We start from the raw sequence: 113523 nt of genomic DNA on the forward strand, positions 1-113523 counted from the left end.
CCACGGCGCACCGGCTCGCGCTCTTCGCGTTCTGCTTCGTGATCGCCTGGCTCACCAAGCGCTTCATCGAGGATCCGACGAGGCAGTGGCGCTTCTTCACCACGAGGCGACCGCGCGCGACCCTGCTCGGCGTGGTGGCCGCGATGGCCGTCTCGAGCCTCGTCGTGGGCGGCGCGTGGGCCGTGCAGCAGCCCAAGTACGACGCCGAGGCGAGCCAGCTCGCCGAGACCCTCGAGAATCCGCCTGAGTGCTTCGGTGCGGCGAGCGGACCGACGGATGGGCTGGCCCCCATCGATCCGGTCTGCGTCAACCCCGCCCTCGACGACTCCATCATCCCGAGCCCCGGCTTCGGCAACGCCGACCGGCCGAAGCACCCCGAGTGCCTCAGCACCCTCAACGACGCGAGCGTGCGCGACTGCCAGTTCGGCAGCGACGAGGCGGATGCGCCCCAAATCGCGCTCATCGGCGACAGTCACGCGTACGCGCTCATGGATCCGTTCATCGAGATGGCCGAGCGGAACGGCTGGCACCTCACGACCTACCTCAAGGGCGGCTGCCCTTGGTCCACCACGCCGCTCGCCGGCCGTGACGCCTTCGCCCTCTCGTGCGACGACTGGCGGGCGGAGCTCACCGCTCAGCTCGACGCGCACGAGCCCTTCGACGCCGTGTTCACCGCCGCCCTCACCGATCGCGACGTGCCAGGCACCTCCGACGACGAGCAGCTGTCGACGCTCGGCTACTCGGAGGCGTGGACTCAAGTGCTCGACCAGGGCACCCCTCTTGTGACCGTGGTGGACAACCCGGCCTGGGAGGACGACCCCAACAAGTGCCTGCGCACCGACGACGCCGCGGACTGCACCATGCCGCGCGAGGAGGGGCTCGCCGAGTTCGATCCGATCGCCGCGGCCGCCGAGGGCGCTGTTGCCGAGGGGCGCGACGTGACGCTGCTCGACTTCAGCGACACCTACTGCACGGCCGAGGAGTGCCAGGCGGTCGTGGGCGGCGCCAACGTCTATCGCGACGTCGACCACCTCACCCGCACGTTCGCGTTCACCCTCGGGCCGTTCCTGGAGCGCGCGATGAGCGACGCGATCGCCCGATGAGCGCCCGCGCACCGGGCCCGAGGGGCCGTCAGCGCGCCGTGAGCGCCAGGTGAGCGTGCTCGGGGTGCTGACCGGGTTCGGCATCATCGGGTTCGTCATCCTCGTGGGCTACGTCGTGCAGCGCATCGGGATCCTGCCTCAGGATGCGCGCCTGGTGCTCAACCGGGTGGCGTTCTTCGTGGCGACGCCCGCGCTGCTGTTCACGGTGCTCGCGCGGTCGCATCCGTCCGAGGTGTTCTCGGGGCCCATCCTCGTGACGCTCATCTCGGTGGTGGTCAGCGCGGGGCTCTACCTCACCGCCTCGCGCCTGTGGTTCCGGCGCCCGGTGGCCGAGACGACCGTGGGCACCGCGGCCTCGGCCTACGTCAACGCCAACAACATCGGTCTGCCCGTGGCCACCTACGTGCTCGGCAACCCCGGTCTCGTGGCGCCCGTGCTGCTGCTGCAGCTCATCGTGCTCGCGCCGATCACGCTCACGGTGCTCGACATCGCGACCCGCGGATCGGCCTCCGCCCGCTCGATCCTCACCCAGCCGCTCCGCAATCCGATGATCATCGCCTCGCTCGCCGGCCTCGTCTGCGCCCTGGTCGGGTTCCTGCCGCCCGAGCCCGTGCTCGCGCCCCTCGAGCTCATCGGGGGCGCCGCGATCCCGCTCGTGCTGCTCGCGTTCGGCATGTCGCTCGTGGGGCAGAAGCCGCTGCAGGCCGGGCAGGGGCGGGTGGAGATCGTGGTGTCGTCGTCGATCAAGCTCGTGGTGATGCCGGTCGTGGCGTACCTGGTGGGGCGGTTCGTGGTGCACCTCGAGTCGGAGCAGCTGTTCGGGGTGGTCGCGCTCGCCGCGCTGCCCACGGCGCAGAACATCTACAACTTCGCGGCGCGCTACCAGCGCGGGGTCATCCTCGCGCGCGACACCGTGCTCGTGACGACGATCGGATCGGTGCCCGTGCTGGTGCTCGTGGCGGCGCTGCTGGCCTAGGGGCCGCGGCGGGGCTCAGCTGAGCTTCTGCAGGGCGGCTGCGGCGCGGGCTGCGGCTCGGGCGGTGGAGTCGGCTGTCCGCTGGAGGGCCTGGCGCTGCTTGCGTGCGGTTGCGGCCTCGGAGGCGGCCTCGTCGAGCTCCTCCTGCAGCTGCTCGATGCGGGCCTTGAGCTCGCGCTGCTCGAACGCGAGGCGGTCGCGCCGCTCCCGCAGCTCCTGGGTGCGCAGGTCGAGCGTGGCGAGCTCGGCGGCAGCATCCTCGGCATCCTGCCTGGCCTCCTCGGCCTCCTTCTTGGCCGCGGCGCGCTTCTCGGCGCGGAGCGTCGCTCGCGAGGGCTGGACGGTCTCGAGGATCGTGGGTGCGGAGTGGGAGCGCCCGGGCGAGGGCGAGGGTGAGGACGAGGTCGAGGACGACGGCGACGAGGGCTGGTGTGCGGGCTTGGGTGCCGGTGCCGCCGTCTCGAGGCCCACCGGCAGCGCGCCCGCCAGATCCACCGCGTCAAACCCGGCCGTGGCGAGGGTGCGCACGAGCAGTCCCGTGCGCAGGGCGGCCTCGGCCCCGGCATCCGTGAGCGCGGCCTGCAGGGTGGACTGCACCTCCACGGCCGCCGACTCCGACACGGGGTTGCCGAGCTCGTCGCCGAGCTCGCGGGCCGAGCGGGCGGCGGCCGCGAGCAGGCGCTGCCTCTCCTTGCCGAGGTCGCGCACCGCCACGCGGTCGAGCGATCCCGACTCCCGGAGGCGAGCACCGAGCGCGAGCAGCTCGTCGACGTCGTCGGCGCGGTGGCGCACGAGCTGGTTCACGGCCCAGGCGGCGACCGAGGGCTTCGTGAGCTTGCGTATGCTCGCGGCGAGATCCCGATCGCCCTCGTCGGAGGCGTCGGTGGCGTGCCGCGTGCGCTCGGCCACGAAGTCGGCGGGCCGGGCGGCGTAGAGCTCGAGGGCGATGCGCCCGAGGTTCTCGGCGGCGTCGCGCAGCTGAGCGGAATCGGGCTGCCTCGCCATCCGTCACCCGCCTCTCGTCCACGCTGCACCCACCGGCCAGGTGCACTCCGATCCTGCACCCACCGGCCCCGCACCTGCCACCGGCGAGCCTAGGCCGACCACGCCGTGGCACGATGGTGGCCATGCCGACGCGACTCCTGCTGCTCGCCGACACCCACCTGCCCAAGCGCGCCAAGCGGCTGCCGGATGCGGTGTGGCGCGCGGTCGACGAGGCCGATGTGGTGTTCCATGCCGGCGACTGGGTCGACCTCGCCACACTCGAGGCCCTCGAGGGCCGGGCCCGACGGCTCGTGGGCGTGCACGGCAACAACGACGGCCCCGAGCTGCGTGAACGACTGCCCGAGATCGCGCGGATGGAGCTCGAGGGTCTCCGGTTCGCGATGATCCACGAGACGGGCGCCGCCACGGGCCGGGCGGCGAGGATGGATGCCGCCTTCCCGCGCGCCACGACCGATGTGCTTGTGTTCGGCCACAGCCACATCCCCTGGGACACCGTGACCCCGGCCGGCCTCAGACTGCTGAACCCCGGCTCGCCCACCGACCGCCGCCGCCAGCCCGTGTGCACGTTCCTCACCGCGGTCGCCGACGACGGCGCGCTGCGCGACGTGCACCTGGAGCCCGTGCACCGCGACCTCGAGTAGCCCCTGCATCGCTACCGCGGGCACGGCAGCCCCGTGCACCGCGACTCGTAGCAGGTTCATCGGATCTTCACACGCGCTCCACCCCGCTTCCGCGCGTTGCCCACGGAACGCCGCGAGGGTGGAGCCGCGCGACCGCGCTCACCACTCCGTCCACCACGAAAGTCAGCGATGCCTCGACACACTGCTTCCGCACGACGCCCTCTCTCCCCCACCTCGGCCTCGGGGGAGGCCGAACCCACCGGTCCCACTGGCCCCACGGCTCCCTCTGATTCCTCCGGGCCCGCTGTGCGCCCCTCCCGCCGGGCCGCCCTCGTGACCTCCACCCTCACCGCCGGCGCGCTCCTGCTCGCCGTCGCGGTCGTCGACCCGCAGCAGGCACTGGCCGCCGGCGAGCCGGGCACCGCAGCGAGCACCGATCCGGTCGGCGCGCTCGAGCTTCTGAGCGATCCCTTCCTCCAGGCGCCGGGGGAGTCGAGCGTGAACGTGGTCTGGACCACGGAGTTCGCAGGCTCCGAGAGCGTGGTGCTCGTCGGCGACACCGTGGGTGCCCTCACCGAGGACCAGCTCGACGAAGCCGCCGCAGGCGCGCTCGCCGGCATCGCGGTGTACGACGCCGACAGCGCACGCTTCTCACGCCTCGTCGAAGACGCGGGTTCGTACATCCCCGCCGAGGAGAAGCCGGCCGCCGGAGTGGCCGAGCGCGAGGTGTGGCGGCACGAAGCCGTCGTGACCGGGCTCGAGCACGGCGAGCGGGTGCCCTACCGGGTCGTGTCGTTCGGCGACGCGGCGACCGAGCTGGCCGCATCCGGCGCCTTCTCGCTCACCCCGGCTCCCCAGGCCGGAGACGACCAGCGCATCCTCATCACGAGCGACCACCAGGCCATGAGCAACACGGCCGCCAACCTCGAGAAGGCCGCAGAGACCTTCGGCGACATCGACGCCGTGTTCCTCGCCGGCGACCTCGTGAACCAGCCCGACCGCGCGTCGGAGTGGTTCGACGACACAAGGGGCGGCGCATTCTTCCCCGTGCTGCAGGGCAACGCCGCACGGGCCTCGACCAACGGCGATGTCTACCGTGGGGCCGAGATCCTGCAGAACGCACCGATCTACCCCGCGATCGGCAACCACGAGGTGCAGGGCAGGGTCGACGGTGCCACGAGCATCTCGGGATCGTTCAACGCCCCCGTTCCGCGCGACGTCGCCCTCGCCGAGTACGAGAAGGTGGCCGCCACCGTCAACCCCACGGGCGACGCCGCGGTGAAGGAGGCCTGGCTCGAGGACAACTCGTTCAGCTCCACCACCTACGAGGAGATGTTCACGTTGCCGGAGTCGGCCTCGGGCGGCGAGCGCTACTACGCCGTGACGGTCGGCGACGTGCGCCTCATCTCGCTCTACTCCACGCGCATCTGGCGCGGCGAGTCCGCTCAGGCCGACCCCGCCGCCCGCACGGGCAACTCCCGCTACCAGGAGCTGCCGAGCGTGCTCGACACCCCGCTCTCGCAGGGTCACGGCGAGTTCATCTTCGAGCCGATCGACGACGGCAGCGCCCAGCTCGAATGGCTCGCGGGCGAGCTCGAGAGCGAGGAGTTCAAGGATGCGCGCTTCCGTGTGGTCATGATGCACGAGGGCGCGCAGACGATGGGCGGCAACGTGATGCCGCACTTCACCGACCCCGTGCGCATCGAGGAGACCAACGCCGAGGGTGAGCTCGTGGGCATCCGCTACGACTACCCGGCATCCGAGAACCACCTGCTCAACGACCTCGAGCCCATGCTCGAGGAGGCGGGGGTCGACCTCGTGCAGCAGGCGCACAACCACATCTGGAACCGCTTCAAGTCGGAGAACGGCGTCAACTACCTCGAGACGTCGAACACGGGCAACACCTACCGGGTGTTCCACGAGCTGAGCGGCAACTCGCGCGGGGTGCCGCCGCTGCCGTGGGATGCCTCGAACTACCTGCCGCAGGGCAACCCGGGTGGGCTCGAGCCCATCATGCCCACGGGGCAGGCGCCGGTGAACGCCGCCGGCGTGAAGACGCCGTTCGTGCAGAGCAACGACCACGCGGTGTTCACGCTGCTCGACACCGGATCGAACGAGGTCATCAGCTACATCTACGACGTGCGCACGCCCGAGGTGGCTCCGGTGGAGCTCGACCGGTTCTCGCTGGGGCGCGAGGCCGTGGAGCCGACGCCCGAGCCGACGCCGACGCCCGAGCCGACGCCGACCGCGACGCCCACGCCCACTGCGACGCCTACGCCGACGCCCGTGCCCACCGGCACCCCGACCCCGACCCCGGTGCCCTCGCCCACGTCGATCCCACCGCCCGCGCCGACGACCCCGGGTGCGAACCCGACCGTCACCCTCTCGGCCTCCTCGGTGGTGGCCGGCGGCAGCGTCTCGGTCACGGGAACGGGCTTCGGCTCGAGCGAGGAGGTGGCGGCGACCCTGTTCAGCACGCCCCACCACCTCGGCACCAAGACGGCCATCAACGGCACGGTGCGCATGACGGTCGCCATCCCGGCCGACACCCCGGTGGGAACGCACCGCATCGAGCTGCGGGGCGCCACGACCGGCCTCTCGGCGTTGGCGGAGATCACCGTCACCAAGGCCGCCGTGGCGGGAGCACCCGGTGACGGGTCGCTCGCCAGCACGGGAGTCGACGCGACCCTCGCGCCGACCCTCGCGGGTGTGCTCGGAGCGCTTCTCCTCGGCGCCGGCGCACTGCTCTGGCGCACGGGACGCCGCGCGCGAGCCTGACCCGCCCACACGGGCAGTCGCGCGCCTGACCGCACGCACGAACGAGGGGCCGGGAGTCGCATCCCGGCCCCTCGTCTCAGTGGCGTTTCTCCTCGTGTCAGCGGGTGATGGCGCGCACGAGGTGCTCCCAGCCATCGGCGAGGCGCGCGATCGGCGGCTTGCTGCCCGGCGGCACCGTGAGGATGGCCTCGAGCACGGCGTGCAGTTCGAATACGAGCACCGGGATGTCGCCCTGCACCCCCGCCTGCCTGAGCAGCGTGGCGATGTGCAGCTCCACCACGCGGCGGGCCGGCACGGCGTAGTGGTCGTGGGTGGGTGCCGACGCCGCGCGCAGCAGATCGCCCTGGGTCGAGAGGATCGCGATGCGCTCCCGGCCGAACGCCACGAGGCGCTCCACCGGTGGCGCTCCCGGACCGAGCGGCGGCGGCCCGCCGAGGAAGCGGCTCTGGAAGTCGCGCTCCACGTCGTCGAGCAGCGCCACGAGGAGCCCCGACCGTGAGCCGAAGCGCCGGTAGACGGTGCCCTTGCCCAGTCCGCACTCCGCGGCGAGCCGATCCATGGTGATCCCGGCGACCCCTTCGACGGTCACGATGCGCCGGGCGATCTCGAGCAGCCGGGCGCGATTGCGCGCCGCATCCGATCGCACGGGGGCCGGAGGGCCGACCTGCGGCACGAGCGGGCCCGCTGTCTCACCCACCCCGGTCATGCGTGAAATGTAGCACGCACGGAATAAACGGACCGTAGTCCGGTTATAGTCGGACGACCGCTGTGCCGTTCCATCCGGGCGGCCCGACCTCCAGGAGAACAATGACCGACAAGAACGTGCTCGTGCTCGTGGGCAGCCTCCGTACCGCCTCCACCAACCGTCAGCTCGCCGAGACGGCCGTCTCGCACGCTCCGGATGGCCTCTCGCTCTCGCTCTACGAGGGCCACGGGGAGCTCCCGCTCTACAACGAGGACCGCGACATCGAAGGCGCCCTCCCCGCCGAGGTCGTCGACCTCCGGGCCGCGATCGCCGCGTCCGACGCGGTGCTCGTCGTCACTCCCGAGCACAACGGCACCCTGCCGGCCAACCTCAAGAACGCGATCGACTGGGCGTCGCGCCCCTATGGCGTGGCGGCGATCGTGGCGAAGCCCGTCGCCGTCATCGGCACCGCGTTCGGCCAGTTCGGCGGCGTGTGGGCCCAGGACGAGGCTCGTAAGTCGTTCGGCATCGCGGGCGCGAACGTACTGGGCGAGCACACGCTCTCCATCCCGAACTCGGTCGTGCGCTTCGCCGAGACGCACCCGAGCGACGACTCCGAGATCGTGGAGCAGCTCCAGGCGTTCCTCGCCGGGTTCGCCACCGCGCTCGACGGGATCGAGGCGGCGGCGGCGGAGGAGGCGGCGGGCTCGCAGCGCGACGCCGACGCGGCCTAGCGAGAGCTAGATCGCATCCGGAGACGGGGTGGTGGCCTGCTGCTGCTGAGCGGCCACCGCCTCGGCGTACTCCTTCTTGACGGTCTCCATGTCGAGGCCGCGCACCTGCTTGATGACGTCTTCGAGCACGGTGCCGGGGAGCGCTCCGGGCTGGGCGAAGATCGGGATGCCGTCGCGGTAGCCGACGAGCGTGGGGATCGAGGTGATCCCGTAGGAGGCGGCGAGCTGCTGCTGGTCCTCGGTGTCGACCTTGGCGAACACGATGTCGCTGTGCTCGGCGGAGGCCTTCTCGAACACGGGGGCGAACTGCTTGCACGGGCCGCACCAGTCGGCCCAGAAGTCGATCAGGACGATGCCGTCTGCGACGGTCTCGTCGTGGTTGTCGATGGTCAGAGTCTTCGTGGACATGCATCCATTAACGGCACAGCGGCTCGGGAATTCCCAGCCGTCGTCGCGCGCTCTCAGCTCACGTGCACCTCGGGGCGGTGGGTGCGATCCCGCTCCGCCCTGCGCAGCACCTCGCGGGTGACGGGGGCCACCTCGCCCGCTCCCGTGATGAGGTAGCGGAACATGTTCGAGATGGGGCTGCCCTCCGTCCACTCGAAGTAGACATCCGGAACCACACCCGTGAGGTCGCGGATCTCGAGCAGCACCGTGGCGATCGTGTTGGGCACGTTGGCGCTCGTGACCTTGAGCACACGGAAGCCGTCGGCCACCTCGCCCGTGACATGGAGGTCCTCCTCGAAGTTCGACGAGTCCTGCAGGTGCACCTCGAGGAAGATCACGGGCGAGCGCTGCGGGATGCCGCTGTCGCGGCGCTCCTCCTTGATCTTCTGCCGGTACTCGTCGGGAGAGTCGGACACGTCGGGCTCGTGCGCGATGATGCGGATCGAGTCGTACTCGTCGGCATCCGTCAGCACGTAGTCGAGCGCGGCGGCGTCGAGGGTGATGGAGGTCGCGCGCAGCTGGAACGACCGCTGCACCCGCGAGATGATCGAGACCGCGATGATGCCCACGATGAAGAGCGCGGCGATGCGCACGCCGTCCGGCCGCTCGATGATGTTCGCCACGGTCGTGTAGACGAAGACCAGCGTGACCACGGCGAAGCCGATCATCGCCGCCTTCTGCTTCTTGCGCCTGGCCGAGAGGGTCACGGCCACCGAGGCGGAGGTGATGAGCACGAGCACGCCCGTGGCGTAGGCGCCTGCCTGCGCGTCGACGTTGGCGTCGAAGACGAGGGTGATGATGACGGCGATCACGAGGAACACGATCACGAGCGGCCGCACGAGACCGGCCCAGTGCGGTGCCATGCCGTAGCGCGGCAGGTAGCGGGGCACGAGGTTGAGCAGGCCTGCGAGGGCGCTCGCGCCGGCGAACCAGAGGATGGCGATGGTGGAGATGTCGTAGACCGTGCCGAAGCCCTCGCCGAGGTACTCGTGGGCGAGGTAGGCGAGTGCGCGGCCGTTGGCGGGGCCGCCCGCCTGGAAGGCCTCCTGCGGGATGAGGAGGGTCGTGGCGAGGCTCGACGTGATGAGGAAGGTCGACATGATCACGGCGGCCGTGGTGAGCAGGCGCTGGGCGCCCCGGATGCGCGCCACCGGGTTGGCGGGGGTGTCGCCCGGTGCGCCCTTGATCTGGGGCATGACGGCCACACCCGTCTCGAAGCCGGAGAGCCCGAGGGCCAGCTTGGGGAAGGCGATCAGCGCGATCGCGATCATGACGAGCGGATCGCCGTGCTGGGTCGTGAGCGCACCCCACCAGTCGTCGATGACCTGCGGGTTCTCGAACACGTGCGTGAACGCCACCACCACGACGACCGCGTTGAGCACGAGGAAGAGGGCGACGACCACGACCGCGATGCCGATGGCCTCCTTGAACCCGCGCAGGAAGACGACGGCGAGCAGGGCGATGAGCAGGAGCGTGATGGGCACCTGCTGGCCCTCGAACCAGCTCGGGGCGAAGGGGTTCTCGATGGCGTGCGCACTCGCATCCGCTGCGCTGAGCGTGATGGTGATCATGAAGTCGGTGGCCGCGAAGCCCAGCAGCACGAGCACCACGAGCTTGCCGCCCCACCAGGGCAGGAGCTTCTCGAGCATGGCGATGGAGCCCTCGCCGCGGTGGCTCTCGCGGGCCACACGGCGGTAGACGGGGAGGGCGCCGAAGAGTGTGACGAGCACGAGGACGATGGTGGCGATGGGGCTCAGCAGGCCCGCGGCGAGGGCCGCGATGGCGGGCTGGTAGCCGAGGGTCGAGAAGTAGTCGACACCCGTGAGGCACATGACGCGCCACCAGGAGTGGGTCTTCTCGGGCTTGGCGGCGCCGGGGCCAGGGTGCTTGCCGGCCTGATCGGTGCCGTCGGCGAGCCAGCGGGCGAGGCGGCTCTGCGCCTTGCCTGCGGGCCGCGGATCACCCGGTGTGAGGCTCTCGGCGGCGCCGGGGTTCGAGGTCATGGCTCCATCTATACACGCATCCCCCGACGCGCCGGTGCCGACTTCTGCGCGACTTCTGCCCCGCCCTTGACATGCGCCCGCCGATCGCCTTGACTGAGGCATCCTCATGATGAGGAATCTTTGACAATCGGGGATGCGATGACAATTCGATGGCAGTGGGCAGGCCCGCGACGGGGACGCTTCGTGATCGTGGTGGCGGCTGCGATCGGTCTGGTGATCGGTTCGGCGGGGATCTCGGCGAGCTACGCCGACGCGCCGGGAGTCGCCCCTGGTGCGGGCCAGACCGTTCTGGTGAGCACGGACAGCGCCGGCACCCGCTTCGACGCCGCGGCGATACAGGCATCCGTCTCGGCCGATGGGCGATTCGTCGTGTTCGCATCGGAGGGATTGCGTACGGACCCGATGTCGGGCGGCTTCCAGGTGTATCGCAAAGAGGTCGCCACCGGAGTGACGCGTCTTGTCAGTGCGACGGGAGATGGTGGGCCACCCGCCAACTCGCACTCCACGCAACCGTCCATCTCGGCGGACGGGCGCTACGTCGCCTTCCTGTCGGAGTCCACCAATCTCGATCCTCACGCCGCCGGCGCGGGTCTCCAGGTCTTCGTGCGCGACATGGCACCCGGCGGCGGCACCCGCCTGGTCACTGTCGACAGTGCGGGAATCCAAGGGAGCAACGGTCAGGCCAATGCGCCGAGCATCGCCGGCGACGGCATGTCGGTGGTGTACGAATCGCTCGCGACCGACCTGGTCGCCGGTGCGGCGCCGAGCGGGGTGCAGATCTACCAGACCAGGCTCGACAACCCGTCAGGGGTGACGACCGCGTTCATCAGCCTGCAGGACTCGCGGCGGTATCCGATGCCGGACGTCGCGGGGTCGGATGCTCTGGAACCATCGAGCTCGTTCGACGGTTCCGTGGTGGCCTTCTCGTCCAGGGCCACGAACCTCACCGCAGACTCCGCCGGCGGCCGCAGCCAGGTCTTCGCGCACACCGTGCTCACCGGGACGACGCAGCTCGTGAGCGCGGGCGTTGCAGAACTGGCGGCGGGGGATCGTGATTCGGGCGAACCGTCGATCACGGCCGACGGCACCGTGGTGGTGTACTCCTCGAAGGCATCCAACCTCACCGGAGGCGCGGCAGGGACGTCGGATGTGATGCAGCAGATCTTCCGGCGAGTGCTCGCGGGGCCGCGGGCCTCCACGCTCGTCAGCCTCTCGATCGATGGCACTGCTGCCGGCAATGGGATCTCGACCACTCCGGCAGTGTCACCCGATGGGGGTCACGTCGCCTTCATCTCCGCGGCCGGTGATCTGCTCGCAGCCGACTTCCGCGCTCAGTCGCAGGTCGTTCTCCGATCGCTGAGCGCCGAAACCACAACCCTCGTCAGCGCTGTGCGCACCGATCCGCTCCGTGGCGGGAACAACAGTTCGCGGGAACCATCGGTGTCGACGGGCGGGCGGTTCGTCTCCTTCGTGTCCGCCGCCTCCGAGCTCACCGACGTGGCTCCCGCTTTTCTGCAGGTCTTCCTCCGGGGGACTGCCTCGGCCGTCACGACCACGCCCACGCCGACTCCGTCGGGGCCGCCCGTGTCGAACTCGGTGATCGAGCGGATCGGGGGTGCGGATCGGTTCGCGGTGTCGGCCGGGATCTCGGCGAAGAAGTTCAGCCCGGGGGTGCCGGTCGCGTACGTGGCGTCGGGGGCAGTGTTCCCTGACGCGCTGTCGGGTTCGGCGGCTGCGGGGGTCGGGAGCGGGCCGGTGCTGCTGGTGCAGAAGGATGACGTGCCCGCGGTCATCGGCCAGGAGCTCGGGAGGTTGAAGCCTCAGAGGATCGTGGTGCTCGGCGGCACGGCAACCGTGTCGGCCTCGGTGCAGACCGCCCTGGCGGCGTACGTCTCCGGGCCGTCGAAGGTCACCCGGGTGGACGGGGCCGACCGGTACGCCGTGTCGGCTGCCGTGTCGTCGTCGTTCCCGGCCGGGGCGCCGGTGGCGTACGTGGCGTCAGGGGCGGTGTTCCCAGATGCATTGTCCGGGTCGGCTGCCGCCGGTCTCGCGGCCGGGCCCGTGCTGCTCACCACGAAGGACAGTGTGCCGGCGGTCGTGATGGCCGAGTTGTCGCGGTTGGGGCCCAAGTCGATCGTGGTGCTCGGCGGCACGAACACGGTGGCGGAGTCAGTGGTGGGTGAGCTGAAGCGGCTGCAGCCGGCCACAACTCGCGTTGCGGGTGCCGATCGGTTCGTCGTATCGGCTGAGGTGGCGGAAGTCTCGTTCACGGCTTCAGGAGGCACGGTCTATGTGGCATCCGGACAGGTGTTCCCCGATGCGCTGTCGGGGTCAGCTGCCGCGATCGGTGCTGCGGCGCCCGTGCTGCTGGTCACGGCGGACACGGTGCCGCCCAGTGTTGCCGCGCAGCTGACCCGACTGAAGCCCACCCGCATCGTGGTGCTCGGGGGTGCCTCCACCATCTCCGAGGTGGTCTACGAGAAGCTGCGCACGTACCTGGCCAGCTAGTCGGTGGGATGCGGCCTGCGGGGGTCAGCCGAAGATCATGGGGCGGTCGTCGTCGTCCTCGTCGGGGGTGATGTCGAGGTCGACGACGACGGGGACGTGGTCGGAGGGGGCGTCGCCCTTGCGCTCCTCGCGGTCGATGCTGGCCGCTGTGACGAGGGACTGGAAGGCCGGCGATCCCATGATGAAGTCGATCCGCATGCCCTCGTTGCGCGGGAAGCGGAGCTGCTTGTAGTCCCAGTAGGTGTAGCCGGTGGGCACGAGGGGGCGCACGACATCTGCGAGCCCGAGGTCTTCGAAGGCGCGGAAGGCCGCTCGCTCGGGCTCGGAGACGTGGGTGGAGCCCTCGAAGAGCTCGCGGTCCCAGACGTCGGAGTCGAAGGGGGCGATGTTCCAGTCGCCCATGAGCGCGAGCGGCTGGTCGGGGTGCTCCGCCATCCAGCCGCGCGTCTGCTCCGCGAGCTCGTGCAGCCAGGCGAGCTTGTAGGTGTAGTGCGGGTTGTCGAGGTCGCGGCCGTTGGGCACGTAGAGGCTCCACAGCCGCACGTCGTCGACGGTCACGCCGAGGGCGCGGGCCTCGAGGGGCAGCGTTCCGTCGTCGAGCGCCTTGCCGAAGCCGGGCATGCCCGTGAACGTGCTCTCGACGTCGTGCATCGGGAGGCGGCTCGCGAACGCGACTCCGTTCCACTGGTTGAGGCCGTGCAGCACGACCTCGTAGCCGGCCTCCTGGAAGGCCTCGAACGGGAACTGCGACTCCTTGCACTTGATCTCCTGCATGGCGAGGACGTCGACGTCCTGCCGCACGAGCCAGTCGACCACCCGGCCGACTCGGGCGCGGATGGAGTTCACGTTCCAGGTGGCAACACGCATCCCCCCACGCTACCTGGCTGGATCGCTGGCCTTCGCCTGCCGAAATGAGTTAGTGTCATGAAATGAGGAAAAGTCTGTTTCGGGGTGCTGGGGTTGCCGGGCTTGGCGGGGTTGTCGGCGTGGTCGGTGCGCTGGTGGCGGCGTCTGTCGTCGTTCCGTCGTCTGCGGTGGTGGCGCTGCCTGCCGGTGGGGCGGTCGCGACGGTGGTGAGCTCCTCGCCCACCGGGGTGCCGGGCAACGGAGAATCCTCGGAGCTGTCGATGTCGCACGACGGGCGGTACGTCGCCTTCGTGTCGAAAGCCACAAACCTCACCTCCACGTCCGGTTCCGCCGCGCAGGTCTATCGCAAGGACCTCGAGACGGGCGAGGTCGTGCTGGTGAGTGCTGATGCGGCCGGGCAACCCGGCGACGATGGGTCGAGTCAGCCGACCATCTCCGGCGATGGCTCGAAAGTGGCCTTCGTGTCGAGGTCAACGAATTTCGACGGCGGCAGCAGTGGTTTCACGCAGATCTACGTCCGAGATCTGACAGCACCGGGAGGTGTTGTGCTTCTCACGCGGACTCCCACCAATTGGCCAGGCAACGGATTCTCGTACGACCCCGCGATCTCCGCCAACGGGAACATCGTTGCGTTCACCTCCGCGGCGACCGACCTGGTCGAGGGAGCGACCTCACGCGGAACCCAAGTGTTCGCGGCATCTCTGGGGGTGCCCAAGACGATCAGCTTCGTCAGCCTGCAGAATCTGAGGTTGGATCCCGACCTGGCCAATGAGACCGCGAGCCACCCCTCGATCTCCGCCGACGGGTCGATTGTCACGTTCACCTCGGCGGCCTCCAACTTCGCGGCTGACACTCCGAAGTTCAGGACGCAGATCTGGATGCGGAACCTCGCAGCGGGTAGCACCGCGCTCGTTAGCCGGGGGCCGACGGGCAATGGGACCACTGTGGACAGTGCTGGATCGGTCGTCTTGGCCGACGGATCCAAAGTGGTCTACAGCGAAGGAGGACAAATCACACTCAGCGACCTGGTCAGCGACAGCAACACTCTCATCAGCGCAGACCGCACCGGCCTTGGGAAAGCGGACGGAACCTCTTACGCACCCGCCATGTCGGCCGACGGCAGCGCTGTCGCGTTCGTGTCGCAAGCGCGTAACCTCACGACCTCGTGGACCTTCACCTCGCAGGTCTACCGGCGCGACCTCCGTTCGGGAGTGACGACGATGATGAGCACGGCCGCACTCGACCCCACCCGGGGGTCGAGCCAAGGAGCGGAGGACTTCGCGATGTCGGGGGACGGCAGCACGGTGGGCTTCAGCACGTGGGACCGGACGATCACGGATCCGCCAGCGACCGGCAAGCAGATCTACGCCCGGGAGATCGCTGCCCCCAGTGTCGACCGCATCGGCGGGGCGGATCGGTACGGCGTGGCGGCCGGAGTAGGGGCCGACACCTTCGGTTCGGACCGCGACGTCGTCTATGTGGCTACCGGCGCCGGGTTCGCGGATGCGCTGTCGGCTTCGGCCGCGGCCGGGGCGGGAGGTGGCCCCGTGCTGTTGGTGACGGCGGACGCGATCCCCACCGATACCGGTGCCGAGCTGGCGCGTCTCAGGCCGCGCAAGATCGTGGTGGCTGGCGGGGTCAATACGATCTCACCCGCGGTGGAAGCCGCCCTCAAGAAGTACAGCGCCACGGTGGAGCGCATCGGGGGAGTGGATCGTTACGCGGTGTCTGCCGCCATGGCGGCCGCGGCGTTCCCCACGGGCCCTCTGCAGAAGGTGTACCTGGCATCGGGGCAGGTGTTCCCCGATGCGCTCGCCGGGGCCGCGGCCACCGCCGGCAGGGGGCCCGTTCTCCTCGTTACGAAAGACGGGGTACCCGATCCGGTGAAGGCTCAGCTGGCCAGGCTGGCGCCGTCGGAGATCGTGGTGCTCGGCGGTCCGAACACCATTTCGGAGGCGGTGCTCGCAACGCTGCCTAGGTCGGCGACGGTGACGCGGGTGGGCGGTGCAGACCGGTTCGCCGTGTCGGCGAACGTGTCTGCTGCCAATTTCGATCCTCATGTCGGCACGGCCTATGTGGCCTCCGGTGCGGTCTTCCCGGATGCGCTCTCCGGGTCGGCGGCCGCCATCGCCAACCATGCGCCGGTGCTGCTCGTGACTAGGGACGGCATCCCCGAGGCCGTGGCCGCAGAACTCGAACGGTTGAAGCCGCGGCGCATCGTGGTGCTCGGCGGTTCGGCCACCGTCTCGGATGCGGTGCAGAGCGACCTCGGGAGGTTCCTCGTGCCCTAGGGATCGCCCGAGTCCCCGCCGCTCACCGAGACGGGTGCCAGCCCTAGGCTTTTCATATGGGGAGACCTGCCAGGCGCGACGCCGCCGAGAAGCGCGGTGAGGGGCGCGTCGTCGAGACGAACGCCGCCGCTGAGAGCAGCGCCGGCGCGGAGGCGAGGTTGCGGCGGAGGGTCGAGCTGCGGATCGGGGAGCGGATGGAGCGCTTCGAGGTGCCGATGGCTCGGGTGACCACGGTCACCCACAAGACCCTCGCCCTCTTCCCCGCACGGGTATGGCGGCGGTTCCTCGCCGGCAACGGGTTCCTGCTCTCGTCCGGCATGAGCTACCAGGCCCTGTTCGCCGTCTTCGCGGCCGTCTACATCACCTTCGCGGTCGCCGGCATCTGGCTCATCGGGTCGCCCGAGACGCTCGACGCCCTCATCCTGCTCATCAACACCTACGTGCCGGGACTCATCGGCGACGACGCGATCATCCGCGCCGCCGACCTGCAGCAGATCGCGCAGTCGAGCGCCTCGGTGCTCACCATCACGGGTGTGGCCGCGCTCGCCGTGCTGGTGTGGACGGCGATCGGCTGGATCACCTACTCCCGCATCGCCGTGCGCGCCATCTTCGGCATGCCGCGCGACCGCCGCTCGTACCTCTTGCTCAAGGCCCGCGACCTCCTGGTGTCGCTGACCCTAGGCATCACGCTCTTCGTGGCGGCCGTGCTGAGCGTGGCGAGCACGGCCGCCCTCGACTGGATCTTCTCGCTCTTCCCCGACGCGTTCGTCGACTTCTCCACCACCCTCGTGCGCGTGATCGGCCTCGCCGTGGTCTACGCGATCGACACGGCGGCGCTGCTCGTGCTGTTCCGCTTCGTGGCGGGCGCCAGGCTCACCCTCAAGCGCATGGGGCTCGGCGCGCTGCTCGGCGCCGCGGCCCTCCTGCTGCTGCAGGTGCTCGGCTCGCAGCTGCTCGGCGGCGCCACGAGCAACCCGCTGCTCTCGACGTTCGTGGTGTTCATCGCGCTGCTGCTGTGGTTCCGGCTGACGAGCGTGGTGACGCTCGTGGCGGCATCCTGGATCGCCGTCTCGGCCGAGGACAAGGGCGAGGCGCTCTACGAACCCACCGCCGAGGAGCGCGCCGCCCTCGAGTACGACGCGATGCTGCTCGCCGCCGAGGTGCGTGTGCGCGAGGCGCGGGCCGAGCTCGAGGCGGCCACCTGGTGGCGGCGGCCCGGCGCGCGCTGGCGCACCGATGCGGCCGAGGAGGAGCTGCAGTCGCTGCTCGACCGCGGTGTCGCAGAGGCCCCGGCTAAACTGCTTCCGTGACCGACGCGCGCAGCCAACTCATCGAGTACATCTCGTCCGACGCCGTGTTCCACGGCGACTTCACGCTCACGAGCGGCAAGAAGGCGAGCTACTACGTCGACCTGCGCAAGGTCTCGCTCGACCACCGGGTCGCCCCGCTCATCGGGCAGGTCATGCTCGACCTGATCGCCGGCATCAAGGATGTCGACGCCGTGGGCGGGCTCACCATGGGTGCCGACCCCATCGCCTCGGCCGTGCTGCACCAGGGCGCCGCCCGTGGCCTCTCCTACGACGCCTTCGTGGTGCGCAAGGAGCCCAAGGACCACGGTCGCGGCCGCCAGGTCGAGGGCCCGGATGTGGCCGGCAAGCGCGTGATCGTGCTCGAGGACACCTCCACGACCGGCGGATCGCCGCTCGCCGCCATCGCCGCGCTCGAGAAGGCGGGGGCGATCGTGGTGGGGGTGGCCGTCGTGGTCGACCGTGGCACCGGGGCCGGCGAGCGCATCGAGGAGGCCGGATACCCGTACCACTACGCGATCGGACTGGCGGACCTGGGCCTGGAGTAGCCATGACCGACGAGGGTGCGTCGACCGGGGTGCGTGAGTCTGACACTGCTGTGGACCATGAGGGCGGATCGAGCGGCGGTGGTGGGGCTCGCGACGCGCGGTTCGTGTGGGTCGTGCTCGTGGTGGGTGTCGTCGTGGCTGTTGGGGTCGCGGTGGCGTTGTTCTTCGCGGGGATGGCGGCTGGTGGATCGGCGGCGGGGGCGGGCGCCGGTGGATCAGGCCAGTCGGACCAGGTGGACGAGTCCGTGTCCGGCGCATCCGGATCGGCGACGGCCGCTCCGTCGGAGGCTGCGGCCATGACGGCTCCTCCCACGAGCGACCCCGCTCCCGAGGCTGCGGCGGCCGCGCCGACCGGACCGGTCGGGCCCGGTGTGCACGACTGGAACGAACTGAGCGGCGGCGAGTGCCTCGGCGGCTTCACGTCGCCCTGGAGCGAGCAGTTCACCGTGGTCGACTGCGCGGGCGAGCACAACGCCCAGCTGGTGACCCGCGGATCGTTCACCGACCCCGCCGATCCCGCCAGCGCTGCGGTGCCGTTCCCCGGTGAGGCCGAGCTCGCCGGGCGGCTCAACCTGCTCTGCACGGCGCCCGCGGTGCTCGACTACGCGGCGGCGGGCGCGCTCCCGGATGCGCAATGGCAGGCGGCGTATCCGGTGACCGAGGCGGAGTGGGTGGCGGGAGAGCGCAGCTACTACTGCTTCTTCAGCCGCACCTCGGGCGAGCCGCTCGGCGCCTCGCTGGTGGCACCCGCCGGCTGACGGGCTGAGCGCTGACCGCAGACGGGCCGATGACGTCGCTTGCTGAGTGAAGCTCAGCAATGTCGGCGGCGCGGGCTAGAGTGAAACGACCATGAACGCACTCGCTCATCGCCGCAGGTTCTCCGCCGCCGCAGCCGCCGGGGCGGTCTTCGCCGTGCTGCTGCTCGCCCTCGTGCTGCTCGCCGGGGCACCGGCGGCGCGGGCGGATGTCGACGACTTCGAGTTCGCCTCGTTCGACGGCCGGTACGAGCTCGGCATCGACGCCGAGGGGCACTCGACCCTCACCACGGTGGAGGAGTACGTGGCGGTCTTCCCTGAGATCGACCAGAACCGGGGCATCCGCAGGGCGCTGCCCCTCACCTACCAGGGGCACCCCACCGACCTCGAGCTCGTGAGCGTGACGGACGAGACCGGCACGCCCCGACCATTTGAGACCGAGACCGACGACGAGAACCTCATCGTCACGATCGCCGCCGACGACTACGTGCACGGCGAGCAGAGCTACGTGCTCACCTACACGCAGCGCGACGTCACCGGATCCTTCGAGAACACCGACGACGACGAGTTCTACCGCGACACCAACGGCACGATCTCGGCGCAGCCGATCGCCGTGCACACCACCACCACGGTCGTGGCGCCGGAGCTGGTGAGTGCGCTCACGGGCGAGACCGGGTGCTTTGTGGGCCCGGAGGGATCGACCGACACGTGCACCATCACGCGCGCCGGGGTGGGCACGAGCGACGACGCGGAACCCGACACCACGAGCACGGGTGCCGAGACCGCGCCGGCCGAGGCGGCGGTGTTCACCACGCTCAACGAGAACCTCGCGCCTGGCGACAACGTGACCGTCGGCATCGCGTTCGAAGCAGGCACCTTCACCGAGCGCGACACCGCGTACTTCTCGGCGGCCTCCGGCTGGGTGCAGGCGATCGCCACGCTGCTCGCTGTGTTGGTGGGGGTGCTCGCAGTCGTCTACAGGCTCACGGCGTTGCGCGATGCACCGGGCAGGCCCGTGATCGTGCCCGAGTTCACCGTCCCGCCCGGCGCCGACCTCCTCATCGCGTCGGCCGTCATGAAGCGCACCACGAGGTCGTCGGCGGCGTCGTTCGTCGACTTCGCCGTGCGGCACAACATCCAGATCGTGGAGCGGGTCGACGAGGGGGTGCTGTCGTCGAAGCCGGTCTACTGGCTGCAGCTGCTCACGGCGGAGGGTCTCAACCCGCACGAGCTCGCTCTGGCGCGGGCGCTGTTCGGGCCCGAGCTGAAGCCGGGGGCGTGGCGCGAGCTCAAGAAGAAGGATGCGGGTCTGGCGAAGGAGATCCAGTCGCTCCGCACGGCGACACGCAAGCGGTCGCTCGCGGAGGGGTACTTCAAGTCGGGTCTCGGATGGCCGGGGTCGCTGCTGCTCATCGGGTCCATCGTGCTGACCGTCGTGAGCTTCGTGACGGGGGTGATGTCCTCGGACGCCGGGCTCGGCGGGCCGTGGCCGGTGCTGCTCATGTTCGTGTCGATCGGCGTGGTGGTGCTGGTGCTGCTGACCGCGTTCCGCTCGCCGTTGACCGCGAAGGGTGCGGAGCTGCGGGACTACATCGAGGGCATCAAGATGTACATCGAGTGGGCAGAGGAGGAGCGCTTCCGGTTGCTGCAGAGCCCCGAGGGGGCGCTGCGCTCGGGGGTCTCGGCGCCTGACTGGGGGCAGGTGGTGAAGCTCTACGAGAAGCTGCTGCCCTACGCCGTGCTGCTCGGTCTCGAGACGGAGTGGGCGAAGGTGCTCGGCACCTACTACGAGAGCCTCGACACGCAGCCCGACTGGTACGGCGGCAGCACGGGCTTCAACGCCTACGTCTTCGCCTCGAGCATCGGCACCCTCAGCACGAGCACCGGTTCGGCGTTCACCGGCACCTCGAGCTCCAGCTCGAGCGGCTTCTCGGGCGGCGGAGGCTTCTCGGGCGGCGGAGGCGGCGGCGGAGGAGTAGGCGGCGTCTGACGCCGGCCCACTGCACCCGAGGCGGGGCGGCTCGTGGTCCAGGCGGGTGGGATCGGCGCGGGTGGGGGGTGGGAAACCGGCGGACCCGCGAAGATGGCGTGCGGTCGAGGCGGGCGAACCGCGCTAGCCGGGCGGAGCCGACGGGTGCGAACGGTGCTAGCCGGACGAGGGCGGATGGTGGTCCAGGCGGCGGGGCGCTGGACGGACGGGGCCGCTGGACGGACGGGGCCGCTCGGGCGGCACCCGGCCGTCGGGTGGGGCGATCGGGGTGCCGATCAAGCGGCTGCGAGGGCGCCGATGATGGCGACTCCCACGGCGCTGAGCCAGAACAGGGCGATGAGCACCCACACGGCGAGCGTGATGTAGCCGAGGATGAGGCCGGCGACGGTGATGCCGTAACCATCCTCGCCGTTGCGCTTGATCTGGCCGAGGGCGATGTGTCCGGTGATCACGGGCACGAGGCCGAATCCGAGGATGCCGAACACGAGCGTCAGGATGCCGAGCGTGTTCGTGCGCGGCTGAGGCGCGTAGTTCGCGGCGGCCGGGGCGGGAACCGCGGGGGTCGACTGCCCTCCGCCGATGCCGCCCGAGGCGGAAACGTAGCCGCCCTGCTCGTACCGCCCGGAGGAGTAGCCACCCACCGGAGCGGGTGCCGAGGCCATGCCCGCGTCTCCCGGCGCCGCAGAGCCGAGCGGCGTGACGGCGCCGAAGGGGACGGTGCTGCCAAGTGGGACGGTGCTGCCGAGTGGAACAGTGTTGCCGAGCGGGACGTTGCCTTCGAGTGGGACGGTGCTGCCGAGTGGAACAGTGTTGCCGAGCGGGACGTTGCCTTCGAGTGGGACGGTGCTGCCGAGCGGGACGGTGGGGTGCTCGGACGCCTCCTTGCCGAGAGGGAGCGTCGGGTGCGTGCCGGTGGCGGCGGCCGAGTGGGGCTCCGCGAGGGCGGTGGCGGCCGAGTGGGTCTCCGCGAGCACGGTGGCGGCGGGACGGGGGGAGTCGGGGGTGAGGGTGTCGTTCGTCATGCTTCAACGCTAGGGAGCGCCGCCATCCGCGCCATCGGACCGGCGGAGGATGCGCGTGGTACCCAGGGATGATCGTGCGGGGACGGGCGCCGGCCGCCCGTGAGACCGGGGTCTCAGGAGCGGCCGTCGGGCTTTCGGGTCAGGCGATCGGCGGGTCAGCCGACCAGCGGGTCAGCCGACCAGCGGGTCAGCCGGAGAAGGCGTTGGCGCAGGTCTGCTGGTCGGCGGTCTGGCCCTTGACGCCCTCGATGACCTCGGGGGTCGTAGGGGTCTCCGTGGTGGGCGCCTCGGTCGACGGGTCGACGGGCGCCTCGGCACCGGGATCGACGGGCGCCTCCTCGGCAGGTGCCTCTTCGGCCGGAGCCTCCTCCGCGGGTGCCTCGGCGGTGGGGTTCGCCGGATCCTCCACGACCGTGGAGCCCGGGCCAGTGGCATCGGCACCGAGCGTGAACGGCTCGTCGTTGAGCACCTTCGCGAAGAGCTCATCCGCCGTCTCCTGCACCGGCACGACCTTGCCGGGGTAGTCCGACGACGATCCCACCGGGTACTGCGCGAACACGATCTTGCTCAGATCGACGTCTTTCAGCGTGAGCGCGAGCGACACCATGGCGTCGACGCTCGCGAGCGACTGCGAGGGCAGGATGTTCTGCGACGCCGCCTGCGCGAGACCGTAGAGCTTGGTGACATCGGTGAGTGTGTTCGAGCTCTTCATGGTGCGGATGAGCGACGCGAGGTACTGCTGCTGCGAGGCGATGCGCGCCAGGTCGCTGCCATCGCCCACACCGTGCCGGTTGCGCAGGAACGAGAGCGCCATCTGGCCCTCGATGGTCGTGGTGCCGGCCGGCAGGTCGAGCCCGGAGTCCGAGTCGACGATCGGCTCGACGAGGCACACGGGCACACCACCGACGGCGTTCGTCATCTCGATGACACCGTTGAACGAGGTGGCCGCCGCGTACTGGATGGGCACCCCGGTGAGATCCGTGATGGTGTTGGCGACGCAGGCGAGCCCGCCGCGGGCGAACGCGTCGTTGAGCGGCTGAGCGCTCATGGCGTCGAAGACCTCACCCGTGGAGGGGTCGGTGCACTCGGGGTGCGAGATCACGAGGTCGCGGGGAAAGCTCACGACGACCACGTTCGAGTGGTCGGCTGAGACGTGCAGCAGGATGTTGACGTCGTTGAGCGTCGCATCGCGCTCGCCGAAGGTCTCGCCCTGGTTGGGATCGTTGTCGGTGCCCACCACGAGCATGTTGAAGCCGCCCTCGAAGGCTCCGAGCAGCGGCGGAGCGGGCGGCGCATCCTCCCCATTGGAGATGTCGACCGCGTTGGCGCTGAACTGCTGGGCCACACTCGTGACGGCGTAGGCCGTGACGGCGCCCACACTCACGAGGGCGATAGCCGCCACCACGGCGAGCGACTTGAAGATCGCGGCCGCCGGCGACGAGGTGTGCTGCCGACCGTGCCTCACGGGGCCGGACGGTCGCGGGCGGGAACGGCGATCGGTGTCGGTCAAGTCGTTTCCTTCGGGGCTTCGGGGCATCTGTCGGGGCGTCGAGGTCGGGCGGGGGTGGCCCGGTGGTTCGGGCCGGAGTACCCAGGCCGCTACGGGGGTCGATACTAGCCGACGCATCCTCGGGAATCACAGGAGAGGAGGGCCGATCACCGGCGGATTCCAAGCAAGCGGATGCCCCTTCGATCCGGTCCACCACCCCGGCATGGCAGGAATTCACGCAACTACGGCACTCCTGCCACTCGCGGCTGAATAGCGCCATGCGTAGCGTTACTGCCATGACAATCGCACTCGTGATCCTCGCTCTTCTCGCCGTCGCGGCCGTGGTCGCGACCATCGTGCAGGTGGCCCGCGACGGCTACCGCCGAGTGCCCACCCGCCGGTGAGACGCCTGCCAAGGGGGCGCGGGGCGGGGCCGGTCGGCGTACGGTGACGAGCGCATCGACTCCGGTGCGCAGATTGAGGAGTCACAGCATGAGCCGAGGCGTAGCAGTGGTCACGGGCGGTACCGCAGGGCTCGGACGGGCGACCGTGCGCGCCCTGGCCGGCAGAGGCTGGGACGTGGCCGTGCTGGCCCGTGGCGAAGACGGTCTCGACGCCGCCGTGGAGGAGGTCGAGGCCTACCGGCAGCGCGGCCTCGCCGTGTCGGTCGACGTCTCCGACCGCGAGGCCGTGGAGCGTGCCGCCGACCGCATCGAGGCCGAGCTCGGCCCGATCGACCTCTGGGTCAACGACGCCATGGTGGGATCGTTCGCCGAGTTCCTCGACACCGACCCCGACGACTTCGAGCGCGCCACCGCCGTGGACTACTTCGGCTTCGTCAACGGCACCCGCGCGGCCCTCTCGCGCATGGTGCCGCGCGGCCGCGGCCACGTCATCCAGGTCGGATCCGCTCTCGCCCACCGCGGCATCCCGCTGCAGGCGGCCTACTGCGGCTCGAAGCACGCCGTGCAGGGCTTCACCGAGTCGGTGACCACCGAGCTCATCCACAACAAGAGCCCCGTGCGCATCTCGACGGTCGACATGCCCGCCATGAACACGGTGCAGTTCAACTGGGTGAAGTCGGCGATGCCACTGCACCCCCGCCCCATGTCCACCATCTACGAGCCCGAGGTGGCCGCGAGGGTGCTCGCCCACGTGGCCGAGCATCCGCGCCGCCGCACCTGGGTGGGCTTCCCCACCGCGCAGACGGTGCTCGGCAACCGCTTCGTGGCCGGCTTCCTCGACTGGTACCTCGCCCGCACCGGCTACGACGGCCAGCAGGCCGCCGACAAGCAGGAGCCCATGCTGCCCACCAACCTCTACGAGCCCGTGCCGGGCGACCAGGGCGCGCGCGGCATCTTCAGCGACCAGTCGAAGAGCCACTCGATCGCGGTCTGGTACATCCTCAACCGCCCCGCGGCCCTCGCGCTCGCCGCCGCCGCGGCCGCCGCAGGGGCCGCCGGTGTGGTCGCGGGCGTCTCGGCCGGCGCGCGCCGCCGCACCCCCGCGAACCGCCTGCTCCGGGTGGCCGGTGCGGTCGGCGCCGTGCACGCGCTCCGCCGCCGGAAGGCCTGATCGTGGAGCGCCCCGACGTCAACGTGGTCGGATCCGGCCCCAACGGGCTCGCCGCCGCCGTCACGATGGCGCGCGCCGGCCTCGCCGTGCGCGTCTACGAACGCAACTCCACGATCGGCGGCGGTGCCCGCACGGCCGAGCTGACCCTGCCGGGCTACCTGCACGACGTCTGCTCGGCGGTGCACCCGATGGCACTCGCCTCCGGGTTCTTCCGCAGGTTCGGGCTCGACCAGCGGATCGAGCTGGTGAGGCCCGAGATCTCGTACGCGCATCCGCTCGACGGCGGGCGGGCCGGCATCGCCTACCGCGACCTCGCTCGCACGGCCGCCGGTCTCGGCGCGGACGGCCCCGCGTGGAACCGTCTCATGCGACCTCTCGTCGAGCACGCCGACGAGGTGGCGCAGTTCGCCGGCTCCTCGCTGCTGCGGGTGCCCGCGCACCCCGTGACCACCGTGCGCTTCGGCCTGCGCAGCCTCGAGCAGGGCTCGCCCCTCTGGAACGCGCGCTTTCGCGGCGACGTGGCCCCCGCCATGATCACGGGCCTGGCGGCGCACTCGATCCGCCGCATGCCGAGCCCCTCCACCGCCGGCGCCGCCCTCTCGCTGGGCTCCTACGCGCACGGCCGCGGCTGGCCCGTGCCGATCGGCGGCAGCCAGGCCATCATCGACGCGCTCGCGGACGACCTGCGCGCGCACGGCGGCGAGATCGTGACGGATGCGCCTGTCAAGCACCTCGACGACCTGCCACCCGCGCGCTCCACCCTGCTCGACACGAGCCCGGCGGCCCTCCTCGAGCTGGCGGGCGACCGGCTGCCCGCGCGCTACGTGGCGGCGCTCCGCCGCTTCCGGTACGGAAACGCGGTGGCCAAGGTCGACTTCGCGCTCAGCGGGCCCGTGCCGTGGACGAATCCGGAGCTCGCGGGCGCCGGCACCCTGCATGTGGGCGGCACCCGCGCGGCCATCGCGGCAGCGGAGGCGGATGTGGCGGCGGGCAAGCACTCCGACGACCCGTACGTGCTCATCGCGCAGCCCTCGGTCTTCGATCCGGGCCGCGCACCCGAAGGCCACCACGTGCTCTGGGCCTACACGCACGTGCCCCACGATTCGACCCTCGACCAGACCGAGGCGATCACGCGGCAGATCGAGCGCTTCGCCCCCGGCTTCCGCGACCTCGTGCTCGCGAGCGCCAGCAGCACAGCCGCGGATCTCGAGAACTACAACCCCAACTACGTGGGCGGCGACATCGCCTCCGGAGCGGCCAGCCTCTGGCAGCTGGCGAAGAGGCCCACCCTCTCGCTCAACCCGTGGACCACCCCCGCCCGCGGCGTCTACCTGTGCTCCTCGGCCACACCTCCCGGCCCCGGAGTGCACGGGCTCGCCGGCTGGTACGCGGCGAGGAGGGCGCTCGCGAACGACTTCGGGCTGACGCCCCCGTCCCTCACCCCCTGAGCGCGGCTTCCACGCATTCGCCGACCCGCCGACCCTTCGATCCGACAGGAGCTCCCATGTCCACCAACGTCCGCCGCATGGACTGCTCCCCCGAGCAGGTCTTCGAGGTCCTCGCCGACGGCTGGCTGTTCCCCGTCTGGGTGGTCGGCGCCTCGCGTATGCGCAGCGTCGACGAGCGCTGGCCGCAGGTGGGCAGCCACCTGCACCACTCGTTCGGCGTCTGGCCCGTGCTCATCGACGACAAGACGACCGTGCTCGAGTGGGATCCGCCCCGCCGCATGGTGATCAAGCCCTCCGGCTGGCCGCTCGGCGAGGCGAAGGTGACCGTGGAGGCGAAGGCCGTGGCGGGCGGCTGCCTCGTGCGCATCCTCGAGGAGGCCATCAAGGGTCCGGGAGCGCTCATCCCCGACGCACTGCTCGACGTGCCGCTGCACATCCGCAACGTCGAGACCCTGCGCCGCCTCGCCTTCGTGGCCGAGGGCCGCGGCACCTCCGCGGCCGCCCGCGTACGGTGGCAGCATGAGCACCCCTGAGACCGCGACGCGCAGGACGAACGACGGAGCGCCCGCGCAGGGCGGTACGGCCCTCGCCACCACGGCCCTCATCCTGGGCATCGTCACCATGGTGCTGGCCTTCGTGCCGATCCTCAACCTGTTCGCGGTGCTGCTCGGCATCGTGGCCCTCGTGATCGGCCTGATCGCGATCAACCGGGCGCGCTCCCGCGGCAAGGGCAAGGCGCTCACCGGTGCCATCCTCGGCGGGCTCGGCACCCTGCTCTCGATCGTGCTCGCCGTGGTCTACACGGTGCTCGGGGTCTCGGCCCTCGTCACGGCCGTGGAGCAGGACGACGTGACGGCCGTGGCCCCCGCCTCGCCGGCTCCCCCTGAGAGTTCCGCTCCCACCTCCTCGCCCTCGACCTCGCCCTCGGGCACGCTCGAGCGGGTGGTCTGGTCCTCCAGCGGCGCCGACTCCGCGGCCATCGATCTGCGCGGTGGCGCGGGCCTCATCACCTTCGACTGCGAGGAGTGCACCGGGCCGGTGACCCTCACGACAGACGGCGCGCTCGAGACCCTGGTCGACGGCGAGGGCCCCTGGTACGGCCGCTACCTGCTCGACGCGGAGGGCGCCTCCCCGACCACGGAGCTCTCCGTCACCGCCACGGGCGACTGGAGAGTGATCATCGCCGACCCGAGGACGGCGACCACGACCACTCCTGACGTGGCGTCAGGTGAGGGTGACGACGTGGTGTTCCTCTCGGCGGAGTTCGACTCCGCCGACATCTCGCACGACGGCGCCGGTGTGTTCCAGGTCATCTCCTACGGCACCGGATCGCCCGGCTCGGCCGCGGCGCCCGCCACCCCCGGCTCGGCGCCCACCACCCTCGTCGACACCACGGGCACCTTCTACGACACCGTGCCCCTCACCGGCCCCGCCTTCCTCCAGATCCACGCCGACGGCCCCTGGGCCATCGTCGCCGAGTAGTCGACTCCACTATCGAATACAGCACTGCTCATGAGAGAATGGCGCAGATTCGTCATCTACTGACCTGAATTTCAACGAAATGAGTTGTCGTGCACGAACTGAAGCGAGACGTCGTCATCATCGGAGCAGGGGCCACCGGCCTCACCGCCGCCACCCGGTTGAAGGCCGCCGGCCTCTCGGTGGTCGTGCTCGAGGCCCGTGACCGCATCGGCGGCCGCCTCTTGACCGACCACATCGAGGGTCAGCTGTTCGAGGTCGGCGGCCAGTGGGTCTCGCCCGACCAGACGGCGCTCATCGAGACCCTCGAGGAGCTCGGGCTCGAGACCTACTCCCGCTACCGCGAGGGCGAGAGCGTGTATGTCGGCCCCGACGGCCAGGCCAAGCGCTTCACGGGCGACATCTTCCCCGCCTCGCCGCACACCGAGGCCGAGATCGAGCGCCTCATCGCGGTGCTCGACGAGCTCGTGGCTCAGACCGACCCCGCGGCGCCGTGGGAGCATCCGAAGGCCGCCGAGTTCGACCGGGTGTCGTTCCGGGCCTGGCTCGAGGAGCAGAGCGACGACGTCGAGGCGATCGACAACATCGCCCTCTTCATCGCCGACGCCATGCTCACGAAGCCCGCCCACTCCTTCTCACTGCTGCAGGCGCTCCTCATGGCCGCGAGTGCGGGCAGCTTCAGCAACCTCGTGGATGCCGACTTCATCCTCGACAAGCGCGTGGTGGGCGGGCTGCAGCAGGTGCCGCTGCGCCTGGCCGCCGCTCTCGGCGACGACGTCATCCTGAACCAGCCGGTCACCACGCTCGAGTGGAGCGACTCCGGCGTGCGCGCGCTCACGGCCGACCACTCCGTGTCGGCCCGCTTCGCGATCGTGGCCGTGCCGCCGAACCTCTACAACCGCATCGACTACGTGCCCGCCCTGCCTCGGCTCCGCCAGCAGATGGCGCAGCACCAGTCGCTCGGGCTCGTCATCAAGGTGCACGCCACCTACGAGACGCCGTTCTGGCGCGCCGCCGGGCTCTCCGGCACGGCCTTCAGCCCGTACCAGATCGTGCACGAGGCGTACGACAACTCGAACCACGGTGAGACCCGCGGCACACTCGTGGGCTTCGTGTCGGATGAGAAGGCCGACGCGCTGTTCCGGCTGTCGGCCGACGAGCGCAAGCAGCGCATCCTCTCGTCGCTCGCCGCGTACTACGGCCCCGAGGCCATGAACCCCTCGGTGTACTACGAGAGCGACTGGGCCGCCGAGGAGTGGACCCAGGGTGCCTACGCCGCGAGCTTCGACCTCGGCGGACTCACCCGCTACGGCGCGCTGCAGCTCGAGCCCGTGGGTGCCGTGCGCTTCGGCACGAGCGACCTCGCCGCCGAGGGCTACCAGCACGTCGACGGCGCCATCCGCGTGGGAAAGCGGCTCGCGGATGAGATCCTGGGTGCACGCCCCACCGCCGGTGCCGCAGGCACCACCGCCAACGCCGCCAACGAAGGAGTCACAGCATGAGCCAGTACGCCGTCGTCAATCCCGCCACCGGTGAGACGGTGCGGGAGTACCCGACCATCTCCGACGAAGGGGTGCAGCAGGCACTCGCCGCCGCCTCCGCGGCGCACGAGGAGTGGTCGCGCAGCGCGGGTGCTGCCACGCGGGCCGCGCTCATCGCCAAGGTCGCCGAGCTGCACACCGAGCGGCGCGAGGAGCTCGCCGAGATCATCGTGCGCGAGATGGGCAAGCCGCTCGACCAGGCTCAGGGCGAGGTCGACTTCGCCGCCGCCATCTACGAGTACTACGCCACGAACGGCGAGAAGTTCCTCGCCGACGAGCCCATCGAGCTCTCCGAGGGCACCGGATCGGCGTTCATCCGCCGCGCCTCCATCGGGGTGCTGCTCGGCATCATGCCGTGGAACTTCCCCTACTACCAGGTGGCGCGCTTCGCGGGGCCGAACATCGTGGTGGGCAACACGATCATCCTCAAGCACGCGCCGCAGTGCCCCGAGTCGGCCGCCGCCATCGAGGCGATCTTCGCCGAGGCCGCCGCCTCTGTGGGAGCCCCCGCCGGTGTCTACGTCAACGTGTACGCCACCAACGAGCAGTCGGCCGACATTATCGCCGACCCGCGTGTGCAGGGTGTCTCGGTCACCGGATCCGAGCGCGCGGGCGCCGCGGTCGCCGAGCTGGCCGGCAAGCACCTCAAGAAGGTCGTTCTCGAGCTCGGCGGATCGGATCCCTTCATCCTCCTGTCGAGCGACGACCTCGACAAGGCGGTGCAGGATGCGGTCAACGCGCGTCTCGACAACAACGGGCAGTCCTGCAACGCCGCCAAGCGGTTCATCGTGATCGACGGGCTCTACGAGGAGTTCGCGGCCAAGTTCACGGAGGCGTTCACCGCCGCTCAGCCGGCCGATCCGCTGGCCGAGGGCACGCTGCTCGGGCCGCTCTCGTCGGAGGCCGCCGCGTCGCGCCTCGGCGAGCAGGTGGATCGCGCTGCCGCTCAGGGGGCCACGGTGCTGGCCGCCGGATCGCGGTCGGGCAACTTCTTCGGGCCCACGGTGCTCACCGACGTCACGCCCGAGATGGATGCGTTCCACGAGGAGTTCTTCGGCCCCGTCGCCGCCATCTACCGCGTCTCCTCCGAGGAGGAGGCCGTGCGCCTCGCCAACGACACGCCCTACGGCCTCGGGTCGTACGTCTACACGACCGACCAGGAGCAGGCGCTCCGGGTGGCGGATGCGATCGACGCCGGCATGGTGTGGATCAACCTCGTGCTCGGCGACGCCGCCGAGCTGCCCTTCGGCGGCGTGAAGCGCTCCGGCACGGGCCGCGAGATGGGGCGCCCCGCCATGGAGGAGTTCGTCAACAAGAAGCTCGTCCGCATCGCCTGACCCGTCACAGTCACCCTCACCGCCGGCGTCAGCTGAAGGCGCCGGTGGTGAGGAGGTAGACGAGCAGGAGGATCACGGCGTTGAGGGCTGCGCCGAGGATCGCGACGACCGGGCGGGAGCGGCGGCCCGTGATGATGCCGATGACCGAGATGATGAGGCCGATCACCGCGAGCGCCAGCGTGACCGGCAGCGTGACGATGATCATCCAGCCGAAGGCCTCCTGGCCGGGGAGCGACGCGATCAGCAGCACGAGGAGGGGCAGGATCACGGCGACGGCCCCGAACACGAGACCGACGATCCCCACCCGGGTGCTGCCTGAGAGCTTCTCTGCCATGAGCCGACCCTAGCGGGCCGGGCTCGGCTGCGTCAGAGCTCCGACTCGACCGGCGTGGTGGAGAGCAGGTCGGCGACCGAGTTCAGGATCTCGTCGGGCCGGAAAGGGTACTTCGAGATCTCGGCCTCATCGCTGATGCCCGTCATGACGAGGATGGTGTGGAGGCCCGCCTCGATGCCCGCGACCACGTCGGTGTCCATGCGGTCGCCGATCATGCCGGTGTTCTCGGAGTGCGCGCCGATCCGGTTCATGGCCGAGCGGAACATCATGGGGTTCGGCTTGCCCACCACATAGGGCTCCTTGCCGGTGGCCTTCGTGATCATGGCGGCGATCGCGCCCGTTGCCGGGAGGGGACCCTCGGCGCTCGGGCCCGTGGCATCCGGATTCGTGACGATGAAGCGGGAGCCTGCGCCGATGAGCCGCACCGCCTTCGTGATGGCCTCGAAGGAGTAGTTGCGGGTCTCGCCGATGACCACGTAGTCGGGCGCGGTCTCGGTCATGATGAAGCCGGCCTCGTGCAGGGCGGTCGTGATGCCGGCCTCGCCGATGACGAAGGCGCTGCCGCCGGGCATCTGGTCCTTGAGGAACGCGGCCGTGGCGAGCGCACTCGTCCAGATGTACTCCTCGGGCACCTCGAGGCCGCTCGCGCGGAGGCGGGCGCTCAGGTCGCGGGGCGTGAAGATGGAGTTGTTGGTGAGCACGAGGTAGGGCTTGCCCTCGTCGCGCCACTGCTGCAGCAGCTCGGCTGCGCCCTTGATGGGGTGGTTCTCGTGCACCAGCACGCCATCCATGTCGGTCAGCCAGCATTCGATCTCGTCGCGGCGGTTCATCTCGGGCTCCTTCCCCTGCTGCCCACAGCGTACAGCCGCGCCCTGAACGGCTTGCCGCGTCTCTTCGGCGGCCGACGGGGCGGGTCTAGCGGGGTCGGTTCGGCGGGCGGCTGTCGAGCGGACGGTCGTCGAGCACGAGCGCGGAGAGCTTGACGAGGGCCTCGGACCGGGTGCTCGCGCCGAGCTTGCGGTAGAGGCTCTTCAGCTGCGTCTTCACCGTGTTGGGCGAGACCGAGAGGGCTGCGGCGAGGCCGGCGGTGGTCTCGGAGTCGGAGAGCACCCTCGCGAGGGCGAGCTCTCGGGGGGTCAGGGTGGGCACGGGATGCGCCGACGTCACGATGGCGTGCCGCCTGGCCTCGCGGAGCAGTGGGCTGAGTGAGGTGATGTCGGCGGAGTCGGCCGCCGAGGCGTCGGGATGAGGGGATGCCGCCGTGGCGAGGAGGGCGTCGAGCGCGGCCGTGGGCACGAGCGCGAGCGCGAGCCCCTGCTGCCGGTCGGCGACGAAGCGCAGCGCGTGGGCGAGCGCGGTGGTGGCGCTCGCGGAGTCGCCCGTGAGCGAGATCGCACCCGCACGGAGGGCGAGCGCCTCGGCACGCGAACGGGACGAGGGCGGATCGCCTGTCGTGGCCACCGTGGCCTCCGTGGTGCCGATGAGGTGGCGGAGCGCTTGCTCGGGGCGGTCGCGGGCGAGGTCGATCCTCGCCGAGGCGATGCCCCTCCGCGCGGACGGCGTCTTGCCGAGAGCCGACTCGGCGGTGTCGAAGCGGCCGGCGGCCAGCTCGATCAGGGAGCGGGTGTGGGCGAGCCGGGCCGTGGCGGTGGCGGAGAGCGCGTGGCGACGGCGCTGCGTGACCATCTCGGCCTGCAGCGCCAGGCGGGCGCGCTCGGGGTGCCCGCGCAGCAGTTCGATGAGCGTGTCGAGGTGCGCGAGGAGGGGCCAGTGCTCGATGGTCTCGCGATGCGGATCGAGGCTGCGGACGGCGCTCTCCGCTCCATCCGCGTCGAAGGATTCGAGCGCGGAGAACGCCGCCGCCACCTGGTGGAAGCTGCCCATGTACCCGGTGAGCCAGCCGTCGGGCCAGTCGGCCTCGACCACGAGCGCCATCACGGCCCTCGCCTCGCCCACGTCGCCGCCCGTCGCGAGGGCGCCGGCGGTGAGCGCCATGCCGTGCAGGCCGCCCTTGAGACCCTTGGCCGCGCCGACGGCCGTGGAGCGGGCGAAGCTGTCGAGGGCCTCCTCGGTGCGGCCCGCGTAGAAGAGCGTCGTGCCGAACTGGTTGTGCAGGGTCGGCTCGGTGCGGCCGAGGTCGTCGCGATCCTCCGGGCCCATCTCGAGCAGGATGCTGCGGCCGTCGAGCGCCGCCGTGGTGGCGCCGTCCATGCGCCCGCTCACACGGAGCGAGGCCGACTCGATCGCCCGCAGCACCGCGCGATCCGCTGTGCTCGCCGAGCTGCGCTGGGTTCTGGCGGCGTGCCCGGCGAGGGCGAAGTACTCCAGCGCCCTCAACCGGTGGTGGCCGATGCGGTTGTAGTGCAGGGCGAGCAGGGTCGTGACGAGCGGCTGCCGACGCAGCACGCCGAGCGGGGTGCCCTGGAAGAGCGGGCCGAGCTGGGCGCTGTGGTTGCGCAGCAGCTCGTTCCAGTAGAGGCGGATGACCCGCGACGCCAGGCCCCAGGCGCGCTGCTGCACGGCTCGTTCGAGCGCGGCGTACGGGTGGCCGTGCGCGAGTTCGCGGCGGGCGACGGCGAGCACGAGGTCGGGCACGATGCCGGGGCGCTCCGCCCGCAGCCGGCGTTCGAAGCTCTCGCGCACGAGCGGGGTGAAGGTGAAGGCGGCGGCGCCGCCGTGCCGCGAGGGGCCGGCGCGGAGGCCGAGGCCGTCTGCCTCGGCGCGGTCGAGGAGCGCGGATGCCGAGGGGGTGGCCGTGGGCTGCGGCGGGTGTGAGGGGGCGGTGCTGTCGGCGATGATGTCCGGGATGCCGGCGATGGCGGCGAGCTCGGAGGCGAGGGCCGGGTCGAGGGAGTCGGCGACGGAGATGGCCTGGAGGAAGCGCACGAAGCGGTCGTCCCAGGCGCTCGTGCGCAGTTCGGAGTCGACGAGCGAGTCGATGAGGTCGGCGGTGGTCACCGAGCGACCCTCCGCGGAGGGAGCTCCTGTGGCGCCCAGCACCCTCATCTCGAGCGGCAGGCCGCCGTGGGCCAGCACCCGTCTGACGATCGGGGAGGACGGCTCGGCGGCCAGCCCCGCCGCCGCCTCCTCGGCGGTGAGCGCCATCTCGGTGGCGCCGATGAGGCGCACGTCGACCCGCAGGGCGAGCGCCGGCGCATCCAGCACCCCGCCGCGCCGGGCGGTGCCCCGGATGTCGACCTCGGGCAGATCGGCCACCAGGTCGGCGAGGCCCTCGAGGCCGGCTCTGCCCAGGAGGTCGTAGCCGTCGATAGCCAGCGTGAGCGGTGTCGGCAGACTGCGCAGGCCCCTCCGCAGCAGATCCCAGGCGTCGATGCCGCCCGCGAGTGTCTCGGCGGCGAGCTGCAGGGGGTTCGCGGCGTCGAGGAGTCCGTTCGATCGCAGCTCGGCCGCGAGGTGCTGCACGAGGGCCTCGGACGCGAGGTTCTCGCGCCGCATCCGCAGCCACACGCCGTCGCGGGCGGTGGTGGTGGCCCAGTGCGCGAGGGCGACGGTCTTGCCGTAGCCGGCAGGTGCCTGGGCGATCACGATCGCCTCGGGGCCGTCGAAGAGGTCGGTCAATCGCTGCCGGGTGAGCGTGCCAGGGGGCACGCGGGGCACCCCGCGGATGCTCACGCGTCGCCCGCCGTGCGGCCGCGGGTGCCGACCGGGTGTCGGCGGAGGCCTGCGCGGGTGAGTGCGCGCTCCACTGCGGTGGCGAACCAGGCGAGAACGGTCAGGGAGGTCAGGCGGCCCACCAGTGTGAGGGCCACCAGCCAGGGCGAGATGAGCGACGGATCGATGACCACGAGCGAGATCGCGAAGAGCGTGACCGCCAGGCACAGGGCCGCCGCGTACCAGACGGCGCGACGACCGCCGTCGTAGAAGCGGCCCGCCACTAGAACGAGCTCGCCCACGAGGGCGGGCAGGCCGAGTGCGAAGAGCACGAGGAACCCGAGCGGCGTGAACGGAATGGCGAGCACCCCGGCGATGACCGCCGTGAGGAGCAGCGCCCCCGGCTCGCGCACCCAGCGCGCGGCGACGAGCGGCCCCAGGAAGTTCACCGACGCGAGGAACGCGTAGACGACCGGCGAGATGAGCGCGAGCGAGGAGGTGATGGGGCTGAGAGCGGCGATCACCACGGCGGTGAGCGCCCCGATCGCGGCGCACTGAAGCAGTGCCGCCGTGCGCCACCCCGCGAACGATCGGCTTGTTGCTCCCTGCATCCGGCCATTCTGCCGTATGCCCCCACGACGGGGGCGGCGCATCCGGAGACCTGTGGAGAAGTCGCGGATTTCACAGACAGGTTTGGGTGTTCGTGACTTTAAGGGTTATAGTCGGGTTCACCTTTAGGGGGTGGATGCGATGACTCCGGATGTGCGAGCCGATGGTGGTGCGGTGGCGGGTGCTCTGGCGCTCGCCGTGTCGACGGTGATCTTCGCGCTGCGGCCTCGGGGCGCGGCGGGCGCGGTGGATCCGCAGGGGGTCGAGCCGGGGGAGAGCGGCGCGCCGCTGCCTGCGCTGTGGCTGCCGCTGGTGCGGCGCATCCGGCCTCCGTACGAGGGGCAGTGGGCGCTGCCCGGCGGTCCGCTCGGGCTCGACGAGGATCTGGAGGCCGCGGCCGCCCGCACGCTCGGCGCCACCACCGCCCTCGCCCCCAACTACCTCGAGCAGCTCTACGCGTTCGGCACGCTCGACCGGTCGCCGGAGGGGGCGAAGGATCGTGTGGTGTCGATCGTGTACTGGGCGCTCGTGAACTCCGACGAGGTCATCCAGTCGGATCGTGCCGCCGAGAACGTGCGCTGGTTCTCCGTGGACGACCTGCCGGATCTGGCCTTCGACCACGACGTCATCATCGAGTACGCCCTGTGGCGGCTGCGCAACAAGGTGGAGTACAGCCGCATCGCGCACGCCTTCCTCGGCGACACGTTCACGCTCGCCGAGCTGCGGGAGGTGCACGAGTCGGTGCTGGGACGCACGCTCGATCCGGCGAACTTCCGGCGGCAGATCGAGTCGTCGAACGCCATCGTGCCCACCGGCAAGCGCGTGACGGGCACGAGCTACCGGCCGCCCAAGCTCTACCGCTACAACAACGCCGTCGAGGCGGCGGATCGCGGGCCGCTCTCGCGCGTCGGTACGCCGGCCTCGCCGCCCGTGACGCCCGCAGGTGGTGCGGGTGCCGGATCCGCTCCTTCCACCAGCCCCGACCCCATCCCCAGCAGAAAGCCGCAGCCATGACCTCGACAGCACTCTCGGTCGACGACGCGATCCAGCTCCTCGCCGCCGGCATCCCGGCAGCGCCCGGCACCACGGGCGAGACCTGTGCTCCCGAGCTCGCCGACGGGCCCTGGACCTTCGACCTGCGCCCGCCCACCTACGGCCCCGGCGCTTCGCAGGCCGATCCGATCCCCGCCGACACGCCCAGGCAGGGCGACCTGCCGGAGGAGTACAAGACGGCGTCGAAGAGCGAGCTCGACACGCGCATCCGTGCCGCCAAGGCCACGCTCGGCGACCGCGTGGTGGTGCTCGGTCACTTCTACCAGCGCGACGAGGTGGTGCAGTACGCCGACTTCGTGGGCGACTCGTTCCAGCTCGCGAACGCGGCGCTCACCGTGCCGCAGGCGGAGGCGATCGTGTTCTGCGGGGTGCACTTCATGGCCGAGACGGCCGACATCCTGGCCCAGCCGCACCAGTCGGTGATCCTGCCGAACCTGGCCGCCGGATGCTCGATGGCCGACATGGCCGACATCGACTCGGTGGAGGAGGCGTGGGCCGAGCTGGCCGAGCTGTACGGGACCTCGCCCGACGCATCCGGGCGCGTGCCGGTCATCCCCGTGACGTACATGAACTCGTCGGCGGCGCTCAAGGGGTTCTGCGGGCGCAACGGCGGCATCGTGTGCACGTCGTCGAACGCTTCGACCGTGCTGGAGTGGGCGTTCGAGCGGGGACAGCGGGTGCTGTTCTTCCCCGACCAGCACCTCGGGCGCAACACCGCGAAGGCCATGGGGGTGCCGCTCGAGCGCATGCCGATGTGGAACCCGCGCAAGGCGCTCGGGGGGTCGACCGAGGCGGAGCTCCTCTCGGCGCAGGTCATCCTGTGGCACGGGTTCTGCTCGGTGCACAAGCGGTTCACGGTGGCGCAGATCGAGCGGGCGCGGGAGGCGCACCCCTCGGTGCAGGTGATCGTGCACCCCGAGTGCCCCATGGCGGTCGTGGATGCGGCCGACGCCGCGGGCTCGACCGACTTCATCGTGAAGGCGATCGCTGCGGCGCCCGCCGGGTCGACCTTCGCCATCGGCACCGAGATCAACCTCGTGCAGCGGCTCGCGAACGAGTACCCGCAGCACACGATCTTCTGCCTCGACGACGTGATCTGCCCGTGCTCGACGATGTACCGCATCCACCCGGGGTATCTGGCGTGGGTGCTGGAGTCGCTCGTGGGGGTCGACGGCGGGCCTGGAGTGGTGCTCAACCGGATCGCGGTCGACTCCGAGGTGGCGGTCCCGGCGCGCGTCGCCCTCGACCGCATGCTCGCGGCCCGCCCATGACACCCCCGGAGTCCGGTGCGCCCGGCCCAGAGTCGCCCAGCGCGGTGGCGGCGGCGTCGGGTGTGCCCGGCGCGGATGAGCGCGGCGCGGGTGCGGGCGGCGCAGGTGCGGGCGGCGCGGCGGCGCGTGGTGTGGTGGTGGATGAGCGCGGCGCGGACGCGGAAGGTGCGCCGGTCGCGGCTGCGGATGCACGTGGTGCGGCTGCGGGTGATGCGCGGGTTGCGGCGGTTCGTGGTGCGGTGGCGCCTGCGGGTGGCGCGGAAGTGGGTGCGTCGGCGGGCGGGGCTCGGGTGGTCGTGGTGGGGAGCGGGGTCGCGGGGATCGTGGCGGCGCTGACGCTGCGGGGGCTGCGGGCGGATGCCGAGATCACCGTGGTGACCAAGGCCGCGATCGACGACGGATGCACGCGGTGGGCGCAGGGTGGCATCGCGAGTGCGGTGCTGCCCGGCGACAGCGTGGAGTCGCACATCGCCGACACCCTCGTGGCGGGGGCGGGCCTCTGCGATCCGGAGGCCGTGCGCGTGCTCTGCACTGAGGGGCCCGATCGCCTGCGCGACCTCATGGCGTGGGGCGTGCAGTTCGACCGCCACGACCACACCGCCGCGGCAGCCACGAGCGGTGGCAGTGGCGGTGGCGAAGCGCGCAGCGGTGGCGCAACGGCCGGGGTCTGGGCCGGTGGATTCGATCATGCCGAGGGTGCTGCCGCGGGTGCTGCTGCTGGGGATGCGGGCAGCGCGGATCTGGCGGGGCTGGATGCGGGGATGGAGGGGGCGCACTCGTTCCACCGGATCGTGCATGCGGGGGGCGACGCGACCGGGCTCAGCGTGCAGACGGCGCTCGTGCGTGCGGCTCGCGCGGCGCGCATCACCGTGCTCGAACACGCCTTCCTCGTCGACCTCGTGCTCGCAGGTGGCCCGCCCGCCACCGACCCCACCCCCATTTCCACCGACCCCACCCCCATTCGGTCGACCCCAGCCACCTCCATCCCGTCCGCTCCCATCCCCTCCGCCACCGCGGGCGAGGGTGAGTCGCGGCTAAGTGTCGATAAAGCGGCGGATTCGGGGGTTTTGGCAGCAGATAGGCGCGACTCAGGGGGCGCGGGGCTTGAGGGCGCGGGGCGGGTGTGCGGGGTGGAGGTGCTTCGGGGCGGGGTTGTGGAGGTGCTTCCGGCTGATGCCGTGGTGCTTGCCAGTGGGGGTGCGGGGCAGTTGTACCCGTTCACCACCAACCCTGCGGTCGCCACCGGGGACGGGATCGCCGCTGCGTTGCGGGCGGGTGCCGAGGTGGCCGACCTGGAGTTCGTGCAGTTCCACCCGACGGCGCTCGCCGTGCCCGGGAGCTTCCTCGTGTCGGAGGCGGTGCGCGGCGATGGAGCCGTGCTGCTGAACGCGGCGGGGGAGCGGTTCATGCTGGGCGTGCATCCGCTGGCCGAGCTCGCGCCGCGCGACGTGGTGGCGCGGGCGATCGCCCTCGAGATGGAGCGCACCGGCGCACCCGTGGTGCTCGATGCACGCGGCATCGGCGCCGACGAGCTCGAGCGCCGCTTCCCCACCATCTCGGCCGCCTGTCGGGCAGCGGGGTTCGACTGGGCGCGCGATCCGGTGCCCGTGGCGCCCGCCGCCCACTACAGCATGGGCGGCGTGGTGACCGATCTCGATGGGCGCACGAGCCTGCCCGGGTTGTGGGCGGTGGGCGAGGTCGCGCAGACCGGGGTGCACGGCGCCAACCGGCTGGCCTCGAACTCGCTGCTCGAGGGCCTCGTCTTCGGCCACCGAGCGGGCCGAGCGCTCGCCGCGACCCTGCCCACCCCGCCTGCCACCGCCACCCCGCCTGCCACCGCCACCCCGCCTGCCACCGCCACCCTGTCTGGCACCGCCACCCTGTCTGCCACCCCCACCCTGTGGGCTACCCCCGGCCCGTCGTTTCCACCGGCCGAGGTGGCATCGGTGGGGACGGATCATGGACGCGTCGCGTCGGTGGGGACGGAGCGCGGGGATGCGGCGCCGGTGCGGGATGCGGGATCGCGGATGCCCGATCGGGCGGCGATCCAGGCCGTGATGTGGCGGCACGTGGGGGTGCACCGCGATGCGGAGGGCCTGCGGCTGGCGGCCGAGGCGCTCGCCGCGTGGGATGGGCCGGATCCGAAGTGGGATGGGCGGGATCCGAGGTGGGATGGGCCGGTCGATCCGGCGCACGCCACCGTCGAGGAGCTCGAGACCGCGAACCTGCTGCTGCTGGCGCGCGCCACTGCGGCCGCGGCGCTGGCCAGGCGGGAGTCCTGCGGCGCTCACTTCCGCGCCGATTCCGTGGCGGCACCTCCCGCGCACCGACCCGCCGCCGATAACGAGCCGGCGCCCCAAACCGCCACCGTCAACGAAGTCGCGCCCCGATCCGCCACCGTCAACGAGATCGCGCCCCGATCCGCCACCGATGAGGTCGCATGCCGGGCCGCCGGCGAGGGACACTCGGCTCGGCCGGCCAACGGCGAGGGGGGCTCGGTTCGGCCCACCACCGGCGACGGGCCGGGATCGCCATCCACCACCGCGAAGACGAAGGAGCAGGTGCTCGCGTGATGCTCACCACCCAGATGATCGACGACGTCGTGGCCCGCGCCCTCGCCGAGGATGCGCCGTGGGGCGACATCACCTCCGAGCTCCTCATTCCCGAGGAGGCGCAGGTGACCGCGCAGGTCGTGGCGCGCGAAGCGGGTGTGCTGAGCGGCGGTGAGGTGTTCGCGGCGGCGATGCGGCTCGTCGATCCGCGCATCCGCACCACTCTGCAGCGAGCGGAGGGCGCGCGCTTCGACGCGGGCACCGTGCTCGCGACCGTCGAGGGCCCGGCGCGCGGCGTGCTGCGGGCCGAGCGGGTGGGCCTCAACCTGATGCAGCGCCTGAGCGGCATCGCCACCCTCACCGCCCGCTACGTCGAGGCCGTGGCGGGCACCGGCGCGCGCATCGTCGACACCCGCAAGACCACCCCAGGCCTGCGCGCCCTCGAACGCGCGGCCGTGCGGGCGGGCGGCGGCCACAACCACCGCTTCTCGCTCTCGGATGCCGTGCTCGCCAAGGACAACCACCTCGCCGTGCTCGCCGCCCAGCACGACGGCGACGTCACGGCGGCCCTGCGATCGGTGCGCGAGCGCCTCTCGCACACGACGCACCTCGAGGTGGAGGTCGACCGCCTCGACCAGATCGAGCCCGTGCTCGCGGCCGGCGTCGACACGATCATGCTCGACAACTTCTCGCTCGACGACCTGCGGGCCGGCATCGCACTCGTCGCCGGGCGGGCGCTCGTGGAGGCGAGCGGCGGCGTCGACCTCGGCACGGTCGCGGCCATCGCGGCCACCGGCGTCGACATCATCTCGGTGGGCGCCCTCACCCACAGCGTGCGCTCGCTCGACCTCGGCCTCGACGTGACCTTCGCGGGCCACGACCGCCCGTGATCTACCTCGACGCCGCCGCCACCTCGCCCGTGCGCCGCGAGGTGCTCGAGGCGATGTGGCCGTACCTCACGGGCGAGTTCGGCAACCCGTCGAGCCAGCACGGGCCCGGCCGCTCGGCCGCCCGCGCGCTCGACGAGGCGCGACGCACGGTGGCCGCGTGGCTGGGCTGCAAGCCGAGCGAGGTGGTGTTCACGTCGGGCGGCACGGAGGCCGACAACCTCGCGATCAAGGGCATCGCCTTGGCGGCGCCGCGCGGGCGGCACCTCGTGCGGAGTGCGATCGAGCACCCGGCTGTGGTGGAGTCGGTGGAGTTCCTGGAGCGGGTGCACGGGTTCGAGGTGACGGTCGTGGGGGTGGATGCCGAGGGGCTCGTCGACCCCGACGCTTTCGAGGCGGCGCTGCGGCCGGAGACGACGCTCGCCACGGTGATGCACGCGAACAACGAGGTGGGCATGGTGCAGCCTCTCGCCTCGCTGGCCGCGCGGGCGGCCGCCCTCGGGGTGCCCTTCCACACGGATGCGGTGCAGTCGGCGGGGTGGCTCGACATCCGGCTCGACGGGCCCGGCATGGCGGGGGTGACGGCGTTGAGCCTCTCGGGGCACAAGCTCGGGGCGCCCAAGGGGATCGGGGTGCTCGCGCTGCGGCGGGGGCTGCGGATCGAGCCGCTCGTGCACGGCGGCGGCCAGGAGCGGGGACTGCGCTCGGGCACCGAGAACGTGGCGTTCGCGGTGGGCTTGGCGGAGGCGCTGCGGCACCTCCAGCCGCCCATCACCACCCTCACCTCCGCCTCGACCTCGACCCCGACCTCCACCCCCACCTCCGCCTCGAACTCCACCGCGGCCCCGACCGCGGCCCCGGTGTCGGCGGGCACGGCGGCTCTGCGCGACGAGTTCATCCGCGAGGTACTCGAGCGGGTGCCTGGCGCGATCCTCACAGGGCCCGCGCTCGGTCGGCGGCTCGGCGCGGCGCCCGGCGCATCCGCTGCATCCGATGCCTCCGGTGCCTCCGGTGCGTCCGCGGCCATGCTCGCAGGTGACGCGAGGGGTGGGGCGGATGCGCGGCTGCCGTCGGTGGCGTCGTTCTGCTTTCCGGGGATGAGTGGGGAGAGCATCCTGCTGCAGCTCGAGGAGCGTGGGGTCGTCGTGTCGAGCGGATCGGCGTGCGCCGCGGGCAGCGACGACCCCTCGCCGGTGCTGCTGGCGCTCGGGATCGCTCCCGACGTGGCTCAGACGGCGGTGCGCTTCACGTTGACCCCCGCCACGACCGCCGCCGACCTGCACGCCGCGGCCACCGCCCTCGAGGCGGCACTCGCCGACATCCGCGCCCTCGCACCCTGACCCGACCCGCGCCCACCCTCACCAGGTAGCGCCAACCGCTTGAAACCGGCCGCGGAGCATCCGTTGGCGCTACCGCGCAGGGGGTGGGGTAAGGGTAGTGGTGGGGCGGGTGCCGGGGTCAGGCGGTGAGCCAGAGAGCGTCGGGGGCGTGCACCTCCACGGGCGGGGCTCCCGCGACCTCGGTGAGCATGAGCACGACGGGCACGGGCGCGCCCGGGTCGGTGATGGACGGGTCGGGGTAGCCGGCCTCGGCGAACGTGACCACGCGCACGGCCGTGCCCGGTCCGATGCCCTGCTCGGCGAGGGCCTGCAGCAGCGAGGGGTCGCGGTCGCTGATGCGCACCACGCGACCCTCGTGCCCCGCACGCGCCTCGGCGAGGAGCACCGCGTCGAACGACGGCACGCGCCCGGAGGCGGAGGGGATGGGATCGCCGTGCGGATCCTGCGCGGGGTGGCCGAGCCGCTCGTCGATGGAGTCGAGCAGGCGGTCGCTCACGGCGTGCTCGAGCACCTCGGCCTCGTCGTGCACCTCGTGCCACGCGTAGCCCATCTCCTGCACGAGCCAGGTCTCGATGAGGCGGTGGCGGCGCAGCACCCCGGCGGCGCGCAGCCGCCCGGCCGGGGTGAGGCTGAGCGGTCCGTAGGGCACGTGGGTGAGCAGGCCGGCGGCGGCGAGCTTCTTGACCATCTCGGTCACGGAGGAGGGGGCGATCCCGAGCCGGGCCGCGAGCACCGACGGAGTGATGGGGGCGGGCTGCCACTCGGTGTGGGCGTAGATGGTCTTGAGGTAGTTCTCCGCCGCAGTGTCCTGGCCGTGTGTCATCGACATGATGCCTTCAGCCTAGGCCGCGCGCCGATAGGGTGCAGAGGTGGCCGACGACACCGAGAACGAGGCGCGGAACCCGTGGAGCCTGCCCGCGCAGTGGCTCCGCGAGGAGAAGTTCTGGCGCGACATCGGCACGCGTGTGCTGGCCGGTGTCATCACGGCCGCGATCGTGTATCTCGGGGCGCTCGTGCTCGGGTACCTGCACACGCCTGAGATCGGGGTGGGCGTCACGATCGTGCTGACCGCGGCGGTGGTGGCGCTGCTGCTCGCGGGGGCCGGTGCCTTGTTCGCGGGGCTGCGCGTGCGTTCGCGGGAGGGTCGTCCGCTCGCGGGGCGCGTGGCCGGGGCGGTGCTGCTCGTGGTGCTCGCGGTGGCGCTGGTGGCGGCCGTGGCGACCGACCTGCTGACCCCCGCCGCCTGAGCGACGCGGGTCAGGTGCCGAGGTAGCGGCCCGGGCGGTGGTTGAGGGCGATCACGAGGTTGAGGAGCACCGCTCCCGCGGCGGAGAGCAGCACGGTGGGCACGGGGGCGACCGCGAAGGCGCAGGCCACGATGACCACGTCGATCCCCATCTGCACGTAGCCCGCCCGCCAGCCGAGGCGCTCCTGCAGGATGAGCGCGAGGATGTTGACCCCGCCGAGGCTCGAGCGGTGCCGGAAGAGGATGAGCAGCGCCGTGCCCGCCAGCAGGTTGCCGGCCACCACCGCGAACACCGGATCGATGCGCTCGAGGTCGATCGTGAGCGGCACGAGCAGCGAGAAGCCCGAGACGAGGGCCACGCTCACGGCGGTGCGGAGGGTGAAGCTCCACCCCTTCTTCCACACCGCGAGGGCGAAGAAAGGCAGATTCACCACGAGGAAGAGCACCCCGAACGGGATCGGCAGCACATAGCTCAGCAGCAGCGAGAGCCCCGCGGTGCCGCCCGTCACGGCGCCCGTCGACTTGAGCAGGAACAGTCCGATCGACGCCACGAAGGTGCCGATGAGCACACCGAGCAGATCCTCGACGGCCGAGTGGGCGAGCGGATCGCGCGTGCCCGCCGAGCTGCGGCCCCCCTGGCGGCCCCGAGCGCGGTCCCGAGCCCGCTCGACCACGCTCACGCGCGCACCCCCGCCGCGGTGGCGGAAGTGAGGGTGGCGACGCGGGGCACGACCGCTGCCGATGCCTCGGTGGTGGCGAGCGATGGCGCGAGGGTGGCTGGCGGTGGGGTGGAGGGCGGTGGTGCGAGGGCGGGCGCGAGGGTGGCGAGGGCTGTGAGGACGCGGTCGTTGGTGGCGGGGTCGGCGAGGGAGATGCGCACGCCGGCGTCGGCGTAGCCGCGGGCGAGGATGTCGTGCTCGGCGAGGCGGGCGAGGGTGCGCTCGCGGGTGTCGTCGTCGAGGCGTAGCCAGATGAAGTTGGCCTGGCCGGCGGGGGTCGTGTAGCCGAGCTCGCGCACGGCGGCGATCACCCTGGCGCGCTCGCGGCGCACGAGGCCAACGCGCTCGTGCATCTCCTCGTGGGCGTCGAGCGACGCGATCGCGGCGCGCTGGGCGAGGGTGCTCACCGCGAACGGCATGCCCGTGCGACGCAGCCCGTCGGCCATCGGCGCCGCGGCCACCGCGTAGCCCACCCGCAGCGAGGCGAGCCCGTGCGCCTTCGAGAACGTGCGCAGAAGGCACACGTTCGGATGCGCCCGGAACAGCGCCAGCGCATCGAGCACGTCCTGCCCGCCACCGGTGGCGGAGCCAGCGGATGCGCCGGGGTCGCCGGGCCGGGCGGGCCCGACGGCGATGGACGCCTTGGAGCCCGCGGCGGTGGGCCAGGTGGGGATGGTGGGTGCGGCGGGGCCGCCGGGTCGGGTGGGCCCCATGGCGGTGGGGTCGGTGGGCGCGGCGGGGTCGGCGTACTCGAGGTAGGCCTCGTCGATGACCACGAGCACGTGGGCGGGCACCCGGTCGAGGAAGGCGGCGAGCTCGGTGTGGCCGAGCGCCACGCCCGTGGGGTTGTTGGGGGTGCAGACGAGCACGAGGCGGGTGCGCGGCGTGATGGCGGCGGCCATGGCGGAGAGGTCGTGGCCCTCGTGCGCATCGAGGGGCACGAGCACGGGCACGGCGCCGGCCAGCCGCACGAGGATCGGGTAGGCCTCGAACGAGCGCCACGCCATCACCACCTCGTCTCCCGGATCGCACACCGCCGAGACGATCTGCTGCAGCACGCCGGTGCTGCCGGCCCCCACCACGACCTGGTCGGCCGAGATGTGGCCACTCGCGCCACCCGCGCCGAGCGCCCGGCCACCGAACGCTGGCCCGGTGGAACCGGTGCCGATGAGCGACGCGGCGATCCGCTCGCGCAGCTCGATGGCTCCGTTGTCCGGGTAGCGGTTGAGGGTGGCTGCCGATCGCAGGACCTCCTCGAGCACGGAAGGCAGCGGCGGGTAGTGGCTCTCGTTCGACGACAGCGCCGCCGTGAGCTCCGACGAAGCCCGCAGGCCCGCCACGTAGGCCGGCAGGTCGAGCACGGCGGCCCGGGGGCGGGGAGCGGCAGGGGCGAGGTTCATGGGTTCAGTCTGCGAAGCGCGGGACAGACGCGCAATTCGAGGAGTCAAAAGTGGGCATCCAGACATGAAGGACGCACAGGAACTGACAGAATGACCAGCGTGACCGACCTCGACCGCCTCGACACCCGCATCCTGCTCGCCCTCGACGACGACCCCGAGGCCACGGTGCTCGCCATCGCATCCCGCCTCGGCGTGGCCCGCAACACCGTGCACGCCCGCCTCAAGCGGATGACCGCGAGCGGTGCGCTCGGCGCCTTCTCGAGGCGCGTCGACCCGGCGGCGCTCGGCTATCCGCTCGTCGCCTTCGTCTGGATCGCGATCAGCCAGGACGCCACCGACGAGGCCACCGCGAGCCTCGCCGAGATCGCCGAGATCGTGGAGATGCACGCCACCACGGGCGACGCCGACCTGCTCGCCAAGGTGGTGGCGCGCGATCCGCAGCACCTGCACCGGCTCACCTCGCGCATGCTCCGCATCGAGGGGGTGCAGCGCACGAGCACGGCGCTCTCGCTCGTGGAGGCGATGCCGCACCGCGTGCGCGGCCTGCTCGAGGAGGCCGTTGCGGCGCCTGCGTAGCGCCGGGAGGATGAGGGCATGCGCATCGACCTCACGGGCAGGACCGCCCTCGTCACCGGATCCACCTCGGGCATCGGCTTCGCCATCGCCGCCGGCCTCGCGAGTGCAGGGGCCGAGGTGGTGGTCAACGGGCGCTCGACCGGCACGGTGACGGATGCAGTGGGCCGCTTGCGCGACGAGCTCCCCGATGCCGGGATCCGCGGCATCGCCGCCGACGTCACCACCGAGGAGGGAGTGGCCCGTCTGCTCGACGAGCTGCCCGCGGTCGACGTGCTCGTCAACAACCTCGGCATCTTCGGCGCCGTCGAGCCGCTCGAGATCTCCGACGACGAGTGGCGCCGCTACTTCGACACCAACGTGCTGAGCGCCGTGCGCCTCATCCGCCGCTACCTGCCGGGCATGATCGAGGCCGGCTGGGGTCGCGTGATCGACATCGCGAGCGACTCGGCGGTCGTCATCCCGGCCGAGATGATCCACTACGGCGTCTCGAAGACGGCCCTGCTCGCCGCCTCGCGCGGCTTCGCGAAGGCCGCTGCCGGCACGGGAGTCACGGTCAACGCGGTGATCGCCGGCCCCACGCACACCGGCGGCGTCGAGGACTTCGTCTACGAACTCGTCTCGCGCGACCTGCCGTGGGAGGAGGCGCAGCGCGAGTTCATGCGCCTGCACCGCCCGCAGTCGCTGCTGCAGCGGCTCATCGAGCCCGAGGAGATCGCGAACATGGTGACGTACCTCGCGTCGCCGCTCGCCTCGGCCACCACGGGTGGGGCGCTGCGGGTCGACGGCGGGTACGTCGACTCGATCCTGCCCTGAGGGCGGGGCGCCCCGTCAGAGCGGCCACCCGGTGTACGCCTCGGCGAGGTAGGTGCGCCCCGCCTCCGACTCCACCACGCTGCGCAGCTCGCCGAGCTGGCGTCGGCGGTCGAAGTCGGTCGCCTCGGGCGTGACATGCAGCATGCTCGTCATCCACCACGAGAAGTGCTGCGCCTTCCAGATGCGGGCCAGCGCCCGCTCGGCGTAGCCGTCGATGAGACGCTCGTCGCCCTCAGCCAGAAGAGCGCGGAGGGCAGAGGCGAGCAGCACCACATCGGCGATCGCGAGGTTCATGCCCTTCGCCCCGGTGGGCGGAACGGTGTGGGCGGCGTCACCCACGAGGGCCACCCGGCCCGCACGCAGCTCGTGGGCCACGAAGCTGCGGAACCGCAGCACGTCGCGCTGGATGACGGGGCCCTCGTGCAGTCGCGTGCCCGGCACCCTGTCCTGCAGCGTCTCCCAGATCTCGGCATCGCTCGGGGCCGAGGCATCGGCGGTGGGGTCGCACTGGAAGTACATCCGCTGCACCGTGGGGCTGCGCTGGCTGATGAGCGCGAAGCCCTGCTCGGAGTTGCTGTAGATGAGCTCTTCCGAGCTCGGCGGCGCCTCGCACAGGATGCCGAACCAGGCGAAGGGGTACTCGCGGTAGTAGCCGCCCGTGCTCGATCCCGTCACGGCCGCGCGCACGACGCTCCGCGATCCGTCGGCCCCCACCACGAAGTCGGCCTCGATGCGGAGCGGCGCCCCCTCGGCGTCCATCGCCACGACCGCGGGGTGCGCGGGGTCGCCATCGTCGACGTGCTCCACGGTCACACCGAACCGCAGATCCTGGCCGGCACCGATCCGCAGAGCCAGCAGATCCTTGAGCACCTCGTGCTGGGGGTAGAGCCACACACTCCGGCCCACGAGGGAGGGGAGGTCGATGCGGTGCCCCTCGTCGCCGAACCGCAGTTCGATGCCGTCGTGCCGGTGGCCCACCGTGTCGACCCTCGTGCCGGGATCGATCGCGTGCAGCAGATCGACCGTGCCCTGCTCGAGGATGCCGGCCCTGATCGTCGACTCGATCTCGCTGCGCGAGCGGCTGTCGACCACCACGGAGTCGATGCCGGCGTCGGCCAGGAGCTGCGACAGGATGAGCCCGGCGGGGCCGGCCCCCACGATGGCGACTCGGGTGCGGACGGTGGTGGTCATGGCGTCTCCTTCGACGGGGTCGACGCCAGTGTGCGAGCTGCGGCACGAGAGCGGGCGCCGCTTTCCCGATGATCGGGAATCCGCGTCAGGATCGATAGCCGAGCGAGCGCGCGATGTCGTGGGCGGCGCGGTGCAGCTCGACCACTGCGAAATCCGCCTCGGAATCGCGGGGCAGCACCACCGAGAGCGCTGCGATGACGCGCCCGGTCTCATCCCGCACGGGCACCGCGATGCCGGTCGAGACCTCCTCGATGTAGCCGGGGGCGATCGCGTGGCCGAGGCCGCGCACCTCGGCGAGCTTGCGCCGCACGGCCTCCGGATCCGAGAGCGTGGCCCGGGTGAGCGGTGCGAGCGGCGCGGAGAGCACCCGCTCCTGCAGGTCGGGCGCCCCGAAGGCGAGCAGCACGAGCCCCGAGCTCGACGCGTGCAGCGGCAGCCGGCCCGCCACCCTCGTGACGTTCGATCCGGATCGCGGGCTGCTGAGGCGCTCGAGGAAGAGCGCCTCGTCCTGCTCCAGGATGGCGAGCTGGGTGTGCTCCCGCACCCTCGACTGCACCCGCTCCATGAACGGCATCGCGGCCTGCCGCAGCCGGAGCGCGTGCGAGGAGCGGGTGGAGAGCTCCCACAGCCGCATGCCGATGCGCACCCGACGGTCCTCGTCGCGCTCGAGCAGCCCGCCGGCGACGAGTTCGTTCACGATGCGGTGCGCGGTGGAGCTCGGCAGGCCGGAGCGGCGGCCGATCTCGGAGGCCGATTGCACGGTGCGGGTGGGCGTGAAGGTGTCGAGGATGCGCACGAGACGATCCGTGGCCGAGTCGCCGCTGGGGGAGTTCGCCATGCCCCATCGTCGCATGCGCGAGGCTGCGTTCCCATTCATCGGGAGTGGCGACCAGCGGGCGTGCCGGATGGCGGAGCATGGAGTCACGCGATCCGTCGAAGGAGACACCGTGAGGGAGACACCGTGACAGCACCAGCCGCCCGAGCGCCCGAGAGCCTCCTGGCCGCACCCGATCAGGCGACGCAGCGCGAGATCACGGCCGAGATCCGCGAGCGTCACGCCGAGCTGGCCCTGCTCGAGCAGCGGGGCGAGCGCTTGCCCTCCACCGTGCACGACTTCCCGGCCTACCGATCCAGCATCCTGCGCCACCCCACGAAGAGCCCCACGCTCGTCGACCCCGAGACCATCGAGCTGCTCTCGCCGGCGTTCGGGCAGCGCGACGTGGCGGCCATCGAGAGCGACCTCACCCTGCAGCACGCCGGCGAACCGCTCGGTGAGCGGATGACGGTGCAGGGGCGGCTCATCGACTCCTGGGGGCGGCCCGTGGCCGAGCAGCTCATCGAGATCTGGCAGGCCAATTCGGCCGGCCGCTACATCCATCAGCGGGATCAGCACCCCGCGCCGCTCGATCCCAACTTCACGGGGGCGGGGCGGGCCATCACGGATGCCGACGGGCACTACGCGTTCACCACCATCAAGCCGGGGCCGTATCCGTGGAAGAACCACGCGAACGCCTGGCGGCCGGCGCACATCCACTTCTCGGTGTTCGGCAGCTCGTTCACGCAGCGGCTCGTGACGCAGATGTACTTCCCCGGCGATCCGCTGTTCGCGCTCGACCCGATCTTCAACACCATCTGGCGGCAGAAGGATCGTGAGAGCCTGATCGGTGTGTACGACCACGACCTCACCTCGCCCGAGTGGGCTACCGGCTACCGCTTCGACATCGTGGTCGACGGCCCCGACGCCACCTGGTTCGAGAACGACACCGAGAGCGAGCCGTCATGACCGTGCCACCGCGCACCCTCCGAGCCACGCCGGGCCAGACGGTCGGCCCCTTCTTCGCCTACGGCGTGGGGTACGAGCGGATGCACCAGGTCGTCTCCCCCTACGCACCCGGTGCTGTGCTGCTCGGTGGCACCATCCGCGACGGTCTGGGGGCGCCCGTGCCCGATGCCTTCGTGGAGATCTTCGGCGCCGACGAGAACGGGCACGTGCCCAGGGAGCGGGGGGCCTTCCGTCGCGACGACCACACGTTCACAGGCTTCGGCCGGGCGTTCACGAACGACGAGGGGCACTACGAGTTCTTCACCAGGGCGCCGGGTGCCACGACTCGCGGGCGCGCGCCGTTCTGGGCGGCGATCGTCTACGCCCGTGGCCTGCCCGACAAGCTGCACACACGCATCTACCTGCCGGACGACCAGAGCGCCCTCGACGCCGACCCGCTGCTGGCGTCGCTCGAGCCACACGAGCGCTCGACCCTCATCGCGTCGCGCGAAGCCGCCGACCGCCTGCGCCACGACCTCCGTCTGCAGGGCGAGGAAGAGACGGTGTTCCTTGCCTTCTGACACCCCCGCCACCCCTGCCCCCGACGGCCGGCCCTCGAGCGGCCGGCCATCCGTGAGCTCGCGTGCGGACAGCCCTGTCGGCACTTCGGTGTCGGGCGCCGTCGATCGCGGTCTGCTGTCGCCGCTGACGGTCGGGCACGATGGGCTCGTCTCCGACGACGCCGTGGTCGACGCGCTCGTGACCGCCGAGCTCGCGCTCGTGCGCGCGTGGGCTGCGGTCGGCGCGTTGCCCTCGGTCGAAGCCGAGGCCATCGCCGAGGCGTGGGGATGGGATGCCGAGCTCCGCCGCGCCCGTCCGCACGGCATCGACGCGGGCGACCTCGCCGCGGCCGGAGTGGCCGGCGGCAATCCGGTCATCCCGTTGGTGAGCTCCCTGAAGCAAAGGGTCGATGCCGAGAAGCGTCCGTGGGTGCACCGTGGCGCCACCAGCCAGGACATCGTCGACACCGCCCTGATGCTCGTGGCCCGCCGTGCCGTCGACACGATCCTGGTCGAGCTGGAGGCCGCCGAGACGGCGCTCGCCGAGTTCGCCGCCGAGCACCGCGACGTCGTGGCCGCGGGCCGCACGCTCACCGCGCACGCCGTGCCCACCACCGTGGGGCTCCGCGCCGTCGGCTGGCTGGGCGGCCTCCGCCGCGCCTCCGCGAGGCTGCGGCAGCTCACCCTGCCCGCACAGCTCGGCGGAGCCGCCGGCACCCGTGCCTCGTTCGTCGAGCTCGGCGGCGCCGCAGCATCCGCTCTGCCGACCCGCTTCGCCGAGTCGGCGGGCCTCGCCTCCGTGGAGGAGGTGTGGCACACGAGCCGCTGGCCCATCACCGAGCTCGGAGACGCCCTGGCCCAGACGACGGATGCGCTCGGCAAGCTCGCGGGCGACGTCACCACCCTCTCGCGCACCGAGATCGCCGAGCTCGGCTCCGGGGCGGGAGGCGCCTCGTCGACCATGCCTCAGAAGAGCAACCCGGTGCAGGCGGTGCTCATCCGATCGGCCGCCCTGCGCGCTCCTCAGCTCGCGGCCACGCTGCACGTGTGCGCGGCGCTCGCCGTCGACGAACGGCCCGACGGTGCCTGGCACGCCGAGTGGCCGACCCTGCGCGAGCTGCTGAGACTCGCCCTCGGCGCGAGCGCCCACGGCGCGCAGCTCGCGCGGGCGCTGCGGGTGGACCGCGAGGCGGTGGCGCGCACCCTGGGCCTCACGCGCGGGCTCATCCTCGCCGAGCGCGTCTCGCTCGTGCTCACCCCCCTCATCGGCACCGACCGTGTGCGGGCTCTCGTGGCGCGGGTCGCGGCGGGGGAGGACCTCGCCGCCCTGCTCACCGCCCTCCCGGAGGCGGCGCCCCTCGACATCCCCGCCCTCCTAGACCCCACCCACTACCTCGGAGACGCCCTCACCCGAGTAGACCGCGCCACCACCCCCGCCCCCGCCGGCGCCACCGACGACGGGCACGGTCCTGCCAGCGGCGATGGGCGCGACCCTGCCGCCGGCGCTGGGCCCGACCCCGCCACCGACGTCGTGCACGACCCGGCCACCGATGGCGGACGCGACTCCGCCACCGACGACAGGCATGGCCCTGCCGCCGGCGATGGACTCGGCCCCGTTACCGGCGGCGGGCACGGCCCTGCCGCTGGTGGTGGACATGGCCCTGCCGCTGGTAGTGGGCACGGCCCTGCCGCCGGGAGCGGAGTGGGGGAGGCCTCATGACTGTTCCTGCCATCGCCGTGCGGGAGTTTGGTGGGGAGGACGGGCTGCCCTTGGTGGTGGTTGGGCCCTCGCTCGGGACCTCTGCCCTGCTGTGGGAGGGCGTGGCGCGCGGGCTGAGCGAGCGGTTCCGCGTCGTGGCGTGGGATCTGCCCGGGCACGGGGCATCCCGGCCCGCGACGGCGCCGTTCTCGGTGGCCGAGCTCGCCGACGCCGTCGCGGCCTCCGTGGAGGGTCCCTTCCTCTACGCCGGCGTCTCCCTCGGCGGCGCGACCGGCCTCGAACTGCTGCTGCGCCACGGCGACCGCGTGCGTGCGGCCGCCATCGTGGCTTCAGGCGCGCAGCTCGGCGAGCCGCAGGCCTGGCGGGATCGGGCGGCCACGGTGAGGGCCCAGAGCACCTCGAGCGTGATCATCGGATCGGCCGAGCGCTGGTTCGCGCCCGAGTCGATGGCGCGGCATCCGGATGTCTCGGGCCGGCTGCTGCACGCCCTGCAGGATGCCGACGACGAGTCGTACGCCCTCTGCTGCGAAGCACTCGCGCAGTACGACGTGCGCGGGCGCCTCGGCGAGATCGAAGCTCCCGTGCTCGCCCTGTGGGGGAGGTTCGACACCGTCGCCCCCGAGGAGAAGTCCGCCGAGATCGCCCGCGGCGTGCTGCACGGTGAATCCCACGTGGTCGAGGGCGCCGCGCACCTGCCGCCCGCCGAGCAGCCCGAGGAGACGGCGCGCCTGCTCCTCGCGTTCCTCGACCGCCTCTCTGAAGGAGACCGCCCGTGACGCCACCCGAGAGCACGCCCGATGCCGGACCCGCCAGGCCCGAGAGCAGGCTCCAGAGCCGGCCCGACGGCACGGGCCTCACCGACGCCGAGCGCTGGGAGCAGGGCATGGCCGTGCGGCGGGCCGTGCTCTCCGACGAGCACGTCGACCGCGCCGCGCGATCGAGCACCGAGCTGACCGCCGACTGGCAGGACTTCATCACCAGGGTGGCGTGGGGAGACATCTGGTCGCGCCCCGGCCTCGACCGCCGTTCGCGCTCAGTGGCCGTGCTCAGCTCGCTCATCGCGCACGGCCACCAGGAGGAGCTCGCGATGCACCTGCGCGCGGCCCTGCGCAACGGGCTGACGATGGAGGAGATTCGCGAGGTCATCCTGCAGTCGGCCGTCTACTCCGGTGTTCCGGCCGCCAACACGGCGTTCCGGATCGCCGCGGCCGTGTTCGCCGAGACCCCGCCCGCCGAGACCCCACCCGCCGAGACCCCGCCCAGCGACCCGGCAGGCTGATCGCAAGCCCTGGAATGCTTATGAGCGGATCGCTATCACTTATGCGCAGAACAAACATAAGGCGGTAGGCTCGAAGCGCCACTCCGTACGGAGCCGGTTCCACCCCCATCACAGGGAGCGACGATGCTTCTCGAGCGCGATCTCATCCAGTCCATCGGATTCTGCAACATCACCGAGGGCGGCGAGGTCACCGGCTTCCAGCTGCGCCTCCGCATGCAGTCCTACCGCGGCATGACGGCGTCGCTCATCGACGGTGTGGCCGTGCGGGTCGGCGACCTCGTCGACGTGGGCCCCGATGTTCCGCTGTGGACGCTGCAGGGCGAGACCCGCACCCTGCAGCAGCTCTGGGACTCCGAGGGCCTGCGCTGGCCGCTCGAGGACGCGGCCGTCATCACGGTGCCGCTGCCGGGAGGCCTGCCCGAGGGTGTGCACGAGGTCTCGGTGGAGCTCCGCCTGCGCATGTCGTACATCCCCGAGGAGCACCAGCCCTCCGTCTTCCGCGAGACCCGCCGCATGACGCTGCGGTCGTCGGAGCAGGGGGGCCCGTTCCAGTACGGCGTGAGCCTCTACAGCTACATGCACGACTTCGGCACCGTGCTCGACCTCGAGTCGGCGCTCGCCCACGTGGCCGATGTGGGCGCCACGGGCATCGAGGTCCTGGGCGAGGCCCACGTGGCGGGCTACCCCGAGCCCTCGACGGCGTGGCTCGACACCTGGTTCGAGCTGCTCGAGCGCTACTCGCTCACCCCCACCAACCTCGGCTCGTGGATCGACACCCGGCTGCACTCCAGCGGACCCAACGCCCGCGCCATGACGGCCGAGGAGGGGGCGGCGACGCTGCAGCGCGACCTGCGCCTCGCCAAGCGCCTCGGCTTCCAGTTCGTGCGCCCCAAGATCGGCGTCGTCTCGAGCGATCTCGTGCCCGACCCCATCTGGACGGAGTCGGTGGAGCGGAGCCTCGACCTCGCCGCCGAGCTCGACGTGATCATCTGCCCCGAGATCCACTCGCCGACCCCCATCAAGCACCCGGTGGTCGACGACTACATCGACCTCATCCAGCGCACGGGCACGAAGCACTTCGGTCTGCTCATCGACACCGGGATCTTCCAGGACCGCCCCATCCCGTTGCGCCCGGGTGAGACCCGCGAGACGCGGCCCGCCTTCCTCGACGGCATCGGCGTCGACCCCGCCGATCTCGTGGCGATCGGCGAGTACATCGTGTTCGTGCAGGCCAAGTTCCACGACATCGACGACGAGCTCGTCGACCAGCAGATCCCCTGGCAGCCGGTGCTGCAGAGCCTCAAGGATGCGGGCTACACGGGCTACCTGTCGAGCGAGTACGAGGGCACGAGGGAACCCTGGCGCGCCATCGAGCAGGTGCGCCGCCAGCACTCCCTCATCCGCAGCGTCGCCTCGCGCCTCAGCTGACCCGCTCGCACCCGATCACCCGACTCCACGAGAGAAGCTCCACCATGGCCATGCCCAACGGACTCCTGACCGCCGACAGCCTGCGCACGCATCCCGACGGGCTCGCGCTCTCGCTCACCATCCCCTGGTACCGCAGCCTCTGGCTCTCCTCGGTCTCCGAGCTCACCCTCACCCTCGACGGGGTCGAGGTGCCGGCGGAGCAGCTGCGGTTCGAGCTCGACGGCACGACCTACTCCCTCGACGAGCTGCCGCAGAGCAGCGAGGTGCTCTGGCACCTGCAGAGCCACCCGCTGCTGATCGTGCGTCGGGATGCACCGATCGCGCTGGGTGACACCCACGAGGTCGTGCTGCACGGCGAGCTCCGCCTGCCGTACATGCAGATCGCGCCCGGTCGGGATGGCGGGCCGGGCATCTACGTGCCGAACGTGGTGCACGACGTCTTCACCCTGGTGGCGACGGATAGGGCCTCTGCGCCACCCGCGGCGGTCCCGACCTCCGTCACGGTCTCCCAGCAGGCTCCCCCCGCGCCCGACAGCGGTGACGACCCATTCCAGCTCGGGCTCACCCTCTACTCGGCCAGCGCCGAGTTCCGCGCCGGCTGGTTCGACTTCGACGGCCTGCTCGACCGCGTGGCCGAGCTGGGCATCGGCCCCGGCATCGAGATCGTGGCGTCGCAGGCGCTGCCGAGCTATCCGGTCGTCACGAGCGACTTCGCCGACCGCTGGCGCACCGCCTTCGACAAGCACGGCTTCGTGGCGAGCTCCTTCGGGGCGAACCTCGACATGGGCCGCCGCCGTGACCGCGACATGACCCCCGACGAGGAGTTCGAGTTCAGCGAGCTCCTGCTGCAGGGCGCCGCGACGCTGGGATTCCCGCTCGTGCGCATCCAGAGCGCGAAGCCGGAGCTGCTGCGCCGACTGCTGCCCGTGGCCGAGGAGCTCGAGCTCAAGCTGGCCTACGAGATCCACGCGCCGATGGGTCCGAACACGGCCGACATCGTGAAGGTGCGGGATGTCTACGCCGAGCTCGACTCGCCACTGCTCGGCTTCGTGGCCGACTTCTCCTCGACCATGCACTCCATGTCGCCCACCCTGCTCCGAGCCGTCGCCCGCGCGGGGCTCGACGACGAGGCGGTGCAGACGCTGCAGAGCATCTGGGCGACGGATGCCCCCATGCGCGAGCGGCAGCAGGAGTTCATCGGCTACCTCACCGGGCGGGGCTTCGACCCCGGCCGACTGGGTTCGTTCGCCCACCTGGCCTTCAACATGCACGGGCACATCGACCCTCGCGAGTGGGCCGACATCATGCCGCAGATCTTCCACGTGCACGCCAAGTTCTACGACATCGACGACGAGGGGCAGGAGCCGGCCATCGACTACCCCGCCCTCGTCGACGTGTTCGTGGAAGGCGGCTACCGGGGCTTCTGGTCGAGTGAGTGGGAGGGGCACGCCTTCGCGCACCTCGGCGAGGTGGATCCGCTCGTGCTCGTGCGGCGCCAGCACGACCTCATCCGCTCGGCGATGCGCAAGCACACGCCCACCCGCTGAGCTCTCACCCGCTGAGCCGTCAGCCCTGCGTAGGGCGACGGTTCAGCTCGGGCGATGAACGGTCTCCTCCACGATGCGGCCCGCCTCGGCGAACAGGGCGCGCATCCACGCGTGCTCGGGGTCGCTGCCGTGCACGGGATGCCACCACAGCGCGTTCGTGATGGGAGTGGCGGCGAAGGGCAGTCGCACGATGCGCAGGCCGCCGATGCTCCGCGCGAGCGGCACGAGGGCGCCGTGGATGAGGCCCACGCGATCGCTGCCGAGCACGAAGAGCGGCATCGAGAGGAAGCTCTCGACCACGACGTCGACCCTGGGCTCCACGCCGAGCTGCTGGATCTGCCTCGCCACCGAGGTGAAGGCGCTCCGGGAGGCGTAGGTCAGCACGAACGGCAGGGTCGCCAGATCGTCCATCGAGAGCTCGTCGCCCACCGCGGTGTTCGACTCGGCCACGATCGCGTGCCAGTCGTCGTGCCACAGGTCGGCGTAGGGCATGTCGGTGAGGAAGCCGTGCGGCAGGATCATGGCGTCGGCCGACCGCAGCCGGTTCGCCGCGTCCTCCACCACCACGGGGTTGTGCAGCATGAAGTGGAAGCGCACGTTGCTGGTGCGCTCCGAGGCGAGACGGGCCACGACGGTGCCGATGGTGGCGAATCCGTAGTCGGATCCGTACACCGAGAACTCGCGGCTCGACTGGGCCGGCGACCAGGTCGCCTGGCTCTCGAACACCCGCCTGGCCGCCTCGAGCGCGGTGGCGGTGTGCTCCGAGATGCGCAGGGCGAACGGGGTGAGCTCGTAGGAGTTGCCGCGGCGCGCCAGGATCGGGTCGTCGAAGTGCGTGCGCAGCCGCGCGAGCGAGGCGCTCAGCGCGGGCTGGCTGAGGTGCAGCCGCTCCGCGGCCCGCGTGACGCTGCGCTCGGTGAGGAGGGCGTCGAGGGCGACGAGGAGGTTGAGATCGAGGCGGGAGAGCAACGAATAATCGGCCACGACGATGTGATCCTCCGGTCAGCGGGTGATGCCTGACTCTACCTTATGCCGCATATCGAAAGCACTTATGTGTGTTTCTAGCACAAGCGATGCGATACTGGCGGAACAGCAGGGCGCCTCGTACGGACGGGCCGCCGACAACGAAGTCAGAAAGGCTGGACATGGCACAGCAACGTCGCTCTCGCGTCCTCCGCACGAGCATGGTGGCCACCACGGCTGCCGCCGCCCTCATCCTCTCCGGATGCTCCGGATCCGGGGACAGCGCAGAGACGGATGGGAACTCCTTCACGTTCACGTTCGCCACCTCGAACAACCTGGAGAGCCCCTACGAGACGCTCGCCAAGGACTACATGGCCGAGAACGAGGGTGTGGAGATCACGACCAACCCCACCCCCAACGACAAGTACGGCGAGACCATCCGCACCCAGCTCTCCGCGGGCAACGCCTCCGATGTCATCCAGACCACGCCCGGCTCGGGAGACGCCCGCGGGCTGATCCCCCTCGCCGAGGCGGGCTTCCTGGCTCCGCTCGGCGACACGGCCGCAGGCCTCATCCCCGAGGGCAGCGAGTCGGTCTTCGAGTACGAGGGCGAGGTCTACGGCCAGCCGCTCGACTTCACCATCGGATCGATCGTCGCCTCGATGGGCACGGCCGCCCAGGCCGGCATCACCGAGTTCCCGACCAGCATGGACGATCTCTACACGGAGTGCACCGACCTCACGGCCGCCGGCAAGTCGATGTTCGCCGTGGCGGGCGCCGCCGGCCCCAACGCCGGTCTCACGGCCCAGGCCATCTCGGCCAGCCGCGTCTACGCCGAGACCCCCGACTGGAACCAGCAGCGCGCCGACGGCGAGGTCACCTTCGCCGACACCGAGGGCTGGAAGGACACGCTCCAGACCATCATCGACCTGAACGAGGGCGGATGCTTCCAGCCCGGCGTCGAGGGCGGCGGCTTCGACGCCATCACCAACGGCCTCGCGGGCGGCACCTCCATCGGCGGCTTCATCCCCTCCGGATCCGCGGTCGAGATCGCCACGGCCGCTCCGCCGGAGGCCGACTTCAAGATCCAGGCCTTCCCGGCTCCGGATGGCGGCACGCCCTACATCCTCGCGAGCTCGAACTACACGATGTCGCTCAACGCCAAGTCGGCCGACAACACCGCGGCGAAGGACTTCCTCGACTGGCTCGCCACCCCGGAGGCCCAGCAGAAGTACTTCGAGTACTCCGGTGAGCTGCCGATCTCGGCGTACCAGGACATGGACCTCAGCGACACCGTCTACTCCGACGTGGTCGACCTGCTCGCCGACGGCTCCTACGCACCGCTGCCGGCGAACGTGTGGCCCAACCCGTCGGTGTACGCCGCTCTGCAGACCGGTGTGCAGGGTCTCCTGACCGGTCAGAACACCGTCGACCAGGTGCTCGCCTCCATGGATGCCGCGTGGGACGAGTGACCTGCAGCGACTGACCCGGTGCCGCTCGGGAGACGACCTCTCCCGGGCGGCACCCCCCATCCGGCCCCGATGACGATGAGGACATCATGAGCTCTACCCTCAAGAACCGCGAGGAGACCCGCGAAGCCACCCCCGGAGACGACCGCGGCCACTCGCGCGGCACGAAGCCCGTGCGTCGGCGTTCGCGCCAGCTCTCGTTCGGCCACTGGTGGTGGGCCCTCCCCGGCATCGTGTTCGTGCTCGCCATCCACTACGTCGCCACCTCGATCGGCGGGTTCTTCGCCTTCACCGACTGGTCGGGCATCGGCGACTTCGCCGTGATCGGCTTCGACAACTTCGTCAAGATCTTCGAGGACTCGACCAAGTTCGGCTCGCTCCTCAACACCCTCTTCCTCGCCTTCGGCTCGGTGGTGCTCAGCAACATCGCCGGCCTCGTGCTGGCCCTCGGCCTCAACCGCGGCCTCAAGTCGCGCTACGTGCTGCGAGTGCTCTTCTTCATGCCGGTGGTGCTCAGCCCGCTCGCCGTCTCGTACATCTGGAAGTTCATCTTCGACTTCAACGGGCCCATCAACACCGCGCTGAACGCCCTGGGCCTCGGTGAGTTCGCCAAGGCCTGGGTGGCAGACCCCACCTACGCCATCTGGACCGTGCTCATCGTGCTCGTCTGGCAGAACACCGGCATCGCCATGGTGATCTACATCGCCGGCCTCTCGTCGGTCCCCGTCGAGGTGGAGGAGGCGGCCGCCATCGACGGAGCCACCCTCTGGCAGCGCTTCGTGCACGTGACGCTCCCCGGCATCCGGCCCGCCATCGCCATCTCCACCACGCTCGGCCTCGTGAACGGACTCAGGGTGTTCGACCAGATCATGGCCCTCACCGGAGGCGGACCGGCCGGAGCCACCGAGACGCTGGCCACCCAGGTCTACAAGGAGTCGTTCGCCCTCGGCAACTTCGGCTACGGCGCAGCACTCGCGCTCGTGCTGACCGTCATCATCCTCGTCTTCGCCGTGCTGCAGCAACGGGTGACCGGCGAGAAGAAGGAGGGCAACTGAGATGTTCAGGTACACCAAGTTCACCGCCCTGCGCGAGGTCCTCTTCTGGATCGCCGCCCTCGTCTTCCTCGCTCCCTTCTACTTCCTCATCACCACGGCGCTCAAGTCGGACAGCGAGGCCATCACCTCGTCGACGCTCGCCCCGCCCGCGGCGCTCGACTTCTCGAACTTCTCGAAGGTGCTGACCGCCACCGGCAACTCGAACGTGCTGCTCGGCCTCGTGAACAGCCTCATCATCACCGCGGGCAGCATCGTGCTGCTCGTGCTGCTCGGGGCCCTCACGGGCTACGTGATCTCGCGCAGCACGAGGCGCTGGAGCCGAGGCGTGTTCTACCTCTTCCTCATCGCCATCGTGCTGCCCACCCAGCTCGGCACCGTGCCCCTCTACATCGGGGCGAGGGCCATCGGGCTCACGGGCTCGGTCTGGGGCATGATCCTGCTCTTCACGGGCATGCTGCTGCCGCTCGCGATCTTCCTCTACGCGGGCTTCTTCCGCAGCCTCGGCACCGAGTACGAGGAGGCCGCCGCCATCGACGGCGCCACCCGCACCCAGATCTTCTTCCGCATCGTGCTGCCCCTCATGGCTCCGGCCACGGGCACGGTCGCCACGCTCGCCGGGCTCATCGTCTGGAACGACTTCTTCACCTCCCTGATCTTCCTCGGCGGATCGGAGAACCAGACGCTCCCGGTGGCCATGTACTACTACATCGGCTCGCTGGTCTCGTCGTGGAACCAGATCTTCGCCATCGTGATCGTCTCGATGGTCCCCATCCTCGCGTTCTTCCTGTTCGCCCAGAAGCAGTTCATGCAGGGGTTCTCGGGCGGCCTCAAGGGTTAGCGCCCTACGCCCGAATCAGTTCCACCACACCTCTCACGAAAGCAGGACACCATGTACACCCTCGCGCCCAACATCGAGCTCCTCTACACCGAGGCAGGCGACTACCAGGACCGCGTGCGCGCGGCCGCGGCCGCCGGCTTCACCGCCGTGGAGATGTGGGGACCGACCGGTACCGATGCTCCGGCGAAGCCCAAGGACATCCCGGCGCTCAAGGCGGCCCTCGAGGAGACGGGCACCTCGCTCGTGGCCCAGCTCGCCGAGCCGCGCACGCAGTTCATGATCCCCCCGCGCGACCACTCCGCCTTCTACAGCAAGCTCGACGAGGGCGTGGCGATCGCGCGGGAGCTCGGCAACACGCGCATCGTCGTGGGCAGCGGCACCGGCTTCGGCGGGGCCAAGCGGCAGACCCAGCTCGACGACCTCATCGAGATCTACACGAAGGCCATCGCGCAGATCGACGGATCGGGCGTGACCCTCGTGATCGAGCCGGTCAACGTGCGCGTCGACCACCCCGGATCGCTCCTCGACCGCACCGCCGAGGGCGTCTACATCGCCCGCGGTGTCGACTCGCCGTTCTTCGGCGTGCTCTACGACATCTACCACTCGGCGGTCGAGGGCGAGGACATGGAGGCCGAGCTCGCCAACGGCGGGGACCTCATCCGCTACGTGCAGCTCGCCGACGCACCCGGTCGCGGTGAACCGGGCACCGGATCCCTCGACTGGGACGAGCGCCTCGGGCTGCTCCGCGCCGCCGGCTACGACGGCCCGATCGGCCTCGAGTACTACCCGACCACCGAGAGCGACGCCTCCGTCGCCCTCATCCGCGAGGTGGCGGCCCGAGTATGACCGGCCCGCGCTACCCGCAGGCGGTCGATGTCGCGATCGTGGGGAGCGGACCCACAGGGTCGGCCTACGCACGCATCCTCAGCGAGCTGGCCCCCGGCCTCTCGATCGCGATGTTCGAGGTGGGCCCGACGGTCTCCGAACCCGCTGGGTCGCACGTCAAGAACATCGTCGACGGTGAGCAGAGGGCCTCGGCCCAGCGGCGCTCGGAGGGCCCGGGTGCCGGCGAGGCCACCCTGAACTCGCCCTCCGCGGTGGCGCAGGGCGGCCGCCGGGCGCGCCCGGGCACGTTCCTGCTGCCCGACGGCGCCTTCGCCACGAGCGGCGACGGACTGCCGCTCGCGGCCATGTCGAGCAACGTGGGCGGCATGGGTGCGCACTGGACCGCGGCCTGCCCGCGCCCGGGAGCGAGTGAGCGCATCGGCTTCCTCGACGACACCGGTGAGCTCGACGAGCTGCTCGCCGAGGGTGAACGGCTGCTCGGCGTCACGACCCACGCCTTCGACGGGGCTCCGTTCGGCGACCTGCTGAGGGAGCGGCTCTCCGCCGCGGTCGACGAGGGCAGGCTCGCCGCCTCGCGGGTGCAGCGCATGCCGCTCGCCGTGCACCGCCGCGACGACGGGGGCCTCGTGTGGTCGGGCTCCGACGTGGTGATGGGCGACGTGACGCGGCAGAACCCCCGGTTCGAGCTGTTCGACGAGTCGCTCGTGACCCGGGTCGTGATCGAGCCGGAGCACCACCAGGTGGCCGGCGTCGAGGTGCGCGATCAGCGCACGGGCGAGCGGCACGAGGTGCGCGCCCGCTTCGTGGTGGTGGCGGCGGATGCGCTGCGCACGCCGCAGCTCCTGTGGGCCTCCGGCATCCGCCCCGATGCCCTCGGCCGCTACCTCAACGACCAGTCCCAGGTGGTCTTCGCCGCCCGCATCACGGGTATCGACGATCTCGAGCCCGCTCCCGAGGCCGCGCGGCCCGCGAGCGGAGCCCTGAGCGAATCGAGCGGGGTGAGCTGGGTGCCGTTCACCGACGACCTGCCGTTCCACGGACAGGTGATGCAGCTCGACGCGTCACCGATCCCGCTCGCCGACGACGACCCGGTGGTGCCCGGCTCGATCGTGGGGCTCGGCCTGTTCTGCGCGAAGGAGCTCCAGCGCGACGACCGGCTCGAGTTCACCGACGGTGACGTCGACTCCTACGGGATGCCCGCCATCCGGGTGCACTACGCCCTCACCGAGCGCGACCGCGAGGTCATCGACCGCGCCAAGCGCGAGATCGTGAGCCTCGGCCGTGCGGTGGGGGAGCCCCTCGACGAGCATCCGTTCCAGCTGCCGCTCGGGGCATCACTGCACTACCAGGGCACCACGCGCATGGGCGAGACCGACGACGGCGAGAGCGTGTGCGGCCCCACGAGCGAGGTGTGGGGGTTCCCCGGCCTGCACGTGGCCGGCAACAACGTCATCCCCACCTCGACGGCGTGCAACCCCACGCTCACCTCCGTGGCCCTGGCGGTCAAGGGAGCCAGGGCCATCGCGGCCCAGGATTGACTTAGGTAGAAAACCGACATTAGGATGAATGAATCATGACAAAGTGGTCGTACACGAGGAGGACGCGATGATCCCGGATCGCATCATCGAGCAGAACACCCTGAAGACGGACGGCGCGACCTCGACGGTCGAGGTCCGTCTCCCCTGGTACCGCTCGCTGCCGGCGGCCTCGGTCTCCGAGGTGGAGTTCAGCGTGGACGGCGTCGCCGCTCCCGCCGACTCGATCCGCTGGACCATGAACGGCCGCACCTACACGCTCGACGAGCTCGTGGGGGTCATCGACGAGTGGTGGTTCCCCACCGACTCCGCCGTGCTCTCGGGGAGCATCCCCGTAGAGGTCGGCGGCTCGCACGAGGTGAGGGTGGCGCTCAAGCTCTACATCCCCTACGTCGTCACCGACCACGGGGTGCTGCGCATCGAAGAGCACAACGAGAAGACCATGGAAGCGGTGGCATCATGACCGACGTATCGACCGGCTTGGGCACGCCCATCCAGGGCGTCACGCTCTACAGCTTCACCCGGGCGTTCCACGCCAGGGAGTACGACCTCGAGGGGCTGCTGCGCAAGGTCGCCGCCGAGGGATTCGGGCCGGGTGTCGAGATCATCGGCTTCTCGAGCATCCGCGACTTCCCGAAGATCGACGATGCGTTCGTGGGCTGGTTCCGCGACATCATGGCCGAGCTCGACCTCGTGCCCACCTCGCTCGCCGCCAACGGCGACTGGGCCGTCGATCCGCGCCGCATGATGAGCATCGACGAGGTGGTCGAGTACATGACGCCCCAGGTCGAGGCGGCGGCGAAGCTCGGGTTCCCGGTGGCGCGCATCACGCCCACCGGCCTGCCGCCGGAGTTCTTCGAGAAGATCCTCCCCGTGGCCGAGCGCACCGGCGTGACCCTCGCCCTCGAGGTGCACGCCCACCACCACGGTCGGCACGAGGACATCATGCTCGTGCGCGACGCCTTCGAGCGGATCGACTCGCCCCTGCTCGGCTTCACGGCCGACTGGGGTGCCACGGTCGTGGGCTTCGCGCCGTCGCTGCTCGAGGCCTACCGCCGCCGCGGCGCGAGCGAGGAGCTCCTCACCGCCGTGAGCGAGCTCTGGAACCGCACCTACCAGGAGGGACCGCCCGAGACGCAGGCTCAGCACGGGGAGCGCTTCGGCGCCTTCATCGGGCTCGCCCACCAGCACGGTCGGCCCGACCTCGGCATCGACTTCGGCATCAACGGCACCGGGCTCTTCGGCCCCGCCCAGATCGACACCTGGGACGGGATCGCCCCGTGGATCCGCCACGTGCACGGCAAGTTCTTCGGCATCGACGAGCACGGCGAAGAGCCCTCGGTGCCCGTGCGCGGCCTCATCCAGTACCTCGTGGAGCGCGGTTACAGCGGCGCCATCTCGAGCGAGTACGAGGGCTGGCACTGGAACTCCTGGGAGAGCCCGTTCGACATCATCCGCGGGGAGCACGCCGTGCAGCGCTCGGCCGCCGCCGACGCGGGGTCGCGCATGATCACCGACCCGGCCGAAGCACGAGCCGTGCTCTCCTCCCACCTCGCCCAGCCCACGCGCTGAGCGGACGACACCTCCAGAAGGACACGACCATGGCAGACGGAACCGGCATCGCCGGCACAGGAATCGACCTCGGCATCACCCTCTACTCGCTCACGAGCGAGTTCGCCGCAGGGCTCTACACCCCTGAGACGCTCATCAAGGCGGTCGCCGACAACGGGATCGGCCCGGGTGTGGAGTTCAACTTCGCGCAGATGCTGCGCAGCTACCCCGACGTCGACGCCGAGTTCACCAAGCTCTGGTTCGACAGCCTCGAGAAGTACGGGCTCGAGGCCAGCGCGGTCGGCACCAACCTCGACATGGGGCGTCGCAAGGATCGCGACATGACCCCCGACGAGGAGTACGACTTCTTCGCCAGGCAGCTCAAGTCGGCCCACACGCTCGGCTTCAAGACCATCGTCATCCGCTCGGCGGGCAAGGAGCTGCTGCGGAGCCTCCTGCCGCTGGCCGAGAAGTACGACCAGCGGCTCGGCTACGAGATCCACGCGCCGTCGGGGCCGAACGACCCCAAGGTGCTCGAGATCCGCGAGGTCTACGACGAGCTCGGCAGCGACCGTCTCGGCTTCACCGCCGACTTCTCGTCGACGATGCACAGCCTCTCGCCGACTCTGCTCCGGACGATGAGCCAGATGGGCATGCCGGAGCGGTACTTCGACGTGATGGACGAGATCTGGCACGAGCCCACACCCATGTACGTGCGCAACCAGAAGTTCGAGGACTTCCTCACGGCCGAGAACTTCGACTTCGCGCGCCTCGGGCCGTTCACGCGGCTGGCGTTCAACATGCACGGGTTGGTGCCCGCCGAGGAGTGGCTCGACATCATGCCGCAGATCTTCCACGTGCACGCCAAGTTCTTCGACATCAACGAGGAGGGGCAGGAGCCCGCGATGGACATCCCGCTCATCGTGCAGCAGTTCGTCAAGGGCGGCTACAAGGGATACCTCTCGAGCGAGTGGGAGGGTCACGCCTTCTCCGACCTCGGTGAGTCCGACCCCATCGACCTCGTGAAGAAGCAGCACGCGCTCATGCGACGCGCCATCGAAGACTACGCGGCCGTCTCGGTCTGAGCAGGGGATCGCCATGACCGACACCACCCGTGAGCCGACCGTGGCCGAGCTCGCCGAGGAGATCGCCCGCCTGCGCGGCGAGGTCGCCGACGCGCTCCGCCTCGCGCAGCGGGCCGAGGACCGCGGGCAGGTCGAGAACCTGTTCAGCCGCTACATGTACCTTCACAACGCGTTCGAGGACGAGCAGATCATCCCGCTGTGGGTGAAGGAGGGCACGGAGGGCATCCGCGCCCGGTACACCAATGCCGGGCAGTACACCACGTGGGAGAGCGTGACGCGGTACCACCGCGATCGCCCGCACCCTGTCGGCAAGCTCATCCTGCACGCCACGACCACACCCGTGATCGAGGTCGCCGCCGACGGCAGGACCGCGAAGGGCGTCTGGCTCATGGCCGGCACCGAGTCGGGCCTCACCGATCCCGAGGTGGCCAAGGCCTTCCCCGACATGTACTCGCCGGACGAGGTGCTCGGCAAGAAGGTCTGGGCGCATTGGGTGTGGTGCAAGTACGCCATCGACTTCCTCAAGCAGGACGGCGAGTGGAGGTTCTGGAAGTTCCGCTGCTACGAGCTGGCCCGTGCTCCCTTCGAGGAGAACTGGGTGAGCTTCGGCGTGAAGAACCAAGGGGCCTTCGACCTCGACCTCATGTACTTCGGCGACGACGGCAAGCCCGTGTTCATGCCGCCGGCCGACGAGCCGGCCGCCGAGCTCAACTACCCCTACAACCCCGAGACGGTGCAGAAGCTCGAACCGGTGCCCCCGGTGGCTCACGACACCTTCGACGACACGTTCAAGTAAGGACGAATCATGGCTACCCACAACTCGCTGTTCTCCGAGAAGGACGTGCGGCGCACCGACGACGGCATCGCCGTGTCGGTGCAGCTGCCCTGGTACCGGAGCCTCTGGCTCTCGGCGGTCGACGGCGTCGCCGCCACCGTGAACGGCCAGGCGATCCCCACCGATCGGCTGCGGTTCTCGCTCGCCGGCACCACCTACCGCATCGAGGAGCTGCCCGAGCGGTTCGACACCCTCTGGTTCGTGGCCGACCGTCCCGACGTGCTCATCGCGCTCGACACCCCGCCCGCGGCGGGCGAGAAGCTCACCGTGGAGGTCGTGCTCACCATGCGCCTGCTCTACATGCAGATCGCGCCCGGCCGCTACGTGACCAACCGGGTGCCCGTCGAGCGCGAGGTCGTGCTCGCATGACCCTGCGCGTGGCCATGATCGGCTACGGCTTCATGGGCGCGGCGCACTCGGTGGGCTGGCGCCAGGCGCCGGCCGTGTTCGAGCTGCCCGACGACGTCGAGATGGCCGTCGTGGTGGGGCGGAACGCCGGCGCGGTCGCCGAGGCCGCCGCGCAGTGGGGCTGGGCCGAGTCGGCCACCGACTGGCGCGAGGTCATCGCGCGCGACGACATCGACATCGTCGACATCGTCACGCCGGGCGACTCCCACGCCGAGATCGCCATCGCTGCGCTCGAGGCGGGCAAGCACGTATTGTGCGAGAAGCCGCTGGCCAACACCGTCGACGAGGCCGAGCGCATGACGCGGGCCGCCGAGGCGGCTGCGGCCAAGGGCGTGCGCGCCACGGTGGGGTTCACCTACCGCCGCGTGCCCGCGGTGACCCTGCTCCGCGACCTCATCGCGGAGGGGCGCATCGGCAGGGTGCAGCAGGTGCGGGCCGCCTACCGGCAGGACTGGCTCGTCGACCCCTCCATCCCCCTCGCGTGGCGGCTGCAGAAGGAGCATGCCGGCTCGGGGGCCCTCGGGGATATCGGGGCGCACATCATCGACATGACGCAGTTCGTGACCGGTGAGGTGATCGAGTCGGTGTCGGGGGTCACCGACACGATCGTGGCGGAGCGGCCGCTCCAGGGCTCGGGCTCCGGGCTCTCCGGAACCGCCGCCGAGGGGTTCGGCGCGGTCACGGTCGACGACGTCGCGCTGTTCACGGGTCGGCTCTCGGGAGGGGCGCTCGCCTCGTTCGAGGCCACGCGCTTCGCGACGGGCCGCAAGAACGCGCTCACGCTCGAGGTCTCCGGCGACAGGGGCGCCCTCGCGTTCGACCTCGAGGATCTCAATTCGCTTCGCTACTTCGACCGCACGGCCGACGGCAGCGTGCAGGGGTTCACGCAGATCCTCGTGACCGAGCCCGTGCATCCGTACGTCGCCGCCTGGTGGCCCGCCGGCCACCTGCTCGGTTACGAGCACGGCTTCGTGCACCAGGCGAAGGACTTCGTGGAGGGCATCGTGGGCGGCATCGACGTGCGGCCCACGTTCGCCGAGGGGCTCGGTGTGCAGCAGGTGCTGGACGCCGTGGAGGAGAGTTCAGAGAACGATTCGCGGTGGGTGCGCGCGGTGCGCGAGACCACCCGCGCAGGCTAGGAGAACCGACATGGCACGACCGATCACACTCTTCACCGGCCAGTGGGCCGACCTCCCCTTCGAGGAGGTGGCCAGGCTCGCGGGCGAGTGGGGCTACGACGGCCTCGAGATCGCCTGCTGGGGCGACCACATCGATGTGTCGAGGTGGGATGACGCCGCCTACGTGCAGTCGCGGCGCGACATCCTCTCGGCGAACGGTCTCGAGGTCTACGCGATCTCGAACCACCTCACGGGGCAGGCCGTCTGCGACGACCCCATCGATCTGCGGCACCGCGACATCCTCTCCGACCGGGTGTGGGGTGACGGATCGCCCGAGGGTGTGAGGCAGCGCGCGGCCGAGGATCTGAAGGACACGGCGCGCTTCGCGGCGGCGCTCGGCGTCTCGACGGTGAACGGGTTCAGCGGGTCGTCGATCTGGAAGTACGTGGCGATGTTCCCGCCGGCCACCGACGAGATGGTCGAGGCCGGGTACTCCGACTTCGCCGCGCGGTGGAACCCGATCCTCGACGTATTCGACGAGGTGGGCGTGCGCTTCGCGCTCGAGGTGCACCCCTCGGAGATCGCCTACGACTACTGGACCGCGAAGCGCACTCTCGAGGCCATCGGCCACCGGGAGTCGTTCGGGTTCAACTTCGACCCGTCGCACTTCGTGTGGCAGCAGCTCGACAGCGTGGCCTTCGTGCTCGACTTCGCCGAGCACATCTTCCACGTGCACGTGAAGGAGTCGGTCACCAACCTCGACGGCCGCAACGGCGTGCTCGGATCGCATCTGCCCTGGGCCAACCCCCGCCGCGGCTGGACCTTCGTGTCGACCGGGCACGGTGCCGTGGAGTGGGAGCCGCTGTTCAGGGCGCTCAACTCCATCGGCTACGACGGACCCACCTCGGTGGAGTGGGAGGACGCCGGCATGGACCGTCTCGTGGGTGCACCCGAGGCGCTGGCCTTCGTGCGCAAGCTCGCCGAGATCACGCCGCCGCACGCCTCGTTCGACGCCGCCTTCTCGACGAAGGCCTAGAGCAGTGGATGGGGCGGCTGAGGCGGCCGAGGCGCAGCACTCCCTCCTCCGCCGCCTCGGCGACCGGGCGGAGATCACCGACCTCATCCTCGAGTTCGCACGCTGCATCGACGACTCCGATCAGGCGGGCTACGCCGCGACCTTCGACGAGGAGTGCGAGCTCGTGCTGCCCTTCGCGCACGTCGTGGGGCGGGCGGCCATCGAAGCCATGCCCGCCCCGCAGCCGGGCATGCGCACGCACCACCAGATCGCGAACATCCTGTTCGACATCGCCGGCGACGTCGCGCGCACGAGGGCCTACCTCACGGCGACCCACGTCTTCGACGCCGCCCGCCCCACCGACATCGCCCAGGCGGGCGGCTGGTACCTCCACGACCTCGTGCGCACGCCGGCAGGCTGGCGCTTCCGCCGCGTAGAACTCGCCATCGTCTGGGAGTCCGCCCCCATGCTCCGCGACCCCGTCTCGGATCCCGCGGTCTGATTGCCTCCGCCCGGCTCAGCCGGGGGCGGGGGAGGGGTGGGTGGAGTCGTAGTAGGGCCAGGTGCGCCAGCGGCGGTGGGCGGTGCGGTCGGGCGGGTCGAGGGTGACGGTGCCGGTGGCCGCCCACTCGGTGCCGCGCACGAGGGTGGTCATGAACTCGGCCTTGCGGAAGGTGTCGTGGTCGTGGCCCAGGGTGATCGTGAACGAGCGGCCGGCGCCCCACTCGTTCACCCAGGCCACCGCCTGGTGGGTGTCGATGCCGGGCAGGTCGCGCAGGCCGCCTGGCGGGATGGCCACGGGGGTGTGCGCCTTCGGCCAGCCCGCGGCCTCGTAGGTCTCGACGTCGTCGAAGATCGTGAGGAGCGGTTGCGCTCCCTTCTGCAGCTGGGCGCCCATCAGGATGTCGTCGTTGTGCACCGTCCAGGTGGCGGCGAGCCCCTCCGTGATCGGATGGCGCGGCTCGGTCGTGTGCACCGTCACCTCGCCGCCGTTCGGCCGTGGCCGCAGACCGTAGGCGGCACCGAAGCGCGCGCCGCGCAGGTGCTCGTACTCCTCGGGGTAGCCCCACTCCGGCTCCTGCACGGCCGAACCGTGGAACCAGACGACACCCCGCCCGCGGTCACGCACCGCAGCGAGCAGGGCGGCATCCGTCGACGCACCGAAGCCCTTCGCGAGCTCGAAGTAGTCATCACGGCCCTCGAAGATCACGAAGACCACGTCGTAGCGGTCGATCACCTCGGCGCCGACGCCCCGGAAGTCCTCGATCACCCGCACGCGGAAGCGGCCGGTGGCCTCGAGCAGCGTGGTGACCAGCTGATTGTGCAGCCGGAAGCTGCGGTGCTCGTTGTCGTGCTCCCGCGACATGTGGCCCGAGGCGATGAGCACGTCGAGCACACGCGGCGTCGCGGTCACGCGGTGCCCTCTCGGATCGCGCGGCGGGCGAGGGCGAGATGGCCCCGGGTCATCTCGGTGGGGTCGTCGTCGAGCCAGGCGTGCCCGCCCCACTCGCTCGTGAGGGTGCCCGAGAAGCCGGTGCCCGCGAGGGCTGCGGCGATGTCGCGGATGGGCTGCGAGATGCGGTCGCCTGAGTCGTCGAGGTCCCAGAACTTCAGGTGCACGGCCGAGGTGTGCGGCAGCAGGCCCTGAAGGTCCTCCACGCTCGACCGGCCGAAGCGGATGAGCAGATCCATGTAGAGGGTGTGCACGGCGGGCGGCACCCCACCCGAACCGAGCAGTCCGCGCACGGCGTCGATCGTGGCGGGGTCGAGCCACTCGTCGGAGAGCCGCCGCACCAGGTCTGCCGGCACCCCGGCCGCAGCGAGTCGCTCGACGTAGCTCGGAGGCAGCGAGGGCATGAGCAGGCTGATGTCGACCACGAAGCGCAGGCGCGGGTCGTCGAGGAGGGCGATGCGCTCGCACGCCTCGCGGTGGGCGGGCGCCTGCGGGGTCTGCTGCCCCTGCACCTCCTCGAAGAGCGTGAGGTCGAGCTCGTGCAGCACGGGGAGCAGGCGCTCCTGCAGCGCGGGACCGGCGTGGCCGATGGGCAGGCGGAGGCCGAGCGCGCCCGCGCGGTGGGCGGCCTCGAGCTGCGGCAGCACGAAGTCGTAGCGCTCGGCCTCCGTGCGCCGCCTCGTGGGGCTCCACCAGTCGTCGATGCTGCCGCCCACGATGCCGAGGCGACCACCGGCAGAGGCCAGCCCGTCGCGCAGAGCGTCGACCTCCTGCCCACCGGGGCTCGGGAACGAGCGCCAGACCTGCCCGGCCTCGATCTCGACGACCTCGGCCACGCCGCCGGCGACGATCCCGACCGTGATGTCGAGGGCCGAGCGCTCTCGGTCGATGATCTCGGGGGTCCAGTTGAAGCCGCTCGCGGCGAGGGTCCAGCCGTCGGGGAGACCGGCTGTGGCGGCCTCCCCGACGTCCGGTGCCGCGGCCGCTGATCGCGGCCGGGCGAGAGCGGGCCCGGGCGACGACGTCGTCGCCTCAGCCGCAACCAGGGTGAGGGCCCGCTCGGATCGGAAAGGCAGGGTCAGCGGAGCATCCGGGCCCGCCGGGAGGTAGGGGACCATGAGCGAGAACGACACCAGAACGCTGTGCGGCCCCGTGGAGAGAGCGCGGTCGATATGCAGTTCGAGAGCGTCCTGGAGAAACCACCACCCGGGCTCGCCGCGGAGATCGGCGGGAGCGACGAGCCGCTCGCCGACGAGCACGAGGGCCTCCCCGGCGAGCGACTCGCCATCGACCACCACCTCGAGATCGGAGAAGGCGGCGAGGGGCATCGACCTGATCCAGGGCAGCGCGAGCCGCAGGGCGAAGCCGCGGGGGGTCGAGACGAGTGCGTCGTCGCGCAGAGCGGTGAGCGTCATCGGCACGTCCTTGTGGCTGATCCGAGGGGTTGTGCAGATAACCTACCTGCTAAAGTAGGAAATCGAAAGAAGTCACCGACGACGAACCGAGGAGATGCCCCGATGAAGTGGAGCTACATGGACCACTGGCGCAGCCAGGGCCCGCACGGCCCGATCGACCAGTGGGAATCCCGCGCCACGATGGACCGCTTCCTCAAGCAGGTCGCCGCCGTCGGCTACGACGCCATCGACACCTTCGACTTCCGCTGGTACCAGATCATGGGAGAGTACGGCTCGGTCGCCAACTACCAGGAGTACGTGCAGGAGCACGGCCTCGACCGCATCGTGAACACCTTCCACGCGGCCGACTACGACCCCCGCGTCTACGCGCCGCACATCCCCGAGACGCACGCGAACATCCTCGAGGACTTCCGGGTCACGATGGACCGCTGGTCGGGCATCACCCTCGACAACATCATCGTGATGCCGGCCACGCTCTACTACGACATGGAGCCGGTGACGGAGGACAAGATCAAGATCACCGCCGAGCTCTGGAACAAGGTCGGCGAGATCACGAACGCCGCCGGGGTGAAGCTCACCTGCCACCACGAGTTCTTCTGCGGCATCCAGAGCCGCGAGGAGCTCGACACCTTCTACGCCGCCACCGACCCCGCGCTCGTCAACCTCTTCGTCGACACCGCGCAGCACTGCATCGCCTCGGTCGACCCCATCGAGTTCTACGAGACCTACGCGGATCGCGTCTCCGGATTCCACTTCAAGGACACGAGGCACGTCGACCTCATCGGCGACTACAAGCGCCGCCCCGACTCCGAGATCATGTCCGACACCACCGCGAAGTGGTTCCACGAGATGGGCGACGAGGGCGGCCTCGTGGACTTCGATGGATTCATGCGCGCCGTGGCCAGGAACGGCTACGACGGCTACCTGAGCGTGGAGCACGACAAGGCCAACAAGCTCGGCGGCGACCACGCCGAGAGCACCGCGATCGCCGCGTGGTACGCCAAGAACGTGCTCGAGCGCGTCTACGACGAGGAGGTGGCCCGGTGATCCGCTGGAGCTACGGCATCAACCAGTTCAACCCCCAGTTCGACGACTTCGTGCGCCGCCGCGACCACCAGCGCGCCCTGCGCGTCATCAAGGCCTCCGGATTCACGGGTGTGGAGCTCTCCTCCGGCAGTGGCCGCTGGGAGCCGCTCGGCAACCCGCAGCAGATCGCCGCGAACTTCGGCACCGTGGCCGCCTTCGGCGACTTCGTGCGCGAACAGTCCCTCGACGGGGTGAGCAGCTGGTTCTGGGATCCGTCGATCCGCATGCAGGAGGATCTGACCCACGGCGACGATCCGGCCTCGGCCGCGGGTCGCGACGGCCTCGTGGCGCACGCCCGCTGGTTCGCGGGGGCGCTCGCCGAGCTCGGCGGTGACGTGCTCGTGGCACGGCCCGCCGCCTCCGCCGCTCAGCTCACGAGCCTCGACGACGCCGTGATCGACGCGCTCGCCGAGTCGTGGACCGCCGTGGCCGACGCGATCGCGGCCGACGGTGTGCGGCTCGCCCTGCACTTCGACTTCTACTCGGCGCTCCGTCGCGACGACGGCCTCGAGCGGCTCATCGCGGCCACGGATGCGCGGGTCGGCCTCGCGCTCGACACCGCGGAGTTCACGATCGCCGGCATCGACCCCGTGGCGTTCTACCGCTCGCACGCCGACCGGGTGACGCACGTGCACCTCAAGAACGCCGGGGCCGTCGACGACCTCGACGAGTACACGATGCCCGCGCCCGAGTTCACCCTGCTGAGGGCGGGCGGCTCCCGAGCCGTGCCGCGCTGGTTCACCGAGCTCGCCACCGAGCCGCTGCTCGTGGACTCGCCCGCCTTCGTCGGCGCGCTCGTGGAGCACGACTACGACGGCTGGGTGGTGGTGGAGAGCGACCTCACCCCGCACCCGCCGACGAGCGCGATGCTCAACGGCTGGGAGGTGCAGCACGTGCTCGCACCGCTCACCGAGGCCGGGGCGAGCTGAGCTCGCGGCCGGTGATGAGCTGAGGCCGGCCGAGCACAGGCCTCGCCGAGCTCAGGACTCGGTGAGGCCGGGGCGGGCGCTCTCGATGGTGGGTCGGCCCAGCGCGAACCAGCGCGGGAAGGTCACGTCGAAGAGCTCCTCCCTGGCCAGCTCGGCCCCACCGCGCAGGGGCTCCGCCTCGTCGTTGACGGAGCTGACGATCACGAGGTCGCGGGTGGCGAGCGGCAGCGAGAGCTCGTAGACGCGCTGCCTCACCTCGGCGAGGTAGAGCTCGCCGGCCGCGGCCGCGGCGCCGCCGATCACGATCGCGCTCGGGTTGAACATGTTGACGAGGGCGGCGATCGACTCGCCGACCACGCGCGCCGACTGCTGCACGAGCGCGATCGAGAGCGCGTCTCCGTCTTCGGCCGCGCGCGCGATCATCTCGAGCGAGAGCTTTCCGCCCGCCTCCTCCGCGCGCTGCGCGAGGTAGCCCGTGCGGTTGTCGGCGAGGGCGGCCTCGGCATCGCGCACGAGCGCCCACCCGCCGGCCACGGCCTCGAGGCAGCCGATCTTGCCGCAGCGGCAGACCGCATCCGAGCCGCTCACCTTGACGTGGCCGATGTCGCCGGCCGCACCGTTGGCCCCGCGGTGGATGCGCCCGCGCGAGAGCAGCCCCGCCCCGATGCCGGAGCCGATCTTGCAGTAGATGAGGTCGGAGTGCGCGCGGTGGCGGCGGGCGCGCTCGTTGAACGTGAGCAGGTTGGCGTCGTTGTCGACCCAGACGGGCGCGTCGAAGCGCGCCTCGAAGCGCCGCCGCACGTCGAAGCCGTTCCAGCCGGGCATGATCGGGGGAGCGACGGGTCGGCCCGTCTCGTAGTCGACGGGGCCGGGCACCCCCACGACCACGCTCCACACGGGGATCTCCGGATGACCGGCCAGCAGCTCGTCGAGCATCACCATGACCTCGTCGATCGTGGCGGCGGGGCCGCGCGCGATGTCCCAGTTGCGATGCGCCATGTCGAGCAGCTCGCCACCGAGGTCGGCGATGCCGACGCGGATGTGCAGGGCGCCGAGCGCGCACACCACGATGCGGCCGGCCTCCACCCGGAAGCGGAGGGTCCTGGCGGCCCGACCTCCCGTCGACGCCGCGTATTCGCTGTCGGCCAGGAAGCCGAGCTCCATCGCCTGATCCACGCGCTGGGTCACGACGCCTCGGCCGAGCCCGGTGAGCCGACTGATCTCGGGACGTGTGGTGGCCTCGCCGGTGCGCACGAGGTTGACGACACGCAGCAGACTCGTGACTTCATCGGTCTGAGCGCCGAAGCGGAGGATGGAATCGCTGGCCATCATCTGATGATCGCACAGGATCCGTCTGAAGTCCGACCCACTAGGGTCGTGGCGCGCAAAAGTTGGGTAGCATTCATGCAGAAGTGACTCGAGGGGGAGATCGCATGGCTGCACTGCGCGGAGTCGGCATCATCGGGGCGGGCCCCGGGGTGAGCGCGTTGCACGCGCCCACACTCGGCAGACTCGCGGAGCGCTACACGGTGGTGCACGTCGCCGACGGCGGGAGCGGTCGCGGTGCACGGATCGCGGCCCGATCCGGAGCCAGGCACTCGACGGGGGTCGACGAGCTGCTCGCCGACCCGGCCGTCGAGGTGGTCGCCATCTGCAGCCCTCCCGACCAGCACGCGAGCCAGGTGCTCGCCGCGGTCACCGCGGGCAAGCGGGCCGTCTTCTGCGAGAAGCCGCTCGCCACCACCCCTCAGGATGCCGTCGCCGTGATCGATGCCTGCCGTGCGAGCGGCACGGCCCTCGTGGTGGGCACCAACCACTCCTTCGATCCTGCGTGGACGAGGGCCAAGCACCACCTGACGGGCATGCGCGGCCGGGTGCAGACCTGGAGCGCGACCATCGCCCTTCCCCCGAACGGCCGCTACCACGACGTGGTGAGCGAGACCCCTCCCGGCGCGGTCGGCGGCGGGAGGCCGGCTCCCGACTGGGACGACCCGCGGATCGCGGCCGCCGTGGTGCGGCAGCTCGTTCTCGGCCTCGGCATCCACGACCTGCCCGCTCTGCGCGACGTGGCCCCTGTGTTCGACGAGGTCGTGTTCGCGCGGCCCGTGCGCCCCATCGGATACTCGATCGGCCTCGTCGCGGGCGACGTGCTCGTGCAGCTCAACGCCGTGATGCTGCCCGGCGGGCCCGACGCTCTGTGGCGGCTCTCGCTCGGCACCTCGTTCGACGACATCGACGTCGAGTTCCCGCCCGCGTTCGTGCACACGGGGAGCGCCGCCGTCACGGTGCGCACGAGCGACGGCACGGTGACCAGGTACCCGCAGGAGCCGCAGGACGGCTACGTGGAGGAGTGGCGCGCCCTGGCCGACGCCCTCGACCGCCGCCTCCCCGCCGAGTACGGCGAGCTGCTCGACGACGCGCTCTACGCCATCCGCATCGCCGACGCGGCGGCCGACGCCGTCACCGCGTCGATGCGCGCGGCGTCGATGCGGGCAGCGTCTCTACAGGCGGGGTCGATGCGGGCAGGGGTGACGGTGTGATCGGGGTGCACGCGCTCGACGCCGACTCCCGCGCGGCCGTCGCTGCACTGCCGGAGAGCGCCTTCTCCACCGATGTCCTGCGCGGATCCGTCGTGGTCCTCGACGGCCGCGAGGCGTGGACGGCCCGGGCGCTCGACGCGGTCGCCGCCGGCGCGGTGGGCATCGTGGTGGTCGACCCGGCCGTGGCGCATGCCGACGAGCTCGCCCACGCGCAGCTCGCCCTGCGGGGGATCCCCGTGGTGCTCGACCGGCCCCTCCTGCGGGCCGACTCGGCGGTCGAGGCCGCGGACCGCGCCGCAGGTCTCGCCGCCGTCTCCCTCATCACGGCGTCGTGCGCCTCCCCGGCGGCGCAGTTCGACCGCACCGTGTGCGACACCGCGGGGTGGTTGCGTGTGCTCGCCGGCGCACCCGTGCACCCCTCGGTGCTGCGGGGGCGCGGAGGCGGAGTGCTCCTGGCGGCCGACGCCGGACCTGCGGAGGGTGGAGCCGGGCCGCTCGCCCTGACGGCCCGCATCCTGAGCGAATCCGTGGCGGCGCCGCGCCTTCGCGTGACGGCGATCGGCGTGGTGCGCACCGAGGTGTCGGTCACGGCGGGGCGTCCGGCCGTCGTGCGGCAGGATGACGAGCGGGGCACCTCGTTCGCCGCCACCCGCTTCGAGGATCGCCGGCGCCTGGCGCTGCGGCGCGCGATCGCGGCGGTGGCGGGTCGGGGCGACACCCAGGCATCCCACGCGCTCCGCGACCTCGCGGATTTCGCCGCGGACGCCGCGATCGCCTTAGCGGTACGGGATGCCCTCGCGCCATAGATATCGATGATCCCGGACATAGGCATCATCAGGTTGCCCAATGGTCGAATATCGACAAAAGTGGGTCCTGGGGCGGAACGCTGCCCCAGTCGAAAGGATCGAAGATGATCAAGCTGCTCTCCCACCTCTCCTACGTGGCCATCACCTCTCCCGACGTCGAGGCGTCCGTCGAGTTCTACAAGAAGCAGGTGGGACTCGTCGAGGTCGCCAGGGTCGACGGAGCCGTCTACCTCCGCTGCTGGGGCGACTACTACGCCTACTCCGTGGTCGTCGTACCAGGAGACGAGCCCTCGCTCGACACCATGGCGTGGCGCACCTCCAGCGAGGAGGCCCTCGAGGAGGCCGCCAAGCGCATCGAGGCCGCCGGATCCGCCGGCGAGTGGGTCGACGTGCCGCAGATCGGCCGCGCCTACCGCTTCACCGGCCCGTGGGGCCACTCGATGACCCTGCACTGGGACGTCACGCGCCACCGCGACACCGAGGGCGACGCCGCCTCCATCTACCCCGACCGCCCGTCTCGTCGCAGCAAGGTCGCCGGTGCCCCGCGCCAGCTCGACCACGTCACGATCGCCACGAGCGACGTCGACGGCTTCGCGGCCTGGTACAACGAGGTCCTCGGCTTCCGCATCATGGCCCGCACCGTGCTCGACGAGGCACCCGTCTCGGTGTTCTCCGTGCTCACCACCAACGAGAAGTCGCACGACCTCGGTGTGGTGCTCGACGGATCGAGCCGCGCGGGTCGCATCAACCACTACGCGTTCTGGGTCGACACCCGCGAGGAGCTCCTCATCGCGGCCGACGTGCTCGGCGAGAACGGCTACCCGATCGAGTACGGGCCGTCGATCCACGGCATCGGCGAGCAGAACTTCCTCTACTACCGCGAGCCGTCGAGCCTGCGCATCGAGCTCAACACCGGTGGCTACCGCAACTACGTGCCGGACTGGACCCCCAACACCTGGAAGCCGTCCGAGGGCTCGAACAACATGTACCGCAACAGCAGGATGCCCATGTCGATGACCGAGTCGTTCCCGCCCGCCGACGGCCCGAGCGCCACCGAGGAGGGTGTGCCCGACGAGATCAAGGATGCGCTGCTGAACCCGTACGCGACCCAGGGTCGAGGCTGAGTTGAGCTCCCCGAGCGAAGATCCCTCGACGCTCGACCGCACCGACCCCGAGTCCGAGATCGCGAGCCGCGCCACCGCCTACCGCAACTGGGGGCGGTGGGGCGAGAGCGACGTGCTCGGCACGCTCAACTTCATCGACGACGCGTCGAGGGTGGCGGCCGCCGCACTCGTCTGCACCGGGCGGAGCATCTCGCTCGCCCAGCGCTTCGACACCGACGGCCCGCAGAAGGGCTGGCGGCGGCGCACCAACCCGGTGCACACCATGACCGACACCGGGGTGGATGCCGAGCGCGGCAACCAGGGCTTCCCGCACGGCATCGGTGGAGCGGACGACGTGATCTCGATGCCGCTGCAGTGCTCGACGCAGTGGGACGGCCTCGGCCACATCTTCGATCACGGTGCGGCCTGGAACGGGCGAAGGGCCGGAGACGTGGTGACGAGCGAGGGCGACCTCGTGACGGGCATCGAGCACGCGGCCTCCGCCGTGGTCTCGCGAGGTGTGCTGCTCGACGTGGGTCGGCACCTGCGGCCGGCCACCGGTGAGCTGGAGGATGGCTACGCCATCACCTCCCACGACCTCGAGGCGTGCATCGAGGCTCAGGGTGCGTCGTCGCGCGTGGGCAGGGGCGACATCGTGCTCGTGCGCACCGGGCAGTACGCCCGTACCCGCCGAGAGGGCTGGGGCGACTACGCGGGAGGGCCGGCCCCCGGGCTCTCGCTCACGACCGCCGGCTGGCTGCACCGCTCCGAGATCGCCGCCATCGCCACCGACACCTGGGGTTTCGAGGTGCGGCCGAACGAGTTCGACGTGCCGGCCTTCCAGCCACTGCACCAGGTCGTGATCCCCAACATCGGGCTCACGATCGGCGAGATGTGGAACCTCGACGAGCTCGCCGACGCCTGTGCGCAGGCGGGCCGGTGGGAGTTCCTGCTGGCGGCGCCGCCGCTCCCCATCACCGGGGCGGTGGGCTCGCCCATCAACCCGGTCGCTCTACTCTGAACCGAAACATCAACCAGAACAGAGAGGTTCTGACCATGTCCGCAGTAACCAAGGTCGCGGTCGTCGGCAGCGGCGTCGCGGGTCTCGCCGCCGCCATCCAGCTCGCGAGGGCAGGTGTGCTCGTCGATCTCTACGAGGCGAAGGCGGAGATCGGCGCCGCCGGCTCGGGCATCACGCTCCAGGGCAACGCGCTCCGCGCCTTCGACACGATCGGGGCGTGGGAGGACATCCAGGCCGCCGGCTACCCGTTCACGGGGCTGGCACTGCGTGCGCCCGGCCCGGGTGCGCCCGTGGTGGCCGAGCTTCCCGACGTGAAGTCGGGCGGGCCCGACTACCCCTCCACCATGGGCATGCCGAGGGCCGAGCTCGCAGGCATCCTGCTCGAGCACGCCGTCGGCGCCGGGGTGAGCCTGCGCTTCGGCGCGAGGGTCACGGGTCTCGACACCTCGAGCGGTGACGACGTCGAGGTGTTCGTCGATGGCGAGTCCGCCGGCCGCTACGACCTCGTGATCGGCGCGGACGGGCTCAACTCCCAGGTGCGGCAGCTCATCGGCATCGAGGTCAAGCCCGAGGCGACGGGCATGGGCATCTGGCGCACCTTCGTCACGCGCCCCGCCGAGGTCGAGCGCAGCGAGCTCTACTACGGCGGCCCCGCGTACATCGCCGGGTACACGCCCACGGGAGACGACACCATGTACGCGTTCCTGGTGGAGAAGGCCCAGGACAGGGTGGGCGTCTCCGACGAGGAGGCCGCCGCCATCATGGTGGAGCAGAGCCGCGCCTACGACGGCCCGTGGAACGACATCCGTGCCGACCTCGAGGCCGGCGGCACCGCCAACTACACCTGGTTCACCCAGCACGTGGTGGAGGAGCCGTGGAACCGCGGCCGCGTCGTCATCATCGGCGACGCCGCCCACAGCTGCCCTCCCACGATCGCGCAGGGCGCGGCCCAGGGGCTCGAGGACGCCGTGGTGCTCACCGAGCTGCTGGTCGGCCGCGACGAGCTCGACCAGGCGCTGTGGGACGAGTTCCACGCGCGCCGGCTGCCGCGCGCCAAGGCCGTCGTGGCGGCGTCGGTGCAGCTCGGCCAGTGGCAGCTGGACGGCAACCGGGATGCGGACGCAGGCGGCCTCATCTTCGGCATCGCCCAGCAGATGGCGGTGCCGGCGTGATCCTCGCCCGCTGGCGCTCCGCGGAAAGTGACGGCGAGGGCTTCGTCGACTCCGGCCGGGTGGTGCCGTTCGCCGAGGGGCAGACCATGGCCGGTGTGCTGGCGCTCGGCCTCGGGTCTCTCGCCGAGGTGCGCGCCGACGCCGACGAGGGGGCTTCGCTCCCGCTCGAGTCCGTGCAGCTGCTGGCCCCGCTCGATCCCGCCTCGGTGCGCGACTTCGTGGCCTTCGAGGAGCACGTGGAGGGTGTGACGGCGAGCGTCGACGGCGCGAGCCACGTGGCGCCCGAGTGGTACGACGCACCCACCTTCTACTTCACGAACCCGCACACCATCTCGGGTCCGGATGACGTGGTGCGACCGCCGCAGACCGAGCGGCTCGACTTCGAGCTCGAGCTCGCCGTCGTGGTCGGAGCCGTGCCGGGTTCGACGGGCGAGAACCTCGAGCCCGCGGAGGCGGCCGAGCACATCTTCGGGTACACGATCATGAACGACTGGTCGGCCCGCGATCTGCAGGGCCGCGAGATGAAGGTGCGCCTCGGCCCGGCCAAGGGCAAGGACTTCGGCACAACCCTCGGCCCATGGCTCGTGACCGCCGACGAGCTCGAGCCCTACCTCGACCACGAGGGCTTCCTCGCCGTGCGCGCCGAGGTCTTCGTGAACGGCGAGCTGATCGGCCACGACCTCGTGTCGAACGCCGGCTGGCCCTTCCCCGAGTTCATGGCCTACGCCTCCCGCAACTCGCGGGTGGTGCCGGGCGACGTGCTCGGCTCCGGCACCGTGGGCAACGGCGGCTGCCTGGCCGAGCTGTGGGGGCGCACCGGATCCCTCACCCCGCCTCCGCTCGTGGAGGGCGACGAGGTGCGCCTCGTCGTGGAGGGCGTCGGCGAGCTCGTCAACCGGGTCGGCGCCGCCGTGCCCGCCCCCACCGTGCTGCCCGCGCGCCCGCGCCCGCGCATCCGTCACCGTTCAGAGATCGTTTAGGAGCACCCCGTGTTCATGTACTTCCCCACCAACTACGTCTGGAGCCTGGCGGCCGTCGCCACGCTCAACAACGGCGGCTTCATCGACGAGGTCGATCGCGCGTGCAAGCCCGTGCTCATCGCCTCGCAGAACGGCGACGACGCGGGCACCGAGCTGCTCTACGCCTCGTGGGCCGCCGTGGCCGACCGGCTGGTCGAGAAGGCCCGCGACGACGAGGCGCGCGGCCGGCGCGTGGGCGCGGGTGAGACCTACTACCGGGCCTCGCTCTACACCTCGCAGTCCGAGCGGCTGCAGTCGCCCAAGTGGGAGGGCCGCAACGCCGCCTACCAGAAGTCGATCGACCTGCTGCTCAAGCACGTCGAGCTCTCGCGCATCCCGGTGACCCGCGTGGAGGTTCCCTACGAGGACTCCTCACTGCCCGCCTACTTCTACCGTGCACCCGGCGACGGCCCGCACCCGGTCGTCATCCAGTGGAACGGCCTCGACTCCACGAAGGAGATGATGTACTATTCGGGGTTCCCGCGCATGCTCGCCGAGCGCGGCATCTCCACCCTCATGATCGACACCCCCGGGTCGGGCGAGGCGCTCCGCCTGCGCGGCCTCAAGGCCAGGCACGACACCGAGGTGTGGGCGGCCGCGATCATCGACCACCTCGAGGCGCACGCCGGTGAGCTCGACATCGATCCGGCGCGGATCGGCATCGTGGGCTGGTCGCTCGGCGGCCACTACGCCCCGCGCGCGCTCGCCTTCGAGAAGCGGCTCGCGCTCGGGGTGGCCTGGGGCGCCAACCACAACTGGGCCGAGGTGCAGGAGGCCAGGCGCAACCGCGAGGGCGAGAACCCCGTGCCGCACTACTGGGACCACGTGAACTGGGTGTGGGGCGCGACCGACATGGACGACTTCATCGAGAAGACCAAGGACATGCACCTGAACGGAGTGGCCGAGCGGATCACCGCGCCGTTCCTCATCACCCACGGTGCGGGCGACCGGCAGATCAACGTCAAGTACGCCCACCAGTCCTACGAGCAGGCCGTCAACAGCCCCAAGCGCGAGCTGCGGATCTTCGACGACCCGGAGGGCGGCACCGAGCACATCTCGATCGACAACATGCCGTACGTGGCCGGGATCATCGCCGACTGGGTCGCCGAGACCTTCGCCGAGCTCCGCTGACACCGGATGGTCCTCTCCCCGTTGCGGCTGCGGTTACTGGTCGTCTCCCTGCTCACCGTCTCGTTCCTCGGGGCGCTCGACCACACGGTCGTCTCCACCTCGCTCGCCACCATCGCCGGCGATCTCGGCGCTCTGCAGCACATGAGCTGGGTGGTGATCGGCTACACCCTCGCGAGCACCGTGCTGCTGCCGGTGCTCGGCAAGCTCGGCGATCGCATCGGCCCGCGCGCGGTGTTCCTGGCGTCGCTCGTGGTGTTCCTCCTGGCGTCGCTCGCCTGCGGCTTCTCGCCCACCATGGAGTGGCTCGTGGTGGCGCGCGTGCTCCAGGGCATGAGCTCCGCAGGCCTGCAGCTCATGTCGCAGACGATCATCGCCCAGGTCACCACACCGCGGGAGCGACCGAAGCACCTCGCCGTCATCGGTGCGGCCTTCCCCATCGCCATCCTCATCGGGCCGGTGCTCGGGGGGCTCATCACCGACTTCTGGGGCTGGCAGTGGGTGTTCTGGATCAACGTGCCGGTGGGGGCCGCGGCGCTCGCGCTCGCGCTGTTCGCCGTGCCGCACATCGAGGTGGGGGTGCGTCGCCGCTTCGACCTCGTGGGCTCGGTGACCTTCACGGTCGCCCTCGTGGCGCTCGTGCTGGCGGTCACCTGGGTCGTCGATCCGGCCATGCGGGGTGCCGGGCTGGCCGTGGGCGGTCTCGCGCTCGTGGCGTTCGCGGTGTTCTTCGTGGCGGAGCTCAAGGCGGAGGAGCCCGTGCTGCCGCTCGCCTTCTTCCGCAACCGCACCATCTCGTCGGCCACGGCCCTCTCGGCCATCATCGGCATCGGACTGTTCTCGATCACGTTCTATCTGCCCACCTACTTCCAGATGGCCTACGGCCTGAGCGCCACCGTCTCGGGGCTCGTGCCGATCGCCACCGTGTTCGGCATGCTGCTGAGCAACCTGGCCACGGGCTTCCTGGTGAGCCGGACCGGTCGCTACCGGCTCTTCCCGATCCTCGGCACGGCCATGGCGGCCGCAGGGCTCACCGTGATGGCCGCCCTGCCGCTGGGGGTGCCGCTCTGGGTGCCCATGGTGGTGATGTTCTTCGTGGGGGTCGGCACGGGCGGCTTCATGAGCCTCATCGTGGCGATCGCCCAGAGCGCGGTGCCGCGCTCGGAGACGGGCACCATCACGGCCACCGTCAACCTCGTTCGCCAGGTGGGCTCGACGGTCACGACCGCCGTGATCGGCGGCGTGATCGGCTTCGGCGTGGCCGCCCTGCTGCCGCTCGAGCTCGACCCCGCCACACTGACCCCCGAGGCCGTCCGCACCGCGGATGCGGCCACGCAGGTGGCCGTCGCCGAGATCTACCACGACGTCTTCGCCCCGATCTTCCTCGCGCTGGCCGTCGCCTACGCGGTGGGGATCGTGGCCGCAGCCCTGCTGCCGGGAGCGCCGCTCACCGACGCGCCCGATCCCGTGGAGTCGACCGAGCAGGCCGCCGCCTCGACGTCCGCATCCGCCGCCGCACCGTCCGCCATCGCACCCTCCGCCATCGCACCGTCCGCCACTGCGCCATCCGCCTGACCCGTGACCCCACCAGGAGAAACCATGTCCCACCTGCCCACAGCCCTCATCGTCGGCAGCGGTCCCGTCGGCTCCGCCTTCGCCCGCGTGCTGCTCGAGAGCAACCCCGACGTGCGGGTCGTCATGTTCGAAGCGGGCCCGCAGCTCACCGAGGTGCCCGGCCAGAGCGTGCGCAACATCGCAGATGCCGACGAGAAGGAGCGGGCGCGCGAGCGATCGCAGGGTCCGCTCTCCGGCTCCTACCGCGAGACGCTCGGCATCCCGGGTGGCGTCGTGGTGGAGGGCATGTTCACCGCGCGCCAGGGCACCTACCTGCTCGACTTCGGCGGAGAGGGATCCGCGCACGCCGAGACCTTTCCCGCCGCGGCCGCGGCCACCAACGTGGGTGGGCAGGGCGCGCACTGGACGGCCGCCATCCCCCGACCGGCGTTCAGCGAGAAGATCCCCTTCATCGGCGACGAGGAGTGGGAGGAGCTCATCGAGGTGGCGGAGCAGCTGCTGCACAAGCAGAGCGCCGCGTTCGCGGACTCCGCGCTCGGCGGCGCCATCCGATCGCTGCTCGAGGAGGAGTTCGGGGCCGAACTGCCCGAGGGCTACGGTGTGAGCACACTGCCCGTGGCGGGCGACCCGCAGCCGGACGGATCGATGCGCTGGGCGGGTGCGGATTCTGTGCTCGGCCCGCTCATCGACCCCGCGTCACCCCTCTCCGAGCGCTTCGAGCTGCGCGACCTCTCGCTCGTGCGCCGCGTGGAGTTCGACGGCACCAGGGCCACCGGGCTGCTCGTGCACGATCTGCGCACGGGCGAGGAGTCGACCGTGAGCGGCGACCTCGTGGTGGTGGCGGCCGACGCCTTCCGCTCCCCGCAGCTGCTGTGGGCCTCCGGAGTGCGCCCCCGCGCTCTGGGGCGCTACCTCACCGAGCACCCCGTGGTCATCTCCACGGTCGCCCTCGACGCGGCCAAGATGGAGCGGTTCGCCACCGAGGCGGATCTCGACGACGAGCTCGCCAGGCGATCCACGAATCCGGCCGACCCGGTGGCGGCGGTCAACCGCATCCCGTTCTCGGAGCCCGAGCACCCGTTCTCGGTGCAGGTGATGTACGCCGACGTGCCGCCCTTCCAGCTCGACCCCGCGAACCCGCTCGCGGGCAACCGCTGGGGGTACGTGAACATGGGCTACGGCATGCGCAAGAGGCCGCGCTTCGAAGACGGGGTGACCTTCGACGACGACCACCTCGACTTCAGCGGCTTCCCGAACATGACCATCCACTACGAGCTCACCGAGGCGGAGGAGGCGGAGATCGCCCTCGCCACCGAGCGACTGCGGCGGGCGGGCGCCGCGCTCGGCGACTTCGTGGCGGGCCCGCGGCTGCTGCCCAACGGATCGAGCCTGCACTACCAGGGCACGGTGCGGGCGGGGGAGGCAGATGACGGCACGTCGGTGGCCGACCCGTTCTCCCGCGTGTGGGGGCACGAGCGGCTCTACCTCGCCGGCAACGGGCTCATCCCCACCGCCACCACCATGAATCCGACCCTCACGAGCGTGGCCATCGCGGTGCGGGCGGCGCGGGCCGCCGCCGGGGAGCTCGGCTGATGGTCGCGGTGGCGGCGGTGCTGCTCGCCCTCGCGGTCGTGGTGTTCACGGTGCAGGCGTCGATCATGAGCGCCGTGCTGACCCACGGATCCACCGCGCCGCACGTGCTCAGCTCGCCGAGGGCGCTGCTGCCCTCCGCGGTCGTCGCCGGTCTGAGTGCGGTGGTGATCGCGGTCAGCGGGCTCGCGTGAGGAAGGCCGCCGAGCCCATCGCCTTCAGCTCGTCGATCACGATCACCACGCGCTCGGGGTTCTCGCGCGGCTGGCGGTAGCGGGCCGAGTAGCGCTCGACGGCCTCCTGCACGGCGGCAGGGTCGTCGAGGATGCGGGCGCGGCCGCTGAGCGTGATCCACTGCGGTCCCTCCACCTGCGAGACCGCCGCCCGGGAGTCGCGGCGCACGTTGAGCACCTTCTGGCTGGGCCCGTTCGTGATGATGCGCACGAGCCCGGCCCGCTCGTCGAAGGTGAAGCCGACGGGCACCACATGGGGGGCTCCCGAGGAGGTGAGGGTCGAGAGCGTGGCGAGGTGGCGCTCGGTCACGAACGCGAGGCCCTCCGGGGTGAGCAGCGTCTCTGAGGTCATGACTCCAGCGTACGGATGCTCGACGCCATCCGGGTGCGGGCGAGGGCATCCGCCGGCCGTCAAGGGGGTAGGCGCTCGTCGCGTGCTGTGCTAATTTTTAGGCGTGCCTAAAAGTGTGATGACGCCGGTGCCCGCTCCGGCCGTGCGACCCAGGTGGTGGCATCCGCTCGCCCTGCTCGGCCCCGCCTTCGTGGCCTCGATCGCCTACGTCGATCCCGGCAACGTGGCCGCCAACCTCACCTCGGGCGCCTCCTACGGCTACCTCCTGGTGTGGGTGCTCGTGCTCGCGAACGGCATGGCGATGCTCATCCAGTACCAGTCGGCGAAGCTCGGCATCGTGACGGGCCGCACCCTGCCCGAGCACGTGGGTGCGCGCACCAGGCCGTGGACGAGGCGCGCCTACTGGCTGCAGGCCGAGGCCGTGGCGGCGGCCACCGACATCGCCGAGGTCATCGGCGGGGCGCTCGCGCTCAACCTGCTCTTCGGGCTGCCACTCGTGGTGGGCGGGGTCATCGTGGGGGGCGTCTCGATGGTGCTGCTGCTCGTGCAGTCGCACAGGAGGCAGCGCACGTTCGAGTTCGTGATCGTGGGCTTCCTCGTGGTGATCGCGGTGGGCTTCCTGGCGGGGCTCTTCGTCTCCGACGTCGACTGGGGCGGAGCGGCCGACGGCCTCGTGCCGCGCTTCGACGGCACCGCCACCGTGCTGCTGGCCGCGAGCATGCTCGGCGCCACGGTCATGCCGCACGCCATCTACCTGCACTCGGCGCTCGCGCGCGACCGCCACCACGCCGAGTACGCGGCCTTCGCCGAGAAGACCGACTTCACGAGCGCCCCCGGCCGGGCCCTCACCGAGGGCGCGGGGCGGCTCCGGCTGCTGCTGCGGGCCACCCGCACCGACGTGCTCATCGCGCTGCTCATCGCGGGCGCCGTGAACATCGCCATGCTGCTGCTGGCGGCCGCGAGCCTCAGGGGCGTGGAGGGCACCGACACCATCCCGGGCGCCTACGACGCCATCCGCTCAGCCCTCGGCCCTGGCATCGCCACGATCTTCGCCATCGGACTGCTCGCCTCTGGGCTCGCTTCGACCTCGGTGGGTGCCTACGCGGGATCCGTCATCATGAAGGGCCTGCTCACCGTCCGGGTCCCCATCCTGGCCCGTCGTGCCGTCACGCTCGTGCCGGCGCTCGCCGTGCTGGCCGGCGGCATCGACCCCACCTGGGCGCTCGTGCTCAGCCAGGTGTTCCTGAGCATCGGCATCCCGTTCGCGCTCATCCCGCTCATCCGGCTCACGGGCAGCCGCGCGGTCATGGGGGAGTACGTCGACAGGCTGCCGGTGCGCATCCTGGCCTGGATCGTGGTGGCGCTCATCGTGACCCTCAACGTCGTGCTCATCGTGCTCACGGTCACGGGCGCCTGAGCCCACCATCCGGCCCGGCGCCTGAACCTCTCGTTCACCGTTCGCGCCTACGATTCTCTGCATGACCCTGATCGACAACGCCGTGTACGTCGACGGCGTGCGCTCCCACGAACCGGCCAATCTCGACGAGACCTACGAGATCACGGCCGAGACGGGCGGCATGGCCTGGATCGGCCTCTACCGGCCGGATGCGGCGGAGATCCGATCGGTCGAGAAGGAGTTCGGCCTGCACCACCTCGCCGTCGAAGACGCGCTCACGGGCCACCAGCGCGCCAAGCTCGAGCGCTACGGCGACACCCTCTTCGTGGTGCTCCGGCCCGCGCGGTACCTCGACGCCGAGGAGACCGTGGAGTTCGGCGAGGTGCACGTGTTCATCGGCCCCGGCTTCGTGGTGACCATCCGGCACGCCGAGTCGCCCGACCTCGCCGCCGTGCGCCGCCGCCTCGAGAGCAGCCCCGCCCTGCTGGCGCTCGGGCCAGAAGCCGTGCTCTACGCGATCATCGACCAGGTGGTCGACGAGTACGGGCCCGTAGTGTCGGGCCTCGAGAACGACATCGACGAGATCGAGAAGCAGCTGTTCGGCGGCGACCCGCACGTCTCGCGCCGCATCTACGACCTGCTCGGCGAGGTGATGGAGTTCCAGCGGGCCGTGCATCCGCTCGCCGCCATGCTCGAGGCGCTCCTGCGGGGGTCGGAGAAGTACGGAGTCGACCTCGAGATCCAGCGCGGCCTCCGCGACGTGCAGGACCACGTGCTGCAGGTGGTGGGGCGATCGGATGCGTTCCGCGCGACCCTGCAGAACGCCCTCACCGTGCACTCCACGCTCGCCACGCAGCAGCAGAACGACGAGATGCGGCGCATCTCCGAGGCCAGCCTCAAGCTCGCCGACGACACCCGCGAGCTCTCGGAGACGAGCCTCAAGCAGGGCGAGGAGGTGAAGAAGATCTCGGCCTGGGCCGCCATCCTCTTCGCCCCGAGCCTCATCGGCACCATCTACGGCATGAACTTCGACTACATGCCCGAGCTGCACTGGTGGTTCGGGTACCCCGCCGCGCTGATCGCCATGGCGGCGATGGGAGTCGTTCTGTACACGGTGTTCAAGCGCAACCGATGGCTCTGACCGGGCGCAGGTAGCCTGGGCGGGTGAGTGATGCGACCCCGAACCCGAGCGTGGAGCTGAGCGCGGGCGGGGTGGGGCCGTGGGTGGGCGAACCGCCCGCCGATCCGCGGTACGACCCCGAGCTGCTCGCCGCGGGGGACACCCGCAACGTGATCGACCGGTACCGCTACTGGAGCATGGAGGCGATCGTCGCCGACCTCGACGAGCACCGCCACCCCTTCCACGTGGCCATCGAGAACTGGCAGCACGACATGAACATCGGATCGATCGTGCGCAGCGCCAACGCGTTCGCGGCCGACACGGTGCACATCATCGGCCGCCGCCGCTGGAACAAGCGCGGCGCCATGGTGACCGACCGCTACCAGCACGTCTTGAACCATCCCGACGTCGCGACCTTCACGGCCTTCGCGCGCGACGCGGGGCTGCCGATCATCGCGATCGACAACGTGCCGGGCAGCGTGCTCATCGAGACCTACGCGTTCCCGCCCCGCTGCGTGCTGCTCTTCGGGCAGGAGGGGCCGGGCCTCTCGCCCGAGGCGCTTGCGGCGGCGGATGCGGTGGTCGAGATCTCCCAGTTCGGCTCGACCCGCTCGATCAACGCCTCGGCGGCGGCGGCAGTGGCCATGCACGCCTGGATCCTCCAGCACGTCCCCTTCCCGCAGGCGTGAGTGACGCGCGTTGTAGAGTCTGTCTGTACGTGTCGTCCGGACGGGTCCGGTCGATCAGGCCGTGCGCCGAAGGAGAGAGGCGATGTCGCAGACGATCGAGCGCGAGTCACCCGTTCCCTACTACGAGCAGCTCTTCGGCATCCTGAGGGACAAGGTCCAGGCCGGCGAGTTCCCCACCGACGAGCGTCTGCCGAGCGAGCTCGAGCTCTGCCGTGAGTTCGGGCTCTCCCGGGCCACCGTGCGGCAGACCCTCTCGAAGCTCGAGAGCGAGGGCTTCGCGCGCCGGGTGGCGCGGCGGGGCGTCTTCGCCGCCATCCCCGAGAAGTCGTCGGGCTGGATCGTGCAGGACACCCAGGGCTTCCTCGAGTCGCAGCTGCGTCACGGCCAGACAGGCATCCACACCGTCGTGCTCGACGCCCGCTTCGTGGTGCCTCCCGCTCGCGTGGCGGAGGCCTTGAAGGTGGCCGAGGGCGAGGAGGTGTTCGCCCTCGAGCGGGTGCGCTCTCTCGAGGGGCAGGTGGCGATGTTCAGCACCAACTGGTTCCCGAAGACGATCGGGCAGGCCATGGCCGCCGCCGACGACGTGCTGGCCGGCACGGGATCGGTCAACAGCACGCTGCGCGAGGCCGGCTACGTCACGAGCGGCGCGCGCCGGGTGATCCGGGCGCTGCGTCCGCCCCGGCACGTGGCCGAGCACCTCGAGGTCGCCGAGGATGCCCCGGTGCTGCAGGTGGGCTCCCTCAGCTGGGATCACGACGGCACCCACTTCGACTACTACGAGACCTGGGTGCTCACCGACGTCGTCCCCCTCGAGGTCAACGTCGCCGCGAGCTAGCGGCCGCTGAGGGCTCGGGACGGGTCGGGGGCCCACCCGCGAGCGCGGGCGGCGAGGAGGGCGGCGCCGACGGCCGTCACCTCCGGCTCGAGGATGGGCTCGGTGGGGCGGCCGTTCACGAGCGCCTTGATCTCGAGCCACCCCGGTGAGCGCACCCAGCCGCCCGCGAGTCTCACCTCCCCGTGCGATGCCGAGGAACCTGCGGCCGCGGCCACCGCCTCGAGGGCGTGGAGGCCCAGGTGGGCGAGCGCGCCGAGCACCGCGGACGCACGGGCGTGCGGATCCCGCGGCGCATCGGCGGCATAGGTGGGAAGACCCCCGCCCCTGGTGCCCGGAACGAAGTGGCCCTCGTGCAGGTTCGACTCCGGAGGCACCTGGCCAGCCAGGATAAGCTCGATCCGCCGGGCGACGGTCGGATCCTGCGACGCCCACTCCACGTTGCGCGCGAGCTCCTCCACCCGGAGCAGCGTCGTGCCCGAGGAGCGGATGCCGGGAGCGACGTCGACGAAGTCGCTCCGCACCACGCCGACACGGGGCGTCTGGGCCACGACGACCTCGGCGGTGCCCATCGAGTCGAGCACGGCACCCGCCGAGACCTGGTCCACGCCCCAGCCGCCGATCGGGTGGTCGTGCCCGCCGGCCACCGTGATGGCATCGGAGGCGAGGATCCCGGCTCGACGCAGAGTCGGCGACTTCACGTCGCCCACGATGTCGCCCGTGGCGATCACGGGGGGCAGCAGCTCCGTCGACCCGAGGGTCAGATCGACCCGATCCGCAGCCCACGCACGATCCCGCGACCGCCACGCCCCCGTGCGGGAGGCGAGGGTGTCGCTGAGGAACGGCCTGCCGCTCCACAGCACGGCCGCGAGATCGGCCATCGCCACCCAGCTGCGAGCTGACCCGACCGGAGCCTGCTCGCGCGACCACGCCCAGCCCACGAGGGTGCGGGCGGCATCCGTCTCGGCATCGAACTCGGGCCCGCCGGTCAGCTCGGCGCGGAGCGCCCGGAAGATCCCCCGTCGCCGCGGATCGAACCACGCGAGCGGCGCGGTGAGCGGCGCGAGGCTGTCGTCGACGAGGAGCCCGTCCTCGCCGACGCCCGCCGAGCAGATCGCGTGCACCTCCAGGGCGTCACCGCACGCCTCGACGAGCATCTCGTCGATCGCGTGGAGGAGCGACGGCGGGTCGATCCAGAGCCCCTCCGGATCGCGCGGTGTGCGACGACTGCAGCGGGCGAGCACGGCCCCCGAGGCGTCGAGCGCCACCACCTTGACGTTCGTGGTGCCGATGTCCACTCCGCACACCACCGGCAGGCGCCCCGTACCGCTCATGAACGCCACCTCCTCCAGAGGTCGCCGTGCGCACTCTCGACCGTAGCGATCCTATTGCGCGGGCCTCACCCGGAACTCACGGGTAGCCGAGTGCCGCCTTGGCGCTGCTGTGCTGCTGCACGATGCTCGGCTCGAGCGGGGCCGCCGCCAGTTCGGTGAGACTGACCGGCCAGGTCGGGAACGACCCCGTGAGGGTCGAGGCGGCCTGCGCGGCCGCCCCCTTCGTGACGTACTCGTCGGGCTCGGGCACGACGACCGGGATGGCGACCATCTGGGCGAGCACTTCCTGCACGGCCGGTGACTGCCCGGCCCCGCCGATGAGCAGCAGCCGGCGGGGGTTCACCCCGCAGGCGGCCAGGGCATCGAGCATCTCGGTCTGGCTGGCGAGCGTGCCCTCCACGACCGCGCGGGCGAAGTTGGCCCGGGTGAAGTTGGAGAGGGATGCCCGGTGCAGCGAGCCGCGCTCGTGCGGGAGGTCGGGCGTGCGTTCGCCCTCGAAGTAGGGGAGGAGGGTGAGCCCTTCCGCGCCGGGCGGTGCCTGCAGGGCGAGTTCCGACAGCTCGGCGTGCGTGCAGCCGAGCAGGGCGGCGCCCACGTCGAAGTTGCGGGCGGCGTTGAGCGTGGCGACGAGTGGGAGGTGGTCGCCCGTGGCATCGGCGTAGCTGCAGACGTAGCCCGCGTAGTCGTGCACGGGCCGGGCCGAGCGCGCGTACACCACACCCGAGGTGCCGAGCGAGAGCACGGCGTCGCCCTCGGCGAGCCCCAGAGCCAGAGCCGCGGCCGCGTTGTCGCCGCTGCCGACCCCCACGGGGATGCCGGCGGGGATGCCGGGGATGCCGTGCCCCGTCTCACCCGCGACATCGAGCGGATCCAGGATCTGCGGCAGCTCCGCCGCCTTGCCGAAGGCGTGCTCGAACAGGTCGAGGCAGTATTCGCCCGTCTCGCCCGACCAGTACGCCGTGCCGCTCGCCTCGGAGCGATCCGTCGTGAGCCGGTCGAAGTCAGCGGCGCCGGGCCCGAAGCCCAGGAGTCTCCAGGTGAGCCAGTCGTGCACCACGGCCACGGCAGCGGTGCGACGAGCCGAAACCGGATCGACCTCGCGCAGCCAGCGCAGCTTCGTGACCGTGTCCGAGAGCGTGAGCGGGAGCCCGGTGCGGCGGATCCACTCGTCGCGCCCCAGCTCGCTGTTGAGCTCCACCATCTGGGCGTGCGAACCCGTGTCGTTCCAGAGCGGTGAATCGCAGACCACGCTACCGTCGGCCGCGAGGAAGACGGGGGTGTGCTGCTGGCCGCTCACCGAGACAGCCGCCACGTCGTGCAGCCCTCCGGCTCTGCTCACCGCCGTGAGGAGGGCGTTCCACCACTCCGCGGGGTCCACGATCGTCTGAGCGGGGTGGCCCGCCCTGCCCTCGCGCACCCGCGCTCCCGTCTCGAGGTCGCGCACGGTCACCTTGCACCCCTGCGTGGAGGAGTCGATGCCGGCCACGAGCGTCATCGTCCGACTCCCACGGGCGTGGCCTTGAGGTGCTCCCACTGGGGGCGGATGTCGGTGGACCACTCGCGCAGCACCGTGCTCCGTCGGGCGTCTGGCTCCACGTCGTGGGGGGCGCAGGTCTCCCAACCGCCGGAGCCGGGGCTGGAGCCGGAGGCGAGCGCTTGCGCACCGCGCGAGACCACCTCGGGGAAGGTCGACACGCTGAGGGGCGTCGCGAGCAGATCCGCCTTGAGCTGCAGCCACAGCGGATTGCCTCCGGCGGGCCCGATCACCTTGATTCGATCCGGCCGCTGACCGAACAGCTCGAGCACGTCGCGGAACTGCAGCACCATGCCCAGGAAGCAGCCGAACACCAGGTCGTCGGACGTCGCATCGGAGCCGAGGCCTGCCACGATCCCGCGCGCCGCCGCGATCTTGTCGGGCGGTGGACTCCCGCGGAACCGCGGGAGCACGAGGGGTGCGGTGCGGGGGTCGAGCGACCCGGCGAGGTACTGCTCGTGGAGCCGGCCGATCGACGCACCGAGCTCGCGCGCATCCACCCCCAGCAGGGATTGGAGCGTCGCGAACGCCGACCCGCCCGTGGGGATCGAGGCGAACACGGTGTAGTCGGGCCCTGTGCAGGCGATCCCGTTCGCCAGTTTCGCGTGCGCCGAGGAGTCGTCGAGGCTCGGGGCCGAGCGCAGGAAGAGCAGCCCCTCGGTGGTGCCGGTCGAGTTGAGCAGCTCGCCGGGCGCGAGCGAGGCACCGACCGCGCCCACCATGTGGTCGTGGCCGGCCACATGCACCACGGTGTCGGCCGACAGCCCGCTCTCCGCGGCGAAGTCGGCGGAGAGCGGTGAGCCCTCGGTCGCCGCGCGCAGCTCGGGGAAGACGGAGACGTCCAGCCCCAGGAGGGCACAGATCTCCGCCGACCACGTGCGGCTCCTGAGGTCGAGCGCCATCGTGCGGCTCGCGAGCGAATACTCCGACCACCTGCGACCCGTCATCACCGCCGCGAGGTACTCCGAGACGTTGAGCCAGACGGCCCCTTCATCACCCGAGGCCGAGCGCTCGAGCGCCCAGGCCACCTTCGAGAGCCCGTAGTTCGCATTGACCGGGAGGCCGGTGACGGCGTACACCTCTGCTCGTTCCGCGGTCGTGAGGCGCTCGAGCCGAGCGGCTCCCCGCTGGTCGTGCCACAGGATCATGGGCGACGCGAGCGTGAGATCGGGCCGCACCAGTCCGCCCGACTCGCCCACACCGGTGAGGGCGATGCGCCCCGTGACGGCCCGCTCCGCCGGCGCGAGGTCGGCGATGAACCCGAGCAGCAGCAGGCGGAGGGCGTCGACGTCGTAGACCGCGCCCCACGCATCCGCCCTCGTCGGGGTCGCCGCGCGCCTCGAGGCCGTCAGGCGGCCGGAGGCGTCGAAGCGGCTGAGCTTCACGCTCGTGGTTCCCACATCGACGGTGATCGTAGGCAGCACGGGGTCCTCCGTCAGGCCGCGGAGGGGTTGAGCGTGCGGATGCGACGCTCGACCACGTCCGTGATGGCGGTGACCGCCTCGGTCGACACGCGGATGAGCGAGGTCTCGTTCGGATCGGCCGCGTAGGCCTCGCCGAACGCGCGGATCATGGCATTGCGCAGGTCGCTCGCGACGTTGACCTTCACCACGTTGAACTCGCTCAACCTGCCGAGCTGCTCGGCGGGCAGACCGGATCCGCCGTGCACCACGAGCGGCACTCTGCTCGCCTCGCGCACCCTGGCCAGCAGGTCGAAGTCGATCCGCGCGTTCGGAGCGTAGCCGTGCACGTTGCCGACGCTCACGGCGAGCATGTCGACACCGACCTCGTCGACGAAACGAGCGACCTGCTCGGGATCCGTGGTGCTCGCGTGATCAGGGGCCACGTCGTCCTCCTTGCCGCCGATGCTCCCGAGCTCCGCTTCGAGGGCGACGCCGGCTGGAGTCAGTTCGCGCGCTCGGGCGGACGTGGCGATGTTCTGCTCGTAGGAGGCCTCGGAGTCGTCGATCATGATCGACGTGAACCTCGCGGCGAGGGCGTCTTCGACGGCCTGCAGCGACTTGCCGTGGTCGAGGTGCAGAGCCACGGGAACGGGGCAGTCCTCGAGCCGGCGGGCCACCATCTCGTAGATGTAGTCGTAGCCGGAGAGGGCCACGTTGGTGGGCGCCACCTGGATGAACGTGGGAACGCCGACGCGTTCGACCGCGGCGATGATGCCCATCGTGGTCTCGAGGTTCGTGGTGTTGAAGGCGCCGGCCACCAGACCCCGGGAGACGCACTCGTCGATGACCTCGATACCGCTGACCAAACCCATGGGACGTCCTTTCGCCGTGCTGCTGTCGGCCTCACAGTAGCTCGAAAGCGTCCGTATTGTCGAGTCTGTACGTACAGACAGGACGATGAGTATGGCCGGGTTGCGAATCCGAGTTGTGCCGGACGAGATCCCCGATGTATGTTCTGTACGTACAAGCCGTACTACCGTGCGGACGAGCCGACGAGACGTCGGTCGAGTACGTGGTCCTGCCACTTCAGAGAGGAAGTCTGCAATGCGAACCGCAGCACAATCGAGCATCGCGTTTCTCGGCCTCGGAGCATCCGTGCTCCTGCTCGCCGGATGCGCCGGCGGCGACACCGCCGCCACCGGCGACGGGGGAGAACTGAGCCCCGCCGACACGCCGCTGAGCTACTCCCAGCCGCACACCGACCCGTTCCAGAACGCTGAGAACGTGGGCTCGATGGAGCGCTTCGAGGAGCTCGGCTACGCCACCATCCCCTCCACCAACGCCGACCGCGACGCCTCGCAGCAGCTGACCGACATCCAGACCCTCATCAACAAGGGCGCCAAGGGTCTCGTCATCTCGGTGGGCGACGCCGACGCGATCGTGCCCGCCATCGAGTACGCCAATGAGTCGAGTGTGCCGATCGTCGCGATCGACGAGGCTCCCGCCTCGGGCAAGATCGCCATGATCGTGCGTGCCGACAACGTCAACATGGGAGCTCTCGCGTGCGAGGAGATGGGCTCGCGTGTCGAGGCCGGTTCCGCCGTGATCACGCTCGACGGCGACCCCGTCACCTCCAACGGTCGCGACCGCACCAACGGGTTCAACGACTGCATGGCCGAGAACTACCCCGACGTGGAGCTCGTCAACGTGGCCACCGAGTGGGACCCGGCGAAGGCGGCCGCGGGCATCGAGACCGCCATGAACCAGTACGACAACATCGCCGGGATCTACAACCAGAGCGACGCCACGTTCTTCCCCACGATCCTCGACACCCTCGACTCGCTCGGGAAGCTCATCCCGGTGGGTGAGCCCGGCCACATCGTGCAGGTCTCGGTGGACGCGAGCCCGATGGCCATGACGGCCATCCGCGACGGCTGGCTCGACGCCGCCGTGGCGCAGCCCATGACCGACTACATCGACTACGGCGTGGACTACCTGACCCGCGCGGTCGCCGGTGAGACGTTCGAGGCTGGCGAGACCGACCACGGCAGTGTCATCGAGGAGCGCAACGGCAACCTCGTCGACCTTCTGCCCACCCCCGTGGTGACGAGCGAGAACGTCGACGACCCCGAGCTCTGGGGCAACAAGGAGTTCGCGCTCGAGGCCTTCGGAGTGCAGTAGCAGTCCGATCGCCCTCGCAGGGCCAGACGCACCAGAGCCACCAGCAGCACACGAGACGGAGACGTCATGACCACTTCACCGAGCACCGTACCCGCCATCCGCATCGACGGCGTGAGCAAGACCTACGGGGCGACGAAAGCGCTCAGCGACGTCTCCGTCACCGTGCTGCCCGGCCAGGTGCACGGCCTCATCGGGCGGAACGGCGCGGGCAAGTCCACACTGCTCCGCATGATCACCGGCCTCGAGCAGCCCGACACCGGCTCGATCGAGTTCTTCGGCGAGCTGGCGCCCGCCGCATCCGATCCGAAGGCCTGGCAGCAGCGCGTCGCCGCCGTCTACCAGCGGCCCTCGGTGTTCGCCAACCTCACGATCGCCGAGAACCTGTTCACCGGCCGGCTCCCCACGGGCCGCGCCGGGGTGTCGTGGCGGCGCATGCAGGAGGAGTCGGAGCGCATCCTCGCGGAGTGGAACATCCACCTCGATCCGCGAATGCTGCTCGCCGACGCCCCGATCGAGGAGCGGCAGATGCTCACGATCGCGAAGGCGCTCGAGGCGGGCACCCGGATCGTGCTGCTCGACGAACCCACGGTGCAGCTCGAGGGCGCGGCCATCCGGCGGCTCTTCGACAAGGTGCAGGAGCTGCAGGCGTCGGGCGTGACCTTCGTGTTCGTCTCCCACTTCCTGCGCGAGGTCACCGCCCTGTGCGACTCGGCCACCGTGCTCAGGGACGGGCGACTGCTGTGGTCGCGGGTGGGCGACGAGATCCGATCCGATGACCTCGTCGAAGCCCTCCTCGCGGGCCAGGAGCAGCGCAGGCATCGCGCCGAGACCGGCTCGATCGACCTCACCGACACCGCCGCCCTCGAGGTCTCGGGCGCCACGGATCGGGCGGGCTCGTTCACCGACGTCTCGTTCCGCGTGGTGCCCGGCGAGATGGTGGCCATCGGCGGCAGCGGCGGCTCGGGCAAGTACGCGGTCGGTGAGGCCATCGCGGGTCTCCGTCGGCTCGCGAGCGGCAGCGTGAGCGTCGAGGGATCGGCGATCCGCACCGGAGACGTCAAGGCGGCGCAGCGCGCAGGCGTGGGCTTCGTGCCCGCCGACCGCCACCGCGACGGCTACGTGCCGCAGCTGAGCGTGGCCGAGAACATGACGATGGGCGTCATGGACCAGCTCGCCCCGGCCGGATTCTTCTCCCCGCGTCGTCGGGTGGCCGTCTCGCGCGAGCTGATCGCCGACGTCGCCCTCGTGCCACCCGACCCGCATCTCGCGGTCTCCGGGCTGAGCGGCGGCAACCAGCAGAAGGTCGTGCTCGCCCGCGCCCTCGCCAGGAAGCCCCGCACCCTCGTGCTCATCTCGCCCACCGCGGGTGTCGACATCGCCGCGAAGGACGCCATCTACGGGCTCATCCTCAAGGCGCTCGCCGACGGGGTGGCCGTCATCCTCATCTCGGACGACGTGGAGGAGCTGCTGGTCAGCCCCCGCGTTCTCATCATGCGGGAGGGCGGGATCGCCGCGGAGCTCGCGGAACCCACCGAAGAAGACATCGTTAGAGCCATCGAAGGCCTGGAGTGAAGATCATGCAGACCACAGCCACCCGCCCCTCTGCCACCAAGAGCCCCGTCATGCGCGGGGTCGTGAAGAACCTGCGTGAGCTCAGCGTGCTCCCCGGTCTCGCCATCGTGGTGGTCGTGGGTGCTCTCGTGAGCCCCGCCTTCCTCTCGGCGGCCAATCTCACGCTCATCCTCCGGCAGTCGTCGGAGCTCGGGATCGTGGTGATCGGGCTCACCTTCATCCTCATCACGGGCAAGCTCGACATCTCGCTCGAATCCACCGTGGGGCTCGCGCCCATGGTGGCGGCGTGGCTCATGATCCCCGCCGCGGTCGGTGGGCTCGGCACCGACATCAGTCCGCTCGCGGCCATCGTGGTGACGCTCGGCATCGGCATGCTCATCGGGTTGATCAACGGGTTCCTCGTGGTGAAGCTGGGGCTCGATCCGTTCATCGTGACGCTCGCGATGCTCATCCTCCTGCGCGGCATCACACTCGGCATCAGCGAGGGCAAGACCCTGGCGGGGCTGCCGGATGCGTTCCGCTACATCGGATCGGCGCGCTGGGCGGGTGTGCCCGCGGCCATCTGGGTCACCGCCATCCTCTTCCTCGTGGCGGGCCTGCTGCTGCGCTACACATCCTGGGGCCGCGCGCTCTACGCCATCGGCGGCAACACCGAGGCGGCGCGGGCGGCGGGCATCCGGGTGGACTTCGTGCTCATCACCGCCTTCGTGGCCGCTAGTGCCCTGGCCGCCTTCGCGGGTCTCATGCTCGCCGGCCGGCTGGCGTCGGTCACGAGCGGCATGGGGGAGAACCTCATCTTCAGCGCCCTCGCCGCCGCGGTCATCGGTGGCGTGCAGCTGACGGGTGGGCAGGGGCGCATCATCGGTGCTCTGATGGGTGTGCTGCTGCTCGGTACCCTCACGAACGTGCTGACCCTCGCTGGGGTGCCGACGTTCTGGATCAACGCCGTGTACGGTGCCGTCATCCTGCTCGCGCTGCTGGTGGGGCGGTTCGGCGCCAAGCCGGGGCTGCGCTGACGCGGCCCGCTCCACACCCCCTCTGCTTCATACCGAAACTGCTCGATTCCCCGAAAGGACCGCTGATGTCGGAATTCCGTGAGATCAGTTCGACCGTCGTCGCCGAGCTCGGCGAGGTGTTCGAGCGGGTGCCGCTCGAGAACATCACCGCGGCGCTCGACGCCCTGGAGAAGCACTCCCGTATCTTCGTGCTCGGCATCGGCCGGGAGGGGCTCGGCACCAAGGCCTTCGCCATGCGGCTCACCCACTTCGGCAAGACCGTGCACTGGGGGTGGGATGACACCACCCCGGCTGTGACCGCCGACGACCTGTTCATCATGCCCACCGGGCCGGCGAACATCCCGCACCTGCACTACATCGCCGAGCAGGTCAAGAAGACTGGGGCGACCCTGCTGGTGGCCACGGCGATGCCGGACGGGCCGACCGCGCAGCTCGCCGACATCGTTCTCACCATCCCCGCGCGCACCTATGGAGCCGAGGGCGATGTGGTCGACACGGTGCAGCCGATGGGCAGTCTCTTCGAGCAGTCGCTCTGGATCTTCTGGGACGTGCTCTACCTCATGCTCGTGCGCCGCACGGGAGCCCGCTTCGACGACCTCGTGGCCCGCCACCGCAACTTCGAGTAGCCGAAGGTGAGCGGCGTCCTCACCATCAGATGACGCGCTAAGTGATGGTAAGGACCTCCCATACCGAACCCTAGCCGTCCAGCCTTTGGTACAGTGGAGCATGGCGAACCCTCCGAGCTGGCCCGAGGCGACGTTCGAGGCGCATCCGTGGGAGCGCGACTACTCGAGCGACACCTCGCGGCGCGCGCATCAGGCGGCGGCCGGCCCCTACCAGGCCGCGGTTCCGCCGTTCATCGCGGGCCTGCCCGTCACTCTGCCGAGTGAGCTCCTCGCTCTGGCCGACGACGCAACGGCGGCTCTCACTCGCTTCGACGCCGAACTGGGCATGGTCGCGGCGCCGTTCTCGGCCATCCTGCTCCGCACCGAGAGCGCCTCGAGCTCACAGGTGGAGGACATCACGTCGAGCGCGAAGCAGCTCGCGCTGGCCGAGATCGGCGAGGCGACCTCGGGCAACGCGCGGCTCGTGGTGGGCAACGTGCATGCCATGGAGGCGGCCATCGAACTGGCCGATCGGCTCGACCCCGCATCCGTCATCGCAATGCACCGCGCGCTGCTCGACGAGACCGCCCCCTCCATCACGGGCAGGTGGCGGCAGGAGCAGGTGTGGATCGGCAGCCGGGGCATCTCGCCTCACCTGGCGACCTTCGTGCCACCGCACCACGACAGGGTGCCGGCTCTCATGGACGACGTGATGGCGTTCGCGAGGCGCACCGACATCCCCGTGCTCGCGCAGACCGCACTCGTGCACGCCCAGTTCGAGACCATCCATCCCTTCCCGGACGGCAACGGCCGCACCGGTCGCGCGCTCGTGCAGGGCATGCTGCGGGCGGGGCGGGTGACCCGCACGGTGACCGTGCCGGTCTCGGCGGGGCTGCTGCACGATCTGCCCGGGTACTTCGCGGCGCTGACCGCGTACCGGGGCGGCGATCCCGGCCCGATCATCGAGGCGATCGCCGACGCGTCGTTCGCGGCGGTGCGCAACGGGCGGCTCCTTGCGGAACAGCTCCTGGAGGCGCGCGACCGGTGGGATGCGGAGGTCACGGTGCGGTCGGACTCGTCGGTGCACCGGCTCAAGACGTATCTGCTGCGGCAGCCGGTGGTCACCAATCGGGTGGTGGCCGCGGCCCTCAAGGTGAGCGACGTCGCCGCGCAGTCGAGCATCGACCGGCTGGTGGACGCCGGAGTGCTCGAGCAGTCGGGCGGGGGGCGGCGCAACCGGCGGTGGGCGGCGAACGAGGTGCTGGCGGCGCTCGACGCCTTCGGCGAGCGTGCGCTCAGGGGCGCGCCGCGCTGACGGGGTCGGTGGGGATGGCGGGTGCGCGGCGGCCTCGGCGGCCCGGGCGCCAGGTCGTCGTGGCCACGAGCACTCCCGCGATCACGACCGCGCCGCCGAGGAGGTCGGCCGGGTTCGGGATCTCGCCGAGCACGAGCCACGCGCTCGTGAAGCCCACGACGGGCACGAGCAGCGAGAACGGTGCCACCTGGCTCGACGGGTTGCGCTTCATGAGCGTGACCCAGATGCCCGAGCCCACGATGGTGCCGAGCACCACCGTGTAGACGAGCCCGAGCACGGCCGGCAGCGCCTCGGGCGTGAAGGTCGTCGCGAGCGAGTTCCAGACGAGCTCCGGCCCCTCCACCACGAGCGACAGCGCGATGAGCGGCACAGGCGGCACCACCGACATCCACAGCGTGAGGCCGAGCGGGCTCGTGGGCTGCGCCTGCCGGCTGCAGATGTTGCCGAACGCCCAGCCCAGCGCCCCGCACAGCGTGAGGATGACCGGCAGGAGCGCCGAGACGCCGGCCCGATCCGCCGCGATGATGCCGAGACCGGCCACCGCGATGAGGATGCCGATGCCCTGCACGAGGGTGAGCTTCTCGCGCAGCCACACCGCCGCGAGCACCACGGTGAACGGCGCAGAGGCCTGCAGCACGAGCGAGGCGAGCCCGGGCGGCATGCCCGCGGCCATGCCCGCATAGAGGAAAGAGAACTGCAGGATGCCGAAGCCCAGCCCGTACCCGAGCAGCCACCGCACCTTGACGCCGGGCCACTTGACGAACAGCACGGTCGGGATGGCGAGCACCAGGAAGCGCAGCCCCACGAGGAAGAACGGCGGGTAGTGCTCGAGGGAGAAGTGGATGGCCGTGAAGTTGACCCCCCAGAGCACGGCCACGAGCACGGCGAGCAGGCGGTCTCGGGTCGACATGCCCTCAGCCTCCCCGGCGGGGTGCGGCGGGGCAAGCGAGCGTTGCTTCATCCACGATGTGGCGGAGGTTCACAGTGGTGCTGAACGGGAGCACGTGCGCGACCGCGAGCGCCTGTTCACCCTCCGCCCCCCTGCGCTTCACCTCCATCGGCTGTACTCAGGCAGATCCGTGCCACAGCCCGGATGACGACCACCAGTGGAGATACCCGTGACTCACGACCCGACCATTCCGCGCCGAACCCGCCGCTCGAAGCGCTTCCGCATCGCGACCGCGACAGGACTCGCCGCGACCTTCGCCCTCGGCCTCGCCGCCCCCGCCCAGGCCGCACCCGTCGATCCGGCACCCGCCGACCCGACCGCCTCGATCGCTCCCCAGCCGGATGCCTGGGGCCGCTTCTACGTCGACGCCTGGGCCACCAACACCACCTCCAACACGAGCCCCGAGACGAACGCCGCCATCGGGCTGCTCTCGCCCATGCTCGACTACTGGACCCCCGAGGTGCCCGCCACGGCCGCGTTCGACGCCGACGGCAAGTTCATCCCCGAGAGCGTCGGCACGATCACCAACCCCACGGTGCTCGACGCCAACATCAGCGAGGCCGCGCGCATCACCCGCACCCGCACCGAGGCGCAGGCCACCGCCGCCTACCTCGCCGACCGCCGCAACCAGAACTACACGGCGATCGACGGCTTCGGCCCCTACGCCGAGACCTTCCGCACGGGCGTGAACGCGGGAACCACCATCCCCGACGAGATCCCGGCGGATGCCACGACCGTGAAGTACGACGACGCCGGCAACTCCAACGGCACCTGGGCCGACGTCGGAGGCACCTACGGGCCGATGGTCGAGCTCGTCAACCAGTTCCGCAACAGCTCGGCCTCCACCAACCCGTCGAAGGCCTTCTACAACTACGCTCGCCCGTTCCGCTGGAGCGACGAGGTCATCGTGCTCCCCACTCTCGAGCCCGCGAAGAAGACGGATGCCGAGGCGCTCACCGACGGCGGCTACCCGAGCGGTCACACCAACGCGGCCTGGCTCGCCAGCCTCGCGTTCGCCTACTCGACCCCCGAGCGCTTCCAGGAGATCCTGACGAGCGCCTCCGAGATCGGCAACACCCGCATCGTGGCCGGCATGCACTCGCCCGCCGACGTGATCGGTGGCCGCATGATGTCGACCGCCGTGGCCGCCGCCGCCCTCAACCAGCCCGGCAACGCCGACCTCAAGGAGCGGGCACGTCAGAGCGCCCTCGAGCTGCTCGCGACCGAGCCGACGGGTGACGACCCGTTCGCCGACCGCGGCAGCAACGAGGAGCTCTACTCCGAGCGACTCACCTACGGCCTCCCGCGCGTGGGCGACACCACCGTCTCCGCCGTGGTGCCGAAGGGCGCCGAGGTGCTCCTCGAGACCCGCCAGCCCTACCTCACCGCCGACCAGCGCCGCTGGGTGCTGCAGTCGACGGCACTCGAGTCCGGCTACGCGCTGCTCGACGACGACGAGGGCTGGGGTCGCCTCAACCTCTTCGCCGCTGCCGACGGCTACAGCGCCTTCTCCACCGACGTGATCGTCGAGATGGATGCCGCCGATGGCGGTTACAGCGCCGCCGACACATGGCGCAACGACATCGAGGGCGCCGGTTCGCTCACCAAGACGGGATCCGGTGTGCTCACCCTGACCGGCGACAACTCGTTCACCGGTGGCACGACCCTCTCGGACGGATCGCTCGTGGCCGCTGCGGCGACCGCGCTCGGTGCGGGATCCGTGGACGTGACGGCCGGCGCGCTCGCCGAGACCGTGGATGCTCCCGTGGTCATCGGTGGCGACCTCGCCGTCGACGCGGATGCCTCCCTCGACCTCACGGTCGGGTCGGACTCGCCCGCACTGCAGGTGGCCGGTGGCCTCGACCTCACGGGTGCCGTGTCGATCGCACTCGCCGAGGGCTTCGTGCCCGCCGACGACCAGGTGATCGCGACCTTCACGGGCTCGGCCGCCGGCATCGACGTCTCGTCCCTCGAGGTCACGGGACTCCCCGCGGGCTACACGCCCTCGATCGAGGTGCGTGACGGTGCCGTGCACCTCGTCAACACCACGCCCGCCGTCGGAACCCTCACCCCCGGCACCCCCCGCATCTCCGGCGCGGCCGTCGTTGGGCAGACCCTCACCGTGGCGCCCGGCGAGTGGGCTCCGGCCCCCGTGCAGTTCGACTACAAGTGGATGCGCGACGGCCAGGCCATCGCCGGTGCCACCGCTGCCTCGTACACGCCCGTGCAGCTCGACCTCGGTCGTCAGCTCTCGGTCGAGGTCACCGGCTCGAAGGAGGGCTACACGCCGGCCACGCGCACGGCGTCCGTCTCCGGGCTCGTGACCGCGGCTGCGGTGCCCACGCCCACGCCGACCGCGACTCCGGCGCCTGCCGGCTCCGGTAAGCCCGGGTCCCTCGCCTCGACCGGTGCTGTCGTGCCGCCGCTGCTGCCCCTCGCCGCCCTCGGGCTGCTCGGGCTCGGAGCCGCGGTCGTCGCCCTCCGGTCGCGCGTGACCAGCGCCCGCCGCGCCGGCTGACGCACGGGCCCCTGCGGCCCTGCCCCGACACCGATCGCCCCGTGCCCTCCCAGGCGCGGGGCGATCGCCGTCTGACCGGTCCCGACGCTACTTGCCGTGCTTGGCGAGGATGCTGTCGAGGTCGATGCGCTTGAGCATCGAGGCCCAGTCGGTGCTGCGGGCGGTCTCGAGGGCGGAGTCCTCCGCCAGCACGCGGCCGTTGCGCTGGATGGTGACGCCAGCGGGCGCCTCGGCGTTGAGGATGCGGAGGATCTCGTCGTTGACGGCCTCGGTGTCGAAGTCGGCGCCGTAGCGGGCGTAGACATCGGCGTTGACGGTGTAGTTCAGTACGGTGATTTCGGTGTGGGTCACGCACCCATCCTCCGCCGCCCCGCGCGCAGACGGAAGACCGGGCTCGCACTCCGGCGGTCGCAGGGGAGTGTTCGGGCTGGTCGCGGTCCCCGACCGGCGGTCCGCATCGGATCGGGGTGGGCAGGTGGTTGGCGTGCCGGCGCGCTTAGAATCGGGCGGTGATGGTGAAGGATTCCCGCAGGCGCGCATCGGCGCCGAGGCCCAGCCGTGTCGTGCTCGCGGCGGTCGTCGACGTGGTGCTCGTGCTGCTGTTCGTGGCGATCGGCCGCGGGAGCCACGACGAGAGCGGGGCGCTGCTCGGGTTCCTCACGACGGCGTGGCCGTTCCTGGCCGGGGCCGCTGTGGGGTGGCTCGTGGCGCGGGCGTGGCGGCATCCGTTCGCCGTGGTGCGCACGGGGGTCGTGGTGTGGGTGGCGGCGGTCGCGCTCGGCATGCTGCTGCGGGTCGCGAGCGGGCAAGGCGTGCAGCTGAGCTTCGTGATCGTCACGGCGATCGTGCTGGGTGTCTTCCTCGTGGGCTGGCGCGCCGTCGCTCTCCTCGTGGCGCGCACCCGATCCCGCCGCGGGTGACGAACCGGTCGCGAGCGGGGCGCGGACGGGGCGCGGACGGGGCGCGGATGCCGGGCGGGCTTCCAGCGATGGTTCGTAGGATGAGCGCATGAGACCCGGGCGCGCGAGCATGTGGGCCGCGGTCACGGGGGTCGTCGCGGCGGCTTCGGTGCTGGCGGTCGCCGAGATCGCGGCGGTGCTCGTGGGGGCGGAGGCCAGTCCGCTGTTCGCGGTGGGGTCGCTCGTGATCGACCTCGCACCCGCGTGGGTCAAGGAGCTCGTGATCGCGCTCTTCGGCACCGGCGACAAGGTCGCGCTGCTCGTGATCCTGGGCCTGCTGGTGCTCGCGCTCGCCGCGGCGGCGGGGCTGCTCGAGCGGTGGAGGCGGCCCTTCGGCAGCGTGCTGCTCGTGCTGGTGTCCGGCGTCGCCATCCTCGCGGTCACCACGCGCGCCGGCGCCACGGGCCTCTCGGCGGTGCCCACCGTGCTCGGCATGATCGCGGGCGTGCTCGTGCTCCACCTCCTCCAGACCCGCCTCCGCACCTGGGAGACGGATGCCTCCCGCGCCGCCACCTGGTCGACCACCCCCACCCCCGCCACCGCCACTCCCACCCCAGCCGCCGCGGACTCCACCCGAGCCCCCACCTCGGCTGCCGATACCGCTCCCACCCCCGTCCCCGGCGCCGCGGCCACCACCACCGCGACCGCCGGCAGCGCGGGCGAGACTCGCGCGGAGGCGGCTGGCGCAGCCGCCGACAGTCCGCAGGTGGCGCTCGATCGGCGGCGGTTCCTCGGGGCCGCGGGCATCAGTGCCGCGGTCGCCGTGTTCGCGGGGCTCATCGCGCGCTCCATGAACGCCACCGCCAACGCCGTCAGCGCCGTGCGCGACGCCGTGAAGCTCCCGGCCGCCACCACCCCCGCCGCCGCGGTGCCCGCCGGCGCCGAGCTCGGCATCGAGGGCCTCACCCCCTACGTCACGAGCAACGACTCGTTCTACCGCATCGACACCGCCCTGCAGGTGCCCCAGGTCGACTCCGCCGAGTGGCGCCTGCGCATCACGGGCATGGTGGAGCAGGAGATCGAGATCGGCTTCGACGAGCTGCTCGCCCTGCCGCTCGAAGAGCACCTCGTCACGCTCGCGTGCGTCTCGAACGAGGTGGGCGGCGACCTCATCGGCAACGCGCTCTGGCTCGGCTACCCCATCCGCGAGCTGCTCGCCCGAGCGAAGCCGCTGCCCGAGGCCGACATGGTGCTCTCGACGAGCACCGACGGCTTCACTGCGGGCACCCCGCTCGAGGCGCTGCAGGATGCGGATCGCGTGGCGATCCTCGCCGTCGGCATGAACGGCGAGCCGCTGCCCGTGGAGCACGGCTTCCCCGTGCGCATGGTCGTGGCTGGCCTCTTCGGCTACGTCTCGGCCACGAAGTGGGTGGTGGAGCTGCAGGTCACGCGCTTCGACCAGGCGGAGGGATACTGGACGCCGCGCGGCTGGTCGGCGCTCGGCCCCATCAAGACGGAGTCGCGCATCGACGTGCCGACCGCGGGGTCGACGGTGGCGGCGGGCACCGTGCCCATCGCGGGCGTGGCCTGGGCTCAGCACACCGGCATCGAGAAGGTGGAGGTGCGCATCGACGACGGCCGCTGGGAGACCGCCACCCTCGCCGACACCGCGGGCATCGACACCTGGGTGCAGTGGACCCTCCCCTGGCAGGCCACCACGGGCACGCACACCCTCACGGTGCGCGCCACCGACCGCACGGGCGCCACCCAGACCGAGGCCCGCGCCGGCGTCGTGCCCGACGGCGCCACGGGCTGGGACGCCCACTCCGTCACCGTCTCCTGACCCGCCCCGCGGGCACCGGCGGCGCGCCTCAGCCGATGAGGGAGGGGCGGAGGTCGCGCAGGGTGCGGTGGCGGGTGAGGCGGCGGGCTCCGAGGTAGGAGACGAGCAGCGCGCCGACGAGCCAGAACACGAGGATGCCCGCATCCTGCCCCGCGAGCTGCAGGTTGCCGCCGTACATAAGCTGCCGGATGCCGTCGACCGCGTGGCTCATGGGCAGGATCTGGTGCAGCACCTGCAGCGGCCCCGGCAGCGTCTGCCACGGGAACGTGCCTCCCGCCGTCACGAGCTGCAGCACCATGAGCACGAGCCCGAGGAACTGCCCCACACTCCCCAGCAGGATGTTGAGCGCCAGGATGATCGTGGCGAACGTCGCCGACGTGAGCACCATGAACCCGAGCATCCCCCAGCCGTGCTCCACCTGGTAGCCGAGCGCGAGCGTGACGATGCCGAAGACCGCCACCATCTGCAGCGCCCCGAGCACGGCGGGCGTCGCCCAGCCGGCCGTCGTGATGGCGAACGGCTTCTTGAGCGCCGTGACCGCCCGGCGGGAGAGCGGCTTCACGATGAGGAAGAGCGCGTAGATGCCGATCCAGGCCGCGAGGCTGATGAAGAAGGGAGCCATGCCCGCGCCGTAGGTGCTGGCCTTGGTGACCGCGCTGGTGTCGAGCGACACGGGATCCGAGATGGTGCTCGCGGCGGCCTCGCGCTGGTCGGCGGTCTGGTCCGGCACATCGGCGAGCCCGTCGGAGAGGCCGTTGCGCAGGGTGCCCGCTCCGGTGGCGAGCTGGCCGACGCCGTCGGTGAGGGTGAGTGACCCCTCGGCGAGCTGGGTGACACCGCCCGAGAGCTGGGCGGATCCCGCCGCGGCCGACGCGATGCCGTTCGTGAGCGTGGGGGCGGCGTCGGCGAGCTGCTGGGTGCCTGCGGCGAGCTGGGCGGATCCGTCGGCGGCCGATGCGATGCCGTTCGCGAGCGTGGGGGCCGCGGCGGCGAGCTGCTGCGTGCCGTCGGCCACCTGCCGACTGCCGGCGGCGAGCTGGCCGAGCTGCAGGTTGACGGCTTGAACCTGGTCGTTGCCCTGGGTGATCGCGGTTCCGACCTGGTCGACCTCGGCGAGCACGGCGGCCTTCTGCTCCTCGGTGAGAGCGGTCTGGTCGAGCAGCGCCACGATGTCGGCGCGCGCGGCGGGCACCTCGTCGGTGGCGCTCTGCACGGCCCCGGCGAGCTCGGCGCCCTGCGCGGCGAGCTGCTCGTTACCCGCGGCCACCTGCTGGGCGCCGTCGTTGAGCGCCGCGGTCTGGGTGGGCAGATCGGCGGATCCGGCCCGCAGCTGCTGCAGCCCGGTGTTCAGCTGCTGGGCGCCGTCGTTGAGCGCGGCGGTCTGAGCAGGCAGGGCGGCCGAGCCTGCGGCGAGCTGCTGCAGGCCGTCGTTGAGCTGCAGGGCACCGATGTTGGCCGATCCCGCGCCCTCCGCGAGCTGCAGCGAACCGTCGGTGGCGGTCGTGGCGCCGTCGGTGAGTTGCTGGGCGCCGTCGACGGCCTCGGTGAGGCTGGATCGCACGGTGGCGAAGCCGTCGAGCAGCTTGAGGGCCGCCTCCTTGCCCACGCGCTCGGTGATGCTCGCACGCACCTTCTCGGCCACCTGGCCGGCGATGGTGGTGGCGAGGAAGCTGTTGGTGTCGTTGGTGGTGAGTTCCACCACGGCCTTCTCGGGCGCGTTGCCGCTCGCCGAGGTGAGGGCGTTCGAGAAGTCGGGGCCGAGGGTGAGGATGAAGTCGTACTCGGCATCGCGCACACCGGTGGCGGCGTCTGCGGCGGTGGTGACCTTCCAGCCGACCGAGTCGTCCTCGAGCAGCTGGTCGCGCACGTCGTCGCCGTAGTTCACGGCCTTGCCGTCGAGCGTGCTCCCGGTGTCCTCGACCACGAGGGCCACCGGCACGTCCTTGAGGTTGCCGTAGGGGTCGTTGTTGCCCCAGAGGTAGAGGCCGGCGTAGAGCACGGGCACGAGCATGAGGGCCACGAGGGCGAGGCGCGCCATGCTCGTGGCGGTGAGGCGCTTGAGCTCGGTGCGCACGAGGGTGAGGATCTTCACGCGAGGGGTTCCACTTCGGAGAATGAGTCGAGGAGGGGGCGGAGGAGTTCGGCGGAGGGGGCTCCGCACACGATGGCGACGGCGAACTCCCGGGCGGCGAGGTCGCGGGCCACGGCGAGCCACTCGCGCGGATCTCCCCCGTGCCGGTCGGGGCTCGTGATGACGACCCCCTGCACCCCTCGGCGGAAGGCCGCGAGCTCGGCGAGCAGGCGCACCCGGAGGGCTGCGGGCACATCGGCGATGCGGGTGCCCGCGTAGTCGGCCGCCCCCGCCTCGGCGATGGTCGTGGCGATGGCCGCACGCGAGGTCGCGCGGCCCGCGTAGAGCAGCTCCTCGCGCACCACGGTGCGGAGCGGGAGGTCGGCGGCGGGCTCGCTCACCTCGGGGGCGTCGACGAGCGCGATCCGCTCGCGCAGGGCGGCAGGATCGTCGCGCCCGTCGAGGGTGATCGATCCCGTGTCGGGCACCATGCGCCCGCTCAGGATGAGGGCCACGACGGTGGGCTGGTCGCCGGTCTCGGCCTCCACGAGGGTGATCGCACCGGTCTCGAACACCACGTTCGTCTCGGGCAGCGGGATGCCGCGGGCCCCCTTGCTGATGCCCTTCGCCTCGATCCTCACGATCGTGCCCCCTGTTCGGTCGGTGCGGATGCCGGTGCGGATGTCTGCGCCGGTGCCTGTGTCGTGACCGAGTCGGCCACCTCGACGGCCTCCCGCCACGAGAGCCCCGCCACCGAGAGCCCGACGGTCATCACGAGGTGGGCGCCCTCGGCCTCGGGGAGGTCGGTGCGCACGGCCTCGTCGAGCACGGCGATGGCCGCATCCTCGATGAGCCGGGCGAGGCTCTCGACCGGCACGTCCGAGCGGAACCACCCCGCGGAGACCCCGGCGGCGACCGCCCGCCGCACCGACGCGCGCACGGGCACGAGCGCCTCGGCGACCGTCTGCTCGAGCGGGCCGTGCACGGCGAGCTGCGCGATCACGCGCACCTGCTGCACCTCGGCCCAGAGCGCCGAGCCCACGAGGGCGAGGTGGATGCGCGGGTCGTCGTGCTGCACGCCGTCGAGGGCGGCCGAGATACGGGTGCCACCGCGGGTCACGAGTTCGGCGAGCAGCTCGTCGCGCGAGGCGAAGTGGCCGTAGATGGAGCGGCGGGAGAGCCCGGCGGAGGCGGCCACGGCGTCGAGGGAGGCCTCGGCGTCGTGCCGGAACACGCCGGCCGCGGCCAGGAGGATCGCCTCCCGGTTCTCGAGGGCGTCGCGACGCAGCGGGCGCGGGGGTGTCGGAGTGGTGGTCACAAGCCGATCGTAATAACTTGCACGCACCTGTGCAAGTTAGAACAGGAAACCCACGGCCGCGGCTCCCTAGCCCGAAACCGCTCCCGAATCCAGCCTGGAGCGGGAAAGATCCGATGCGCCAGGATGGGGCTCATGAAGGCCGACCAGTTCACCGACCCCATCACGTTCCACGGCGAGGGCGCCGTCTGGCACCCCGGCTGGGGCGGTCTGCGCGTCGTCGACATGCTCGCGGGCGATGTGCTCGCCCTCGATGAGCAGGGCCGGGTGACGAGGATGCCGACGGGGTCGAGCATCGCGGCCCTCGTGCGGCCGCGCGAGGCCGGTGGCTGGATCATCGCGACCGAGCGCGAATTCACGCTGTGGAGCGCCGAGGGGGAGAAGGAGTGGACCTCGGCAGCCGTCACGCCCGAGGGTGTGCGCCTCAACGAGGGAGGCTGCGCTCCCGACGGCAGCCTGCTCTGCGGTTCGATGGCGTACGACCAGGCCCCAGGCGCGGCCTCCCTGCTGCGCCTGGGCACGGATCGGGCGGTCGAGACGCTCTTCGACGGCGTCACCATCTCGAACGGTCTCGCCTTCACCGCGGACGGCTCCCTCCTGTTCTACGCCGACACCCCCACGGGCCGCGTGGACGTGTTCGACGTGAGCGACGCGCAGTCGCGCACGACCCTCGCGAACCGCCGCCCGTTCGTCTCGATCCCCGAGGCGGCGGGAGCCCCCGACGGCCTCTGCGTCGACAGCGAGGGCGGCATCTGGGTAGCGCTCTACGGCGGATCCGCCGTGCACCACTACGACGCGAGCGGCGACCTCACCGAGGTGGTCGAGCTCCCGGCGAGCAACGTGACCTCGTGCACCCTCGGCGGCCCCGGGCTCAGCACCCTCTTCATCACGACGTCGCGCCAGGGCGTGCCGGCCGGTGAGCAGCCAGAGGCCGGAGCCGTCTTCCGCGGCGAGGTCGCCACCCCCGGCCTGCCGGTGCGGCCGTATGCGGGCTGACCACCCGCACCGACCGCACCGCCCCGCACCCCTACTCGTACCGCAGCGACTCCACCGGGTCGGCCTTCGCAGCCCTGGCCGCCGGCAGGGTCCCGGCGAGGAACGCGATCCCCATGACCACCACGATGACCAGCGCGATCGAGAGCGGATCGAACGCGATCAGCTCGAGCCCGGGCAGGTCGGCGAGCAGCGATCCCGAGAGGGCCGCGCTGATGCCCGTCCCCACCACGATCGCACCGAGCGCCCCGATGGCGCTGCCGAGGAACCCGATGAACGCGGCCTCGATGCTGAACAGCCCGAACACCTTGCCGCTGCCCATGCCCATCGCCTTCATGAGGCCGATCTCGCGAGTGCGCTCCTGCACGCTCATGAGCAGCGTGTTGACGATCCCGAAGCTCGCCGCCAGCAGAGCGATGATCGCGAAGGCGTTGAGCACGAGCACGATCCCGTCGATCACGGTCTTCACGGTGCCGAGCTGGTCGGCCACCGTGGTGCCCGTGTAGCCGGCATCCGCCAGCCGCGCCTTGAGGTCGGTGATCTGCTGGTCGGTCGCATCGGGGGCGAACCACACGGTCGCCTGCGCGTACCGCTCCACCTGATCGGCGGGCACCCCGATGTTCTGGGTGCTGTAGAGCACATCCGTGAGCGCGTCGTTCGGCACGATCGCGGCGCCGGCGGGCGAGGCGATGCTCTCCTCCGCCACCCCCGAGATGGTCGCCTCGATGAGGTGCTGGGTGCGCTCGGCGTCGGTGACGGCCACGGTCACCGTGGCCCCCACCGCATCCGCGTCGTCGGCGAAGCCCAGGGGCTCGACGTAGGAGGCGGGCAGCGCGAGCTGCAGCTCGTCGCCCTCCGAGGGCTCGGTGCCCGCCAGCAGGTTGAGCGTCTGGCCCGTGACCAGCGCCCCGACCCCCACCACGTATTTCGTGCCGTCGCCGGCCTGGATGTAGTCGGCCGAGACGGACTTCGTGGCCTGCACGTCGAGCACGCCGTCGATGGCCGCGAGGTCGTCGAGGTCGGTGGTGTCGAGTGCCACCACGGTTCCACCGGAGGCGCCGGGGGCACCGGTCTGCGCACTCTCCACCGCATCCGGGTCGTATTCCGTGGGCCCCGAGTCGGAGCCGAATCCGGAGTCGGTGGTGGAGGTCTTCGTGACCGTCATGGTGTCGGAGGCGCCCACACCCGAGACGGTGTCGTCGACGTAGGCGTTGATGCCCGTGCCGAGCCCGTTGGTGAGCGTGAGGGTGAACGCACCCACGAAGATCGCCAGGATCGTGAGGATGGTGCGGGTCTTGGAGCGGAACGTGTTCGAGACGGCCGTGCCGACGAGGTCGACGGTCTTCATGCCGCCACCGCCCTGGACTCGTCGACGATGAGCCCGTCCTTCA

The 113523-nt window shown here is 71.0% G+C and carries 102 protein-coding genes (2 of these 102 running past the window's edge); 70 read left to right on the top strand and 32 right to left on the bottom strand.

What is annotated here, in order from left to right; all coding sequences use genetic code 11:
* On the top strand, nt 1-1103 hold the 3' portion of the coding sequence (locus ACEXQC_RS09010; protein WP_374820631.1) for an acyltransferase family protein. The gene continues 988 nt to the left of window position 1, outside the view; only the last 1103 of its 2091 coding nucleotides appear in the window; the start codon falls outside the window, past its left edge; the stop codon is at nt 1101-1103.
* Nucleotides 1104-1158: 55 nt separating this feature from the next.
* Entirely contained in the window at nt 1159-2079 is a 921-nt protein-coding gene (locus ACEXQC_RS09015; RefSeq protein ID WP_374822023.1) for an AEC family transporter, read from the top strand.
* A gap of 15 nt (nt 2080-2094) precedes the next feature.
* Here the strand turns inward: ACEXQC_RS09015 and ACEXQC_RS09020 are convergent, their stop codons facing one another.
* On the bottom strand, nt 2095-3084 hold the full coding sequence (locus tag ACEXQC_RS09020; RefSeq protein ID WP_374820633.1) for a hypothetical protein: 990 nt from the start codon (nt 3082-3084) through the stop codon (nt 2095-2097).
* A 122-nt stretch (nt 3085-3206) separates the two neighbouring features.
* Here ACEXQC_RS09020 and ACEXQC_RS09025 point away from each other — a divergent pair, with 122 nt between their 5' ends.
* Nucleotides 3207-3725: a metallophosphoesterase family protein gene (locus tag ACEXQC_RS09025; protein ID WP_374820635.1), complete on the top strand. Its 519-nt coding sequence runs from the start codon at nt 3207-3209 to the stop codon at nt 3723-3725.
* 168 nt (nt 3726-3893) lie between these two features.
* Complete coding sequence (locus tag ACEXQC_RS09030) at nt 3894-6482, top strand: metallophosphoesterase family protein (protein ID WP_374820638.1); 2589 nt, start codon at nt 3894-3896, stop codon at nt 6480-6482.
* Nucleotides 6483-6579: 97 nt separating this feature from the next.
* On the opposite strand, the gene ACEXQC_RS09035 is transcribed toward ACEXQC_RS09030, so the two are convergent.
* A complete protein-coding gene (locus tag ACEXQC_RS09035; protein WP_374820640.1) occupies nt 6580-7188 on the bottom strand; it encodes a TetR/AcrR family transcriptional regulator in 609 nt (202 codons plus the stop codon).
* A 101-nt stretch (nt 7189-7289) separates the two neighbouring features.
* On the opposite strand from ACEXQC_RS09035, the gene ACEXQC_RS09040 reads away from it, so the two are divergent.
* A complete protein-coding gene (locus ACEXQC_RS09040) occupies nt 7290-7901 on the top strand; it encodes an NAD(P)H-dependent oxidoreductase (RefSeq protein ID WP_374820643.1) in 612 nt (203 codons plus the stop codon).
* Between the two features lie 6 nt (nt 7902-7907).
* Here ACEXQC_RS09040 and trxA read toward each other — a convergent pair whose 3' ends face one another.
* Entirely contained in the window at nt 7908-8309 is a 402-nt protein-coding gene (gene trxA, locus ACEXQC_RS09045; protein WP_374820646.1) for a thioredoxin, read from the bottom strand.
* A 53-nt stretch (nt 8310-8362) separates the two neighbouring features.
* On the bottom strand, nt 8363-10351 hold the full coding sequence (locus ACEXQC_RS09050) for an APC family permease (protein ID WP_374820649.1): 1989 nt from the start codon (nt 10349-10351) through the stop codon (nt 8363-8365).
* A gap of 138 nt (nt 10352-10489) precedes the next feature.
* Here ACEXQC_RS09050 and ACEXQC_RS09055 point away from each other — a divergent pair, with 138 nt between their 5' ends.
* Nucleotides 10490-12859, top strand: a complete 2370-nt coding sequence (locus tag ACEXQC_RS09055) for a cell wall-binding repeat-containing protein (RefSeq protein ID WP_374820652.1) — start codon at nt 10490-10492, stop codon at nt 12857-12859.
* 24 nt (nt 12860-12883) lie between these two features.
* On the opposite strand, the gene ACEXQC_RS09060 is transcribed toward ACEXQC_RS09055, so the two are convergent.
* Nucleotides 12884-13726 (bottom strand): exodeoxyribonuclease III, encoded by an 843-nt coding sequence (locus tag ACEXQC_RS09060; protein ID WP_374820655.1) that lies wholly within the window; start codon nt 13724-13726, stop codon nt 12884-12886.
* A gap of 62 nt (nt 13727-13788) precedes the next feature.
* Between ACEXQC_RS09060 and ACEXQC_RS09065 the strand changes: the two genes are divergently transcribed.
* The 5 genes from ACEXQC_RS09065 to ACEXQC_RS09085 all read left to right on the top strand — a co-directional run bounded on the left by ACEXQC_RS09065 (nt 13789) and on the right by ACEXQC_RS09085 (nt 20617).
* Nucleotides 13789-16017, top strand: a complete 2229-nt coding sequence (locus ACEXQC_RS09065; protein WP_374820658.1) for a cell wall-binding repeat-containing protein — start codon at nt 13789-13791, stop codon at nt 16015-16017.
* A 56-nt stretch (nt 16018-16073) separates the two neighbouring features.
* Nucleotides 16074-17327 carry a YihY/virulence factor BrkB family protein gene (locus ACEXQC_RS09070; RefSeq protein ID WP_374820661.1) on the top strand — a complete coding sequence of 418 codons (1254 nt, stop codon included), beginning with the start codon at nt 16074-16076 and terminating at the stop codon, nt 17325-17327.
* Nucleotides 17324-17872 carry an orotate phosphoribosyltransferase gene (gene pyrE, locus ACEXQC_RS09075; protein WP_374820663.1) on the top strand — a complete coding sequence of 183 codons (549 nt, stop codon included), beginning with the start codon at nt 17324-17326 and terminating at the stop codon, nt 17870-17872. The genes ACEXQC_RS09070 and pyrE overlap by 4 nt, the downstream gene beginning before the upstream one ends.
* Before the next feature lie 2 nt (nt 17873-17874).
* A complete protein-coding gene (locus ACEXQC_RS09080) occupies nt 17875-18630 on the top strand; it encodes a septum formation family protein (RefSeq protein ID WP_374820666.1) in 756 nt (251 codons plus the stop codon).
* 91 nt (nt 18631-18721) lie between these two features.
* Nucleotides 18722-20617 (top strand): DUF2207 family protein, encoded by a 1896-nt coding sequence (locus ACEXQC_RS09085; protein WP_374820669.1) that lies wholly within the window; start codon nt 18722-18724, stop codon nt 20615-20617.
* Between the two features lie 275 nt (nt 20618-20892).
* Here ACEXQC_RS09085 and ACEXQC_RS09090 read toward each other — a convergent pair whose 3' ends face one another.
* Together ACEXQC_RS09090 and ACEXQC_RS09095 are read right to left on the bottom strand one after the other, a co-directional pair.
* Entirely contained in the window at nt 20893-21639 is a 747-nt protein-coding gene (locus tag ACEXQC_RS09090) for a DUF4190 domain-containing protein (protein ID WP_374820672.1), read from the bottom strand.
* A 187-nt stretch (nt 21640-21826) separates the two neighbouring features.
* Nucleotides 21827-23149 (bottom strand): LCP family protein, encoded by a 1323-nt coding sequence (locus tag ACEXQC_RS09095; RefSeq protein WP_374820675.1) that lies wholly within the window; start codon nt 23147-23149, stop codon nt 21827-21829.
* A gap of 471 nt (nt 23150-23620) precedes the next feature.
* Between ACEXQC_RS09095 and ACEXQC_RS09100 the strand changes: the two genes are divergently transcribed.
* From ACEXQC_RS09100 to ACEXQC_RS09125, 6 genes are all read left to right on the top strand, one after another.
* A complete protein-coding gene (locus ACEXQC_RS09100; protein WP_374820678.1) occupies nt 23621-24703 on the top strand; it encodes an SDR family oxidoreductase in 1083 nt (360 codons plus the stop codon).
* Nucleotides 24703-26151, top strand: coding sequence for a phytoene desaturase family protein (locus ACEXQC_RS09105; protein ID WP_374822026.1), 1449 nt, complete (start codon nt 24703-24705; stop codon nt 26149-26151). The genes ACEXQC_RS09100 and ACEXQC_RS09105 overlap by 1 nt, the downstream gene beginning before the upstream one ends.
* A 56-nt stretch (nt 26152-26207) precedes the next feature.
* Entirely contained in the window at nt 26208-26684 is a 477-nt protein-coding gene (locus ACEXQC_RS09110) for an SRPBCC family protein (RefSeq protein ID WP_374820680.1), read from the top strand.
* A complete protein-coding gene (locus ACEXQC_RS09115) occupies nt 26671-27633 on the top strand; it encodes a DUF4190 domain-containing protein (RefSeq protein ID WP_374820683.1) in 963 nt (320 codons plus the stop codon). The genes ACEXQC_RS09110 and ACEXQC_RS09115 overlap by 14 nt, the downstream gene beginning before the upstream one ends.
* A gap of 89 nt (nt 27634-27722) precedes the next feature.
* Entirely contained in the window at nt 27723-29132 is a 1410-nt protein-coding gene (locus ACEXQC_RS09120) for a flavin monoamine oxidase family protein (protein ID WP_374820686.1), read from the top strand.
* Complete coding sequence (locus tag ACEXQC_RS09125) at nt 29129-30508, top strand: NAD-dependent succinate-semialdehyde dehydrogenase (protein WP_374820689.1); 1380 nt, start codon at nt 29129-29131, stop codon at nt 30506-30508. Before ACEXQC_RS09120 ends, ACEXQC_RS09125 begins: the two co-directional genes overlap by 4 nt.
* Before the next feature lie 28 nt (nt 30509-30536).
* On the opposite strand, the gene ACEXQC_RS09130 is transcribed toward ACEXQC_RS09125, so the two are convergent.
* The 4 genes from ACEXQC_RS09130 to ACEXQC_RS09145 all read right to left on the bottom strand — a co-directional run bounded on the left by ACEXQC_RS09130 (nt 30537) and on the right by ACEXQC_RS09145 (nt 35065).
* Entirely contained in the window at nt 30537-30842 is a 306-nt protein-coding gene (locus tag ACEXQC_RS09130; RefSeq protein ID WP_374820692.1) for a hypothetical protein, read from the bottom strand.
* A 32-nt stretch (nt 30843-30874) separates the two neighbouring features.
* Nucleotides 30875-31672 carry an HAD-IIA family hydrolase gene (locus ACEXQC_RS09135; RefSeq protein WP_374820694.1) on the bottom strand — a complete coding sequence of 266 codons (798 nt, stop codon included), beginning with the start codon at nt 31670-31672 and terminating at the stop codon, nt 30875-30877.
* A gap of 85 nt (nt 31673-31757) precedes the next feature.
* Complete coding sequence (locus ACEXQC_RS09140; protein ID WP_374820696.1) at nt 31758-34460, bottom strand: helix-turn-helix transcriptional regulator; 2703 nt, start codon at nt 34458-34460, stop codon at nt 31758-31760.
* 11 nt (nt 34461-34471) lie between these two features.
* Entirely contained in the window at nt 34472-35065 is a 594-nt protein-coding gene (locus tag ACEXQC_RS09145; RefSeq protein WP_374820699.1) for a hypothetical protein, read from the bottom strand.
* Between the two features lie 139 nt (nt 35066-35204).
* On the opposite strand from ACEXQC_RS09145, the gene ACEXQC_RS09150 reads away from it, so the two are divergent.
* From ACEXQC_RS09150 to ACEXQC_RS09170, 5 genes are read left to right on the top strand one after another with little or no spacing between them, the layout of a single operon-like run.
* A complete protein-coding gene (locus tag ACEXQC_RS09150; protein ID WP_374820702.1) occupies nt 35205-36077 on the top strand; it encodes an NUDIX hydrolase in 873 nt (290 codons plus the stop codon).
* Nucleotides 36074-37387, top strand: coding sequence for a quinolinate synthase NadA (gene nadA / locus ACEXQC_RS09155; protein WP_374820704.1), 1314 nt, complete (start codon nt 36074-36076; stop codon nt 37385-37387). Before ACEXQC_RS09150 ends, nadA begins: the two co-directional genes overlap by 4 nt.
* Nucleotides 37384-39960: an L-aspartate oxidase gene (locus ACEXQC_RS09160; protein ID WP_374820706.1), complete on the top strand. Its 2577-nt coding sequence runs from the start codon at nt 37384-37386 to the stop codon at nt 39958-39960. Before nadA ends, ACEXQC_RS09160 begins: the two co-directional genes overlap by 4 nt.
* Nucleotides 39960-40829: a carboxylating nicotinate-nucleotide diphosphorylase gene (gene nadC / locus ACEXQC_RS09165; RefSeq protein ID WP_374822029.1), complete on the top strand. Its 870-nt coding sequence runs from the start codon at nt 39960-39962 to the stop codon at nt 40827-40829. Before ACEXQC_RS09160 ends, nadC begins: the two co-directional genes overlap by 1 nt.
* The gene (locus ACEXQC_RS09170) at nt 40826-42166 is read left to right on the top strand and encodes a cysteine desulfurase family protein (protein ID WP_374820709.1); all 1341 of its coding nucleotides are present in this window, start codon (nt 40826-40828) and stop codon (nt 42164-42166) included. The genes nadC and ACEXQC_RS09170 overlap by 4 nt, the downstream gene beginning before the upstream one ends.
* A 118-nt stretch (nt 42167-42284) precedes the next feature.
* Here ACEXQC_RS09170 and ACEXQC_RS09175 read toward each other — a convergent pair whose 3' ends face one another.
* Nucleotides 42285-42995, bottom strand: a complete 711-nt coding sequence (locus ACEXQC_RS09175) for a metal-dependent transcriptional regulator (RefSeq protein WP_374820711.1) — start codon at nt 42993-42995, stop codon at nt 42285-42287.
* A 40-nt stretch (nt 42996-43035) separates the two neighbouring features.
* Here ACEXQC_RS09175 and ACEXQC_RS09180 point away from each other — a divergent pair, with 40 nt between their 5' ends.
* Nucleotides 43036-43413, top strand: coding sequence for a hypothetical protein (locus ACEXQC_RS09180; protein ID WP_374820713.1), 378 nt, complete (start codon nt 43036-43038; stop codon nt 43411-43413).
* A 10-nt stretch (nt 43414-43423) separates the two neighbouring features.
* Here the strand turns inward: ACEXQC_RS09180 and ACEXQC_RS09185 are convergent, their stop codons facing one another.
* Together ACEXQC_RS09185 and ACEXQC_RS09190 are read right to left on the bottom strand one after the other, a co-directional pair.
* Nucleotides 43424-44092 carry a YitT family protein gene (locus ACEXQC_RS09185; protein WP_374820715.1) on the bottom strand — a complete coding sequence of 223 codons (669 nt, stop codon included), beginning with the start codon at nt 44090-44092 and terminating at the stop codon, nt 43424-43426.
* Nucleotides 44089-45531 (bottom strand): aminotransferase class I/II-fold pyridoxal phosphate-dependent enzyme, encoded by a 1443-nt coding sequence (locus tag ACEXQC_RS09190; protein ID WP_374820719.1) that lies wholly within the window; start codon nt 45529-45531, stop codon nt 44089-44091. The genes ACEXQC_RS09185 and ACEXQC_RS09190 overlap by 4 nt, the downstream gene beginning before the upstream one ends.
* Before the next feature lie 90 nt (nt 45532-45621).
* Here ACEXQC_RS09190 and ACEXQC_RS09195 point away from each other — a divergent pair, with 90 nt between their 5' ends.
* Together ACEXQC_RS09195 and ACEXQC_RS09200 are read left to right on the top strand one after the other, a co-directional pair.
* Nucleotides 45622-46107 (top strand): Lrp/AsnC family transcriptional regulator, encoded by a 486-nt coding sequence (locus ACEXQC_RS09195; RefSeq protein WP_374820722.1) that lies wholly within the window; start codon nt 45622-45624, stop codon nt 46105-46107.
* A gap of 18 nt (nt 46108-46125) precedes the next feature.
* A complete protein-coding gene (locus tag ACEXQC_RS09200; protein ID WP_374820724.1) occupies nt 46126-46920 on the top strand; it encodes an SDR family NAD(P)-dependent oxidoreductase in 795 nt (264 codons plus the stop codon).
* 15 nt (nt 46921-46935) lie between these two features.
* Here the strand turns inward: ACEXQC_RS09200 and ACEXQC_RS09205 are convergent, their stop codons facing one another.
* Both ACEXQC_RS09205 and ACEXQC_RS09210 read right to left on the bottom strand, forming a co-directional pair.
* A complete protein-coding gene (locus ACEXQC_RS09205) occupies nt 46936-48111 on the bottom strand; it encodes a 4-hydroxybenzoate 3-monooxygenase (protein ID WP_374820727.1) in 1176 nt (391 codons plus the stop codon).
* 85 nt (nt 48112-48196) lie between these two features.
* Nucleotides 48197-48949, bottom strand: coding sequence for an IclR family transcriptional regulator (locus ACEXQC_RS09210; protein ID WP_374820730.1), 753 nt, complete (start codon nt 48947-48949; stop codon nt 48197-48199).
* A 123-nt stretch (nt 48950-49072) separates the two neighbouring features.
* Between ACEXQC_RS09210 and pcaH the strand changes: the two genes are divergently transcribed.
* From pcaH to ACEXQC_RS09245, 7 genes are all read left to right on the top strand, one after another.
* Nucleotides 49073-49894 (top strand): protocatechuate 3,4-dioxygenase subunit beta, encoded by an 822-nt coding sequence (gene pcaH, locus ACEXQC_RS09215; RefSeq protein WP_374820733.1) that lies wholly within the window; start codon nt 49073-49075, stop codon nt 49892-49894.
* A complete protein-coding gene (pcaG, locus tag ACEXQC_RS09220) occupies nt 49891-50454 on the top strand; it encodes a protocatechuate 3,4-dioxygenase subunit alpha (RefSeq protein WP_374820736.1) in 564 nt (187 codons plus the stop codon). The genes pcaH and pcaG overlap by 4 nt, the downstream gene beginning before the upstream one ends.
* On the top strand, nt 50444-52153 hold the full coding sequence (locus tag ACEXQC_RS09225; RefSeq protein ID WP_374820739.1) for a lyase family protein: 1710 nt from the start codon (nt 50444-50446) through the stop codon (nt 52151-52153). Before pcaG ends, ACEXQC_RS09225 begins: the two co-directional genes overlap by 11 nt.
* Entirely contained in the window at nt 52150-52929 is a 780-nt protein-coding gene (locus tag ACEXQC_RS09230) for an alpha/beta fold hydrolase (RefSeq protein WP_374820742.1), read from the top strand. Before ACEXQC_RS09225 ends, ACEXQC_RS09230 begins: the two co-directional genes overlap by 4 nt.
* A 107-nt stretch (nt 52930-53036) precedes the next feature.
* Complete coding sequence (locus ACEXQC_RS09235) at nt 53037-53432, top strand: carboxymuconolactone decarboxylase family protein (RefSeq protein WP_374822032.1); 396 nt, start codon at nt 53037-53039, stop codon at nt 53430-53432.
* 123 nt (nt 53433-53555) lie between these two features.
* Nucleotides 53556-54860 carry a C-glycoside deglycosidase beta subunit domain-containing protein gene (locus ACEXQC_RS09240; RefSeq protein ID WP_374820745.1) on the top strand — a complete coding sequence of 435 codons (1305 nt, stop codon included), beginning with the start codon at nt 53556-53558 and terminating at the stop codon, nt 54858-54860.
* Between the two features lie 50 nt (nt 54861-54910).
* Nucleotides 54911-56407 (top strand): C-glycoside deglycosidase beta subunit domain-containing protein, encoded by a 1497-nt coding sequence (locus ACEXQC_RS09245; protein ID WP_374822035.1) that lies wholly within the window; start codon nt 54911-54913, stop codon nt 56405-56407.
* 42 nt (nt 56408-56449) lie between these two features.
* Here ACEXQC_RS09245 and ACEXQC_RS09250 read toward each other — a convergent pair whose 3' ends face one another.
* Nucleotides 56450-57391, bottom strand: a complete 942-nt coding sequence (locus ACEXQC_RS09250) for a LysR family transcriptional regulator (protein ID WP_374820748.1) — start codon at nt 57389-57391, stop codon at nt 56450-56452.
* Between the two features lie 161 nt (nt 57392-57552).
* Between ACEXQC_RS09250 and ACEXQC_RS09255 the strand changes: the two genes are divergently transcribed.
* The 13 genes from ACEXQC_RS09255 (at nt 57553) to ACEXQC_RS09315 (ending at nt 69627) form a co-directional block, all read left to right on the top strand.
* Nucleotides 57553-58842, top strand: coding sequence for an ABC transporter substrate-binding protein (locus tag ACEXQC_RS09255; protein WP_374820751.1), 1290 nt, complete (start codon nt 57553-57555; stop codon nt 58840-58842).
* Nucleotides 58843-58928: 86 nt separating this feature from the next.
* A complete protein-coding gene (locus ACEXQC_RS09260) occupies nt 58929-59894 on the top strand; it encodes a carbohydrate ABC transporter permease (RefSeq protein WP_374820754.1) in 966 nt (321 codons plus the stop codon).
* A gap of 1 nt (nt 59895) precedes the next feature.
* Nucleotides 59896-60732 (top strand): carbohydrate ABC transporter permease, encoded by an 837-nt coding sequence (locus ACEXQC_RS09265; protein ID WP_374820757.1) that lies wholly within the window; start codon nt 59896-59898, stop codon nt 60730-60732.
* A gap of 51 nt (nt 60733-60783) precedes the next feature.
* Nucleotides 60784-61578 (top strand): TIM barrel protein, encoded by a 795-nt coding sequence (locus tag ACEXQC_RS09270; RefSeq protein WP_374820760.1) that lies wholly within the window; start codon nt 60784-60786, stop codon nt 61576-61578.
* On the top strand, nt 61575-63116 hold the full coding sequence (carA, locus tag ACEXQC_RS09275; protein WP_374820762.1) for a c-glycoside 3-oxidase CarA: 1542 nt from the start codon (nt 61575-61577) through the stop codon (nt 63114-63116). The genes ACEXQC_RS09270 and carA overlap by 4 nt, the downstream gene beginning before the upstream one ends.
* A gap of 67 nt (nt 63117-63183) precedes the next feature.
* Nucleotides 63184-63576, top strand: coding sequence for a C-glycoside deglycosidase beta subunit domain-containing protein (locus ACEXQC_RS09280; RefSeq protein WP_374820765.1), 393 nt, complete (start codon nt 63184-63186; stop codon nt 63574-63576).
* Nucleotides 63573-64685: a sugar phosphate isomerase/epimerase family protein gene (locus tag ACEXQC_RS09285; protein WP_374820767.1), complete on the top strand. Its 1113-nt coding sequence runs from the start codon at nt 63573-63575 to the stop codon at nt 64683-64685. Before ACEXQC_RS09280 ends, ACEXQC_RS09285 begins: the two co-directional genes overlap by 4 nt.
* 29 nt (nt 64686-64714) lie before the next feature.
* Complete coding sequence (locus ACEXQC_RS09290; protein ID WP_374820770.1) at nt 64715-65749, top strand: sugar phosphate isomerase/epimerase family protein; 1035 nt, start codon at nt 64715-64717, stop codon at nt 65747-65749.
* Nucleotides 65750-65762: 13 nt separating this feature from the next.
* The gene (locus ACEXQC_RS09295) at nt 65763-66545 is read left to right on the top strand and encodes a nuclear transport factor 2 family protein (RefSeq protein WP_374820773.1); all 783 of its coding nucleotides are present in this window, start codon (nt 65763-65765) and stop codon (nt 66543-66545) included.
* Between the two features lie 9 nt (nt 66546-66554).
* Nucleotides 66555-66953, top strand: a complete 399-nt coding sequence (locus ACEXQC_RS09300) for a C-glycoside deglycosidase beta subunit domain-containing protein (protein ID WP_374820776.1) — start codon at nt 66555-66557, stop codon at nt 66951-66953.
* The gene (locus ACEXQC_RS09305) at nt 66950-68131 is read left to right on the top strand and encodes a Gfo/Idh/MocA family protein (protein ID WP_374820779.1); all 1182 of its coding nucleotides are present in this window, start codon (nt 66950-66952) and stop codon (nt 68129-68131) included. The genes ACEXQC_RS09300 and ACEXQC_RS09305 overlap by 4 nt, the downstream gene beginning before the upstream one ends.
* Nucleotides 68132-68141: 10 nt before the next feature.
* Nucleotides 68142-69146 carry a sugar phosphate isomerase/epimerase family protein gene (locus ACEXQC_RS09310; protein ID WP_374820782.1) on the top strand — a complete coding sequence of 335 codons (1005 nt, stop codon included), beginning with the start codon at nt 68142-68144 and terminating at the stop codon, nt 69144-69146.
* A gap of 4 nt (nt 69147-69150) precedes the next feature.
* Nucleotides 69151-69627: a nuclear transport factor 2 family protein gene (locus ACEXQC_RS09315; protein ID WP_374820785.1), complete on the top strand. Its 477-nt coding sequence runs from the start codon at nt 69151-69153 to the stop codon at nt 69625-69627.
* Between the two features lie 15 nt (nt 69628-69642).
* Here the strand turns inward: ACEXQC_RS09315 and ACEXQC_RS09320 are convergent, their stop codons facing one another.
* Together ACEXQC_RS09320 and ACEXQC_RS09325 are read right to left on the bottom strand one after the other, a co-directional pair.
* On the bottom strand, nt 69643-70539 hold the full coding sequence (locus tag ACEXQC_RS09320) for a ThuA domain-containing protein (protein ID WP_374820788.1): 897 nt from the start codon (nt 70537-70539) through the stop codon (nt 69643-69645).
* Nucleotides 70536-71993: a hypothetical protein gene (locus ACEXQC_RS09325; RefSeq protein WP_374820791.1), complete on the bottom strand. Its 1458-nt coding sequence runs from the start codon at nt 71991-71993 to the stop codon at nt 70536-70538. Before ACEXQC_RS09325 ends, ACEXQC_RS09320 begins: the two co-directional genes overlap by 4 nt.
* A 102-nt stretch (nt 71994-72095) precedes the next feature.
* Between ACEXQC_RS09325 and ACEXQC_RS09330 the strand changes: the two genes are divergently transcribed.
* Together ACEXQC_RS09330 and ACEXQC_RS09335 are read left to right on the top strand one after the other, a co-directional pair.
* On the top strand, nt 72096-73040 hold the full coding sequence (locus ACEXQC_RS09330; protein ID WP_374820793.1) for a sugar phosphate isomerase/epimerase family protein: 945 nt from the start codon (nt 72096-72098) through the stop codon (nt 73038-73040).
* Nucleotides 73037-74008: a sugar phosphate isomerase/epimerase family protein gene (locus ACEXQC_RS09335; RefSeq protein WP_374820796.1), complete on the top strand. Its 972-nt coding sequence runs from the start codon at nt 73037-73039 to the stop codon at nt 74006-74008. Before ACEXQC_RS09330 ends, ACEXQC_RS09335 begins: the two co-directional genes overlap by 4 nt.
* Before the next feature lie 51 nt (nt 74009-74059).
* On the opposite strand, the gene ACEXQC_RS09340 is transcribed toward ACEXQC_RS09335, so the two are convergent.
* Complete coding sequence (locus ACEXQC_RS09340) at nt 74060-75337, bottom strand: ROK family protein (RefSeq protein ID WP_374820798.1); 1278 nt, start codon at nt 75335-75337, stop codon at nt 74060-74062.
* A gap of 104 nt (nt 75338-75441) precedes the next feature.
* Between ACEXQC_RS09340 and ACEXQC_RS09345 the strand changes: the two genes are divergently transcribed.
* The 10 genes from ACEXQC_RS09345 to ACEXQC_RS09390 all read left to right on the top strand — a co-directional run bounded on the left by ACEXQC_RS09345 (nt 75442) and on the right by ACEXQC_RS09390 (nt 86156).
* Nucleotides 75442-76548, top strand: coding sequence for a Gfo/Idh/MocA family protein (locus ACEXQC_RS09345; protein ID WP_374820800.1), 1107 nt, complete (start codon nt 75442-75444; stop codon nt 76546-76548).
* Nucleotides 76545-77354 (top strand): hypothetical protein, encoded by an 810-nt coding sequence (locus ACEXQC_RS09350; protein WP_374820803.1) that lies wholly within the window; start codon nt 76545-76547, stop codon nt 77352-77354. Before ACEXQC_RS09345 ends, ACEXQC_RS09350 begins: the two co-directional genes overlap by 4 nt.
* Nucleotides 77355-77458: 104 nt before the next feature.
* Nucleotides 77459-78478, top strand: a complete 1020-nt coding sequence (locus ACEXQC_RS09355) for a VOC family protein (protein WP_374820806.1) — start codon at nt 77459-77461, stop codon at nt 78476-78478.
* 1 nt (nt 78479) lies between these two features.
* A complete protein-coding gene (locus tag ACEXQC_RS09360) occupies nt 78480-79478 on the top strand; it encodes a cyclase family protein (RefSeq protein ID WP_374820809.1) in 999 nt (332 codons plus the stop codon).
* A 35-nt stretch (nt 79479-79513) separates the two neighbouring features.
* The gene (locus tag ACEXQC_RS09365; RefSeq protein WP_374820812.1) at nt 79514-80650 is read left to right on the top strand and encodes an FAD-dependent monooxygenase; all 1137 of its coding nucleotides are present in this window, start codon (nt 79514-79516) and stop codon (nt 80648-80650) included.
* Nucleotides 80647-81630: a fumarylacetoacetate hydrolase family protein gene (locus tag ACEXQC_RS09370; protein WP_374820815.1), complete on the top strand. Its 984-nt coding sequence runs from the start codon at nt 80647-80649 to the stop codon at nt 81628-81630. Before ACEXQC_RS09365 ends, ACEXQC_RS09370 begins: the two co-directional genes overlap by 4 nt.
* Nucleotides 81631-81645: 15 nt before the next feature.
* Nucleotides 81646-82800 carry an alpha/beta hydrolase family protein gene (locus ACEXQC_RS09375; RefSeq protein ID WP_374822038.1) on the top strand — a complete coding sequence of 385 codons (1155 nt, stop codon included), beginning with the start codon at nt 81646-81648 and terminating at the stop codon, nt 82798-82800.
* A 6-nt stretch (nt 82801-82806) separates the two neighbouring features.
* Entirely contained in the window at nt 82807-84372 is a 1566-nt protein-coding gene (locus tag ACEXQC_RS09380; protein ID WP_374820817.1) for an MFS transporter, read from the top strand.
* Nucleotides 84373-84396: 24 nt separating this feature from the next.
* Nucleotides 84397-85965 carry a GMC oxidoreductase gene (locus tag ACEXQC_RS09385; protein WP_374820820.1) on the top strand — a complete coding sequence of 523 codons (1569 nt, stop codon included), beginning with the start codon at nt 84397-84399 and terminating at the stop codon, nt 85963-85965.
* Nucleotides 85965-86156: a hypothetical protein gene (locus ACEXQC_RS09390; RefSeq protein WP_374820823.1), complete on the top strand. Its 192-nt coding sequence runs from the start codon at nt 85965-85967 to the stop codon at nt 86154-86156. The genes ACEXQC_RS09385 and ACEXQC_RS09390 overlap by 1 nt, the downstream gene beginning before the upstream one ends.
* Here ACEXQC_RS09390 and ACEXQC_RS09395 read toward each other — a convergent pair.
* Nucleotides 86140-86547, bottom strand: coding sequence for a pyridoxamine 5'-phosphate oxidase family protein (locus ACEXQC_RS09395; RefSeq protein WP_374820826.1), 408 nt, complete (start codon nt 86545-86547; stop codon nt 86140-86142). The genes ACEXQC_RS09390 and ACEXQC_RS09395 overlap by 17 nt on opposite strands.
* 118 nt (nt 86548-86665) lie before the next feature.
* Here ACEXQC_RS09395 and ACEXQC_RS09400 point away from each other — a divergent pair, with 118 nt between their 5' ends.
* From ACEXQC_RS09400 to ACEXQC_RS09415, 4 genes are all read left to right on the top strand, one after another.
* Nucleotides 86666-87964, top strand: coding sequence for an Nramp family divalent metal transporter (locus ACEXQC_RS09400; RefSeq protein ID WP_374822041.1), 1299 nt, complete (start codon nt 86666-86668; stop codon nt 87962-87964).
* A gap of 61 nt (nt 87965-88025) precedes the next feature.
* Nucleotides 88026-89084: a magnesium and cobalt transport protein CorA gene (locus tag ACEXQC_RS09405; protein ID WP_374820829.1), complete on the top strand. Its 1059-nt coding sequence runs from the start codon at nt 88026-88028 to the stop codon at nt 89082-89084.
* 23 nt (nt 89085-89107) lie between these two features.
* Nucleotides 89108-89752, top strand: a complete 645-nt coding sequence (locus tag ACEXQC_RS09410; protein WP_374820832.1) for a TrmH family RNA methyltransferase — start codon at nt 89108-89110, stop codon at nt 89750-89752.
* Nucleotides 89753-89834: 82 nt separating this feature from the next.
* Nucleotides 89835-90587, top strand: coding sequence for a GntR family transcriptional regulator (locus ACEXQC_RS09415; RefSeq protein WP_374820835.1), 753 nt, complete (start codon nt 89835-89837; stop codon nt 90585-90587).
* Here ACEXQC_RS09415 and ACEXQC_RS09420 read toward each other — a convergent pair.
* From ACEXQC_RS09420 to ACEXQC_RS09435, 4 genes are all read right to left on the bottom strand, one after another.
* On the bottom strand, nt 90584-91918 hold the full coding sequence (locus tag ACEXQC_RS09420) for an FGGY family carbohydrate kinase (RefSeq protein ID WP_374820838.1): 1335 nt from the start codon (nt 91916-91918) through the stop codon (nt 90584-90586). The two genes, ACEXQC_RS09415 and ACEXQC_RS09420, sit on opposite strands and share 4 nt — an antisense overlap.
* Nucleotides 91919-91994: 76 nt before the next feature.
* Nucleotides 91995-93413, bottom strand: a complete 1419-nt coding sequence (locus ACEXQC_RS09425) for an FGGY family carbohydrate kinase (protein ID WP_374820841.1) — start codon at nt 93411-93413, stop codon at nt 91995-91997.
* On the bottom strand, nt 93410-94876 hold the full coding sequence (locus ACEXQC_RS09430) for an FGGY-family carbohydrate kinase (RefSeq protein ID WP_374820844.1): 1467 nt from the start codon (nt 94874-94876) through the stop codon (nt 93410-93412). Before ACEXQC_RS09430 ends, ACEXQC_RS09425 begins: the two co-directional genes overlap by 4 nt.
* A gap of 11 nt (nt 94877-94887) precedes the next feature.
* Complete coding sequence (locus ACEXQC_RS09435; protein ID WP_374820846.1) at nt 94888-95727, bottom strand: class II fructose-bisphosphate aldolase; 840 nt, start codon at nt 95725-95727, stop codon at nt 94888-94890.
* A 232-nt stretch (nt 95728-95959) separates the two neighbouring features.
* Here ACEXQC_RS09435 and ACEXQC_RS09440 point away from each other — a divergent pair, with 232 nt between their 5' ends.
* From ACEXQC_RS09440 to ACEXQC_RS09460, 5 genes are all read left to right on the top strand, one after another.
* The gene (locus ACEXQC_RS09440; protein WP_374820848.1) at nt 95960-97036 is read left to right on the top strand and encodes a sugar ABC transporter substrate-binding protein; all 1077 of its coding nucleotides are present in this window, start codon (nt 95960-95962) and stop codon (nt 97034-97036) included.
* A 66-nt stretch (nt 97037-97102) separates the two neighbouring features.
* Nucleotides 97103-98608: a sugar ABC transporter ATP-binding protein gene (locus tag ACEXQC_RS09445; protein WP_374820851.1), complete on the top strand. Its 1506-nt coding sequence runs from the start codon at nt 97103-97105 to the stop codon at nt 98606-98608.
* Between the two features lie 5 nt (nt 98609-98613).
* Nucleotides 98614-99624, top strand: coding sequence for an ABC transporter permease (locus tag ACEXQC_RS09450; RefSeq protein ID WP_374820854.1), 1011 nt, complete (start codon nt 98614-98616; stop codon nt 99622-99624).
* Between the two features lie 65 nt (nt 99625-99689).
* A complete protein-coding gene (locus tag ACEXQC_RS09455) occupies nt 99690-100250 on the top strand; it encodes an SIS domain-containing protein (RefSeq protein WP_374820857.1) in 561 nt (186 codons plus the stop codon).
* Between the two features lie 100 nt (nt 100251-100350).
* On the top strand, nt 100351-101544 hold the full coding sequence (locus ACEXQC_RS09460; RefSeq protein WP_374820860.1) for a Fic family protein: 1194 nt from the start codon (nt 100351-100353) through the stop codon (nt 101542-101544).
* On the opposite strand, the gene ACEXQC_RS09465 is transcribed toward ACEXQC_RS09460, so the two are convergent.
* The gene (locus ACEXQC_RS09465; protein WP_374820863.1) at nt 101525-102454 is read right to left on the bottom strand and encodes an EamA family transporter; all 930 of its coding nucleotides are present in this window, start codon (nt 102452-102454) and stop codon (nt 101525-101527) included. The two genes, ACEXQC_RS09460 and ACEXQC_RS09465, sit on opposite strands and share 20 nt — an antisense overlap.
* 208 nt (nt 102455-102662) lie before the next feature.
* On the opposite strand from ACEXQC_RS09465, the gene ACEXQC_RS09470 reads away from it, so the two are divergent.
* Nucleotides 102663-105011: a phosphatase PAP2 family protein gene (locus ACEXQC_RS09470; RefSeq protein ID WP_374820865.1), complete on the top strand. Its 2349-nt coding sequence runs from the start codon at nt 102663-102665 to the stop codon at nt 105009-105011.
* A gap of 87 nt (nt 105012-105098) precedes the next feature.
* Here ACEXQC_RS09470 and ACEXQC_RS09475 read toward each other — a convergent pair whose 3' ends face one another.
* Entirely contained in the window at nt 105099-105362 is a 264-nt protein-coding gene (locus tag ACEXQC_RS09475; RefSeq protein WP_374820868.1) for a hypothetical protein, read from the bottom strand.
* Between the two features lie 161 nt (nt 105363-105523).
* On the opposite strand from ACEXQC_RS09475, the gene ACEXQC_RS09480 reads away from it, so the two are divergent.
* Together ACEXQC_RS09480 and ACEXQC_RS09485 are read left to right on the top strand one after the other, a co-directional pair.
* The gene (locus ACEXQC_RS09480) at nt 105524-105931 is read left to right on the top strand and encodes a DUF3054 domain-containing protein (RefSeq protein ID WP_374822044.1); all 408 of its coding nucleotides are present in this window, start codon (nt 105524-105526) and stop codon (nt 105929-105931) included.
* 88 nt (nt 105932-106019) lie between these two features.
* On the top strand, nt 106020-107753 hold the full coding sequence (locus ACEXQC_RS09485) for a molybdopterin-dependent oxidoreductase (RefSeq protein WP_374820871.1): 1734 nt from the start codon (nt 106020-106022) through the stop codon (nt 107751-107753).
* Between the two features lie 28 nt (nt 107754-107781).
* Here ACEXQC_RS09485 and ACEXQC_RS09490 read toward each other — a convergent pair whose 3' ends face one another.
* The 3 genes from ACEXQC_RS09490 to ACEXQC_RS09500 are packed head-to-tail and all read right to left on the bottom strand — an operon-like array spanning nt 107782 to nt 111142.
* Nucleotides 107782-109845 carry a YhgE/Pip family protein gene (locus ACEXQC_RS09490; RefSeq protein ID WP_374820874.1) on the bottom strand — a complete coding sequence of 688 codons (2064 nt, stop codon included), beginning with the start codon at nt 109843-109845 and terminating at the stop codon, nt 107782-107784.
* Nucleotides 109842-110465, bottom strand: a complete 624-nt coding sequence (locus tag ACEXQC_RS09495) for a P-loop NTPase family protein (RefSeq protein ID WP_374820877.1) — start codon at nt 110463-110465, stop codon at nt 109842-109844. Before ACEXQC_RS09495 ends, ACEXQC_RS09490 begins: the two co-directional genes overlap by 4 nt.
* A complete protein-coding gene (locus ACEXQC_RS09500) occupies nt 110462-111142 on the bottom strand; it encodes a TetR/AcrR family transcriptional regulator (protein ID WP_374820880.1) in 681 nt (226 codons plus the stop codon). The genes ACEXQC_RS09495 and ACEXQC_RS09500 overlap by 4 nt, the downstream gene beginning before the upstream one ends.
* 132 nt (nt 111143-111274) lie before the next feature.
* Here ACEXQC_RS09500 and ACEXQC_RS09505 point away from each other — a divergent pair, with 132 nt between their 5' ends.
* Nucleotides 111275-112135: an SMP-30/gluconolactonase/LRE family protein gene (locus tag ACEXQC_RS09505; RefSeq protein ID WP_374820883.1), complete on the top strand. Its 861-nt coding sequence runs from the start codon at nt 111275-111277 to the stop codon at nt 112133-112135.
* Between the two features lie 31 nt (nt 112136-112166).
* On the opposite strand, the gene ACEXQC_RS09510 is transcribed toward ACEXQC_RS09505, so the two are convergent.
* Together ACEXQC_RS09510 and ACEXQC_RS09515 are read right to left on the bottom strand one after the other, a co-directional pair.
* Entirely contained in the window at nt 112167-113480 is a 1314-nt protein-coding gene (locus ACEXQC_RS09510; protein WP_374820886.1) for an ABC transporter permease, read from the bottom strand.
* On the bottom strand, nt 113477-113523 hold the 3' portion of the coding sequence (locus ACEXQC_RS09515) for an ABC transporter ATP-binding protein (RefSeq protein WP_374820889.1). The gene runs 649 nt beyond the window's last position; only the last 47 of its 696 coding nucleotides appear in the window; its start codon lies off the right edge, out of view; its stop codon occupies nt 113477-113479. The genes ACEXQC_RS09510 and ACEXQC_RS09515 overlap by 4 nt, the downstream gene beginning before the upstream one ends.

Origin of the sequence: Herbiconiux liukaitaii, assembly GCF_041927495.1 — a bacterium.
In the GTDB taxonomy this organism is placed as follows: Bacteria; Actinomycetota; Actinomycetes; order Actinomycetales; family Microbacteriaceae; genus Herbiconiux; species Herbiconiux liukaitaii.

Excerpts from the sequence above, each read along its gene's own strand:
- ACEXQC_RS09020 (WP_374820633.1), bottom strand. The coding sequence starts at position 3,084 with ATGGCGAGGCAGCCCGATTCCGCTCAGCTGCGCGACGCCGCCGAGAAC.
- ACEXQC_RS09025 (WP_374820635.1), top strand. The coding sequence starts at position 3,207 with ATGCCGACGCGACTCCTGCTGCTCGCCGACACCCACCTGCCCAAGCGC.
- ACEXQC_RS09030 (WP_374820638.1), top strand. The coding sequence starts at position 3,894 with ATGCCTCGACACACTGCTTCCGCACGACGCCCTCTCTCCCCCACCTCG.
- ACEXQC_RS09035 (WP_374820640.1), bottom strand. The coding sequence starts at position 7,188 with ATGACCGGGGTGGGTGAGACAGCGGGCCCGCTCGTGCCGCAGGTCGGC.
- ACEXQC_RS09040 (WP_374820643.1), top strand. The coding sequence starts at position 7,290 with ATGACCGACAAGAACGTGCTCGTGCTCGTGGGCAGCCTCCGTACCGCC.
- trxA (WP_374820646.1), bottom strand. The coding sequence starts at position 8,309 with ATGTCCACGAAGACTCTGACCATCGACAACCACGACGAGACCGTCGCA.
- ACEXQC_RS09050 (WP_374820649.1), bottom strand. The coding sequence starts at position 10,351 with ATGACCTCGAACCCCGGCGCCGCCGAGAGCCTCACACCGGGTGATCCG.
- ACEXQC_RS09055 (WP_374820652.1), top strand. The coding sequence starts at position 10,490 with ATGACAATTCGATGGCAGTGGGCAGGCCCGCGACGGGGACGCTTCGTG.
- ACEXQC_RS09060 (WP_374820655.1), bottom strand. The coding sequence starts at position 13,726 with ATGCGTGTTGCCACCTGGAACGTGAACTCCATCCGCGCCCGAGTCGGC.
- ACEXQC_RS09065 (WP_374820658.1), top strand. The coding sequence starts at position 13,789 with ATGAGGAAAAGTCTGTTTCGGGGTGCTGGGGTTGCCGGGCTTGGCGGG.
- ACEXQC_RS09070 (WP_374820661.1), top strand. The coding sequence starts at position 16,074 with ATGGGGAGACCTGCCAGGCGCGACGCCGCCGAGAAGCGCGGTGAGGGG.
- ACEXQC_RS09080 (WP_374820666.1), top strand. The coding sequence starts at position 17,875 with ATGACCGACGAGGGTGCGTCGACCGGGGTGCGTGAGTCTGACACTGCT.
- ACEXQC_RS09085 (WP_374820669.1), top strand. The coding sequence starts at position 18,722 with ATGAACGCACTCGCTCATCGCCGCAGGTTCTCCGCCGCCGCAGCCGCC.
- ACEXQC_RS09090 (WP_374820672.1), bottom strand. The coding sequence starts at position 21,639 with ATGACGAACGACACCCTCACCCCCGACTCCCCCCGTCCCGCCGCCACC.
- ACEXQC_RS09100 (WP_374820678.1), top strand. The coding sequence starts at position 23,621 with ATGAGCCGAGGCGTAGCAGTGGTCACGGGCGGTACCGCAGGGCTCGGA.
- ACEXQC_RS09110 (WP_374820680.1), top strand. The coding sequence starts at position 26,208 with ATGTCCACCAACGTCCGCCGCATGGACTGCTCCCCCGAGCAGGTCTTC.
- ACEXQC_RS09115 (WP_374820683.1), top strand. The coding sequence starts at position 26,671 with ATGAGCACCCCTGAGACCGCGACGCGCAGGACGAACGACGGAGCGCCC.
- ACEXQC_RS09125 (WP_374820689.1), top strand. The coding sequence starts at position 29,129 with ATGAGCCAGTACGCCGTCGTCAATCCCGCCACCGGTGAGACGGTGCGG.
- ACEXQC_RS09130 (WP_374820692.1), bottom strand. The coding sequence starts at position 30,842 with ATGGCAGAGAAGCTCTCAGGCAGCACCCGGGTGGGGATCGTCGGTCTC.
- ACEXQC_RS09135 (WP_374820694.1), bottom strand. The coding sequence starts at position 31,672 with ATGAACCGCCGCGACGAGATCGAATGCTGGCTGACCGACATGGATGGC.
- ACEXQC_RS09145 (WP_374820699.1), bottom strand. The coding sequence starts at position 35,065 with ATGCAGGGAGCAACAAGCCGATCGTTCGCGGGGTGGCGCACGGCGGCA.
- ACEXQC_RS09150 (WP_374820702.1), top strand. The coding sequence starts at position 35,205 with ATGACTCCGGATGTGCGAGCCGATGGTGGTGCGGTGGCGGGTGCTCTG.
- nadA (WP_374820704.1), top strand. The coding sequence starts at position 36,074 with ATGACCTCGACAGCACTCTCGGTCGACGACGCGATCCAGCTCCTCGCC.
- ACEXQC_RS09160 (WP_374820706.1), top strand. The coding sequence starts at position 37,384 with ATGACACCCCCGGAGTCCGGTGCGCCCGGCCCAGAGTCGCCCAGCGCG.
- nadC (WP_374822029.1), top strand. The coding sequence starts at position 39,960 with ATGCTCACCACCCAGATGATCGACGACGTCGTGGCCCGCGCCCTCGCC.
- ACEXQC_RS09175 (WP_374820711.1), bottom strand. The coding sequence starts at position 42,995 with ATGTCGATGACACACGGCCAGGACACTGCGGCGGAGAACTACCTCAAG.
- ACEXQC_RS09190 (WP_374820719.1), bottom strand. The coding sequence starts at position 45,531 with ATGAACCTCGCCCCTGCCGCTCCCCGCCCCCGGGCCGCCGTGCTCGAC.
- ACEXQC_RS09195 (WP_374820722.1), top strand. The coding sequence starts at position 45,622 with ATGACCAGCGTGACCGACCTCGACCGCCTCGACACCCGCATCCTGCTC.
- ACEXQC_RS09200 (WP_374820724.1), top strand. The coding sequence starts at position 46,126 with ATGCGCATCGACCTCACGGGCAGGACCGCCCTCGTCACCGGATCCACC.
- ACEXQC_RS09205 (WP_374820727.1), bottom strand. The coding sequence starts at position 48,111 with ATGACCACCACCGTCCGCACCCGAGTCGCCATCGTGGGGGCCGGCCCC.
- ACEXQC_RS09210 (WP_374820730.1), bottom strand. The coding sequence starts at position 48,949 with ATGGCGAACTCCCCCAGCGGCGACTCGGCCACGGATCGTCTCGTGCGC.
- pcaG (WP_374820736.1), top strand. The coding sequence starts at position 49,891 with ATGACCGTGCCACCGCGCACCCTCCGAGCCACGCCGGGCCAGACGGTC.
- ACEXQC_RS09230 (WP_374820742.1), top strand. The coding sequence starts at position 52,150 with ATGACTGTTCCTGCCATCGCCGTGCGGGAGTTTGGTGGGGAGGACGGG.
- ACEXQC_RS09235 (WP_374822032.1), top strand. The coding sequence starts at position 53,037 with ATGGCCGTGCGGCGGGCCGTGCTCTCCGACGAGCACGTCGACCGCGCC.
- ACEXQC_RS09240 (WP_374820745.1), top strand. The coding sequence starts at position 53,556 with ATGCTTCTCGAGCGCGATCTCATCCAGTCCATCGGATTCTGCAACATC.
- ACEXQC_RS09245 (WP_374822035.1), top strand. The coding sequence starts at position 54,911 with ATGCCCAACGGACTCCTGACCGCCGACAGCCTGCGCACGCATCCCGAC.
- ACEXQC_RS09255 (WP_374820751.1), top strand. The coding sequence starts at position 57,553 with ATGGCACAGCAACGTCGCTCTCGCGTCCTCCGCACGAGCATGGTGGCC.
- ACEXQC_RS09260 (WP_374820754.1), top strand. The coding sequence starts at position 58,929 with ATGAGCTCTACCCTCAAGAACCGCGAGGAGACCCGCGAAGCCACCCCC.
- ACEXQC_RS09265 (WP_374820757.1), top strand. The coding sequence starts at position 59,896 with ATGTTCAGGTACACCAAGTTCACCGCCCTGCGCGAGGTCCTCTTCTGG.
- ACEXQC_RS09270 (WP_374820760.1), top strand. The coding sequence starts at position 60,784 with ATGTACACCCTCGCGCCCAACATCGAGCTCCTCTACACCGAGGCAGGC.
- carA (WP_374820762.1), top strand. The coding sequence starts at position 61,575 with ATGACCGGCCCGCGCTACCCGCAGGCGGTCGATGTCGCGATCGTGGGG.
- ACEXQC_RS09280 (WP_374820765.1), top strand. The coding sequence starts at position 63,184 with ATGATCCCGGATCGCATCATCGAGCAGAACACCCTGAAGACGGACGGC.
- ACEXQC_RS09285 (WP_374820767.1), top strand. The coding sequence starts at position 63,573 with ATGACCGACGTATCGACCGGCTTGGGCACGCCCATCCAGGGCGTCACG.
- ACEXQC_RS09290 (WP_374820770.1), top strand. The coding sequence starts at position 64,715 with ATGGCAGACGGAACCGGCATCGCCGGCACAGGAATCGACCTCGGCATC.
- ACEXQC_RS09295 (WP_374820773.1), top strand. The coding sequence starts at position 65,763 with ATGACCGACACCACCCGTGAGCCGACCGTGGCCGAGCTCGCCGAGGAG.
- ACEXQC_RS09300 (WP_374820776.1), top strand. The coding sequence starts at position 66,555 with ATGGCTACCCACAACTCGCTGTTCTCCGAGAAGGACGTGCGGCGCACC.
- ACEXQC_RS09305 (WP_374820779.1), top strand. The coding sequence starts at position 66,950 with ATGACCCTGCGCGTGGCCATGATCGGCTACGGCTTCATGGGCGCGGCG.
- ACEXQC_RS09310 (WP_374820782.1), top strand. The coding sequence starts at position 68,142 with ATGGCACGACCGATCACACTCTTCACCGGCCAGTGGGCCGACCTCCCC.
- ACEXQC_RS09325 (WP_374820791.1), bottom strand. The coding sequence starts at position 71,993 with ATGACGCTCACCGCTCTGCGCGACGACGCACTCGTCTCGACCCCCCGC.
- ACEXQC_RS09330 (WP_374820793.1), top strand. The coding sequence starts at position 72,096 with ATGAAGTGGAGCTACATGGACCACTGGCGCAGCCAGGGCCCGCACGGC.
- ACEXQC_RS09340 (WP_374820798.1), bottom strand. The coding sequence starts at position 75,337 with ATGGCCAGCGATTCCATCCTCCGCTTCGGCGCTCAGACCGATGAAGTC.
- ACEXQC_RS09345 (WP_374820800.1), top strand. The coding sequence starts at position 75,442 with ATGGCTGCACTGCGCGGAGTCGGCATCATCGGGGCGGGCCCCGGGGTG.
- ACEXQC_RS09355 (WP_374820806.1), top strand. The coding sequence starts at position 77,459 with ATGATCAAGCTGCTCTCCCACCTCTCCTACGTGGCCATCACCTCTCCC.
- ACEXQC_RS09365 (WP_374820812.1), top strand. The coding sequence starts at position 79,514 with ATGTCCGCAGTAACCAAGGTCGCGGTCGTCGGCAGCGGCGTCGCGGGT.
- ACEXQC_RS09375 (WP_374822038.1), top strand. The coding sequence starts at position 81,646 with ATGTACTTCCCCACCAACTACGTCTGGAGCCTGGCGGCCGTCGCCACG.
- ACEXQC_RS09380 (WP_374820817.1), top strand. The coding sequence starts at position 82,807 with ATGGTCCTCTCCCCGTTGCGGCTGCGGTTACTGGTCGTCTCCCTGCTC.
- ACEXQC_RS09385 (WP_374820820.1), top strand. The coding sequence starts at position 84,397 with ATGTCCCACCTGCCCACAGCCCTCATCGTCGGCAGCGGTCCCGTCGGC.
- ACEXQC_RS09390 (WP_374820823.1), top strand. The coding sequence starts at position 85,965 with ATGGTCGCGGTGGCGGCGGTGCTGCTCGCCCTCGCGGTCGTGGTGTTC.
- ACEXQC_RS09395 (WP_374820826.1), bottom strand. The coding sequence starts at position 86,547 with ATGACCTCAGAGACGCTGCTCACCCCGGAGGGCCTCGCGTTCGTGACC.
- ACEXQC_RS09400 (WP_374822041.1), top strand. The coding sequence starts at position 86,666 with ATGACGCCGGTGCCCGCTCCGGCCGTGCGACCCAGGTGGTGGCATCCG.
- ACEXQC_RS09405 (WP_374820829.1), top strand. The coding sequence starts at position 88,026 with ATGACCCTGATCGACAACGCCGTGTACGTCGACGGCGTGCGCTCCCAC.
- ACEXQC_RS09415 (WP_374820835.1), top strand. The coding sequence starts at position 89,835 with ATGTCGCAGACGATCGAGCGCGAGTCACCCGTTCCCTACTACGAGCAG.
- ACEXQC_RS09420 (WP_374820838.1), bottom strand. The coding sequence starts at position 91,918 with ATGAGCGGTACGGGGCGCCTGCCGGTGGTGTGCGGAGTGGACATCGGC.
- ACEXQC_RS09425 (WP_374820841.1), bottom strand. The coding sequence starts at position 93,413 with ATGACGCTCGTGGCCGGCATCGACTCCTCCACGCAGGGGTGCAAGGTG.
- ACEXQC_RS09435 (WP_374820846.1), bottom strand. The coding sequence starts at position 95,727 with ATGGGTTTGGTCAGCGGTATCGAGGTCATCGACGAGTGCGTCTCCCGG.
- ACEXQC_RS09440 (WP_374820848.1), top strand. The coding sequence starts at position 95,960 with ATGCGAACCGCAGCACAATCGAGCATCGCGTTTCTCGGCCTCGGAGCA.
- ACEXQC_RS09445 (WP_374820851.1), top strand. The coding sequence starts at position 97,103 with ATGACCACTTCACCGAGCACCGTACCCGCCATCCGCATCGACGGCGTG.
- ACEXQC_RS09450 (WP_374820854.1), top strand. The coding sequence starts at position 98,614 with ATGCAGACCACAGCCACCCGCCCCTCTGCCACCAAGAGCCCCGTCATG.
- ACEXQC_RS09455 (WP_374820857.1), top strand. The coding sequence starts at position 99,690 with ATGTCGGAATTCCGTGAGATCAGTTCGACCGTCGTCGCCGAGCTCGGC.
- ACEXQC_RS09460 (WP_374820860.1), top strand. The coding sequence starts at position 100,351 with ATGGCGAACCCTCCGAGCTGGCCCGAGGCGACGTTCGAGGCGCATCCG.
- ACEXQC_RS09465 (WP_374820863.1), bottom strand. The coding sequence starts at position 102,454 with ATGTCGACCCGAGACCGCCTGCTCGCCGTGCTCGTGGCCGTGCTCTGG.
- ACEXQC_RS09480 (WP_374822044.1), top strand. The coding sequence starts at position 105,524 with ATGGTGAAGGATTCCCGCAGGCGCGCATCGGCGCCGAGGCCCAGCCGT.
- ACEXQC_RS09485 (WP_374820871.1), top strand. The coding sequence starts at position 106,020 with ATGAGACCCGGGCGCGCGAGCATGTGGGCCGCGGTCACGGGGGTCGTC.
- ACEXQC_RS09505 (WP_374820883.1), top strand. The coding sequence starts at position 111,275 with ATGAAGGCCGACCAGTTCACCGACCCCATCACGTTCCACGGCGAGGGC.
- ACEXQC_RS09510 (WP_374820886.1), bottom strand. The coding sequence starts at position 113,480 with ATGAAGACCGTCGACCTCGTCGGCACGGCCGTCTCGAACACGTTCCGC.